This is a genomic window from Flammeovirga agarivorans, from assembly GCF_012641475.1.
Classification (GTDB): domain Bacteria; phylum Bacteroidota; class Bacteroidia; order Cytophagales; family Flammeovirgaceae; genus Flammeovirga; species Flammeovirga agarivorans.
In genome coordinates, this window is sequence record NZ_JABAIL010000005.1 from 1 (window position 1) to 115343 (window position 115343).

At 33.4% G+C, this 115343-nt stretch carries 83 protein-coding genes and 1 tRNA gene; 42 read left to right on the forward strand and 42 right to left on the reverse strand.

The features are described from left to right. Nucleotides 1–463: 463 nt before the first annotated feature. Nucleotides 464–2938, reverse strand: coding sequence for a M14 family zinc carboxypeptidase (locus HGP29_RS16125; RefSeq protein WP_168883469.1), 2475 nt, complete (start codon nt 2936–2938; stop codon nt 464–466). 278 nt (nt 2939–3216) lie between these two features. Between HGP29_RS16125 and HGP29_RS16130 the strand changes: the two genes are divergently transcribed. Then, entirely contained in the window at nt 3217–3645 is a 429-nt protein-coding gene (locus HGP29_RS16130; protein ID WP_168883470.1) for a hypothetical protein, read from the forward strand. Nucleotides 3646–3704: 59 nt separating this feature from the next. Here HGP29_RS16130 and clpB read toward each other — a convergent pair whose 3' ends face one another. Continuing rightward, nucleotides 3705–6314 (reverse strand): ATP-dependent chaperone ClpB, encoded by a 2610-nt coding sequence (gene clpB, locus HGP29_RS16135; RefSeq protein ID WP_168883471.1) that lies wholly within the window; start codon nt 6312–6314, stop codon nt 3705–3707. 450 nt (nt 6315–6764) lie between these two features. After that, entirely contained in the window at nt 6765–8552 is a 1788-nt protein-coding gene (locus HGP29_RS16140) for a glycoside hydrolase family 15 protein (RefSeq protein WP_168883472.1), read from the reverse strand. A gap of 221 nt (nt 8553–8773) precedes the next feature. Here HGP29_RS16140 and HGP29_RS16145 point away from each other — a divergent pair, with 221 nt between their 5' ends. Next, entirely contained in the window at nt 8774–9160 is a 387-nt protein-coding gene (locus HGP29_RS16145; RefSeq protein WP_168883473.1) for a DUF1573 domain-containing protein, read from the forward strand. Between the two features lie 193 nt (nt 9161–9353). Beyond that, on the forward strand, nt 9354–10637 hold the full coding sequence (locus HGP29_RS16150) for a hypothetical protein (protein ID WP_168883474.1): 1284 nt from the start codon (nt 9354–9356) through the stop codon (nt 10635–10637). 118 nt (nt 10638–10755) lie between these two features. Here the strand turns inward: HGP29_RS16150 and HGP29_RS16155 are convergent, their stop codons facing one another. Both HGP29_RS16155 and tadA read right to left on the reverse strand, forming a co-directional pair. After that, nucleotides 10756–11241, reverse strand: coding sequence for a tetratricopeptide repeat protein (locus HGP29_RS16155; protein ID WP_168883475.1), 486 nt, complete (start codon nt 11239–11241; stop codon nt 10756–10758). Further along, a complete protein-coding gene (gene tadA, locus HGP29_RS16160; RefSeq protein ID WP_168883476.1) occupies nt 11241–11696 on the reverse strand; it encodes a tRNA adenosine(34) deaminase TadA in 456 nt (151 codons plus the stop codon). Before tadA ends, HGP29_RS16155 begins: the two co-directional genes overlap by 1 nt. A 341-nt stretch (nt 11697–12037) precedes the next feature. Between tadA and HGP29_RS16165 the strand changes: the two genes are divergently transcribed. Both HGP29_RS16165 and HGP29_RS16170 read left to right on the forward strand, forming a co-directional pair. Next, entirely contained in the window at nt 12038–12658 is a 621-nt protein-coding gene (locus HGP29_RS16165; RefSeq protein ID WP_168883477.1) for an RNA polymerase sigma factor, read from the forward strand. Continuing rightward, complete coding sequence (locus HGP29_RS16170; RefSeq protein WP_168883478.1) at nt 12618–12878, forward strand: hypothetical protein; 261 nt, start codon at nt 12618–12620, stop codon at nt 12876–12878. Before HGP29_RS16165 ends, HGP29_RS16170 begins: the two co-directional genes overlap by 41 nt. A 70-nt stretch (nt 12879–12948) precedes the next feature. Here HGP29_RS16170 and HGP29_RS16175 read toward each other — a convergent pair whose 3' ends face one another. From HGP29_RS16175 to HGP29_RS16200, 6 genes are all read right to left on the reverse strand, one after another. Then, complete coding sequence (locus HGP29_RS16175; RefSeq protein ID WP_168883479.1) at nt 12949–14085, reverse strand: outer membrane beta-barrel protein; 1137 nt, start codon at nt 14083–14085, stop codon at nt 12949–12951. Beyond that, nucleotides 14066–14626 carry an RNA polymerase sigma factor gene (locus HGP29_RS16180; protein WP_168883480.1) on the reverse strand — a complete coding sequence of 187 codons (561 nt, stop codon included), beginning with the start codon at nt 14624–14626 and terminating at the stop codon, nt 14066–14068. The genes HGP29_RS16175 and HGP29_RS16180 overlap by 20 nt, the downstream gene beginning before the upstream one ends. 316 nt (nt 14627–14942) lie before the next feature. Further along, nucleotides 14943–16625 carry a BamA/TamA family outer membrane protein gene (locus HGP29_RS16185; RefSeq protein WP_168883481.1) on the reverse strand — a complete coding sequence of 561 codons (1683 nt, stop codon included), beginning with the start codon at nt 16623–16625 and terminating at the stop codon, nt 14943–14945. Between the two features lie 70 nt (nt 16626–16695). After that, complete coding sequence (locus tag HGP29_RS16190; RefSeq protein WP_168883482.1) at nt 16696–22077, reverse strand: alpha-2-macroglobulin family protein; 5382 nt, start codon at nt 22075–22077, stop codon at nt 16696–16698. Between the two features lie 95 nt (nt 22078–22172). After that, on the reverse strand, nt 22173–23036 hold the full coding sequence (gene porN, locus HGP29_RS16195) for a type IX secretion system ring subunit PorN/GldN (RefSeq protein WP_168883483.1): 864 nt from the start codon (nt 23034–23036) through the stop codon (nt 22173–22175). A gap of 211 nt (nt 23037–23247) precedes the next feature. Continuing rightward, nucleotides 23248–25080 carry a DUF349 domain-containing protein gene (locus HGP29_RS16200; RefSeq protein ID WP_168883484.1) on the reverse strand — a complete coding sequence of 611 codons (1833 nt, stop codon included), beginning with the start codon at nt 25078–25080 and terminating at the stop codon, nt 23248–23250. 479 nt (nt 25081–25559) lie between these two features. Between HGP29_RS16200 and ettA the strand changes: the two genes are divergently transcribed. Further along, nucleotides 25560–27248 carry an energy-dependent translational throttle protein EttA gene (gene ettA / locus HGP29_RS16205; RefSeq protein WP_168883485.1) on the forward strand — a complete coding sequence of 563 codons (1689 nt, stop codon included), beginning with the start codon at nt 25560–25562 and terminating at the stop codon, nt 27246–27248. Between the two features lie 154 nt (nt 27249–27402). Beyond that, complete coding sequence (gene mutL / locus HGP29_RS16210; RefSeq protein WP_168883486.1) at nt 27403–29430, forward strand: DNA mismatch repair endonuclease MutL; 2028 nt, start codon at nt 27403–27405, stop codon at nt 29428–29430. Nucleotides 29431–29517: 87 nt separating this feature from the next. On the opposite strand, the gene HGP29_RS16215 is transcribed toward mutL, so the two are convergent. The 11 genes from HGP29_RS16215 to HGP29_RS16265 all read right to left on the reverse strand — a co-directional run bounded on the left by HGP29_RS16215 (nt 29518) and on the right by HGP29_RS16265 (nt 37962). Beyond that, nucleotides 29518–30075 carry a hypothetical protein gene (locus tag HGP29_RS16215; protein WP_168883487.1) on the reverse strand — a complete coding sequence of 186 codons (558 nt, stop codon included), beginning with the start codon at nt 30073–30075 and terminating at the stop codon, nt 29518–29520. A gap of 312 nt (nt 30076–30387) precedes the next feature. After that, nucleotides 30388–30624: a 4a-hydroxytetrahydrobiopterin dehydratase gene (locus HGP29_RS16220; RefSeq protein ID WP_168883488.1), complete on the reverse strand. Its 237-nt coding sequence runs from the start codon at nt 30622–30624 to the stop codon at nt 30388–30390. 114 nt (nt 30625–30738) lie between these two features. Beyond that, nucleotides 30739–32283, reverse strand: coding sequence for a bifunctional phosphoribosylaminoimidazolecarboxamide formyltransferase/IMP cyclohydrolase (gene purH, locus HGP29_RS16225; protein ID WP_168883489.1), 1545 nt, complete (start codon nt 32281–32283; stop codon nt 30739–30741). 144 nt (nt 32284–32427) lie between these two features. Further along, nucleotides 32428–33036, reverse strand: a complete 609-nt coding sequence (coaE, locus tag HGP29_RS16230) for a dephospho-CoA kinase (RefSeq protein WP_211093317.1) — start codon at nt 33034–33036, stop codon at nt 32428–32430. Nucleotides 33037–33047: 11 nt separating this feature from the next. Further along, nucleotides 33048–34091, reverse strand: coding sequence for a YbbR-like domain-containing protein (locus tag HGP29_RS16235; RefSeq protein ID WP_168883490.1), 1044 nt, complete (start codon nt 34089–34091; stop codon nt 33048–33050). Between the two features lie 120 nt (nt 34092–34211). After that, entirely contained in the window at nt 34212–34547 is a 336-nt protein-coding gene (gene yajC, locus HGP29_RS16240) for a preprotein translocase subunit YajC (protein WP_168883491.1), read from the reverse strand. 99 nt (nt 34548–34646) lie between these two features. Beyond that, the gene (locus HGP29_RS16245; protein WP_168883492.1) at nt 34647–35114 is read right to left on the reverse strand and encodes a DUF1573 domain-containing protein; all 468 of its coding nucleotides are present in this window, start codon (nt 35112–35114) and stop codon (nt 34647–34649) included. Nucleotides 35115–35376: 262 nt separating this feature from the next. After that, the gene (locus HGP29_RS16250) at nt 35377–35700 is read right to left on the reverse strand and encodes a YtxH domain-containing protein (protein WP_168883493.1); all 324 of its coding nucleotides are present in this window, start codon (nt 35698–35700) and stop codon (nt 35377–35379) included. 18 nt (nt 35701–35718) lie between these two features. Then, the gene (nusB, locus tag HGP29_RS16255) at nt 35719–36873 is read right to left on the reverse strand and encodes a transcription antitermination factor NusB (RefSeq protein WP_168883494.1); all 1155 of its coding nucleotides are present in this window, start codon (nt 36871–36873) and stop codon (nt 35719–35721) included. A gap of 221 nt (nt 36874–37094) precedes the next feature. Further along, nucleotides 37095–37170, reverse strand: a tRNA-Met gene (locus tag HGP29_RS16260). A 90-nt stretch (nt 37171–37260) separates the two neighbouring features. Beyond that, nucleotides 37261–37962, reverse strand: coding sequence for a ComF family protein (locus HGP29_RS16265; protein WP_168883495.1), 702 nt, complete (start codon nt 37960–37962; stop codon nt 37261–37263). Nucleotides 37963–37997: 35 nt separating this feature from the next. Between HGP29_RS16265 and HGP29_RS16270 the strand changes: the two genes are divergently transcribed. The 8 genes from HGP29_RS16270 (at nt 37998) to HGP29_RS16305 (ending at nt 49407) form a co-directional block, all read left to right on the forward strand. Beyond that, on the forward strand, nt 37998–38396 hold the full coding sequence (locus HGP29_RS16270) for a hypothetical protein (protein ID WP_235958314.1): 399 nt from the start codon (nt 37998–38000) through the stop codon (nt 38394–38396). Between the two features lies 1 nt (nt 38397). Further along, nucleotides 38398–39165 carry an exodeoxyribonuclease III gene (locus HGP29_RS16275; protein ID WP_168883496.1) on the forward strand — a complete coding sequence of 256 codons (768 nt, stop codon included), beginning with the start codon at nt 38398–38400 and terminating at the stop codon, nt 39163–39165. A 140-nt stretch (nt 39166–39305) separates the two neighbouring features. Continuing rightward, a complete protein-coding gene (locus tag HGP29_RS16280; RefSeq protein ID WP_168883497.1) occupies nt 39306–41069 on the forward strand; it encodes an ABC transporter substrate-binding protein in 1764 nt (587 codons plus the stop codon). Between the two features lie 133 nt (nt 41070–41202). Continuing rightward, nucleotides 41203–44586: a DUF4175 family protein gene (locus HGP29_RS16285; RefSeq protein ID WP_168883498.1), complete on the forward strand. Its 3384-nt coding sequence runs from the start codon at nt 41203–41205 to the stop codon at nt 44584–44586. A 19-nt stretch (nt 44587–44605) separates the two neighbouring features. After that, a complete protein-coding gene (locus HGP29_RS16290) occupies nt 44606–45007 on the forward strand; it encodes an ATP-binding protein (RefSeq protein ID WP_168883499.1) in 402 nt (133 codons plus the stop codon). Continuing rightward, nucleotides 45007–45444 carry an rRNA maturation RNase YbeY gene (ybeY, locus tag HGP29_RS16295; protein ID WP_168883500.1) on the forward strand — a complete coding sequence of 146 codons (438 nt, stop codon included), beginning with the start codon at nt 45007–45009 and terminating at the stop codon, nt 45442–45444. The genes HGP29_RS16290 and ybeY overlap by 1 nt, the downstream gene beginning before the upstream one ends. Nucleotides 45445–45676: 232 nt before the next feature. Beyond that, nucleotides 45677–47551, forward strand: a complete 1875-nt coding sequence (gene mnmG, locus HGP29_RS16300; protein WP_168883977.1) for a tRNA uridine-5-carboxymethylaminomethyl(34) synthesis enzyme MnmG — start codon at nt 45677–45679, stop codon at nt 47549–47551. Between the two features lie 98 nt (nt 47552–47649). After that, nucleotides 47650–49407, forward strand: a complete 1758-nt coding sequence (locus tag HGP29_RS16305) for an Ig-like domain-containing protein (protein ID WP_168883501.1) — start codon at nt 47650–47652, stop codon at nt 49405–49407. Between the two features lie 85 nt (nt 49408–49492). Here the strand turns inward: HGP29_RS16305 and HGP29_RS16310 are convergent, their stop codons facing one another. After that, the gene (locus HGP29_RS16310; RefSeq protein ID WP_168883502.1) at nt 49493–50167 is read right to left on the reverse strand and encodes a DUF6624 domain-containing protein; all 675 of its coding nucleotides are present in this window, start codon (nt 50165–50167) and stop codon (nt 49493–49495) included. A 1248-nt stretch (nt 50168–51415) separates the two neighbouring features. Between HGP29_RS16310 and HGP29_RS16315 the strand changes: the two genes are divergently transcribed. Beyond that, nucleotides 51416–53263 carry a tetratricopeptide repeat protein gene (locus HGP29_RS16315; protein WP_168883503.1) on the forward strand — a complete coding sequence of 616 codons (1848 nt, stop codon included), beginning with the start codon at nt 51416–51418 and terminating at the stop codon, nt 53261–53263. A gap of 415 nt (nt 53264–53678) precedes the next feature. On the opposite strand, the gene HGP29_RS16320 is transcribed toward HGP29_RS16315, so the two are convergent. After that, the gene (locus HGP29_RS16320; protein WP_168883504.1) at nt 53679–54416 is read right to left on the reverse strand and encodes an SAM-dependent methyltransferase; all 738 of its coding nucleotides are present in this window, start codon (nt 54414–54416) and stop codon (nt 53679–53681) included. Nucleotides 54417–54765: 349 nt separating this feature from the next. Between HGP29_RS16320 and metG the strand changes: the two genes are divergently transcribed. The 4 genes from metG to HGP29_RS16340 all read left to right on the forward strand — a co-directional run bounded on the left by metG (nt 54766) and on the right by HGP29_RS16340 (nt 58344). After that, nucleotides 54766–56829, forward strand: coding sequence for a methionine--tRNA ligase (gene metG / locus HGP29_RS16325; RefSeq protein WP_168883505.1), 2064 nt, complete (start codon nt 54766–54768; stop codon nt 56827–56829). Between the two features lie 112 nt (nt 56830–56941). Next, nucleotides 56942–57169, forward strand: coding sequence for a hypothetical protein (locus HGP29_RS16330; protein WP_168883506.1), 228 nt, complete (start codon nt 56942–56944; stop codon nt 57167–57169). Nucleotides 57170–57193: 24 nt separating this feature from the next. After that, complete coding sequence (locus HGP29_RS16335; protein ID WP_168883507.1) at nt 57194–57853, forward strand: hypothetical protein; 660 nt, start codon at nt 57194–57196, stop codon at nt 57851–57853. A gap of 134 nt (nt 57854–57987) precedes the next feature. Beyond that, the gene (locus HGP29_RS16340) at nt 57988–58344 is read left to right on the forward strand and encodes a hypothetical protein (RefSeq protein WP_168883508.1); all 357 of its coding nucleotides are present in this window, start codon (nt 57988–57990) and stop codon (nt 58342–58344) included. Nucleotides 58345–58410: 66 nt separating this feature from the next. Here the strand turns inward: HGP29_RS16340 and HGP29_RS16345 are convergent, their stop codons facing one another. Then, nucleotides 58411–59850, reverse strand: coding sequence for an aldehyde dehydrogenase family protein (locus HGP29_RS16345; RefSeq protein ID WP_168883509.1), 1440 nt, complete (start codon nt 59848–59850; stop codon nt 58411–58413). 191 nt (nt 59851–60041) lie between these two features. Between HGP29_RS16345 and fahA the strand changes: the two genes are divergently transcribed. From fahA to HGP29_RS16365, 4 genes are all read left to right on the forward strand, one after another. Continuing rightward, the gene (fahA, locus tag HGP29_RS16350; RefSeq protein ID WP_168883510.1) at nt 60042–61301 is read left to right on the forward strand and encodes a fumarylacetoacetase; all 1260 of its coding nucleotides are present in this window, start codon (nt 60042–60044) and stop codon (nt 61299–61301) included. 178 nt (nt 61302–61479) lie between these two features. Continuing rightward, nucleotides 61480–62703 (forward strand): hypothetical protein, encoded by a 1224-nt coding sequence (locus HGP29_RS16355; RefSeq protein WP_168883511.1) that lies wholly within the window; start codon nt 61480–61482, stop codon nt 62701–62703. A gap of 17 nt (nt 62704–62720) precedes the next feature. Continuing rightward, nucleotides 62721–63767, forward strand: coding sequence for a hypothetical protein (locus HGP29_RS16360; RefSeq protein ID WP_168883512.1), 1047 nt, complete (start codon nt 62721–62723; stop codon nt 63765–63767). Nucleotides 63768–64088: 321 nt separating this feature from the next. After that, complete coding sequence (locus tag HGP29_RS16365) at nt 64089–64904, forward strand: energy transducer TonB (RefSeq protein ID WP_168883513.1); 816 nt, start codon at nt 64089–64091, stop codon at nt 64902–64904. 134 nt (nt 64905–65038) lie between these two features. Here HGP29_RS16365 and HGP29_RS16370 read toward each other — a convergent pair whose 3' ends face one another. Further along, nucleotides 65039–66679 carry a C45 family autoproteolytic acyltransferase/hydolase gene (locus tag HGP29_RS16370; RefSeq protein ID WP_168883514.1) on the reverse strand — a complete coding sequence of 547 codons (1641 nt, stop codon included), beginning with the start codon at nt 66677–66679 and terminating at the stop codon, nt 65039–65041. A 113-nt stretch (nt 66680–66792) separates the two neighbouring features. After that, nucleotides 66793–67125, reverse strand: a complete 333-nt coding sequence (locus HGP29_RS16375; protein WP_168883515.1) for a hypothetical protein — start codon at nt 67123–67125, stop codon at nt 66793–66795. A gap of 219 nt (nt 67126–67344) precedes the next feature. Here HGP29_RS16375 and HGP29_RS16380 point away from each other — a divergent pair, with 219 nt between their 5' ends. Then, nucleotides 67345–68391, forward strand: a complete 1047-nt coding sequence (locus HGP29_RS16380) for an aminopeptidase (protein WP_168883516.1) — start codon at nt 67345–67347, stop codon at nt 68389–68391. Between the two features lie 46 nt (nt 68392–68437). On the opposite strand, the gene HGP29_RS16385 is transcribed toward HGP29_RS16380, so the two are convergent. Then, nucleotides 68438–70807, reverse strand: a complete 2370-nt coding sequence (locus tag HGP29_RS16385) for a TonB-dependent receptor (RefSeq protein WP_168883517.1) — start codon at nt 70805–70807, stop codon at nt 68438–68440. A 105-nt stretch (nt 70808–70912) separates the two neighbouring features. On the opposite strand from HGP29_RS16385, the gene HGP29_RS16390 reads away from it, so the two are divergent. Next, nucleotides 70913–71413 carry a GNAT family N-acetyltransferase gene (locus HGP29_RS16390; RefSeq protein ID WP_168883518.1) on the forward strand — a complete coding sequence of 167 codons (501 nt, stop codon included), beginning with the start codon at nt 70913–70915 and terminating at the stop codon, nt 71411–71413. 58 nt (nt 71414–71471) lie between these two features. On the opposite strand, the gene HGP29_RS16395 is transcribed toward HGP29_RS16390, so the two are convergent. From HGP29_RS16395 to HGP29_RS16410, 4 genes are all read right to left on the reverse strand, one after another. Next, a complete protein-coding gene (locus HGP29_RS16395) occupies nt 71472–72251 on the reverse strand; it encodes a hypothetical protein (protein ID WP_168883519.1) in 780 nt (259 codons plus the stop codon). Then, the gene (locus HGP29_RS16400) at nt 72251–74935 is read right to left on the reverse strand and encodes a TonB-dependent receptor (RefSeq protein ID WP_168883520.1); all 2685 of its coding nucleotides are present in this window, start codon (nt 74933–74935) and stop codon (nt 72251–72253) included. The genes HGP29_RS16395 and HGP29_RS16400 overlap by 1 nt, the downstream gene beginning before the upstream one ends. Before the next feature lie 392 nt (nt 74936–75327). Next, nucleotides 75328–76041, reverse strand: coding sequence for a hypothetical protein (locus tag HGP29_RS16405; RefSeq protein WP_168883521.1), 714 nt, complete (start codon nt 76039–76041; stop codon nt 75328–75330). A 165-nt stretch (nt 76042–76206) separates the two neighbouring features. Continuing rightward, entirely contained in the window at nt 76207–77589 is a 1383-nt protein-coding gene (locus HGP29_RS16410; protein ID WP_168883522.1) for a pyridoxal-phosphate dependent enzyme, read from the reverse strand. Between the two features lie 413 nt (nt 77590–78002). Here HGP29_RS16410 and recA point away from each other — a divergent pair, with 413 nt between their 5' ends. Then, nucleotides 78003–79049, forward strand: a complete 1047-nt coding sequence (gene recA / locus HGP29_RS16415; RefSeq protein WP_168883523.1) for a recombinase RecA — start codon at nt 78003–78005, stop codon at nt 79047–79049. A gap of 546 nt (nt 79050–79595) precedes the next feature. On the opposite strand, the gene HGP29_RS16420 is transcribed toward recA, so the two are convergent. From HGP29_RS16420 to HGP29_RS16440, 5 genes are all read right to left on the reverse strand, one after another. Continuing rightward, nucleotides 79596–81011 carry a BCCT family transporter gene (locus HGP29_RS16420; protein WP_168883524.1) on the reverse strand — a complete coding sequence of 472 codons (1416 nt, stop codon included), beginning with the start codon at nt 81009–81011 and terminating at the stop codon, nt 79596–79598. Nucleotides 81012–81124: 113 nt separating this feature from the next. Further along, on the reverse strand, nt 81125–83482 hold the full coding sequence (locus tag HGP29_RS16425; protein WP_168883525.1) for an ABC transporter permease: 2358 nt from the start codon (nt 83480–83482) through the stop codon (nt 81125–81127). Between the two features lie 12 nt (nt 83483–83494). Beyond that, nucleotides 83495–84184 (reverse strand): ABC transporter ATP-binding protein, encoded by a 690-nt coding sequence (locus HGP29_RS16430; RefSeq protein ID WP_168883526.1) that lies wholly within the window; start codon nt 84182–84184, stop codon nt 83495–83497. A gap of 32 nt (nt 84185–84216) precedes the next feature. Then, nucleotides 84217–85470, reverse strand: coding sequence for an efflux RND transporter periplasmic adaptor subunit (locus HGP29_RS16435; protein WP_168883527.1), 1254 nt, complete (start codon nt 85468–85470; stop codon nt 84217–84219). A gap of 12 nt (nt 85471–85482) precedes the next feature. Then, nucleotides 85483–86811, reverse strand: coding sequence for a TolC family protein (locus tag HGP29_RS16440; protein WP_168883528.1), 1329 nt, complete (start codon nt 86809–86811; stop codon nt 85483–85485). A gap of 311 nt (nt 86812–87122) precedes the next feature. On the opposite strand from HGP29_RS16440, the gene HGP29_RS16445 reads away from it, so the two are divergent. The 7 genes from HGP29_RS16445 (at nt 87123) to HGP29_RS16475 (ending at nt 93382) form a co-directional block, all read left to right on the forward strand. Then, nucleotides 87123–87941: an ABC transporter ATP-binding protein gene (locus tag HGP29_RS16445; RefSeq protein ID WP_168883529.1), complete on the forward strand. Its 819-nt coding sequence runs from the start codon at nt 87123–87125 to the stop codon at nt 87939–87941. 1 nt (nt 87942) lies between these two features. Next, nucleotides 87943–88743: a hypothetical protein gene (locus HGP29_RS16450; RefSeq protein ID WP_168883530.1), complete on the forward strand. Its 801-nt coding sequence runs from the start codon at nt 87943–87945 to the stop codon at nt 88741–88743. A 1-nt stretch (nt 88744) separates the two neighbouring features. After that, nucleotides 88745–89113: a GntR family transcriptional regulator gene (locus HGP29_RS16455; RefSeq protein ID WP_168883531.1), complete on the forward strand. Its 369-nt coding sequence runs from the start codon at nt 88745–88747 to the stop codon at nt 89111–89113. Further along, nucleotides 89100–89777, forward strand: coding sequence for a hypothetical protein (locus HGP29_RS16460; RefSeq protein WP_168883532.1), 678 nt, complete (start codon nt 89100–89102; stop codon nt 89775–89777). The genes HGP29_RS16455 and HGP29_RS16460 overlap by 14 nt, the downstream gene beginning before the upstream one ends. Before the next feature lie 177 nt (nt 89778–89954). Further along, the gene (locus tag HGP29_RS28750; protein ID WP_211093318.1) at nt 89955–90692 is read left to right on the forward strand and encodes a class I SAM-dependent methyltransferase; all 738 of its coding nucleotides are present in this window, start codon (nt 89955–89957) and stop codon (nt 90690–90692) included. Continuing rightward, nucleotides 90689–92038, forward strand: coding sequence for a sigma-54-dependent transcriptional regulator (locus tag HGP29_RS16470; protein ID WP_211093319.1), 1350 nt, complete (start codon nt 90689–90691; stop codon nt 92036–92038). The genes HGP29_RS28750 and HGP29_RS16470 overlap by 4 nt, the downstream gene beginning before the upstream one ends. A gap of 27 nt (nt 92039–92065) precedes the next feature. Then, nucleotides 92066–93382, forward strand: coding sequence for a sensor histidine kinase (locus tag HGP29_RS16475; protein ID WP_168883533.1), 1317 nt, complete (start codon nt 92066–92068; stop codon nt 93380–93382). Nucleotides 93383–93453: 71 nt separating this feature from the next. Here the strand turns inward: HGP29_RS16475 and HGP29_RS16480 are convergent, their stop codons facing one another. Further along, on the reverse strand, nt 93454–94041 hold the full coding sequence (locus HGP29_RS16480) for a porin family protein (protein ID WP_168883534.1): 588 nt from the start codon (nt 94039–94041) through the stop codon (nt 93454–93456). Nucleotides 94042–94457: 416 nt separating this feature from the next. Here HGP29_RS16480 and HGP29_RS16485 point away from each other — a divergent pair, with 416 nt between their 5' ends. Beyond that, on the forward strand, nt 94458–99029 hold the full coding sequence (locus HGP29_RS16485) for a prolyl oligopeptidase family serine peptidase (protein WP_168883535.1): 4572 nt from the start codon (nt 94458–94460) through the stop codon (nt 99027–99029). Between the two features lie 77 nt (nt 99030–99106). Here the strand turns inward: HGP29_RS16485 and HGP29_RS16490 are convergent, their stop codons facing one another. Further along, nucleotides 99107–100069 (reverse strand): glycosyltransferase family 9 protein, encoded by a 963-nt coding sequence (locus tag HGP29_RS16490; protein ID WP_168883536.1) that lies wholly within the window; start codon nt 100067–100069, stop codon nt 99107–99109. Between the two features lie 171 nt (nt 100070–100240). Here HGP29_RS16490 and HGP29_RS16495 point away from each other — a divergent pair, with 171 nt between their 5' ends. Continuing rightward, nucleotides 100241–100834 (forward strand): sigma-70 family RNA polymerase sigma factor, encoded by a 594-nt coding sequence (locus HGP29_RS16495; RefSeq protein WP_168883537.1) that lies wholly within the window; start codon nt 100241–100243, stop codon nt 100832–100834. A gap of 66 nt (nt 100835–100900) precedes the next feature. Continuing rightward, a complete protein-coding gene (gene gmk, locus HGP29_RS16500) occupies nt 100901–101470 on the forward strand; it encodes a guanylate kinase (RefSeq protein ID WP_168883538.1) in 570 nt (189 codons plus the stop codon). A gap of 80 nt (nt 101471–101550) precedes the next feature. On the opposite strand, the gene HGP29_RS16505 is transcribed toward gmk, so the two are convergent. The 3 genes from HGP29_RS16505 to HGP29_RS16515 form a co-directional block, all read right to left on the reverse strand. Further along, nucleotides 101551–104922 (reverse strand): cyclic nucleotide-binding domain-containing protein, encoded by a 3372-nt coding sequence (locus HGP29_RS16505; protein WP_168883539.1) that lies wholly within the window; start codon nt 104920–104922, stop codon nt 101551–101553. A gap of 120 nt (nt 104923–105042) precedes the next feature. Then, a complete protein-coding gene (gene rho / locus HGP29_RS16510; protein ID WP_168883540.1) occupies nt 105043–106782 on the reverse strand; it encodes a transcription termination factor Rho in 1740 nt (579 codons plus the stop codon). Nucleotides 106783–106981: 199 nt separating this feature from the next. Continuing rightward, nucleotides 106982–108331, reverse strand: a complete 1350-nt coding sequence (locus HGP29_RS16515) for a neutral/alkaline non-lysosomal ceramidase N-terminal domain-containing protein (protein WP_168883541.1) — start codon at nt 108329–108331, stop codon at nt 106982–106984. Between the two features lie 205 nt (nt 108332–108536). Between HGP29_RS16515 and HGP29_RS16520 the strand changes: the two genes are divergently transcribed. From HGP29_RS16520 to rpoB, 5 genes are all read left to right on the forward strand, one after another. Beyond that, complete coding sequence (locus HGP29_RS16520; protein WP_168883542.1) at nt 108537–109226, forward strand: DUF4136 domain-containing protein; 690 nt, start codon at nt 108537–108539, stop codon at nt 109224–109226. Between the two features lie 40 nt (nt 109227–109266). After that, complete coding sequence (locus tag HGP29_RS16525; protein WP_168883543.1) at nt 109267–109854, forward strand: outer membrane beta-barrel protein; 588 nt, start codon at nt 109267–109269, stop codon at nt 109852–109854. 99 nt (nt 109855–109953) lie between these two features. Further along, on the forward strand, nt 109954–110412 hold the full coding sequence (locus tag HGP29_RS16530) for a hypothetical protein (RefSeq protein WP_168883544.1): 459 nt from the start codon (nt 109954–109956) through the stop codon (nt 110410–110412). Nucleotides 110413–110504: 92 nt separating this feature from the next. Then, complete coding sequence (locus HGP29_RS16535; RefSeq protein WP_211093320.1) at nt 110505–111089, forward strand: TlpA family protein disulfide reductase; 585 nt, start codon at nt 110505–110507, stop codon at nt 111087–111089. Nucleotides 111090–111328: 239 nt separating this feature from the next. Then, nucleotides 111329–115201, forward strand: a complete 3873-nt coding sequence (gene rpoB, locus HGP29_RS16540; RefSeq protein ID WP_168883545.1) for a DNA-directed RNA polymerase subunit beta — start codon at nt 111329–111331, stop codon at nt 115199–115201. Nucleotides 115202–115343 lie beyond the last annotated feature (142 nt).

Here is a 115343-nt window from a genome sequence, read left to right on the forward strand (position 1 = left end):
CAATGAACTGTATATCAGTTTGTTTTATGCTACTCCGTTTGAGAAGCGAGTGCAAAGGTAAGAACTAAATTTTAATCTCCAAACTCTTTTTGAAAAAATTTTATTTTATTTTTTCGAGATACTTTCTGAAGATTTTCAACTCCCATTCTCTGCTTAAAAAGACCAACGTTTTAGTCTTTTATGACCACCTCTTTTCAGAAGCGAGTGCAAAGGTAAGAAGAGAAATTTAATATGCAATGCTTATTTGATTTCATTTGAAATTTTAATTTACATCACTGTCTTCTTTGCAAAATGTTGAAATGAATAGTACTCACTACAAGTGTTTTTCATTTGGCCTTCCGTTTGAAGGGAGTGCAAAGGTAATAGCTAACTTGATAAATGCAATATTTTCTAGCTATTATTATATTAAATGAATTTCAATACGGTAGGATATCACTAAAGGTCAATTATTTAAATATTGTAATTAGTAATCAAAAAATATGGCATTACTTAAAAGAAGCATCCCATTCACCCAAAAACCTCTGAATAATGGAGATTCCCCAAAGTAAAATATCTCTCCTTTTTTATACTTTTCTATAGCGATTAATGACTTTCCTGGCATTTCTAGCTTTAAACCTTGTCCTAAATATCCCGAAACAAGTGGACTTTCTGGAAAAGTTCCTAGGTTTTCACCTAAACCAATCTTAGGCAACACCAACTTACTTTGCTTTAATGAGTAATATATTGGGTTTAATCCATTCGAAATATTAGTTGTAGTATCTAGTTCTACTTTTACAATACACCCTGCCGCTCTTTTATTTAATGACGTTTTCGAACTTGCTTCAGAAGATCTTGATTTCTGCACTAACGATATATGTAAAGAATCATACATATCTGTTGTTGTATTTTCTGACATAATTTTCGTCGCACCTTCAAAAAGAATTACTCTACCGCCAACTTTCACAAAGTTTTCAATCACTTTATGAGTCGATGGACTATATCTCCCATCACCAACTAATAATACATCTGTGCTAAATAACTTCGATGTTGATAGCTTTTCAACATCCAATATTTGAATTGGATAGTTTAACTCATGATCAAAAAAGTGCCATAATGCACCAAAATCTAATGGGTTAGATTCACCACCTGCTAATACACTTATTCTTTTTTCTTTAAAAGGAGTTAAACAGTCAGAAATTAATCCCAACTTATTGATAGGTGCTTTTATATAATTGACATCCTTCAGTATTTTATTAATGAAATTTAGTTTTCGGTTCGATTCATTTGTCTCGGGATTAATAACAATACTACCTTTAGGTAAAAAGGTATTAAATATGTTCTTTCCTTTATTAAGGTAACTGATTTCAATTTTCTTGTCTAAGAACCTAGTTAGTACTTTGGTATCTTCAATAGAATTCCAAGGTACTATATATATATAGTCCTTATCTATTGAATGTACCTGATCTTTTTGCGTAACAGTTTCTTGAAACTGCTTTATTTCAAATTTTGGATTACTTTCAATAGCATATGCTTCCAATCCATAGGCATAAGGAAGTGACCATGCTGTTAAATCATAGGTGAGGGAATCTGTTATTTCGGTTTTAGGTTCTAAAAGAACTTCTAACGTCTTATTAAATGGTTGATTAATGTCGAAAAGAATATCATTCTCTTTTATATATATATCTATATTCTTCTCTAATTGATAACTGTAAGCTGTAACGGATTTACCTTTAGCTACCATTGAATACTTTATTCTATGAGTATCCATTAATTTCAGTAATCTCTTTATATCTCCATGATCTCTAGAATTATTTCTAATGATAAATTGAGAATACTGTCCTTTGGGTTTACTCTTAAAGAATGTCTGATACTCTTTAAGTAACTGTTCTTTATAATCTACCGCAGTAAATAAGGTTAATAAGGTTGTTTCATAGTGTTTCTCTATCCTTTGTTTTAAAGTCAGTGCTCGATCAGTTGGTTTCTTTTTGTAGGAAACTCCTGCTACACCATGTCCCCCTTGTTCAAAAGTAAAGCCAACGGCTCCATTAAAGGATGTCCAACTATCACCATATGATGGGTACAATAAATCGAAGATCTCTTCTGTAAAATACTTCCAATTATGCTCTTCAAAAAAATCAATATATCTCTGAGAAGATATTCTTTGGTATTTTCTCTGCCAAGTAGTGATTTCTTCATGGATAGGATGAGCAGGTGGGCCAAAGAAATAAGAGTATTCTGGCATCATTTCATGAAAGTCTACATATACTTGTGGCATCCATTCCTTATATAAAGCATATCTTAACTTAGTTTCTAATTGTGTTTGCCAAGCCCAATCTCTATTAAGGTCAAATAAATAATGATTATACCTACCAGAAGGCCAACTTTCGACATGAGACCAGTTTAGTGCATTTGAATTTACTTTTTCTCCTCGTCTTGCTCGATATCCATTTACGTACCTATCTCTCCCATCGGGATTCATACATGGATCGATAACGACTACGGCATTATCTAATACTTTATTAATTTCTTTTTCGTCGGATGATAATAGTTTGTGAGCCACTTTCATTGCAACTTCAGAACCTGAAGCTTCATTACCATGAACATTATATCCTAACCAAATAACAGGGATTTTATTTGTTACTTTACCTTCTTCTATACCTATTCTATATAAGTTATCTTTTTTGATCTCTTCTAATTTTGTCATATTCTCAGAAGAAGTAATTGCAAAAACAAATAACTCTCTTCCTTCTGACGTAGCACCATAACTAATATACTTCGCTTTACTTGGGTATTTCTTACTAAGTAATTCAAAATAATCTACCAATTGATAATGGTATGTGAAATTATCTCCAAGATCGATTCCTAAAAAGGCACTTGGTGTTATATCTTTTTGGGCAATAATGCGATTAGAAAATAAAAAAAGACAGATCCACTGAATAATTAACAGTAGTCTAAGCATATTGGAAGAAGTAAAAATTGTTAGCGATTATACAATAATATACATTTATATGTGATAACTATTGAATTTTTTAAAGAAAATAATTAAAGATATTGATTATCAATATTATCCGATTTTTTTAATTTTTATATTGTTATACGGATAACAAAGAATATATTTAATTATATATTGTGAAAAATACACTTAGATATTTCATATAATTATATTAAAATATTATAATTGTAATAGGTATCCCCTTAAAAACCAAATAATTACTTTTACTACTGATTTATTTTTTCATGCAATTATTATCCAAATTCTTGTTATTGTGCTTGACATTTTATGCAAGTTCCAATATTGTACTTGCAAGTAATGGTAACAATGAACCAGATTCACCATCGACTGAACAAAAAAGTGTGAAGGTTGAAAACGCAGTGAATAGCAACACTAGATATGTGTTTTTCAAAGCTGTAAGGAAAGATTGTTTGGATGGAGACACAGAAATTTTGTCTTCAATCATACAAATCGACGTTTCAAAATTTGCTCAAAACAAGTTTAGTTTATTGGCTGAATTCGAAAAAGAGGTTCAGGCAAAGTATCCTAAAAATGTAATTCACATTAATTTGAATTGTATCGAAGGCGTGTACTCTGATTTAAGAGAGGCTACTAACGCTAAAAAAGTAATCATTGATCGAGTTAAAAAAGTGCGATCAATTGTAATGAATTGAAATGAGGAAAAGCGATATACTATAAATAAGTATATCGCTTTTTTATTTTATTTAGATGATTATCTGTTTTTGAAAATCAACTGATCATTATCGACATCTATTAAAACAATACTATCTTTTTGGACTTCTCCACTTAAGATTGATTTTGATAGATCGTTTAGAATATACCTCTGCATTACTCTTTTCAATGGTCTTGCACCAAATTCTGGTTCATAACCCAAATCTGAGACTTTTGTTAAAGCTTCTGGAGTGATTTCTATTTCTATTCCATTCGCTTTGATCCTTCTCTGTATGTCTTTGAATTGAATATCTGCAATCTTTCTCATATTCTCTCTGGTAAGAGGTTGGAACATAAGAATCTCGTCAATTCTATTTAGGAACTCAGGACGTACTGTGTTTTTCAGTAAATCCAATGCCTTGTTCTTGCATTCGTCAAGAATTTCTTCTTTCTCTACTTTTGTTCCTGCTTTTTCAAGATCACCGATTTTATCCATCATGAAATGTGCTCCCATATTGGAAGTCATGATGACAATGGTATTCTTGAAATCTGCAACTCTACCTTTATTATCCGTTAGACGTCCATCATCCAATACTTGTAATAAGATATTAAATACATCTGGATGTGCTTTTTCTATCTCATCAAGTAGAATTACAGAATATGGTCTTCTTCTTACTTCTTCAGTAAGTTGACCACCTTCATCATATCCAACATAACCTGGAGGCGCTCCGATCAAACGGCTTACCGCATGTTTCTCTTGGTATTCAGACATGTCGATACGAACCATTGCTTTATCATCATCGAATAGGTACTCTGCTAATGCTTTCGCTAATTCAGTTTTACCAACACCGGTTGTTCCTAAGAATAAGAATGAACCGATCGGTCTTCTCGGATCTTGTAGACCTGCCCTACTTCTACGAACGGCATCTGAAATAGCAGTAATAGCCTCATCTTGCCCTGCCACTCTTTTACCTAATTCTGCTTCTAAGTGAAGAAGTTTCTCTCTTTCACCTTGAACCATTTTAGCCACAGGGATACCTGTCCACTTAGAAACAACTTCAGCAATGTCTTCTGAAGTCACCTCCTGACGTAACATTACATTACCAGTTTCAGATTCTTGCTCTGCAGCGTTTTGCAAGTCTTCTAATTGCTTTTCTGCATTGACAATTTTTCCATATCTAATCTCTGCAACTCTTCCATAATCACCTGAGCGTTCTGCTTGATCTGCTTCGATTTTATATTTATCGATATCTCTTTTCAGCTGTTTTATTGAATCGAGTGTTTGTTTTTCTCTCTTCCACTCGTCTTCCAACTCATTCAACTTACTAGTAAGTATACGTATCTGATCTGTTAAGATATTTTCCTTCTCAACATCTTTTTCTCGACGAATTGCTTCTCGTTCTATTTCAAGCTGCATCACTTTACGTTTGATCTCATCTACCTCTTCCGGCATAGAGTTCATTTGTATACGCATACGAGACGCTGCTTCATCCATTAAGTCAATTGCCTTATCTGGTAAGAAGCGATCTGAAATATATCGATTTGATAGTTCTACTGAAGCAATAATAGCATCATCTTTAATTCTGACACCATGATGTACTTCATATTTTTCTTTAATACCTCTAAGTATAGAAATTGCATCATCAACAGATGGTTCTCCAACATTTACAGGTTGGAATCTTCTTTCTAGTGCCTTATCTTTTTCTATATATTTCTGATATTCTTTAAGAGTTGTTGCACCAATCGATCTTAACTCGCCTCTTGCCAAAGCTGGTTTTAGTAAGTTGGCAGCATCCATTGCTGAATCTCCACCTGCACCTGCACCAATTAGTGTGTGAATTTCATCAATAAAGAGGATAATTTTTCCGTCCGCACTTTGAACTTCCTTAATTACCGCTTTTAATCTTTCCTCAAATTCACCTTTATATTTTGCTCCTGCAACTAAAGCACCCATATCTAAAGAAGCTATTGAAATATCTTCTAAGTTTTCTGGGATATCTCCTGCTACAATTCTTTGCGCTAAACCTTCTGCAATAGCCGTTTTACCAACACCCGGTTCACCAATTAACATTGGGTTGTTTTTAGTACGTCTTGATAAAATCTGTAGTACTCGACGAATTTCTTCATCTCTACCAATTACAGGGTCCAGCTTACCATCTCTTGCCATTTGAGTTAAATCAATAGCATATCTCTCTAAAGACTGATATTGACCTTCGGCATTTTGGTCAGTTACTTTATTTCCTTTTCTTAATTCTACAATGGCCTTTTTTAGGTAGTCTTCATTGAAACCCGCTTGTTTTAAAAGTTGAGCGATTGGATCACTACCTTCCAAAAGTCCAAGTAATATATGTTCAACTGCCACAAATTCGTCTCCCATATCAGTCATAAACTTCTCTGCTTTTTGTAAAGTCTTGGCAGAGTCATTTGATAAATAAGGGTTTTCTCCTGACGATTTTGGATACGCAGCTACAATTGTTTCTACTTGTTGATCTAAAGCCGTTTTATCAGCTTTTATTTTATTGGTCAGAAAAGTAATCATATTGTCTTCTTGCTCTATGATTGCTTTTAATAAGTGACCTTTTTCTATTATTTGTTGTTGAAATCCTTTTGCAATGGTCTGCGCTTTTTGCAGAACTTCTTGCGATCGGATTGTATATTTTTCAAAATTCATAAGTTCGTATTTTTTTAATTTAAGTTATAGAGACTCAATTAATTATAAAGACATGATATGTTATTCAATTACTGTACTAAACTGATTATCAAGACATAAAGTCAGCTTAATGATTGTTTTTTGTTGTTTAAACGACATTAAGTCATCAGGGGTTGAAATTTTTGAAAAAGAAAGTGACTTTTTGACAGAAATCAAACGGATTATATATTTCTAAATCTATGTAAATACGATAAGATTATTATGTCAAACTAATTTTTTTAATTGTCATAAAGATATCAGATACGAAAACCTTGTTAATTAATTACCCCAATGATGAAAATAGTAGAATACTTCAGTTTAGCTGTCTTAGCCGCTTTTGTGATTATCAAAACATTATTTATTGGTAGATAAAAAAAGGTAATTGCCTTATGAGACAATTACCTTAAAATATTTCCTCTTTAGTAAGAAGGCTTACAAGAAGTTAGGTAAATCTAATTTCTTAGAAATACGATAAGCTGCATTCATCAAACCTACATGACTGTACGTTTGAGGGAAATTACCCCATTGGCTACCATCCTCAGAATCTACATCCTCCGATAATAAACCAACATGGTTTGCATAGCTACTTACTTTATCAAAGTAATCAATAGCTTCTTTCACTCTTCCCACACAAGCTAAAGCTTCTATATACCAATAAGCACAAATTAGGAATGTTGTTTCCGGTGCTCCAAAATCATCCACGTGTCGGTATCTGTAGAATAAACCATCCTGAGCCATTAATTCCTTTTCCATACCTTTTAAATGTCTCCTTGCTCTTTCAGAGTTTGGATCCAGGTAATTCATTGTAATTAATTGCAGACAAGATGCATCCATATCTTTTGATCCTGCAGCTTGCATGTAAACGCCTGTTTCTTCATCGTAGCATTTTTCAATCATATCAGCTGCTCGTTCTTTGATTTTTAATGCCTTGTCGGCCATTTTCACATCATCAAAGTACTGAGCCATTTTATATGCTGCAGATGCTCCTGCCCAGTGGAATAAGAAAGTATAGCAGTAATGTCCTGGTCTATCTCTAAATTCCCAAAGACCTGCATCTTTCTCTTCCATTGTATCAGCAATTTTCTGTAGAGTATGCTCTACTAATTGCTTTGTATGCATACGGTATTTATTAGTAAAACGCTTATCAGCATACAAAGGAAGTAGTGATGTTAATACTTGACCATATACATCATTCTGAATATGAGTATAAGCATCATTACCTATTCTTACAGGTTTGTTCTCACCCAAATACCCTTTTAAAGGCATTTCAATTTCAGTGATTTTCTTCTGAGCTGTAATAGTATAAAGAGGTTGGTACCTATCTTTTTCTTGCTTTGTTACATTCTCGATGTATTTAAAGTAAGCTTCTACTTCCTCAAAGTGACCAATGTTATTGAAAGCATTTAATGTATAATAAGTATCCCTCATCCAACAATATCGATAATCCCAGTTTCGGGTACTTTTATGATATTCTGGTAATGATGTCGTTCCGGAAGCTATAATAGCCCCTGTATCTTCGTATTGGTGTATTTTTAATATTAAAGACGAACGGATTAATTTATCCTGATGGAAGAAACTAATTGATGTTGATTTCACCCAATTTCTCCAATATCTTTTCGTTTTAGTATAGAAAGTTTCTGCAGTTTGTTCAATTGCTGCTTCTAATGGTACACCATAAGTTAACACCGTATATACAGCTCCACCTAATACAAATGGATGCTCATCCATTACATAAGATAAAGGAATATTTGTAGTTAATCTCATTTGTTGGTCGTACCCTAAGAAACGGATATGATTACTTCCTTGTGATTTCTCAGGTTTCATCTCACCATATTCCCCTACTGGGTTACACACTACTTTCACAGAAGGAGTGCCTCTTAATGGTTCAATTTTTCTGATCATCATCAATGGCTTATAATAACGATCGTCCTGTTCGAAACGTGGAGCAAAATCTGTTACTTTAAAATCACCATCTTCAGTGTAAACTTCTGTAACGAGAATATTAGTGTTTGTAACGTAATACTGTTTAGTCTTTTGGATCTTAGCTGTAGGTTTTACCGAAAACTCTCCGCCCTTCTCATCATCCAGTAAGTCACCAAAAATAAAACTGCTATCAAATCTTGGCCAGCATAGCCAACGCACACTTGCTGTTGTATCGACATAGGCCATGAACGCACAGTTTCCAATGACGCCCATATCGTACTTATGAGTTTTTTTCATGTTTGTATATGTAGTTAAATTTTAATTTGGGATGCGAGCATGATTCAATTTAATATAAAAATCACCAAAAAAATAAATTTTATAGTTTTTAAAATATGACAAGGTTTTTGCTTAAGTATTTTATAAATGTTTCATCGAGGTGCATTTTTATGATTTCAAGTATTAATCGTAAATTGTACTTACTTAATAAATTATTATCCTTCAACCATAAATCTAAGGACATGAAAAAGATATTATTTACACTGTTATTCGGTTTATTCTGTTTTGTAGTTAATGCACAAGAAGCAAAAGGCCCTGTAATTACTTTTGCTGAAAATACATATGAGTTTGGCGATATTCACCAAGGTGACGTTGTTGAGCATACTTTTAAATTTACAAATAGTGGTGATGCTCCTTTGGTAATCACAAACGTTACAACTACTTGTGGATGTACTGCTCCAAAATGGCCAAAAGAGCCTATCGCTCCTGGTGATGAAGGACAAATTCTAGTTAAATTCAATTCTAGAGGTAAAAGAGGTGTACAGAATAAACCAATCACTGTTTATTCTAATGCTAAACAAACAACTAGAATCTCTATCACTACAAACGTTTTAGTAGACAATAAGTAAGCTTTAGTAATATAGCTAAACGATAAATATCAGGTCTGTGTAATACGAAAATATTACGCAGACCTTTTTTTGTAATATCAATTTTTTAACAACTATCGTTAATCATTATTAAATAATATTTTAAAATACATCCATTGGGTAAAGAAATACCGTTAGGATATATGTATGTATAATCAACTAACTTAATTACCAAATGGCTCTCTTATTTTATCTTATCGTTTTTATATGTTTAGTGTATAGTGTTTTAACAGTTGTGCCACAACTTAGAAAAAACTATCCCGTTCTAAACCCGAAATTAGGTGGACTGTCGTTTGCAGCTGCATTTTTTATCATTGTGATGTCAAATGCAATTATGTGGGCTGAACCTGGCTACCAATATTTTGTTACCTACCCCAATGGTCAGAAGTCAGCGATCATGACTGAAGGGTACCATTTTACATGGTTTGGTAAAGTCCAACCTTGGAGCAAATACATTGATATCACTACAGAAGATGTTAGTGATGATGATAATTCATCAATGAAGCCTGTTCCAATTCGTTTTATCGACCAAGTCACAGCATTAGGTTATCCGTCTGTTAGGGTTCAGATGCCAAATACAGAAGAAGCATTTATTGATGTCGCTGTAAAATTCAGATCTCAGGAAAACCTTGTAGCAATGACATTAATTCCTACAATTCGTGAGCAATTAGTGAACACAGGTTACATGTATGCCGCTCAGGATTATATTTCTGGTGATGCTCAATCATTTAGACAAACTTTTGAGGAACAATTAAAATATGGTTCTTATGAAGTAAGAAAAATTGAAGTAGCCGATACTCTTTTTGATAACTCAATCCAACAGGAAAGTCGAGAAATCAAAGAGGTTCGTACTAAGTACCTAGTGGAAAAAATTGCTGATGACAATGGACGCTTCAAACGTATTCCTAATGAAATTTCTGAAAACCACATCTTAATTTCACAGGTAGTTTTACCTTCTATTGATATGGAAAGCTCATTTAAAAAGAGACTAGAAAATCAAAGAGATGAATCTGCTAAACGTCAATTAGAAATTCAGAGAATTGAAACTGCGAAGGCGGCTCAATCAAGAATTATTGCCGAAGGTGAAAGAGACAAGGCAGAAGAAAGGGTAAAAAGGGAAAAAGAACAAGTTTCTAGTTTGATTGCTATTGAAACACAATTAAAGCAAGAAGAAACTAATAAAAAGTTAGCAAAAATAAAGTTTGAAACGGCTCAGCTTGAAGCAAAAACTGAAAAAGTACTTGCAGAAACAAAAGCATATGCCAACAGACAATTGGTATCTTCTGGTCTTACACCTGAACAAAAGTCGTATTGGGAGTATAGAAGAGACTCTGTAAAATGGGCTAATATCAGTAAGATTAAATTACCAGAACAATATTTTGCTGGGCAAGGAAATAGCAAAGGTGGAGACTTATTACAATCTATCTTAGCTGCCCAAATTGCAACAAAAGGCAAATAAATCAGCTGGGTGTAGCTAATCTTTATCCCCTATAGTCACTTGTTATTTTTAGCAAGTGGCTTTTTTATTATCAAGATCAAGCAACACCTATTATATAAGGTATTGCTTGATCTTTTTATTAGCTATGGAATTTATTTTTAATAAACTCGTAAGCGTCGTTTGCTTCTTTCTCATTGAATTTTGATAAAGAGTCCGCTAACTCTTTACACTTTGGCTCACCTCCAAACATTGCAGGAGCATTACCGAAGTATCGAAGTAAACCCCAATGTGCTGGAACATGTTGCGGATCTAACTCCAAAGCTTTATCAAATGCTGCTTTAGATTTAGGTGCAATCTGCATCAACTTTAGCATGTTTGCTCCTTTGGCTTGCTGTCCTAGACTTGCACCATAATAATAATGGTAATCAGGGTTAGTACTAAACTCTTCTTTTAATTTTTCGAAAACTTCTTCAGCCTTTTCATTTTCCCATTTTCCTAAATAGTATAAACCAAGTAGTTCCTTTCCTTTTTGAGTATTCGTTAATGGATTAATAAGCTCGAATAAACCATCAAACTTTTCTTCTTTTAAAAGGGTTTCTATTTTTTCAATGACAGATTGGTCCATTATTTTTTTCTTTTTTGTCTTAATTGCTTGAAAAATTTCATCAATAATTCTTTACACTCTCCTTCAAGTACTCCCGTTGTAAACTTGGCTCTTGGGTGGGCTAACTTTTCAGAATAAGATTTAAATCCTCTTTTTTCGTCTGATGCACCATAAACAATTCTACCGACTTGTCCCCAATAAATAGCTCCTGCACACATTGCACAAGGTTCTAAAGTTACATAAAGTGTGCAATCCTGTAAATGTCTTGATCCCAAATAATGTCCTGCAGCAGTTATTGCAATCATTTCTGCATGTGCTGTTGGATCATTTAGTTTTTCTGTTTGATTATATCCTTTGGCTATTACTTTACCATCTGCAACAATGATTGCTCCTACCGGTATTTCTCCTTCATCAAAAGCTAATTCTGCTTGTTGCAAGGCTATTTTCATAAAGGATTCATCCTTATCTGACTGCATAAAATTGTATTATTTCAAGATTAAGGTTTAATCCATAATTTCTTCACAAATATACTCAAATAGTATTTACCTTATAAACAATTGTATTATTTACACATTACATCATAAATCACTCAGCCCAAATCAGTTGACTTAGATGAATGTACGGAATTATTCGATGAATGCCGTTTATCCTTAGATGAAGAAATTTGAATATTATTAATATTTTCAAACATTTGAAATATGTGATTTTTACTAAAGAACTAATACATCTACTGCATAGTCTATTTGCATTATTCTAAAACAAAACCAGAATAGCTAGCAATAAAAATATTTGAGTTAACGTTATTAATACGCGAGGCATGAAAAATTATACTATTACAGATCAAGATCTTATTTCTCAATACTTAAACGGTAATGAAGCAGCCTTTGAACAACTACTTAATAAATATAAGAACAAGTTGTTTACTAGTATTCTTTTAATCGTAAAAGATGAATTCGTAGCTGAAGATCTATTACAAGATACTTTTATTAAGGCGATCAAAATGATCAGAGCTGGAAAGTATAATGAAGAGGGAAAGTTTATGCCTTGGATTTCTCGTATTGCACACAATATGGCTATCGATCACTTCCGCAAACAGAAAAGATATCCAACTATTGTGATGGAAGACGGTAGTAGCGTTTTTGATACTTTAGACTTCTCTGAAAATTCTATTGAAGATCAAAGAATTCTAAAAGAAACTCAAGCAAATGTAAAAGCTTTAGTTGAACGCTTACCTGAATCACAACGTGAAGTATTAGTAATGCGTCATTACATGCAAATGAGTTTCCAAGAAATTGCTGATTCGACTGGTGTTAGTATCAATACTGCTCTAGGAAGAATGCGCTATGCCCTTATCAATCTTCGCAAAATGATGGAGCAACAAAGCGAAAATTCTAATCATGCAATTAGACAAAAAAACATTAAACAAAGAGTATCTTAATAAAGCTCTTCTTCTTTTATACAAAGATGAACAGGATATTCTATTCACTGATAAAGATCTAAAAGATGTTTTATCAGACCCTAGATGTGAATCTTTTATTAGTGACAGCTTACGAACGAAGGCTCACCTAGACAAATTTGAAGTTTCTCCTCGTCCTTCGACGATTAAAAATATTATGGATTTTGCCAAAAAGGCAATTGATAACAAAGACTCTAATTGATAAACTAAATTGCTTAACAAAAATAGGCTATCATATTGATAGCCTTTTTTCATGTTCCTAACCCAATTATTTATATAAACTTATATTTCACACCCATGCTCAACATTACTGTATTTGGTTGAGTTGAAATATCATTTTGATTACTCGCTTCGGTTAAAGTTGTTCCATATGATGTTCCTAACGATACAGATGTATTTGGAGCTACTTTGTAATTTAATTCTGCTCCAATTGCTGCACTCATATTCACCTTATTTTCAACTCCTTTTTCAATCATATATCTATGAAATTCTGATGAGCCCCCTGATACTTCTTGATCCACATTGAAATTGGCTGCAACACTTGCAAATACATCCAAGTCAAGTTTTTTACCTTCAAACGTATATCCAACTTTAACAGGTACAGATATTTGTTGTTGATCTACTACAATTTCTGATGATTCTGGAAGATCTGTATCAAAAGCATATTTAGCATATTGAACACCTAACTCAATAAAGGTCTTATTCTTGAACTTCACTCCACCTTTTAAAGTAACTACAGGAGCAGTTGTAGTTGAAGAAATTTTTTGACCTTCATATTTCATGTTGGGATCAATTGAAGCAACTCCTGCTTCTACACCAACGTAGTATGTTGATTTCTTCTCTGCTGTTTTCTGTTTTACTGAAAACGGTACAGGCATTGAACTTTTAGCAGTTAAAAAAGCATGTGATGCACTAGAAGTACTTTCTCTTTTTATTGCACCTAATTCAGAATAAATCATCTTATCATTATTCCTTTTTTCTTCTCCATCATTTAACAAACCTACTTCTTGAATATTGATTGGAGGAATGTTCTCATCTACAATCTTGTTGTTGTAAGTATATTGATGTGTAGCTAATGTAGAAATCTGATCACTACCTGTTGATAATAACCTTGTAGGTAAAACAGAAGCTTCTTCTATCTGAGTACCCTTTGACATCGTCGGAGATTGGTATGCAACTCCTTGAGATCTTGGTGCATCATATTTTACCAAGAAACTAGTCAGCATACTTACCGTAAATATTGCAGCAACGGACCTTATAAAAGTAAAGTGATTTTTCTTTTTATTAATTGCATCCACCTCAACTTCTATATCATCCCATAAGTCTAATGGAGGGTTGACACTTTCGTTTTGAAAGGCATCATGCCACACCATATCAAAATCATCTCGTCTATCCTCTTTCTTTTGCATAACTGTATCTTTCTATTTCAGAATCATGAATCATAGATTTTAGAAGTTTTCTTGCTCTGGCAAATTGCGATTTAGACGTTCCTTCAGTAATTCCTGTCATTTCTGCAATTTCCTTATGCTTATATCCTTCTATGGCATAAAGGTTAAAGATTATCCTACACCCATCTGGTAAACGTTGGAGCATGTTTAATAATTCCTGGAAACTATAGTCATGTAAGGCCATAGCCTCTTCTTTAAGATCATACATATCGTTTACATCCATCATTGGATATAAGTACAATTTAGATCTTTGGAAGTTGATCGCAGTATTCACTACAATTCTTCGCATCCAGTGTTTGAGAGAGGATTCGTTTCTAAAGGTGCCGATATTCTTAAAGATTTTTACAAAGGCTTCTTGTAAAATATCTCTAGCATCTTCTTCTGTTTTAGAATAACGACAAGCTACAGACATTAAGGCTCCGCTATATTGTTCATATAGTTTTCTCTGGACCCTTTTGTCGCCATTCTTGCAACCTTTAATTAATGCTTCGTCTTGTAACATGATGAGTTAGGTTTTTAAATTATCCCTATTTCAGGAATAAAAAAATCGATATTTCAGTATACACTATGGCAGTAGATAAATTTTTCATTTGCCTAATTTGACACTATTCTTTGTGTACTGCTACTTTAAGTCATTATGCCTATCTAGATAGACACACGTAATTGTAAAATTGAATAGAGTTAAACCAAACTCAATCTATTAAAAAGACATTAATTACTGATTATTAATACTTTATATTTTATTTTATTTCACATGAATTAGTATTCACTTTAAAAATTTAAGTTAAAGTGAATTAAAAAACCTCTCAAAAGTTAAATTAAAAAACACCAATAAAGCCAAAATGGATTTTTGCTAAATCTGTTGATATAGGCATCGAATTCGTTTTACCTAACGCATAAGCTAAAGAGAAAATCCCGGATTTAGTTTCCATACTCAAACCTGCTCCAAAACCTATAGGCAGGTCTGTTTCATTGTTATTACCAATGTAAGCGATATCTGAAAATACGAAAAGGTATGAACCTCCCCCTATTCCTATTCTTGGTTCAATAGTTAAGACCCCATATCGATCTACAAAAAATTCTCCTTCATTAAAACCTCTTAATGATCTGAAACCTCCTAAACGATACAATTCATTTTGATAAAGGTGATCATTAATCATTTGTGATGCATTGAGTCGAAGCAACCCATCCATCCATCGGTTTATCTGAAAGTAATATGAAGCATCTAAATGCCACTTAATAATTGATGAAACTTCAGGAATACCTTCATAAATACTTTGATCAAATGAAGGATTAAAAATTACATTTCTATACCCTGCACTAATTCTAGATTTAATGCTAAATCCCTTTCTTGGAGCTAATGGGTCGTCTAAGTTTTCCCATCTATATCCTATATGATAAGTCGTTGTTTGTGTATCATTTAATGTATCTGCACTGGATTCTGAAATTTCTCTCAAAAGTCGACTACTTTCAAATTTTACTCCTAGATCTACCTCACTTCTTACTGAAACTTTTCTTTTTACTCCCACTTCATTATCAACCTTAATAAACGTTGAATCTTGAATTTGCATATCAAGGTTGTAAAAGACATCAAATTGCGATCTAAAGATTCTAGGATGTTCATAAGAAGCTGAAAACCATTGTGAGTGACTGTCGGGTTTCTTCCAATCAATGTAAAACCGCTTTCCTGTACCAAATGGATTACGAAGATCTAAAAGTATTTGCCCTGTTACTAATACTCCACCATCAGCAGTTTCATTGGGAGCTAGACCAATAATACCGTCGGCCCGACTTGATTTTCGTTTCTCTAATGGAATTTCTACCATGGCTTTTCCATACTCGAAAACTACATCAATATCATCTGTCAGTTTTAAATATGGTGTTTCTTTAATAATCACTTCTGCTTTATCTACAGATTTTTGTTTGAAGTCATCACCTTTATGTAACCCCAAATATGCTTCAAAGAATTTCTTATGAACGCCTAATGGTTGATCTCTTTTTACAATTAAAGTATCTAATACAACAGCATCACCTAAGTTTATTTTAAGATTTCCATGAATATTTCCATCAACAAAATGAAGAGAATCAATCCATACCTTAGTAAATGGATAACCATTATTTTCAAAATATTCAATTACCTGATATTTGGCTTTCTCTAAGTCGGTGGTCAATACTTTTTTTATCGTTGAAGTGCCTTTCCAATATCGACTGGATAAAATCTGATTACTTACCAAAGAAGTGTTGATATACAATGCATCATACCTCTTTCCAATATATACCTTACAAATATGTTCGTTCGGGAAGATCTTTTTTTTATCTATTCCTGCTGTTAAATATCCATTTTGGATGATGTTATCAATTGATTTATTTACAAATAGGACTGCATCCAAAGAGTCTTTTAAAGTACTATTCTGAAGTAATTGTTTCTCCTTTTCTGATGTATTATCGTAATACACCCATTTTACTTCTACCTGTGTATAAGCAATGTTATTTAGAAGCATAAAAAACAGAAATGAAAGAAATTTAATTCTTCCATTTCTGTTTTTTTGCTGATTATATGTTTTCTGATTATTAATCAATTACTATCTTTTTTGCTCCATGATAAGAGTGATAAGAAGCATCGTACATCGCGTCTGCACTTACAGGCCCGACATTAAATGTTCCTTTACTTACTGCTCTTACTACATAATAGAACTTCTTTTGTCTACTATTTGCTGTTACGAAGAAGTTTACTCTATCATCTCTGAAATCTACATGTTGAGGGTATGATGCTTTATTTTTGGTCCAGCTCATACCAGGTATATCTCCTAACCTTGGGTTCTCAATTTCAAAACCTGCAGGTAGCATATCTGTTACCACTACATTCTCAACTTCTCGTTTTTCAGATTGTAATGCTATTTCTACCACAATAAGATCATTCTGTTTAAACTGATTAGAACTTATGATATTACCATTTCTATCATAGTACGTTCTTCTAACTTTCAGACCTTTGTCTTCCTGTTTAAATTTCCCAGAAGCATTAACTCCTTCCAGTTCCCAGAAGTAATATAATTCTCCGTTTCCAGTCGTAGAAATATTGACAGTGTTTCCAATCACTTGGTTGGATAAGATCAGGTCCTCTCCAGTAGTAGATCCTACTTCTTTACCATTGACAATTACTTTAGCTGAAATATCTTGATGCTTAGCTTTGCTTAATACTTTACCTAATGCCATCAAACCAAATGCACTTTCTTGAGTAGTTAAATAGCTTTCACCTTTCATAGCTGTAGCTAACTCTTTCGTAAGTACTCCTATCTGACTATTCTGTGGGTCAGTATCAACCAATGCATTTAAGATTAAAGCTTCATCTCTAATGTATGATGAGAAACTACCACCAAATTCTCTTTCTCCTTTTAGTGCTCCAAAACCAGATGGCAATAATAATCTAAAACTTTTCATATCTCCTGTTCTCAAATAGGTAGCTGCTAATAGGTATTTTGAGCTATTATCTACAGATTTGATGTTTTTCTTGAAATAATTCATCGTCGGAACATCTGGTTTTCCAGCTTCTGCTAATACATATAATCCGTAGAATGATGTTTTATCAAAGTATGTCTGCTTGATTCTTTCACCATTCGCATTGTATAAATAATAAGTATGTGACTTCTTCGATTTTACTTCTCTTGAAATGTAATTCCAAAGTTTATTCAATACTTTTTGCTCAACATCGTAACCTCTCTTTTTTGCTTCCATAAGGAAATGACAAGCATAAACAGATCCCCAGTAACTAACATAAGTTCCACCTTGCCAATAAGAAAGTCCTCCACTATACATTTGCATGCTTTGTAGTTTTCTAATGGCCTCATTGATATAGTAATCTCTATTTGCTTTCTGATCACTCTTATCAAATCTTGCAGAAATTTCGCCTAAGTAAAGTTGAGGGAATACTTTAGAAGTAGTTTGCTCAACACATCCATAAGGATACATAATCAAGTAATCTAAGCTTTTAGCAAACTCTATAACTGGCGATTTACTCAATATTAATTTTCCTGTAAGAGAAGATACAATAAAGTCTTCTTTTAGATTTACCTCTTTCTTCGTTGAATTCTTAAGCACTCCAGACCCATTGGATTTAAGTAAAGCGGTAACTGGTCTAACATTTAAATTCGTTTCGGAAATAAAGTCTTCATTTAATGCATTAGCAATTACTGTCACTTTTCCTTCACCGATTGTATTATCAGCAGTTAAATCAAAGTATAATAGTTTTTCTGAATTCGCAGGAATACTTACCGTTTCTAATTTTTCGGCATTTACAGTTAATGCACCACTTACTTCTACTTTGGTCTTTACCTGAACAGTATTTTTAGTAGTATTTGCCAGCATAATCGATGCATTATTTACATCGTTTGGACTCAAGAAACGAGGTACCGAGGTACTCATCACAAGAGGATCTTTTACTTTGATAAATTTCTCTGCACTACCAAATGAATTTCCTTTCGTAGCCACAGCCATAACTCTCAACTGCCCCGAAAACTCTGGTATATCAACTTTGAATGATACCTTACCATCACTATCAGTTTTTAATGTTCCACTCCAAAAAGCAACTAGGTTAACTCTATTATTTGTCATAGGGTTTGCTCTCGCTCCCAAATTTGCCATATCAGAACCAAAACTTGATGCCTGCTTTTTAAACTGATAGATGTTTGGATACAAATCATAAGTCCTTACCTGAAGCGCTCTATTCTGATAGAAGTAATCAAACGGATTAGGTGTTTTATAATTCTTAATTTGAAGAATACCTTCATCAACAACAGCTACTGTAACTTCAATATCTTTTTCTTCTGTTGATGCTTGAACTTCAATAGTTTGAGACCTTCTTGAACGACTTTCTTTTGGAGCCTCTATTGATAATTGAAGGTTTCTTTTCTTAGTTGTTACTTTGATAGGCTGAAAACCATGAGCTACTGTTAATGGTAAAGCATTGTCTTGTGCTCCTTTAATTAAGGTCGCTGTAACAAAAATATTCGGTAGATGTTCTTCAACAATTGGAATTTCTAAAGAAGCTGACCTATTGTTCGTTTCAATCACTTGATGAGAGATAACTTCATCCTGTTCTATCGTTACCAACATCTTACCTTTAAATGGTGTTTTGAAAAGTACTTTAGCTTTTTCTCCAATGTTGTAAATCTCTTTTTCCGGTTCAATGATAATACGTCCCTCTCTGTCTACCTCAAAAGCAGTACTTGAAACACTTCCCCATCCATAGGCATAAAACCATCTGCTTACATATGTATTAGAGCCTTCTAAGTACAAACGCATTTCATATTCTCCCGATTCCTTCGGGAAAAATGAGTAGTTGGTTTCCTTACCAGTGATTTTTAATGCTTTCTCTTCTACTTTGATTTCCTTCTGTCTTGAAACATATCTATAACGGTTATTGTACGTTTTTTCCATAACCGAGTGCCATTCATGTCTCACTAATTCTACTCTCGCAGATACATTTTGAGCTACATTCATCGAAGGATCCAAAGCTATAATAGGTACATTAAACCTATTCCTAGTCTTAATGTAATGGTCTCCATATTTAATACCCAAATAATGGTTTTGAGTAGAAATTAGAACAGAATTCAATCTTCTTACAGGTCTTCCAGATTCGTCAAAGACAGTTGTGTATAACTTGGCATTTAACATACCACTGTTATCATAGATCTTACCGATTTTATAACTCTCGGTAAACTTCCCTTCTTTATCTGTTTTACCACCTCTAAGGTGTTCGTTATATTTTAAATCAAAATTACCTTCTAGATTAAAATCATAATCGCTATAATTTTTTGGATTAATGTATTTACGGCTTAATGCCAAGTCCACTTCATAATTTCTATTCGCTGCAGGTGGTCCAAAAAGATTTAAAGCTGTTCCTTCTAAATTAATATCATCTAGAATCATGTATTTTTCTTTACTCAGCTTTGTCTTCACTTTAATTCTATCCGGCATAAAGTCTTCAACATTTACCTTTTTAGAAGCTAATACTACATTATTGGCTGTTGATACTTCAATAGAATAGAACCCTGTAACAGTTGCATCCATCAATTTCACACTCCCTTCATAAGTTCCCTCACTATTCAGTGTTGCTCTTTCTGAGAATAACTCATTCCCATCTGGAAGAAATACTTTTACTTTGATAGGTTGATCTGCTACTGCATCCCAGTTTTGATCTCTTACAATGGCTTTAAAATAAACTGTTTCTCCTGGTCTGTATAAATCACGGTCACCATAAATGAAGGTCATCAGTGATGCTGAGTTAGGATATCTACCACCAACATCAAAACGTGACGTAGAGATTCTTGTCTGACGGAAATTCATATAGTTGAAATCTCCATCCTTTTCAGCATAGATCATCTCTACTCTAAAACCTTTTGTATGGATATCTAGATCTAGAAAATTTGCAATACCATCGTTACCTGTTTTTACAGTATATACTTCCTGATTATTACTACTTACTAGAGTCACATTTACATTGGGTAATGGAGTAGCATCAGCAATAGAATTAGCATAAACGAAGATATTGTTCTTTCCTTTCTTGGCAATCAGACCAATGTCAGAGATACTAATTAGTTTTCTAGATACAAGGTACCTTTTGCTAGAACTACGAACTTCAACAACATAAACTCCATTAAATCTTGATTCATCCAAAAAGTCTAATGACAATGTTCTTACATGCCCATTGGATTTTAGATCACTGACATAAACATTATGATTAGAAAATACTTTATCACCTAACTTCGAATAAGATGGTGATGAATAATAATATTCACTTTCTTGATATAGTTGATTATTATCAAAGTAACTGTAAAGGTTGTTTTTGTATACTTTATAAACATCAATATCAACTCTTGGAACATTGACGATTTTTAAGTCTACTGTCTTCTCACTTTTAGAAGACATATAAAATGCATTCTTATCTAAAAAGGCAATACTCGGAGTTACTTCACCAAAAGCAACATACTCTTTTACTTTTTCTGATAATGTAGTATTGAATACCCCTTTTACATTTTTAGAGATTGTGACCACATATTCTTCTCCTGCTTGAAAGTCACCCTTTAATTTTAAACCACTTTCTAGCTTCTCTACTTCAAAAGCAATTTTTGGTGAAACACTAATTAATGATTTAATTCCTTTCGTTTGGATGCTTTGATTAGATCTAATGACAATTACATTTTCTCCTCCTTCAAATTCACCTTTTACCGATGTAATCGATAATTCCTCCGCTTTCGGAATAAATCCATCTACCTTTATTGCCTTTTCCCCTTTACTTTCTTTTGAAAGCTTTATTCCTTGAGCGATAGTTATTGAGATGGGAGTATTCTGATTGTTCTTGTTATGATCATCAATACTAATTACAACCTTATCAGTGTTACCTGTTGAATACTGTGATATCTTTAATTTTTTATCTCCAGCTTTTATTGTTGTTTTCTCAAATACTTCTTTGCTAGAAACGGCATAGTTAAACTTTAGTGTAACATGAGGTACTGCCAGATTATTTTTACCAAATGCCCATGCTGTTTCAGATTCTTCTATTGAAAGTTCAGGTGTATAGAAACTATACGAAAGTTCATTTCCTTCTAAGTTCAAACCTTCCTTACTAAAAGCTTCTGGAGATAATTTTAATTTATATTGAGTGCTTGGATTAAACCCCGACTCCGGTGAAAAAATTAAAGAGTTCTTTGCTGTCCATTTGTATTTACCATTAACTTTTGGTGTTATAGTGAAATACCCAAACGATTCATCTAGCCAATCGTTTACTTTATCTTCTCTGATTTTCTCGCTAAAAGTAAAAGCTAAGTTCTGTTTTAAAGAGATTTCATCTTTAAAATTTACATAGGTGATTTTAGTAGTTGTGGAATCTTCAGAACTCTTATTACAGGCCTGAAAGCATAAGAGGGTTAGACAAAGAAAAATAAAGTTACGTCTCATTATGGTTATGAAGTTTTATCTAGTTTACTATTCTAAAGATACAAAAAAAGCTATACTCAATCGTATAGCTTTCAAATTTCTTATTGGTTGATATATTAATACTCCCAAAGTAATGCTTCGTATTCCATTAGCTTATAAACTGCCTCTTGTGATTGATACAATGATCTCTGATCGTTACCATACATCATAATGATTGAGTTGTCCTGAGGATTCTCAAATTTAATCAAACGGCCATCCCATAATTCTAATGCAAACGCATCACCTAAGTTTCTATGCTGAGCAGCATTTACTCCATTGTACCAAACGGCTTTTGGATCTTCTTGAAGTTTGCCTTCTGGATTTTTTATATGAAATACTTGATCATTCAATTCTTTAAAAGAGAATGAGCCTAATACAATATCAATACCTTTTGGATTTTCAGAAGCAGGAATAATTAAGTTTACTGCCACCAAATCGTTATACATTTTTGATCTTCTTTTATCAAAAACTCTATCTACTTTCAATTCAATTGCCCATAAACGATCAGGAGAATATTCATCACCAGGTTTTTGACCGTTGTCTTTTTTCACAGTTACACCGTCAACATCACCCCAAGCAGCGTCATCATCTTCATATTCTGAAATATCTCCTACAGTCTGTGGGATAATCAATCTACTCAAAAATTCTTCTTTAGAGATTCTGTTTTCTAGAGTATCACTTGAATAAGGAATAATCCTGTCATCCTTTACAGCATCAATAATAATCTTCGTTACCTCATGATTCTTAGCAAAGAAACCATTATTAATTTTTGTCTGAAGGTTTACTCTAAACCATAGAGATTTTTTCCACATGACCTCATAGTTCTGAATATCCATCATCGAGTGTGGATTAGAAAGAGTATCCGCAAGTTGAGCCTTAGCTATATTAGTGATTAATAATAGGCAAATGGTAAGGCTACATAGTTGATTTATAATACGCATATGGAGGTTAAACAAGTGTTTTATGAAGCAATATATTTAGGTAGATAAAAATATCATGCCACATTTTAAAATCGTTATTTACTTCTTAAACAATAGATGTTTATCTATTTAGTCACCATGCAAAGATACTAGTTAATTAGAAATCTATTTATACAAAAATACCCCTAGAAGTACATCCAGGGGTATTTTTATATTTATATCTAACTAAAGATTACATAGCTAATAACTTATCCTCTAATTTCTTAAGGATACGTTGCTTCGTCTTTAATTTGTTCACATAGTTGTTACGCTCTTGGTATAAAGCGTAGTTCTCAGAGTTTTGTTCAGCAGCAGCTGAAGACAAAATCGAAGAATATTTCGCATTGAACTCAAATAACTCTTGCTCATCCTTACGGATTGATTCTCTCAAGATATCTAATTTGATTTTCAATTGCTCAAAGTCAGATAAGCTATATAAATCTGGCTCCTCGTTCTTCGCTGTACGCTCTAAGAAGTGTGATTCAAAGATTTCGTTACAAACGATACGGAAACGTAAGTTTAACTCCTTATCTTCTTGAGATGGTTCTTTACCTAAAGATTTCCAACCGTTTTGTAATGTTTTAATGTTAGCAATGTTGAATGGTGCACCATCATTTAGGTACTTTTCAGCAGTATCTAACAAATCTTTCTTAGACTCTAGTGGAGTCTTTTGTGGTGAAGAAGACATATCTCTTGTGCTGTATGCTGGAGAATTTCCTCCTCCAAAACCTTCACGTTGAGCATAGTTGCTACGTTGTTGGTAACCTCCGCTGTCACCACCACGATCACGTTGTTGGTATCCACCGTTATCACGTTGTTGGTATCCACCACGGTCACGTTGTTGGTATCCACCGTTATCGCGTTGTTGGTATCCACCACGATCACGTTGTTGGTATCCACCGCCATCACGTTGCTGACCATATCCGCCACCACGTTGCTGACCGTATCCGCCGCCACCGCGTTGTTGACCATATCCGCCACCACCGCGTTGTTGGTATCCACCGCCATCACGTTGCTGACCGTATCCGCCACCACGTTGCTGACCGTATCCGCCACCACCGCGTTGTTGGCCGTATCCACCGCCGCCACGTTGTTGGCCGTATCCGCCACCACCGCGTTGCTGACCGTATCCGCCGCCGCGTTGTTGACCGTATCCACCACCACGTTGCTGACCGTATCCGCCGCCGCCGCGTTGTTGGTATCCACCGCCATCACGTTGACCGTATCCACCACCTGGATTTAATGATTGGAAGAATTTAGTTGTTTCACGTTTGAAATCACTAAATAAGAATCCCATTTTCCTTTTAGGAACCATAGGAACTTCTCTCCAATCGTTTTGTATTTTCTTCACATCGTCAACGAACTCTTGTCCGCCACCATTACGGTTGATACGTCTTACTTTGATTAATAAAGCTTCGTATTGATCGATGCTCTCTTCATGCATTTCATTTTGGCGAGCATAGAAGTTAGATCTGTTCTGGTAGAATTCATCCATTGCAGCATTAAACTTCTCAGAAAGTTGCTCTTCCATTTCTTTGTGAGCAGAACCGGTTTTAATCCAGTTCATTTTAATTTCTTTGAATCGTAATGAAGCAGTTTTCCAATCAGTACTACCTTTCCATTCTTCAGCCTCTTTTAAAAGAGCATTTTTAATTTCTAAGTTCTTTTCTCTGTTAACGGCAATGTATTCATTGATTTCATCTTCTAATACATTGATAATTTCGTACAGTTGTGTAAAGTCGCCAAGGCCATTGAAAGAAGCTAAATAAGTACGCATGTGGATCAGCTTCATTAGGAAAGAACCTTTGTTCTCAGCAGTACGAACTGCTTCTTGAACTGCTAATACTTTATCTGTAACCATTTTGAAACGGTCAACAAAGTATTGTAAACTTTCTTCTTCGCTTTCTCTAACAACACCGATTTCTCTGTCTTGGAAGTGGTAATATCCTCTTAAAAATACTTTACCATCTTTTACATAGCCGTACTCTGTAATGTCCTTGTGCTCGATAATTTGGGAATCTGACATCGCTTTTCGCTTGTTTGGTTTTTAAATGATAATAAAAGCTGTTGATTAAATAAACTGGTGAAGGATTATCTATTAATACATGAGTCAATATGACAGTGTATTAAACAATTAATATGATCAAAATTAAATAAGTGAATGATCAATAGTTTTTTTTCGATAGTCTCTTACAAACCTACATTTTATGTTAATTACTTTATTATTTTATTCTACCTATAATAGTATAATAGTAAAAATTAAATTATCTTTTTTGAATTCCTTTTTATTATTTCAAATAAATAATGAACGTTAAAATCTCTAACAAAATTATGCCATAATTAACAGTAATTTTAGAGAGTGTGATTTCATGTTGCAAATTGCAGTGTTACTTTCTGATTTGCAAATTTTTAATGATTAAATAGCAACATTTTATTGGCATTTAAACTAAGTAATCATATACTTTTACGTAAAATACGAAAATTAAGTTCAAATATTCACATTTTATGAGTAATAACAACGAAACTGTCATCTTTTCGATGGCGGGTGTAACAAAAGTATACCCTCCAAATAAACAAGTTTTAAAAAACATATACCTGTCTTTTTTCTATGGTGCAAAGATTGGTGTTTTAGGTCTTAACGGTTCAGGTAAGTCTTCTTTATTGAGAATCATTGCTGGTGTTGATAAAGAATACAGAGGTGAAGTTGTTTTCTCTGATGGATATAGCATTGGTTACTTAGAACAAGAACCTAAATTAGATCCTGAAAAAACAGTGAAAGAGATCGTTCAAGAGGGCGCTCAAGAAACTGTTGATTTACTTCAAGAATTCGAAGAAATCAATTTAAAATTTGCAGATCCAGATGTACTTGAAGATCCAGATGCAATGAATAAATTGATCGAGCGTCAAGGTGAAGTACAAGAAAGATTGGACCAATTGGATGCTTGGGAACTAGATAATAAATTAGAAAGAGCAATGGACGCTCTTCGTTGTCCTCCAGAAGACCAAAAAGTAGGTGTACTTTCAGGTGGTGAAAAACGTAGAGTAGCATTGTGTCGCTTGTTATTACAAGCACCTGATGTGCTTCTTCTTGATGAGCCTACCAACCACTTAGATGCGGAATCTGTATTCTGGTTAGAGCAACATTTACAACAATACAAAGGTACAGTTATAGCCGTAACCCACGACCGTTATTTCTTGGATAACGTAGCAGGATGGATTTTAGAATTAGACAGAGGTGAAGGTATTCCTTGGCAGGGTAATTATTCTTCTTGGTTAGATCAGAAACAAAAGCGTTTAGCACAAGAAAATAAACAAGAAAGCAAACGTCAGAAGATTTTAGAAAGAGAGTTAGACTGGATTAGAATGTCACCAAAAGGTAGACAAGCGAAACAGAAAGCTCGTTTAAATTCATATGAGAACTTACTCAATGAAGAATCGAAGGAGAAAGAACAACAATTAGAACTTTACATTCCTGCAGGACCTCGTCTGGGAAGTAAAGTGATAGAAGCTAAGGGTGTAAAGATGGCTTTTGAAGATAAGCTACTATATGAAGACCTTAACTTTACTCTTCCGCAAGGTGGTATTGTTGGTATCGTTGGGCCAAACGGTGTTGGTAAAACTACTTTATTCAAGTTAATCACTGGTCAACTAAAACCATTAGAAGGAACATTTGACGTTGGTGATACAGTAAAAATTGGATACATCGACCAAGAACATGCTTTAATGGACCCTTCTAAAACAGTTTGGGAAACTATCTCCGGAGGTAATGAACTGATGGATATTGGTGGAAAGCAGGTAAATTCAAGATCATATGTTTCAAAATTCAACTTTGCTGGTAACGACCAATCGAAAAAGGTAGGTGATTTATCTGGTGGTATGAGAAACAGAGTTCAGTTAGCCATGACGTTAAAGGAAGGTTCTAACTTACTTCTTCTTGATGAACCTACCAACGACTTGGACGTAAATACAATGCGTTCTTTAGAGGAAGCTTTAGAAAACTTTGCAGGTTGTGCAGTAATTATTTCCCACGACCGTTGGTTCCTTGATAGATTAGCTACTCACCTTTTAGTATTCGAAGGCGACTCTACAGTTCGCTATTTTGAAGGTAACTTCACTGAATATGAGGCAAAAAGAAGAGAGGAAGTTGGTGATATCACACCAAAAAGATTGAAGTATAAAAAATTAATGAAATAATTTTTTTCACTGAATATTAAAAAGATGCTTTATTTACTATCTATTAGTAATTAAAGCATTTTTTTTCAACCGAAAAGCCTTTATTTTTGTAATTGGTGTTCATCAATTAATAGATGACTCATTAAGATCAAAAAGTATTTCTTAAATAGAAAGTATGCAAGACGTTATTCGTTTATTACCTGAATCATTAGCCAACCAAATAGCTGCAGGTGAAGTGGTACAGCGCCCCGCTTCAGTTGTCAAAGAGTTGGTAGAAAATGCCATAGATGCTGGCAGTGATTCTATTGTACTTAAGGTAAAAGACGCTGGTAAAACGCTTATACAAGTAATCGATAATGGTTGCGGTATGTCTGAAACTGACGTACGTATGAGTTTTGAACGTCATGCTACATCAAAAATTCATACTACATCTGATCTATTTAATATCAATACTTTTGGCTTTAGAGGTGAAGCGCTAGCTTCTATTGCTGCAGTTGCACAAGTTATTGTTAAGACAAGACGAGAGGAGGATGAACTAGGAACTTTAGTTGATATTGAAGGTTCTGAGGTAAAAAATCAGGAACCTACTCAAACACCAAAAGGAACAAGCTTCTCTGTCAAAAACCTCTTTTTTAACGTTCCTGCAAGAAGAAAATTCTTAAAATCGAACCCGGTAGAATTAAAGCATATTATCGATGAGTTTCAAAGAGTAGCTTTGGCTAACCCTGAAATTTCGATGACTATGATTTCCGATGATAAGGAACTTTATAATCTAAGAGGTGGTAACATTGCAAAGAGAATTGTTTCTATGTTTGGTAAATCTTACCAAGAACAATTATACCCTTGCCATGAAGACTTGGATGTAATTAAGGTCAAAGGTTATATCGGTAAACCCGAAAACGCTAAAAAAACTAGAGGAGAACAATTCTTTTTTGTTAACGGTAGGTACATCAAGCATTCTGCATTAAATCATGCGATCATGACTGCTTATGATAGTATTCTTCCAGAAAACACCTTCCCTTTTTACTTACTGTTTATTGAATGTGACCCCGCTGACGTAGATGTCAATGTTCATCCAACAAAAACAGAAGTTAAATTCGCAGATGAACGTACTACATACGCAATAGTCAGTGCTGCTGTTAAACAAGCTCTTGCTAGTTATGGAATAACACCATCAATTGATTTTGGTATAGATGTAAACTTTGCGAAAGATGGAACTCCTACATCTGGAATTACATCAAAAGGAAGTATGATCCCTCCTATGGAGTCGGACTTAACTTCTAATATTCCGGATTTACCATCGACAAATTCAGATAATAATTTTACATCAGAAAGTAATAATGTAAGTTCTGGTAGTAATGGTGTAGATGATTTTGCAATCAATGTTTCTTTCGATCAAAGAGACAATACATCCTCTGATGATTATGTTAAAGTTTCTTCTCGCTTAAATTCATGGAATCAGCCTTCGGATGATATGCCTGACTTTACGCCATGGTCTCCTATAGAAGAAACTTCCTCTGCAAATAACTTTTCTTCAGAAGAAACTCCTGAAGAACCTATTACTTACAGTAGTAGAGCAAATGATTTAGAACAAAGTGATAACGTTCAAAAGGAAGTCGATCGCTTTCCTTCTGATAATGTAATTCCAATCCAGTTACACCATAAGTACATCATGTATCAAGTAAAGTCTGGAGTGATGTTAATGGATCAGGAAGCTGCACATGAACGTATTTTATACGAAAAGTTTTTAAGTCAGATGGAAAATAGTAGTGGTGTTTCTCAACAGCTATTATTTCCTAAAAAAGTCGTATTAAACTTATCTGATTTTGCTATTTTCACTGAGTATAGTCAAGAAATTGCCGCTTTAGGTTTTGGTTTTGAACTTGAAGGAAATGATACTGTCGTTATTAAAGGTATCCCTACTTTAATTCAAGGAAATGATGAACAGGAAATCATCGAAGAACTTATCGAACAATTAAAACACAACAAGGAAGAGTTGAGAATTTCTGCCAACGAAAATATTGCTCGATCATTAGCAAAAAGGGCTTGTATAAAAAGTGGACAGCCTTTGGAGCTTCAAGAAATGAAATCAATGATCGAACAATTGTTCTCTTGCACTTCTCCTAATTATACACCTGAAGGTAAAAAGACTGTTGTTTTAATGGATACAGCACAGATTGAAGGTCTATTTAATTTGAGATAATTTTACTTAAACGTAAATCTACATAAATAAAAAAGCCTTGAAGGAAATAGGTATATACCCTAACCTTCAAGGCTTTTTTGATGAGTTCTATTTTGTATATTTTACTACTTTTATTGACGTTGAAATTAATTGTCTTTTATTCTCTACTTTATACCAATGCTTCTCATTAGAAAGTTCCGAAATATTAATACCTTCAATTTTCAGTAACTCTTTTAATGTCATCTCAAAAGAAGCTTTGATAACATCAACCCTACCATTGATAGTATAAATATTGATGAACTCATTCTCACCAATAATAAGATTTAGTTCTGTTGCTTCTTTACTAATTTCATATACATCACACATTTGGTGAGTATTTCTATTTTCAGAAATTACATTAGCATGCTTTTTAACAAGACCCTTCTCTATTTCTGTAGTACCATCATCTGTAATGTTATCTCCATCCTCTGGTGTACCAGGGATTCTATCACTTGGTGTCTGGCCATTGTCTAAATCAATGTCTCCATCACCAGGGTCTTTATCTTTACCAGGAGTTTGCTCTCCTCCTATTCGATCATTTGTAATTGGTTCATAATCACTCCCATTATTACATGAAGTGAATGATAAAACAGTGATTACAGCGATTAATTTAATTAGGTTTTTCATTTAATTTTAGATTGATATTTAATTATTAAGGTGTACTCCACACCCATTGGTTTTAATGTCATTCGTTACCATAAGAGATGGATAATTTATTGTATTCGAATTTTTAAATTAGAAGAAAGGCTCGATATCTTTTATTATCCTCTTTGTATAGATTGACAATTCAAAGGTGTATATTAGTTTAATATCAATCAAATAAATTAAGCTGTATCTAGTTTGAATGGGCTGATGAAAATAATCGTTGGACTTTAAAAGGTAATTCTTCTATCAGAAACCTAATTTGATAGAAGAATTTACACTTTAGTTATTTCTATTCTAAGCGATTAATTCATCAATAGCTTTTGCTAATTTTCTATCTTTTTCTGTGATCGTGTTTCCTGCGTCATGAGTTGTTAGAGCTATTTCAACTGTATTCCAGACATTCGACCAATTAGGGTGATGTTGGTGTTGTTCTGCTAAAAATGCTACCCTAGTCATAAAAGCAAAAGCTTCTGAAAAATCTTTAAACGTAAAAGTCTTTTGTAATTGATTATTGGTTTCTTTCCAATCCATAGTGATAAGTATGTTTATTGATGATATTCAAAGATACAGAAATCGATAAAAAGAAAAAGCCGGTACATTATTGTACCGGCTTGATCATAATAGTAATGTTACTATTTATATTTTCTAGTGCTTGAAGTGACGTACACCTGTCATTACCATTGCTACATCGTTCTCATTACAGTAATCTACAGATAATTGATCCTTGATAGATCCACCTGGTTGAATTACAGCTTTGATTCCTTCTTTTTGTGCTAATTCAACACAATCAGGGAATGGGAAGAATGCATCTGAAGCCATTACTGCCTCTGATAAATCAAAACCGAAACTCTTTGCTTTTGCAATAGCTTGGTTTAATGCATCTACTCTTGATGTTTGACCAACACCACTAGCGAATAACTGACCATCTTTTGCTAAAACAATTGCATTAGACTTCGTATGCTTACAGATTTTGTTTGCGAACAATAAAGCATTTACTTCAGAATCTGAAGGTGCTTTTTCTGTAGCTACTGTTAAGTCTTCAGCAGTTTCTGTTTTTAAATCTTTATCTTGTGCTAAAACACCATTAAGTAAAGATTTAAACTGGATACCACCTGTAGCAATATCTTTTCTATTTAAGATAATTCTATTTTTCTTTCCTTTAAGTAATTCTAAAGCATCTGCATCAAAAGATGGTGCAATAACTACTTCACAGAATAACTTATGAATTTCTTCTGCTGCAGCTAAAGTGATAGGTTGGTTAGCGATAAGTACACCACCAAACGCTGAAACTGGATCACAAGCTAATGCCTTAACATATGCATCTTTGATATCGCTACCTAAAGCAACACCACAAGCATTTGTATGCTTAAGGATAGCAAATGCTGCTCCTTCTAAAGCTGGGAATTCATCAATTAAAGAAACTGCCGCATCTACATCTACAAGGTTATTATAAGAAAGCTCTTTACCATTTAACTGGTCGAACATGTCTGACAATTCACCATAGAATGTACCACTTTGGTGAGGGTTCTCGCCATAACGTAATGTTTTAGCCGAACGCTCTGTTACTTTAAATGCTGGGATCTTTTCTTCCTCTTCTGCTTCGACTGCACTATTGAAGTAATCGAAGATTTTTGCATCATAATGAGAAGAAATATCGAATGCTTTTGCTGCGAAACGCATACGATCTTTAAGTTCTGTAGCACCATTTTTCTCTGAAAGAATCTGAGCTACTTCATCATACTGCTCTCTTGAAGATACAATTAATGTATCCTTGTAGTTTTTAGCAGCTGCACGAATTAATGAGATACCACCGATATCTACTTTTTCAACAATGGCTTGATGCTCTGCACCAGATGCTACTGTTTCTTCAAAAGGATAAAGATCTACAATTACTAGATCAATGTTAGGGATACCAAATTCAGCAATTTGTGCTTGATCTTGTTCGTTGTCTCCTCTGTTAAGGATACCACCGAAAATCTTAGGATGTAAAGTCTTTACTCGTCCTCCTAGGATAGAAGGGTAAGAAGTTAAGTCTTCAACAGCCGTTACTTCGGCTCCTAGTTCTTCTATAAAACTCTGTGTGCCACCTGTAGAATAAATAGTGACGCCATTTTCTTGAAGGAGTTTTACAATTGGCGCTAGATTGTCTTTGTAAAAAACCGAAATTAAAGCTGATTCAACCTTTTTCATATTCGTTTGATAATCTTTAGTTTATGATTATGGCGCAAAAATAATCAATTCAAGTAAAAAAAATATCCTTTAACCCGAAAAAGGTTCATTTTTTTACTTACAGATAAGGTAAAAATCACCCTATCTGTAAGCAATAGTTAGTAATTAACTTTTAGTAACTAAAGTGTTTAACGTTACGAACGATTTATGTAGTTCGATAACTTGAGGAACAATTAAATGTTTTTCATCATTATTGATCACAAAATCGGCAAGAGTTGATAACTCTTCTTCCTGTCTTTGCTTATCAATAATTTCTTCAATTTGATGTTGTGGTCGATTATCCCGAGAAAGGACTCTCTTTATACGATCTTCGTATGGAGCTCTTACAACAATCACCTTATCAAGTGATTTGTATTGTTCATTGGTAAACATCAGCGCAGCTTCTTTAATCACATACGCATTTTTCAACAACTGGATTTTTACCCAATCGTCATAATGCTGTTTAACCCGAGGATGAACAATTTCATTCATTTTTTCTAATTTCTCTTTACTAGAGAAAATCTGATTGGCTAGGTATTTCTTATTTAGATAGCCATTTGGGAAATAGGATTCAGCTCCAAAATTAGATTTAACAAGATCAATAATTTCTGGGTCTTCAACCATTAACATTTTCGCGGAATTATCGGCATTGTAAATAGGTACACCTAAAACTTTAAAAAGTCTACAGATGTAACTTTTACCGGCACCAATTCCACCTGTGATGCCAACTTGCATAATTTTAATTTTTATCTCGTTGTTTTGATCACCCTTAATTTTTTAGGGGATAGGATAATATTTTCGTAAAAATCTTCTACAAACACCTTTGGTGTTACCGTTGAGTCGTTCCAGTCTATATCCTTATAGTCAACAACTACAGGTATAGTATCTACGCTATTTATCAAGTCTTCTCTGATAATATAACTAATATACACATCTTTAGGCTGTAATAAAAAGATTGAATCTGTAGATTCCTCAATATCAGGGAAGTTCACCTTAAAAAGCTTTGTTTTTTCAGTGGTCGAAATGAAGTAAGATACATCAAAAGAGACCTTAACTTCATCATATTGAGAAACAATTAGACTTTTCTCATTATCTACAGGAATTCTAACAGGTATGTATTCATTTAAATTTTCAGCAATTGGATCTGCATCTTCCGAAGATAATTTCAAATCACTTGGAAAATGAGACAGTTCTGTACTTGGTCCTCTAAAAATTATACTATCTGGTACTACTTTCACAGCACCTACCCTTTTATAGCCATTTTGAAAATGAAAAGATGTAGTATCAATTTTTACTGCTAACTTTTTATTGGTTAATGTATCGTAGTCAAAGGCGAGAGTATCCTCAACAATATAATTTACCTTTAACCCTTTTAAAACTTGAGAAAGTTCTTTTAGTAAAAACTTACCCGCTATATACTTAACGGAAACGGGGTCTTCTAAGTTTATATTTAACTTACTATTTCCCATTCCTAATGATTTACTTAATAAAGTCCAGCCATTTCCTGTAGCATTGACACTCACATGATTAGGGGGTTCCTGAAGTGCCACGACATTGTCCTCGCTGATTTTTACTTTTACAGGTATCTCTATTGTTGAAGTATGGTCTTCATTTAATGAATGGAAGATCCAGAAAATAAAAGCCGTCGTCAAGCAAACCATCATGGCACTCCAATCCCACCGCTTAATATCTTGAAGGAAAGAATTATCCTCAATCAAAAGATTAAGTTGTTCTTCTGCCCATTCAACAAGCTTTTTAAAATCTGGGATATGGTATTTTCTATCCGGCATAAACCTTTTACTTAACTATAGTACTAATAAATGATGTTTCATCATTCAAAAATAAAAAAACCGTAGTAGAAATCTAATTTCAGCTACGGTTTACAAGATACTTATAAAGGAAGTATTTATTTAGTCTTTTTTCTCTTTCTTCTTACCAAAAACAATGTTTGTGTTTTCTGCTGAGATTGAAGACTTTTCAAAAGTTACTTTAACGCCTCTATCAATTTCTAAAATTACTGTAGAGCTCTTCACTTCAACGATTTTACCGTGCATTCCACTGATTGTAACAACATTTTGTCCTTTCTTAATAGCATCAGAGAATTTTTGTTGATCTTTTTGTTTCTTCTGTTGCGGACGAATCATAAAGAAGTAAAATACTGCGATCATACCAACGATCATCACAATGTTCATGATACCATTAGGATCTCCAGCTACTTGAAGTAAGATATTATTTAAAACGTTCATTTTGTTGTTATTTTTATATTAGCCACAAAAATACAAACCTCTACTAGGTTATGAGCCTAATAGAGGTTTTTTTTTGTGAAAATTAAAAAAGAAGTCAGACTACATTGTCTTTGCTTCTTCTTTTGGGTTCACCATAGTTTTTATGATTACTGCATCTAAACCATCTTCTACGTTAGCATAAAGAGTAATTTTCTTTACTTGTCTACCTTTTTTGTGTGATGAGTTAAATGTTACCGTTAATTCTGACTCTTCGCCTGGAGCTAAAGGTTTTCTATCCCAATTTGGTGCAGTACATCCACAAGTTGTTTTTACGTTTGTGATCGTTAATGGCACCTCACCAACATTTTTATACTTGAAGATATGAGTTACTTTGTCACCTTCAGTGATAGTACCGAAATCGTATTCTTTTTCGTTAAACTTGATCTTAGCTAAAGGACCACTTTTCTCATTACTGTTTGTTACAGAAACACTTGATTGATTGTTTTCTGTTTTCTTCGCTTTCTCTCCACAAGAGATAAAACATACCATTGAGATAAGAAGTACTGATAGTGATTTTAAAAGTTTCATTATGATATAATTAAATGAATTTGATTAAAATGAAAGTTTAAAATACTGTATGATTTACTAATGGATAATTCTGTTCATAAAGCACCAGTATTAAAAACAAATTCTGAATACCTGATCCATCATAAACATTGTGTTTAGTGTTTCAATTAGGCACAGTATTCAAAAGTTATGTAAAGCTATTACAATTATAACAACTTTGTAAACAAAAAAAGGCAAAGAAGTATTCCTTCTTTGCCAATTATGTACTATTGAAGAAGAAATTCTATACTTCCTCCTCGTCATCAAGTACGGGTGTAGAAATTCTTTCTTTTAAAGCATCTACTTCACCCATTAATTCTTCAGCATGTTTGATGGCATCATCAATCACTTTCTGGCCTTCAGATTTTGCTGCTGTAACTGCAACTTTTCTTTCTTCAAGAAGGTCCTCAATTAAATCTTCCAATTCCTCACGGTATTTGTCTAATTTATATGATAAACGTTCTCTTGTGTTACGTCCTTTATCCGGAGCAAATAAAACACCTAATAAAGCACCTGCTGCTGCACCTGCAACAAAACCAAATAATGAACTTCCGCTGTTTTTTGCCATGTATAGTAATGTGTTAAATTATTTGTTATCTAGTAAACCTTTTCCAGACTTCTTGATCTTTCCTTCAGCCTGAAGGTCTTCTGAAATTGAATCTAACATACCATTGATAAACTGCCAACTTTTTGGAGTACTATATTGCTTCGAAATCTCAATAAATTCGTTAATTGTAACTTTTACTGGGATATTTCTAAAGTTCAACATTTCTGCTAATGCCATATTAATTAAGATAGCATCGACTTTTGCAATACGATCAACAGCCCATTTTTTAGACTTTTTCGCAATAATTTCTTTAAAAGACTCTTCTTGGTTTAAAGTATAGTCATAAAGATCTTCGAAAAACTCTTTGTCCTCATCCCAATTTTTTGAGATAGAAAGTATTTCAGTACCCTCATCTTGTGAAATATTTTTCACCGTCTTCAGTACCATACTTCTAAGAATTTTCTTGTTCTCTGACCAATTAAGATCTTCTCCTTCAAATTGAGATTCGATAATCTCATTTTTAAAAATGAAGTCTCTTACTATTAAACGTAAGATTTCTTTTTGCGTTTCAAAGTTGTCGCCTTCTTTTGCAAATTCTTCAATTTTTTCTTGAAGTTCTCCGTCGCGCTTTAAGATTCTAAGCCATTCTAAGACTCTTTCGTCGTCTTCAGCTCTTCTTAATTTATTTTCGGCAAGTAATTCGTTTAATGTTTCGTCTTCTCTAAGAATTGTGAAGACAGGATTGTGATAGAACCATTCTGTGAACTTTTGGTCAAGTTCAATGTATCTTGCTCCTTTATCGAGTTTTCTCTCCAATTCTTTGTGAGATAACTCTGAAATATCGATTAAATAAGAGAGGATTTTTAGGTATTTTGTAAATAGTTGTTCTGTTTCAACAACCATATTTTTGCGGGTATCTTGTTTCCCATCTGCCATTAATTGCTCGAAATAATTCTTAGCATTAGATGCAATCTTAAGAAGTTTTACATCCAACCCTTGAGTTGAAGGTTCTTCCTGATCTTCATCCATTACTGAATTAATGTATTCAATTACTTTGGCTTGCTCTTCATCTATTCTAGCTTTTTCTTCCTGACCAAACTCAAGTAACTCATCACGAAATTCTGCTTTGATTTTGTCTAAAGTTAACTCCTTGTTTGATGCTTTATTTTGTTTGAAAGCATAGATGTTTTGCATTACTTTAATGCGTAATAACCTTCTGTTGAGCATGGATCTTCTATTTACCTAAATTTCTAAAGAACTATTACATCTAAGAGACGATGAAACAAATTTAATAGTTTCATGCCGATTAACTTTATTAAGATACACCTAATTTTCTGATATACAGATTTATTAGGATAAAATATCTTAGATAAGATGAATAAAAAAGGCTAGTCTAAAATGTTAGACTAGCCATTTGGTAGCGGGGACCAGACTCGAACTGATGACCTTCGGGTTATGAGCCCGACGAGCTACCAACTGCTCCACCCCGCACTGTTTTTCTTAAATGCTGTGCAAAAGTAGAGGTTTAATTCTTAGTAACCAAATTAAATCTCAATTAAAGACGTTAATAACCATAAATCATCAGAAAACAACACTCATAGAAAGTATGCTAACATCATTAACACCTCCTTCTTTTAGCAAGTAAGTCACTGATTTTATGGTAGATCCTGTTGTAATCACATCATCAATAATTAAAATGTGTTTTTTTTGAATATTTTTTCTTTTTGATGCATTAATCTCAAAAACTCCCTCTAAACTCTTTAATCTTTCAATTTTCGACTTTTTTGTTTGAGAGGTAGAATGCTTCTTTCTTATTAATACCTCAGGATCATATTGTACATCCCATCTTTTAGAAAGACGTTCACAAAACTTATCCAATTGATTATATCCTCTTTGTTTCTGTTTTTTTGGATGTAAAGGAATGGATGTAATTAAGTCTATTGATTTGGAGTAAATGGAATCACAAGGAAATACAAAGTGATCCACCATCCATGCTCCTATTTTAGGAAGGTCTTTATATTTTAAGTGATGAATAAGAGATTGAACAATATTATCGCTCGTATAAAAGAATAAAGAAGTTGCCATATTAACTTCTTGATCTAACCGGTCTCTAATATTATTTTGCTGAGGAGATATCCAAGAACCGTTATTTAATGGAAGTTCTGCATAGCATGAAAAATATAAATATTCTTCTCCTGATCTCAATAACTCTTCACAATGAAGACAAGTTGGAGGAAAAATAGTATAACAAATTGAATTAAAAACTTTTGAGAGAGTAAGCATTAGTTTGTTATCGTATGAATCGTGTTTATTTTAGCATGAATATACACATTTCAATCAAATTACGATTTACATTGGAAAACGAAGAATTGGAACAACTAAGAACCGAATGGGCAAAACTGCAAGGTGTGCTCACTTCTGTTTTAGGTAAAACTCCTGGAGATTTAAATAGTATTTTATTTCTTATCGGTGTTCAAGAATTAGGTAAAGGCCCGATCCCTTTTTCTAAAGAAGAAAAACAGGATCTTATACATATAGCCACTTGTAAAGTACTAAGCTTTTCTGGGTACTACTCATTAGAAGGTGAAGACAAAGACGGTTGGCCACATTGGAAATTAGAAAAGAAGATACCTTCTATGGAATTGCTAGCACAAGAACAACTTATGAAATGGCATATTCTAGAATATTTTAAACAAGAAACTGATTTATTAGATTAATATGAAAATTATTTCGTACAACGTTAATGGGATTAGAGCTGCATTAAAAAAAGGATTAGACGAGTGGCTCAAAGAATGTAACCCAGACATTGTTTGTATTCAAGAAACAAAAGCACTTGAAGATCAAGTCGACACGGAGATTTTCAAGGAATTAGGCTACAAATATATCTATTGGCATGCCGCTGAAAAAAAAGGCTATAGTGGGGTAACAATTTTATCTAAAATTGAGGCGATTTCTACTAAAATAGGCATGGGAATTGATACATACGATATAGAAGGTCGAACAATACTGTGTGAGTTCGAAAATTTTACGTTAATCAATACTTATTTCCCTTCAGGAACATCTGGAGAAGAAAGACAAAGTTTTAAATATGCTTTTCTAGACGATTATTACAATTACGTATCCGAACTGAAAAAAACTTACAACAACTTGGTCATTTGTGGAGACTTTAATATTTGCCACAAGGCGATAGATATTCATAACCCTGACCGTAACAAAAATACTTCAGGTTTTCAACCTGCAGAAAGAGCATGGGTCACCAAGTTCATAGATGAAGGAGGTTTCGTTGATGCTTTCAGAAAATTTGATGAAAGTCCTCATAAATATAGTTGGTGGACTTACAGAGCAGGAGCTAGAAAAAAGAATTTAGGATGGCGTATTGATTACTTTATGGTTCAGAAAGAATTCAGTGATGCTTTAGTATCATCTCAGCTACATAATGAGGCTGTTCACTCTGATCACTGTCCCGTAGAAATTGTACTTCGTTAAAAAAATGGTGTAATCTGTGTAAAAAAATCATTTTTTTAGATATTTTTAGACTCACACTAGGTTGTGCAAACTTTTGTTTTTAAAAAATTAGCCAGATAAAGGATTATTTTAGGCGAAATACATAAGAAAATTCATTGCAAATGAGAAAGCTGATCGCTGTTATACTCTCTTTTACATTCCTATCACTATTTGTAGGATGTGGATCAGGCAACCAAGAAAAGGGGGATGCTGAAACCGTATTGACTCCAGCTAAAGGCGGTAAATTTTATGGAGGAGTTTTTAAGGTTAATGAAGCCGAGTATATCAAAAACTTATTTCCTCTTAGTATCATTGATATTTACTCTTATAGAATAGCCTCTCAGATTTATGAGGGATTATTTAAGTTTGATCAGAAGACTTTACAAATTACCCCAAGTCTTGTTGATAGTTATGCTAAATCTGATGACCAGTTGGTATACACTTTCAAATTAAAAGACAATGTCTTCTTTCATGACGACAAATGTTTTGAGAGTGGAAAAGGAAGAAAGCTATCAGCTAAAGATATTCTATACAGCTTTAATTTAATCTGTACTTACAATAAAAATAATCAGTATGCTCATTTGTTTACTGATATTGTAGTTGGTGCTAAAGATTATTATAACGCTTCAAAGGCTGATTTAACTTTCACTAAATCTCCAGAAGGTCAATCTGGCGTTTCTGGTTTTAAAGTGATTGATGAATTGACATTTGAAGTAACGTTAGAAAAGCCCAACTCAATGTTCTTATATAACTTGGCTAGACCAGGTGCATTTATCTTCCCTAAAGAAGCTTACGAAGCATATGGTGAAGATATGAGAACAAAATGTGTGGGTACTGGTCCTTACCAAATAGCTAGTGTCGATGAAGATATTTCTATTATCTTATCTAAAAACGATAACTACCACGGTAAAGATGAGCATGGTAACCAACTTCCTTTCCTTAAAGCCATCGTTGTTTCATTTGTTAAAGACAAGAAAATCGAATTCTTGAAATTTAAGAAAGGCGAACTTGATATGATGTATAGAGTTCCTACAGAAGACATCATTGATATTCTTGCGGAATCTGATGAAACAAATGAAAACTTCAAGTATCATTTACAACGTACTCCTGAAATGTCTACACAGTTCTTAGCAATGAACAACGCAGGCAAAATCTTTAATGATATCAATATTAGAAAAGCATTCAACTTTGCTATTGATCGTCAAAGAATTCTTGAGTATATCTTAAATGGTGAAGGATATATGGAAGGTCACTTTGGTATTACACCTCCTGTATTTGACAACTATGATATCGAAGATATCCAAGGATATAAGTATAATTTGGATTCAGCGAAATACTACTTAGCAAAAGCTGGGTATGCTGATGGTAAAGGTTTTCCAAAAGTTACTCTTGACTTAAATACTGAAGGAGAACAATACAGCAATGTTGCTCTTGAAGTAAAAAAGCAATTAAAAGATAAATTGAATATTGAAATCGAATTGAAGATTTCTCCTTTTGCTCAGATTGCTGAAAAGAGTATCATGGGTCGTTACGATTTCTTACGTTTAGCATGGATTGCTGATTACCCAAGTCCTGAGAATTACTTATGGGCTTATTACAGTAAAACACTTCCTAAGAACTTAGAAGATAAATCGTGGCCTAACTTAATACGCTACAGTAATCCTAAGTTTGATGTAGAGTATGAGAAAGCGTTAGGAGCTTCAGATCAAAAAACTGCAATGGTTAACTTTAAGAAGGCTGAGCAAATTTTAATGCAAGATGCTCCTTTTGTAGTATTGTGGTATGACGAAGGATATCGTCTAATTCAGAGAAATATTAAAGATTTCCCTAACAATCCGATGCAATATCGTGATTTCAGTACTGTTTATTTTGAGAAAAGTAATTAATATTAATTATATTACTATATAAATTATAAGACTGATTCTAATTTTAGAATCAGTCTTATTTTTACAGCGTAGAATTTGGCATTAGCCTCTATGCATTACCCATTAATTATCAACTCTATCACTATAGTTCTATATGTTTGAAAGCAAAATAAAAGCCTATAAACAGAAGCTGTATAAGAATGCTGCATTAAAAGGTATCATCCTTTCTCTTGCTGCAATTCTAGGTCTTTTTTTGCTGATCAATATATTAGAATACATCAATAATTTTGGTACAACTGCTAGAGCATTATTGTTCTTTACATACTTATGTACATTCTGTTACACCTTATTTATTTGGGTAATACAACCTATTCTAAAACTTAAAGGAATAACAAAACAGATTACTGATGAACAAGCAGCGAAAGAAATAGGTCAGTATTTTCCAGAGGTTTCTGATAAGCTTGTCAATTCAATTCAGTTACAAGCTGAAGGAAAAGATAATAGCTTAATCAATGCGACATTAAGTCAAAGAGATGAGCAATTCTCCCCTATTAATTTCTCTAGTGCTATTTCCTATAAAACTAACTTAAGATATTGGTATACCTACCTACTTCCTATTGTTATAGTTTTTCTAGGAATTCTTTTATTTAGACCTCAAGTAATCACTGATACAACTCCAAAAATTGTTCAGTTTGATAAAGAGTTTTTACCCGTAGCACCTTTCCAATTTTATATTTTAAACTCTAATTTAAATACCTTTCAAGGAGATGATTTTGAATTGAAAGTACAACTTAAAGGTGATGCTATTCCATCTGATGTATACATTGAAACCAATAAAGGTTCACTAATTAAATTACAGCCTACAACACCTGGATATTCTTTTACACATACTTTCAAGAAGATTCAGCATGCTGTTACCTTTAGATTTAAGGCTGCAGGGTATTACTCACAAGAGTTTGATATCAATACTTTAATTCGTCCCTCTTTATCTAAGTTTAGTGTTCAAGTAGAGTATCCTTCATATACTAATAAAACCAACGAGACATTATCTAATACTGGTAACCTTCTATTACCTGAAGGTTCCAAAATAACTTGGTTGTTTGATACAAAGACAGCCGATTCCATCAAATTATTTTTTAAAGATGTTCCATTAACGGTGTATGCAACATCAGTAAATGACAACGTCTTTAAGTATGCTCAAAAAGCAAGTATCTCTACTCCCTATAGTATCGCATTAAAAAATGAATTTGGAAGCAATAAAGACAGTATCTCCTATTTCTTAAATGTTATAGAAGATAAGTTTCCGAGTATTAGTATGCGCCAGTATCAAGATACTGTAATGTTCGATTACTTGGTCTTTGGAGGAAACATCAGTGACGATTACGGAATCACTAGACTACGTACGAGATATAGAATCAAAAGAAAAGAAGAGAACAATCCATCTAAGACTTTCAGTAAAATTGATATTCCTTTTAATAGAAAAGCAATCGATCAAAGTTTCTATTACAAATTAGAAACTGAACAATTTGGACTTCAAGAAGGAGACAAGTTGGAATACTATGTCGAAGTTTATGATAATGATGGAGTAAATGGTAATAAGAGAAGTAAGACACCTATGTACTCTTTCTCGTTACCGACAGCCAAAGAGATTGCAAAAGAGATTAACGAATCACAAAAGGAAACAGAAGATAAGCTAGAAGAGACTTTGGCAAAAGCGGATCAACTGGATAGAGACCTAAAGAAGTTAGAAGAAAAACTAAAAGGTAAACGTCAATTATCTTGGCAAGATAAAAAAGACATCCAAAAGTTGATTGAAGAACGAAAAGAATTGGAAGCACAAATCAAAAGTCTCCAACAGCAGAGTCAACAATTACAAGACAAACAAAGTAAGTTCTCGAAGCAAGATCAGCAAGCTTCTCAGAAGGCGGAACAATTACAGAAGATCATTAATGATATCAATGATGAAGAAACTCAAAAATTATATGAGGAACTTCAAAAGTTGATGGAACAAAATTACATCAACCAATCTCTTCAAGAAAACCTGAAGAATATTGAGAACAAACAGAAGAACTTAAAGAATGAATTAGAACGTTCAATTAAGTTATTTAAGAAGTTACAGATAGAGCAAAAAGCAAAAGAAGTTTCTTCTAAACTTGAAGATTTAGCAAAAGAGCAACAAGAAATTGCCAATGAAACAAAATCATTAGAAGAAAAAGAAGCTAATTCAGAAGAGCAATCTGAAGAACAAAAGAAGGAAAATACAAAACAGCAAGAAGATATAGCTAAAAAGCAGGACGAACTTAATAAGAAGTTTGAACAGATTAAACAAGAGATGGATGATTTGCGTAAAATGGATAAGAAGGAACAAACCAATCAGGACTTCGAACAATTTACGCCAAATGAAAGGCAAATAGAGAAAGAACAACAAAATGCCTCTCAACAACTAAAAGAAAATAATAAAAAGCAGGCTCATCAATCGCAGAAAAAAGCTGCTAATAAAATGCAGCAGATGGCACAAAAAATGCAACAAAGTATGCAGTCTGCACAAATGGAACAAATCAGTGAAGACCATGAAGCTTTACGACAAATAATGGAGAATCTCCTAAAACTTTCATTTGATCAAGAAAATCTAATGGAATCATTTAAGGAGGTTAGAAGAATAGATCCTAAATTTGTAGAGCTTTCACAAACTCAATTGAAATTAAGAGATGATGCTAAATATATTGAAGACAGTTTAGTTGCATTATCGAAAAGAGTTTTCCAAATTGAGTCTTTTGTTACGCGTGAGGTTACTGAAATGAATAAATACATGGACGAAAGCCTTGATGCTATCAAAAGAAGAGTTCCAGAAGTTGCTGCCAGTAAACAGCAATTTTCTATGACCTCAATAAATAACTTGGCTTTGTTATTGAGCGATATTTTAGATAATATGCAACAGCAAATGAGTCAGAGTATGGCAGGGCAACAGATGAACCAAAAACAACAGTCGTCCTCTCCTAGCATGAGTCAGATGCAACAGCAATTAAATCAACAGATGGAAAACTTAAAGAAAAGTGGAAAGTCTGGTAAAGAATTATCTAAAGAACTTGCGAAACTTGCTGCCCAACAAGAAATGATACGAAATGCTTTAAAACAAAGTATGGGCAAAGGGCAAGAACAAATGCAAGGAAAAGATAAAGGTGACGATGGAAACGGAATCAAAGAAGGTGACAACGGTTACGGAAAGATTCTGAAAGAAATGGAAAAAACCGAAGAAGATCTAGTCAACAAAAAGCTTACAGATAAGTTGATTGAAAGACAAAAAGAGATCTTAACAAGAATGCTTGAGTCTGAAAAGGCACAAAAAGAAAAAGGTCAAGATGAAGAACGAAAAGCGGAAACTGCAAGACAAGAAAAACAGATTCCTCCTCCTGACAGTTTTGATGAATATCTAAAACAGAAGGAGACGCAAATTGAATTATTGCGTACCATTCCTACTTCCTTGAATACTTACTACAAGCAAGAAGTGAACAAATACTTTGAAAAGATAAAAGATTGAAATGCCAACTAGCACAATAATGAATAAACCATTCAAATTAAAGATCCCTTCGCTAATAGAAAATGTTAGAATAGCGGAGAGTTTTATTGATCAAGCTCGTGATGAGTTTAATTTTAATGATGACATTTATGGTAACATTATGATTGCCGTAACTGAGTCTGTGAATAATGCTATCATTCATGGTAACAAAAATGATAAGGATAAAAATGTTCACTTAGAATTAAATGTTTCGGATAAAGAAATAGCTTTTACAATAGAAGATGAAGGTAAAGGATTCGACTTTGATGGTCTGCCTGATCCAACAGCTCCAGAAAATATTGACAAGCCAGGTGGTAGAGGTATTTTCTTAATGAAGCATTTAGCAGATGAAGTAGAGTTCTCTAAAGAAGGTAGAGCAATTACACTTACATTTTATATTTAATGGGGGAAATTACTTTTTTTACTGAAGACATTTCTTTTGATGTTCAACATGAAGAACAAGTAAAAGAATGGATTCAATCCGTTATCAAAAAATTTGATTTCGAACTCATTGGTGTTAATTACATTTTGTGCTCTGACGAATACTTACATAAAATTAATGTAGAGTATTTGGACCATGATACCTACACTGATATTATCACTTTTGATAATTCAGAATATGAGAACGAGATAGAGTCTGATATTTTTGTGAGCATTGACCGTATTAAAGAAAATGCTTCAACCATTGGAACAAGTGAAACTGATGAATTCCACAGAGTACTTATTCATGGTATTCTTCATCTATTAGGATTTAAAGATAAATCTGATGAAGAAGCTAAAAAGATGAGAGCTCTGGAAGATGAACAACTTGCTTCAAGATCTTCAGGTCTTACCCAATAGTACAGTCTTTTATAGTTAAATTTCATATATGTTCCACGTGAAACACTTTTTGTAGAAAAAATTAAGTGTTTCACGTGGAACATTTTTTTATTATATGAAAACATTAAGTCTTTACTAATAATTGATTATGTATCTTTGCATTATCAATCTAATTGATTTACAGTATTTAAAACTGTAGTTAGAAATTATTTCGGTTTTGTTCCACGTGGAACTTTTAAAAAAAGGAATTAGAATGTATCCATCTTATGACGTCATTGTAATAGGCGGAGGACATGCGGGCTGTGAAGCCGCCCATGCTGCTGCAACTTTAGGATCAAAAGTATTGTTGATTACAATGAACATGCAGACCATTGCACAAATGAGTTGTAACCCTGCAATGGGTGGTGTCGCAAAAGGACAAATTGTAAGAGAAATTGATGCGTTAGGTGGTATGTCTGGAATTATCACAGACAAATCTATGATTCAATTTCGTATGTTGAATAGATCGAAAGGTCCTGCAATGTGGAGTCCAAGAGCACAAAGCGACAGAATGGTATTTGCTCAGGAATGGAGAGATGCTCTCGAAGCAAATCTCAATGTTGATATATGGCAAGAAATGGCTACTGAAATAGTCATGGACGGTGACAAAATTACTGGTGTTAAGACTGGTCTTGGTGTTGTATTTAATACTAAATCTGTAGTCTTAACAAATGGTACTTTTCTAAATGGTTTAATCCATATTGGTGAAAAACAATTTGGTGGTGGCCGTAGTGGCGAACATGCTGCAAAAGGTTTAACTGAACAATTGGTCGCACTAGGATTTGAATCTGGTAGAATGAAAACGGGTACTCCTCCCCGAGTGGATGGTCGTTCGTTGAACTGGGAAAAAATGCAAGAACAAGCAGGTGATGAAAATCCTGAAAAGTTCTCATTCTCAGATCAGACTACTACACTTACTAAACAAAGAAGTTGTTTCATTACCTATACAAGTAATGAAGTACATGACATCTTAAAAACGGGTTTTGATCGATCGCCAATGTTCAATGGTAGAATTCAAGGATTAGGTCCTAGATATTGCCCATCTATTGAAGACAAGATCAATCGTTTTGCAGAAAGAGATCGTCACCAAATCTTTGTTGAGCCAGAAGGATGGAACACTTGTGAGATGTATATCAATGGTTTCTCTACATCTTTACCAGAAGATGTACAGTACAAAGCATTACGTAAAATCGAAGGGTTTGAAAATGCTAAAATGTTCAGACCTGGATATGCTATTGAATATGACTTCTTCCCTCCTACACAATTGAAGCCTACTCTAGAAACTAAGTTAATCGAGAACTTATATTTCGCAGGGCAAATCAATGGTACTACAGGTTATGAAGAAGCAGCATCACAAGGTTTGATGGCAGGTATCAATGCACACAATAAAATCACTGAAAAAGAACCATTCATCTTAAAAAGATCAGAAGCTTATATTGGTGTTCTTATTGACGACTTGATCAACAAAGGTACAGACGAACCTTACCGAATGTTTACATCTAGAGCTGAGTATAGAATCTTACTAAGACAGGATAATGCCGACATTCGTTTAACTCAACTTGGTCATCAAATTGGCTTAGCCTCTGATGAACGATTTGATGCTGTTCAAAAGAAGAAAGAGCAAATCAATAAGACTATTGAGACTTTAAAAGAAACTAGTGTAAAAGTAAGTAATGCAAACCCTCATTTAGAGGCTAAAGGATTACCTGCTATGAACCATGGTTTAAAAGCTGATAAGTTTCTTAAGAAGACAAAAGTTGATATGGCTTTAACAATGGATAGTGCTCCAACACTAAAAGAAGAGTTTGATGGTTTCTCTGATAAAGCATTAGAGGAAGCTGAAATCTTGTTGAAGTATGAAGCTTATATTGAGAAAGAAGAAAAGATTGCAGAGAAGTTAGTCACTATGGAAAATTATAAAATTCCTGATGGTTTTGACTTTAGAGCAATCACTGCTTTGTCTGCAGAATCTAGAGAAAAGTTATCTAAAGTAGCTCCGTTGACATTAGGACAAGCATCAAGAATTAGTGGTGTAACTCCTGCCGATGTAACTATCTTAATGGTCTATTTAGATAAGCAGAAAAATTAAGAAGAAATAATCTTATATTTTATATAAAAAGGGGTATCTCATTCAAGAGATATCCCTTATTTTGTGATAGGAAAAATTAGAGAAACAGAAACGTTCCTATGAACTTATACCTAAGAATCATTATATCTATCTATATACTTTTCACAGTATATGCATGTGCTGTAGTCTCCTCTCCTACTGGTGGTCCTAAAGATGAAATACCACCTCGTTTTGGAGCAAGCGATCCCTTCGATGGACAAACAAATGTTGATACTACCAAGCTTAAAATCACACTTTATTTTGATGAGTATGTTCAAGAAGAAAAGCTAAAGCAGAACCTTATTATCACTCCTTATAAAACAGACTTCAAATACAAAACCAAGTTTGTTAGAAATAAAGTAGTGATGAATATTCTAGATACTCTAGAACAGAATACTACCTACTTTATGGATTTTGGTAAAGCAGTAGTTGATGTGACTGAAAAGAATCCAGCAAAAAATGTACGTTTTGCTTTTAGTACTGGAGACTATCTAGACTCCCTTGAAGTCACTGGTCAAGTATTTGATTTAATGACTAACGAACCAATTGAAGGTGGAATCATTGCTTTATATGATCCATATGATTCGTTGGATGTCAATACTGATCCACCATTATATTATTCAAGAACAGTAAAAGACGGGCTATTTATCTTAGAAAGGTTTAAGCCTGGATTCTATAAAGTTTATGCTATCGCAGATGCAAACGAAGATTATAAGTACACTCTTAGAGAAGAAAAAGTAGGCTTCTTTTCAGACTCTATTTCCTTAGATAAAAATATAGATGGTGTTAAACTATATGTCAGAGATTATGATTTAGTAGATCTAAAACTAAATAGAATCAAGAAAGAAAAAGAAGACCTGCATATTTCTTTTAATAAAGGTATTGTAGAATATGGTGTTGATTTCCCTGAAACGAATACTTATACAGATAGTATTTTTAGTATGGAAGAGAAAGGAGAAATTAAACTTATCTATACTGGTTTAAGAGATCAAGAAGACTCTTTAAGAATTACCGGTTATGGTATTGATTCCTTAGATACAAAATTAGAATTTGATACTTTGATCATGTTCCCTAGTAAGAAGGAACTATTAGCGGAGGAGAAAAGACAAGAAAGAAAAAAGAGTGGAGGCCTTATTGGTGGTGCTTTAAAATCGGTAGGTAATGCTTTAGGAGCTGAAGAAGAAGAGGTTGAAATTACTAGAATATCTTTCGAACAATTACTTCCAAAAGACAATGATATTAAAGAAAATGATTCTCTTGATATAGTACTTCGATTTCCAATTCCTATGAAAGAATGGAACATGGATAGTATGATGTATGTATATAGTGAAGACACAGTAATGCTCGATAGTGTTTTAGAATCAAGAGGGAAAGCATTAAGCTTTAATTTTGATAAAACGGAAGTAACTATTCCTGGTTTTGTTGCAGATTCTGCCTTTGCTATCATCTTAAAACAAAATTCTTTTGTATCTGTAAAGACTGATTCTACAAAGCAAAAAACTTTAAACTTTAGTATTAAAGAGCCAGACAAATACGGAATTATTGAAGGACTTGTAAAAGGTAGTCATGATAATTTTACTGTTCAGTTATTAGACGGTAAAAATGAACCCGTCATGGAAATTGAAAATGAAAGAAAGTTTTCTTTCGAATATGTAAAACCAGGCACTTATAAAATCAGAGTTTTAATTGATGAAAATGGTGATGGTGTATGGTTTCCTGGAGACTTCAAAAATCGTATTCCTCCTGAACCTACTGCTTTCTTCCCGAAAGAAATTAAAGTAGAAGCCAATTGGGAAATAAGAAGAGAAGATACTGTCATTGATACTGATAAAAGATAAATCAAAAGTATCCATATGATATAAAAAAAGCCTTTGTAAAAAATCTATTTACAAAGGCTTTTTTTATCAGAACTTACAAAATGCTTTACTCATCTTTTTTCTTTTCTAATTCCTCCAAATGCTGTGGAAGGGTTTTATAATAAGTTTCTAAATTCCATTCAATATCAAAAAGCAATAGATAATCTTCTATAGGTTCTAATCCCATCTCCGCTCTTCTTTCATTTACAATTTCTGGATCATCAATAGGAAATACATAATTTTCTCCCTTATGATTTAAACTAACCTGACTTCCATAAACCTGAGGTTTACCATACTCTAAGTTCAATCGATCTTCCATAAGGGCTAACTGTCTTTTTTTAGCTTTCTTATTTTTTACTGCTTCTCTTAATAAAGGAATATATTTCAATCTTATTTCTTTAGACGAATGTTGTATCACTAGAAATAAAGTCGAATTAGCGGTCTCCCCTATTTTGTCTTTTCCTATCCACCCATACTTATCCAATAACTCAGATATTAAAATTGCATTCAAAGAATCAGAATCCATCATCTTCTTTACAGCTGATTGAAAAACTTCGCTTTCTTGATCAAATTCTTTATAAACTTTTTCGAAGTCTTTTCTATTGGATTGATCTACTTCTCTAATACTATCCAAAAGTATTTTTATCTCAGAATAATTAATTGGTTTCTCTGATGTAGTATCATTTTCATTTGTACAAGAGCATTGAATCAATACTACTAAAAGAATAAATATTAATCTCATTTTGGAAATTGAAAGTTTGCTAATAGTTTACTTTATTTTCTATAAGCTAAATATACAATCTATTTCTACAGGAGTAGATCCATTATTCAATAATTGTAGAGCTTATAAATAAACTGTGGATAAGTCTTGTAAATAAGAGGGATAAATAAAAAAAGAGTGTATATAAATTATAAAATTAGTGTTTCCTTTCCATGAAGGGGCTATATATGTGTGAATAAGTTTTTTTTACATCTAATAACGTAACTGGATAACACTTTAATTCATTTAAATATGTAGTAAAACATCCTTTATGATATCATTAGCCTATATTTTTAGTGATTATACTAAAGTTTAATTAGTACATAGTGTTATCTACTTATTCAATAAGATTTTCATTTACAAACATTAATATTCACATGCATTTGTAATTATGTTGGTAAATCAGTTAGTTATCAACATAATTATTCACACTGTTAGACCATTTGACCTAATTCACTTCTTTATAAACAGAAAACTGGTATAATTAAGAATAGTAAAGACATATTAAATAGCTGATTTTCTAGTAATTAATATAGTACCTGTATTTAATTATAAACATATACACAAAATATACATTCACATAGTGTGCGCAAGTGATAGGTATTTAACCCTTTATTTTTGATTAACTCTTTGTCATCGGTTATAGAAATCAATTATTTATAAGCCCCTATTCATTTCAAATTGTTCATGTGAAAAACTTTCTGAAATCAGATCATTTTTTAGGCGCAAAAATGATTTAAAAATTTACAAAGTATGTATCTTCATATAAGATCAACGACTTACTCACAGTTTTTGATTGAAATAGTTTAATTATTGTACAAATCGAAGATATTTATTGTACTTATCCACATTATTCACATCAAAATTGTGAGAAAATGTGATTAGTGAGTAAAATGTTTAAAAGGTGTGATTATTATCCACAGTAATTCACAAATGGCACTTATTCACGCAATTCACAAGCCTGTGTATAAGTCGATGTGCGCAAAAATGGCGCTTGCGCACACACAAATTAACTGAATAACTTTGGTTCACTTATTATCTCACATACTGTGGAAAAGTACTCTAATCCTTTGTTTTTGATATTGTTAGGCAGTGAATAGTTATCAGCTTAGTTTGTTTATAAGCGCTTATTATCTGTTGGTAAAGTCAGTTATCAACTTATAAACACCCCTAATAATAATAAAAGAGAATTTTAAAATTTATTTTTTTATTATATATCTGTTTAGTGAAATGTTGAAAACCTTAATTCCTCAAAAAATCAGAAAGGCTATACCTTTGATTGGGGTTGGACTCTTTTTTATTCAAATAGGGTTTGCTCAAAATAAAACAGAGGAGAAGTTAGACCTAGCCCAGGAATATTATAAAACGGAAGAATATGATAAAGCCTTAGATCTGTACAGGGATTTATCAAAACAAAAAAACTTGATAAACCAGATCCACGAAAATTACTTATCTATTCTTTTAAAAAAAGAACTGTACAAGGAAGCGGATAAATATTTGAAGAAAGCAGTAAAGTCTGATGAGAGCAATGCTGTTTACCATGTGGACTACTCTCGCATAAAGCTTCTAGAAAAAGATACAGTAACGGCTGATAAGTACTTTGATACTTTTATCAAGGAAATAGCAGTCAATACCACGAAGTTGCGTTATACGGCTTTATATTGCCTTGATCTGAATCTATTCAAATACACAGAATCTTGTTATCGTATTGGAGAGAAGAATAGTAACGAACTCTTTTATTACGAATTAGCCGATTTATATTACAAATGGGGTAAGTATGATAAGATGATCGATGAATATCTTCAGTTACTCACATTAAAGCCTGATCAGTTAGAATATGTTCAGGTAGCTTTACAGGACAGGTTAACCACAGAAGAAGATTTTGAGCTATTAGAACCACAGTTACTCACAAAAGTGCAGAAGAATGCAGATATGACTGTATTCAATGAGATGATTGTCTGGTACTATCTACAACAAAAGAAATTTTATGGTGCTTTTATTCAAGCAAGAGCATTAGATAAACGTTTACGTTTAGAAGGTTATAAAATTTTGGAGATAGGTAGACTAGCCAAGAACAATCAGGATTATAAGAATGCCCAGAAGATATTCCAATACCTTGTGGATAGATACAAAGAATACGCTGTTTATCCTGTGGCGAGAAAGTTCTTAATTGAAACTAAAGAAGCTATTGTTAAAAACACCTATCCTATCGATAGAACTGAAATAGAGTCTCTAGTAAAAGATTATCAACAAATTGTGAAGGAAATGGGATTAAATGCTCAAACTGCTGATGCTATGCGAAACATGGCACTACTTCAGGCCTTCTATTTGAATCAGAGAGATTCTGCAATTGTTGAATTAAAAGAACTTATCAACAATAGAAACATTCCTAAGTCACTTATTTCACAAGCTAAACTAGATCTTGGGGATATCTATTTGTTAAAAGATGAACCTTGGGAAGCTTCTTTACTTTATTCACAAGTTGCTAAAAGTAATCGTGAATTAAAGATTGGACATGAGGCTAAATTGAAAAACGCAAAGCTTTATTACTACACAGGAGATTTTAAATTAGCACAATCGCAATTAGATGTATTGAAGTTGGCAACTTCTAGAACGATTAGCAATGATGCAATGGAACTCTCCATGCTTATTGGTGATAATCTAAACCTCGATACCACTTCTTTAGCTATGGAAGCTTATGCAGCTGTAGACTTGTTGATATTTCAAGGACAATATGATAAAGCGCTCGATAGTTACGAACAAATGTTAGTAAAAATCAAAGGACATCGATTAACAGATGAAATTCTTTGGCAAAAAGCACAATTGTTAATAAAATTGGGCAAATATGAAGAAGCAACTGAACCATTAAAAGAGATACTAGAGTTTCATAGGTACGATATTTGGGCAGATGATGCCAACTATCTATTGGGAACGATTTATCAAGATCAACTAAAGGATAAAGAACAAGCGATGAACTATTTTAAAGATCATCTGATTAATTATAAAGGTTCTGTTTATGAAGTTGATGCTCGTAAGCGTTTTAGACGTTTAAGAGGAGATAATGTGAACAAATCGTAGAAAATTTAAAATAAAGCCTCCAAAACAATAAAATATTCACCAAAATGTGGATAAGTTATTGATTTAAGACATAAAAAAACTATTTGATACATTTTCAAGTAGTTATTCAAATAAAAGAGAAAGTTATTCACACTCAAAACAGTGTTTTGTGAATAACTTTCTCTTTTTTGTTGATTAAAATAGCTATTTTCGAAAAGTTATAAACAATTGAGATGGGATTTACTTTAATATTTGATTCATAACATCAGAAGTAGCTTAAAATCGAAATATTCACTCCTATTTAGTTGATAACTCTCTGATTTTATCTGAAAAAGGTCTGAGAATATATTTTTTACCAACAAAAAAATCCTGAACTCTTAAGAATCCAGGATTTTTCTTTTTAAACACTTGATTTTATTAACCATCAAAGTGTTGACTATTTTTTCTTTACTACGAAAATCATTCTGTCTGAATTTTCTCTATCAAATTCATTGAGTTGATAATCTCCATAGGTGTGTAGCAATTCGAGATTTACTTTTTGGAATAGATTACAGAAATCTTTGTTTTTTAAAGCTTCCACCCTTTCTGTGAATACATGATTTCTTCCATCAGCTGTAAAAGAAATTTCCTTCATCACATGTCGATTTTCCAGGTATTTATGCACATTAAAAGTGATTTCTGGACGCTCGATCACTGTTTTTTGTGGTAAACTGTTGATAACTTTATAAGTATTGAAGTAATCCAGTACTAAAGTTCCCCCTTGTTTAAGACTATCAGCAATCATTTGTAATGCTAATAAATCTTCTGCTTCAGTTTCGAAGTAGCCAAATGATGTGAATAAGTTGAAGATGAAATTGAATTCTTCCTTTTTATAAAGTTCTCTCATATCATGAGTAAAAAACTTTAGTCGATCGTTTTCAAATTGCTGAGCATGATGTATATTTTCTGTTGATAAATCAATACCTTCTACATTGAAGCCAAGTTTATTCAAGAAAATAGCATGTCTACCTTTTCCACATGCTAAATCCAGCACTTTGTCGTTAGTAGTTATATTAAGTTGAGACGATAAGATTCGCATGAAATCTTCTGCTTCTTGAAAGTCTCTGTTTTGATATAGAATGTGATAATATGGCGTATTAAACCATTGATCGAACCATTCTTCGCCCTTTTGCATTTTATTCACGACTTTTTATGAATTCTCTGACCAACAACTCTTACCTTTGTGGTCGTTTTGAAAAAATGTATGACACAAATGTAATTTTTTAGGTGGTATACATCAAAACAAAATGGTAAGCTGTGCATAACTTTTTGAAAATATGATATTTTTTTCGCTAAAAATGAATTTTTCAAAAAGTTATAAACAATTTCAGAGGTTAAGTGTGAATAACTTTGATTTGAAGTCACGAAAACATCTGTTATTCAATCATAAACAAAGTGAATAACTAGGTAAAAAATATTAACTTTGTGTTTGACTTATCGTCAGTTAAAATGAGTCTAAGGAACTGTAAACAAGTAGACAATTCATGTCAAAACATTACAATAGATATACTGTAACGGCGGCATTACCTTATGCCAATGGTCCTTTACACATTGGACATATCGCAGGTGCATATTTACCCGCTGATATTTATGTGAGATCATTACGTCAGAAAGGAAAAGACGTAGCGTTTATTTGTGGTAGTGATGAACACGGTGCAGCGATTACAATTCGTGCACAAAAAGAAGGAATCACTCCTCAAGATATTATAGATAAATACAATAAACAGATCGGGGATACTTTCGAGAAATTCGGTATTTCTTTTGATTTGTTTCATAGAACTTCTGCTCCAATTCACCATGAAACTGCTCAAGATTTTTTCAAAAACTTGGAAGCAAAAGGTCATTTTGAATTAAGAGAGTCTGAACAATACTATGATGCGGAAGCAAAGCAGTTCCTTGCTGACCGTTATATTGTAGGTACTTGTCCTAAATGTGGTAACGAAGGTGCTTATGGTGATCAGTGTGAAAAATGTGGTACTTCATTGAGTCCCACAGATTTAATTGATCCAAAGTCGACGATTACTGGGGCAACTCCTACTTTAAAAACTACTCGTCACTGGTATCTTCCAATGAACAAACATGAGGATTGGGTACGTGAGTGGATTGAGAAAGGTATATTAGATGGTAGAGAACACCATAACCCTGCTGAATGGAAAAACTCAGTGATGGGACAGTGTAAATCTTGGTTAGATCAAGGGTTACAACCTAGAGCCATGACAAGGGATTTAGACTGGGGTGTTAAAGTTCCTATCGAAGGTGCTGATGGTAAAGTATTGTATGTTTGGTTAGATGCTCCTATCGGATATATTTCGGCAACGAAAGATTGGGCTACTAAACAAGGTAAAAACTGGGAAGATTATTGGAAAAAAGCGGATACTAAGTTAGTTCACTTTATCGGTAAAGATAATATTGTATTCCACTGCTTGATTTTCCCTATTATTCTTAAAGCACATGGAGACTTTATTTTACCGGATAACGTACCTGCTAATGAATTCTTAAATTTAGAAGGTGCCAAGTTATCAACATCTCGTAATTGGGCTGTTTGGTTACATGAATATTTAGAAGATCTTCCGGATCGTGAGGATGAGTTACGTTATGTACTAACATCTATCGCTCCTGAAAATAAAGATTCAGAGTTTACATGGAAAGATTACCAAGAGCGTGTTAATAACGAATTGGTAGCCATTTTAGGTAACTTTATCAACAGAGCAGTAGTACTTACTCACAAATACTTTAAAGGTGAAGTACCTGTTGCTGGAGAGTTTACTCCTATGGAAGAAGGAATTATTGCTGAAATGAAAGCGATTCCATTAAGAGTAGAGAAGCTTGTAGAACAATACAAGTTTAAGGAAGCTTTACAAGAAGCAATGAAACTTGCTCGTTTAGGTAACAAATACCTAGCTGACACAGAACCTTGGAAATTATTTAAACAAGACCCTGAGTTAGTAAAAACGATTTTAAATATGGCACTGCAGATTGCAGCCAACCTAGCAATTACAATTGATCCATTCTTACCAAATACGGCAAAGAAGATTCAAAATATGTTAGGAATGGAATCATTAGACTGGAACCAAGTTGGTAATCCAGAACTAATCACTGCCTATGATCGTTTAGCTCCAGCTGAGTTATTATTTAGTAAAGTGGAGGATAAGACTATTGAGGTTCAAATTGAGAAATTAGAGAAAACTAAAATAGCTCAAACACCTGTTGAGCCTCAAAAAGAGGAAGCTACTTTTGATGATTTCCAGAAAATGGATATTCGAGTAGGTACTATCCTTGAAGCTGAAAAAGTGAAAAAAGCGAAGAAACTATTAAAGCTTACAGTAGATACAGGAATCGATAAGAGAACTGTAGTAAGTGGTATCGCTGAGTTTTATGCTCCTGAAGATGTAATTGGTAAACAAGTTTCTATTTTAATAAACTTAGCACCAAGAAAAATCAGAGGTATTGAGTCTCAAGGTATGATCTTGATGGCAGAAGATAAAGACGGATCACTTTCATTTGTATCGCCTACTGCTCAGGTTTCTGAAGGTAGTATAGTGAGATAATTAGAAGAGATCTTATATATAACAACAAGGAGTAAGAAGTGTGGTTCTACAACAACTACCCCTTCTTACTCTTTTGTTTTTAAATCTAATTTTATAACTAAGCACACACATTATGAATAAGAGTTTTGGTTTAGTAGTGAATATGATTTTTGGTATTGCTGCTGCTTCATTTTTACTTTTAGCCTACTACGATTGGAAAGAAGGTAGAGATTACGAAGGCAATATGAAATTAGGATTAATGAGTGCAGGCCTTTTGATTGTTCGTATATTTTTAATGAAAAACAATTCTAGAAATGACGACAATAAAAGAAGACGCTTCGGAGATCGTATTAAAAAGTAATGTGAAAATTTATCACTTACCAACATGTATTCAGTAACAGAAATTTATCAGTTAAGAGAAGAAGGGAAATACCAGGAAGCATTTATTACTGCCCGACGCCTTTTGGAATTATCACCTAATGATGAATCCTTACAAGCAGCAATGGCTTGGGTATTATATGATATGATTAAAGTTGCTGCTGATGAAAATAACATAGATTCTTTTGAGGAGTTATTTTCAGTATTTGTCGAATACGTTCCATTAGAAGCAGACAAGCTTCAACAAATGGGCTGCTATATTCTTTACAATATGGTGGAAAGGTGTATCACTAAGCAAGATTATAAAAAGGCTAATGATCTAATGTTATTGATTGAGGGGTTAAAGTTTCATCCAGATAAAGAACGTCCACATGGCTTTTATCAATTATTAGAAGTAGCTGTTGCTTTTAGCCAACAATTACCAGAGTTTTTAAAATTTATAAAAGTTTGGCGATTACAAAATCTATTACCAAAACATTATCAACAATACGGAGAGGCGATGTCAATTGCTGAGAAAGTACACTGGTTAGTGGGCCAACACTTGTTACAAAAAAAAAATGATAATGAAGAGGTAATAAACGCTTATGTTAAGCAGTTAGATTTATTATTAAGTCGCTACCCTCATTTTAAACACATCACAAAATTAAGGGCAAAACTTGTTGAATAGTATTAAGTAACACCTGATATTATAGTTACATAATATCTATTAACTATATATTAGTAACAATGTTTCTTTTTGAAGCGTAAGAGTATAATGTAAAACATATTAAATCTATCAATCTATCTTAAATACATTATCTCATGAAAAAGCTACTTCTAATATTTTCGTTTATTGTTGTTTCATTATCAACATTTGCACAAACTAATAAGTATGTGAATTTGATTGATGAAAAAGTTGAAACATACCTTGAGAATCAAGGACTATTGGGCAAGCTAGATCCAGATTTATCATTTAGAGATGAATATCAGAATAAAACTAGATACGTATTGGTTCAGTATTGTGGAGCGATTGCAGTATTTGATGTTTATAGTTCTGGAAATGTCAACATCGTTCATAAAAGCCAATGTTTATCTGAAGATGAACAAGCAAAAATATGGATGGATGAAGTGAAAAAATATACTGATGGAACTATCGCAAGACATAAGTTTCTTCGATAGCATTGCGTTGTGAAATATAATAAAAGAAAAGGCCTTACATCGATACAGATGTAAGGCCTTTTCTTTTTAAAAATTCTTGATAATAAAGTCGGTTAATTTACTAGCAAGTTTACCATATGGAGGATAGATAGGTTTTATTCCTGTCATCCCTACTCTATTTTTTAGGATTGCTCTTTCATTGGAGAAGCCTATGAATCCAAACTTTCCATGTGATTTACCAATACCACTGTTGTTTACTCCACCAAAAGGTAAATCAGGATTGTTGATATGTACAATTACTTCGTTAATACAAGTTCCTCCTGCAGAAGTATTCTTTATCACTTTTTGAAGCTCCTTCTTTTTATTTCCAAAGGCATACAGTGCTAAAGGTTTTTCTTTACTATTGATATAGTCATACGCTTCTTGAATATCTGAGTACGTTTTAATAGGAAGAATTGGTCCGAATATCTCTTCTTGCATTACGATCATTTCTTCTGTCACATTAGTGATTAACGTTGGAGGAATATATCTTTCTTCAGGATCAAACTCACCATTCATAATCACTGTTGCTCCTTTTTCTGCAGCATCTTCTATCATTTCCTTTAAACGATAGAAATGTTTGATGGAGATAATTCTACAATAATCTTTAGAATGTTTGATGACCTCACCATCAGGAGAGTAAAATTCATTGATAGTATTTTGCATCTGATCAACAAACTCCTGTACCTTATTTTTATGTATTAGAACATAATCCGGAGCGACACAAGTCTGACCAACATTGATAAATTTACCCCATGTAATTTTATCTGCAGCATCCTTTAAGTCCGTATCTTCCATAATGACAGTAGGAGATTTTCCTCCAAGTTCAAGTGTAACGGAAGTAAGATGTTTTGCAGCAGCGGACATCACAACTTTACCTATTTGAGGACTACCAGTAAAGAAGATATGATTGAACTTCTGCTCTAATAGTTTAGTAGAAGTTTCAACACCTCCCAATACTACCTTTACTTCATTATCGGGATACAGATCATCAATCATTGTTTCTAAGAAATTAGACGTATGAGATGAAATTTCTGATGGTTTTATGGCTACAGTATTTCCGGCTGCGATAGCATAAATTAAAGGAGAAATGGCGAGATAAAACGGATAATTCCAAGGAGAAATAATTAATACAACTCCTTTGGGCTCGTAGATAATTTTAGATCCCGTACCTAGCATACTTAATGGAGTACCTACTCTTTTAGGTTTCATCCATGCTTTTAAATTTTTCTTTGCATGACGAATGAGTCCAACAGTACTTAGTATCTCTGTAGTATCGACCTCAATAGGATTTTTCTTAAAGTCTTTATAGATCGCCTCTTGTATTTTAGGACGATGATCTAATATATATTTTTCTAATTGAGAAAGCTTTTTAATTCTTTCTTTAGCAGTAGTCTTTTTGGTGTTGCTGATATTATTTTTTAAATGAATGAATATATCTTCAACATTTTTCAAATTATAATCACTTTGAATAATTTCTGTTTCCATAGGTGATATAAATAGTGATGATTATATTACAAAAGAATTTGATGATAACTATTGATCATCTTTAGTTATACTCTATTCTTTATCTTCTTTTGCATGTGTTATAGAATAATATCAATTAGTAGAAATTCTTGATAATATGCAAAAAAAAACATCACTAACTTATTGATAAACACGCATAAACTAGTAGCAAAATGCTAGACAAAACACATAACAAAAACGCTAAATCTTGGGTAGCTATTCCTGAGAACTCTGATTTTACGCTTCAGAATTTACCTTTTGGTATTTTTTCAACCAAAGACAATCCCAACAGAAGAGCAGGGGTAGCAATTGGTCATCAAATTGTTGATTTGGAAAAGATTACTTCTCATTTCCAGTCTATCCATGAGGATTTAAATACTGTTTTTTCTTCCTCTACTTTAAATGATTTTATTGCACTTGGTAAAGAAGTTCATACTCAAGTAAGACATCAACTTTTTGATCTTTTATCTGAAGGAAATACATCAATTTCTGAAGCTGTATTAGTACAACAAAAAGATGCTACTTTACATTTACCGATTCAGATTGGAGACTACACAGATTTCTATTCTTCTAAAGAACATGCGACCAATGTAGGAACAATGTTTAGAGGAAAAGACAATGCCTTGATGCCAAACTGGACACAAATGCCGATTGGATACCATGGTCGTTCTTCATCTATTGTAGTTTCTGGAACTCCTATACATCGACCAAAAGGACAAAAGATGCCTCCTAACGCTGAACAACCAGTTTATGGCCCATCGTCTAGAATGGATATCGAATTAGAAATGGGATTTGTAATCGGTAAATCAACAAGTTTAGGAGATGTTGTAGAAGCAGAAAAAGCAGAAGACTATATCTTTGGAATGTTATTATTCAATGATTGGTCAGCTAGAGATATTCAAAAATGGGAATATGTTCCATTAGGACCATTTTTAGGAAAGAACTTTGGTTCTACGGTTTCTCCATGGATTGTAACTATGGATGCTCTAGAACCATTTAGAATAGAAGGTCCATCACAAGATCCAACTCCTCTATCCTATTTACAAACAACCGGAGCGAGAGCATTTGATATTCAATTGGAAGTAAGTATGCAACCTAAAGGAATAGCTCCTAAAGTAATTGCTCAATCCAATTTTAAATACTTGTACTGGAGTATGAGTCAACAATTAGCTCATCAGACAGTAAATGGGTGTAATATTAATGTTGGAGATATGTATGCTTCAGGTACTATTTCTGGACCCACAAAGGATTCATTCGGTTCTTTATTAGAACTTACTTGGAACGGAACTGAACCTTTAACCATGTCGGATGGATCAGAGCGAACCTTTATCGAAGATTATGATACATTGATTTTGAAAGGTTGGTGTGAGAAAGATGGACTGAGAATTGGGTTTGGTGAAGCTATTGGTCAGATTCTACCATCAAAAGAATAAAAGGATATTTCATTCTTAATGATTTAAATAAAAACTGTTTTTCAGTGAAAAAAGGTATTTCTAAATGGAATACCTTTTTTATGGTACTATTTTTTTAGAAGCTTAATTGTTAACCTCGAAATGATTATCTTATTATACAAATACCTTATCTAAACAAAAGGTATCTACTTATTGATATATGAAAATTATCTACTTTTTACTTTTTCTTATTTGTCTGCCATTCAAGTCTTCTGCTTTCGATCTTACTGCAGATATAGAAGCATTTTGCATTAACGATATTCCTTCGGTACCAATTGTCATTACGATCACTCATAGTGCAGATGAAAGCTTTCATTCTATTACTGGATACGAAGAATTGGGAAGTATTATCGATACTGTATATACCAGTTCTACAGAAACCAAATTAGGAGTTTTGGTGAACGATAACGTTACGGTAAAAATACATACACTGGCTATTGAGATGATTAACTCATCAGCAATAGTATCTTCTAACACTATTGATATAGATGTTTTTGGGTTAGTAAAAAGAACAGTTTACGATATCAATTTATCATATGATTGTTCTCTGTTAAGTATCAGTTTCAAAACAGAAGGAGACGTTACCGATAAAGAGGTGGTCAGAATTTATGTAGATGATAAATTTTTCAGAGAACAATCTCTAACGCTAGATAACAATATTGGTACTTTATCAAACCTTCTTATAGAAAGACCGACAACGGATACACTTTATTTTAAAATGTATCTGGAATCTTCAAGAAATAGTTCTTGTTTAGAAAGTCAGTGGGTGCAAGAAATATCATTTGTGAGTCCATTGCCTCAGGCTACAATTTCTTCAAGTTATTCTCCTTCTGATGAAGTATATGGCGAAGTGACTTTTAATGCAGATTCTTCTATTAATACTGGAAATCACCTTTGGGAAATTTATGAAAATGATGTGAAGATAGATGAAGTATTACTCTCCAGCGAAGAAGAGTTGGTCTATACTTTTGCTACTTCTAATTTTGATAAAGGAGTCACTTCTCCTTTCAAAAAATATAGTGTGATACTTATTGCCACAGATGCCGAAGAAGCTGAAAATTGTAATGGGTTTAAAGATACTTTAGATCATGTACAGGTTCCGTATTTTCCGAGAGTAAAGGTACCTACAGCAGTATCAGTAAGGTCTTCTTTTGGAGAAGACAATGTTTTTAAGTTAAAGATCCGAGAGAATGTAGGTATTTATCAATGTAATGTTAGAATCTTTGCTGCAAATCAGAAACAAGTGTATGAGTCCAATGATATCAACTTTGTTTTTGGAGACAATGAAGAATTTACCGAGACCTTTTATACAGCACAGTTTTCATTATTATATGATGATGGATATGCAGAAAACTTTCAATCATCATTTATCATTACTCCTTAAGAGATCTAACTACTACTATGACTTTACGATTTATTTTCATATTTACTTTTGTGATGTACTCGTTGATTGGTGTATCACAAGATTTACCAACGGGTACTCCATTTTGGTTAAACTCTGCTCAAAACCCTGCCTTAGCAGGAACATCTATCAATAAAGGAACTGCTGCATTTCGCTATGGCTTTGCAAAAGATGGAATTGACTATGTAGATGCAGGTGGAGAATTAGGTTGGATGATGAAGAACGAGAATGGTTTAGGAGCAGGTATCAATTATCATCAAATTGTTTACCCATTGTCTAATGATATTTCGGAAAACGGAACAGTAACCTATAGAAATGTCTCTTTGCCATTTTCAATGATTTTTAGAGATCGAGAAAATGCTTTTTCGATGGGTATTTCTTTAGGATACGAACAATATGCATTAGGTAATAATATTGGAGTGTATAGTAGTCAGTTAAGTACTACTTCAAATGCGATTGGAAATGCACCATCGTATGCATTAAATAATCAGCAAGAGGGAAAATTAGATATTGGTATTGGTTTGAGCTTTTTCACTCATGAGCATTGGGTTGTAAGTTTTTCAGCATTACACCTTCAACATATTATTACTTCTAGTTCAGAAAGTTTATTTCATAATTCATATCCATTGATTAATACCTACGGACAGTATATTATTAATAATCCTCACAATGCTTTTGGATGGGTATCTACAGCAGGTTATACATGGAATGGAAATACCCAGAGAATATTTTTATCTACAGAATTTAGAATGTCAATTATACAGATTGGTGGTGGATGGACTCCCTATTATTCTAATAACTCTTTTGATCATATTGGATTTGTCTCTTCTTCAGTCAGTATTCCTTTTGGAGAAACAGCATCTTTAAACAGAAGAGGAAGAATTGAAAAAGCTTCAGATTCTATTTCTCTAAAATTGGTGTATTATCCATCTGTGGCGACAAGAACTTTAATTTATCCAGAATTAGAACTGACACTTTCTGCAAACATTGGGCAGGGAAAGTATACAGAGCAGTTGAAAAAATTGTGTACACTACCTAGAGATTAGATGAATATTTCATTTATGTGAACAAATAATAAACTGAATGTTTACAAAAATGTAGTATTATATTCTATCTAATTGTTGATGTTTGATATTAATTATTGATGTTTTGATTACTACCAGTATTTATTTTAACTCCATTTTAGTTTTTTATACTTTTTACTGTTAATCAATGTAAACATTTTAGTGTACTGTGTTAAGTTGGATTAACTCATTTACATTCTTACCAATATCTTTCTACATTGAGATTACCAAAGAGGCCTCTTTTTAATCAAATCTGTTCACATAGAGGGCATGTTTTTGCATGCTCGTTAAACACCAATGTCTATGAATGAATTTTTAAACACTATTGGGCCAGGAGGTATTGTACTTCTATTTCTGGCATTGTTAATCTCTTTGGTGCAGCTCTTCCGAAGGATCGTTAAGAAGAAAAGCTCTTCTTCTACTTCAAATCAACATCATTTAGTAAAGAAGTACGATGATGTTAATCTTAATAGGTATACCGGCTTTTTTAGATTATTGGGATTATCTATTGCCATGTTAACTGTTTTAGCGGCATTTGAATATCCAGTGATCAATAAGGCTTTAATTACTCCCGAGAATATTGATAGAGTAATTGGTAACGAGCATTATGATTCTGTATTGACGATTGAAATCATAAAGCCGAAACCTCAACCTAGACCAAGAGTAATACCCGATAAAATCGAAGTAACCGATGATCCTACTATTGAAGATATCATTTTTGATAATAATGAATTTGATCCTGATGCTGAGATTCCTGATGAACCTATTGTGGATGATCTGTCACCTGACGAAGAGGTTAGTGATGAACCTTTAATTATTGTTGAGCAGACTGCTGAATTTAAAGGTGGTTTAGGGAAGTTCTATAAATTCCTTGGTAAAAAATTAAAGTATCCAAGAATGGCAAAGCAAATGCATATCGAAGGAAAAGTATTTGTAGAATTCATTGTTGAAAGAGATGGTACTTTAACAGATATCAGAGTCTCTAGAGGCATCGGTGGAGGATGTGATGAAGAAGCCATCCGTGTATTGAAAGAATCTCCAGCATGGCAACCGGCAAGGCAAAGAGGTCGAGTAGTTCGCCAGAAAATGGTTATTCCTATCTATTTCAAATTAAACTAAAATGTAAACGATACTGTATGAAATAATATGTAAGTGAATATTATTCGTATATTCCTACAATCCGTAATCAACAGGCAGGTCTAATCAGCCTGCCATATGAGGCATCAATTATTCTAAAGAGTATTGATGCCTTTTTATTTACTGACCATTAAATATTTATTTTCGATGGCTTTTCTTTTTTCGAAAGTACTCACCTCTTTATCTAGAGCTATTTTATAATACACTTGAGCCATATCCCAATCATTCATCTTAGCAAAATAATCACCTAATAGCTCATAGGTTAAATACGAGTCTGGATTTAACCTTCTAAAATGTAAAAGTTCTTTGTCCTGAAACCTAGGAAGATCTGGCGTCCAGTCTTCAATAAGTTGGGCAAAGGTCTGAAACGATTGATAGTTTCTATATTCTTGTGAATCTTTAATATGATCCCTAGGAATGTATTTATTACTGGAAGCTAATGTTGGTTTTGGAGGATAGTTATAAGCTTGAATAAATACAGAGTCTAGATTATAGCAGATAAACTGATCGAGTTGTCGATGATCTGCAGAGACCCACATTTCTCTAGTGTTTGGTTTAAAAATAACGGAGTGATGAAGGTTCAATGAATTAATCGATTTTTTATTACCCAACCCTATTGTTGTATTCTCAAATCCTTTTGTATCTCTTAGTATTGATGCGATATCCGGAACAGTAAACTTTTCTTTGTTGTTGATTAATTCCTGAATACGGATGGATTTATAATAAGAAGCATATGTAGGATCATAGACTCTATTTTCTCTCAATTTTTCAGTTTGAAGGTGGTTGGTAGCGATGAGTTCATTGGTTCTCATCTGAATAGAATCTATTCCATCTGGCGTTTTTTCGATGATAATAGCAGTGCTATCAAAGGCTGATGCAACAAGGATAGTTTCAGAAACATAGGCCTCTTTGGTTAGAGCTATATTGAATGCTTCTTCTACCGTCATGGCATATTGTAAAATTTCTCTTGTAATCAGAGACATAGGCATGGTGGCTTTTGTCGGAATATCAGATTCTACAGGATTTGTACTTACTGTTAATCCCATTTCATTCATACCCGATACAGTACCCACAAATCCACCCCAAGTTATAGACGCAAACTTAAATCCTTCTAGAGGTTTTACGAAGTGTATGAGCTTTTCTTTCTGAAAATCTGGATGAACTTCAAATTCAAAATTCCTCCCTACTAGAATATTACTCTCATAAGTTTTGTTGCCTGTGAGTACAAAGCCAATAGAACTGTTTACTTCTACTTCATCAAAATTTCTTTCGATGTCGTATAAACTGTGATAGTTTAAAATACGTTGATATGCTGAACCATAAGCATTGTATTTAGGATTAGCACTTTTCGATAATCCATACATTTCTTCACAGTATTCAGGTAAAATTCTATTATCAAGATGTCGGTTGTACATCGATTTTATCGCCCGAATCGCATACTTATTTTTTATTGGAGATTTTTCAGTAATCTTCTTAATGTAGGCTTCTTCATGACGATCCAAGAGTTCTTTGGCTAAAACTCCTGTACTATATCCAATGTCAAATGGAGAACCTTCGGTATATAACTCCCAAAGTCCACCTTCATTTTTATTGATGAAGTTTTTATGAAGCATTAGATGTTGTTCATCCAATGTATCAACAGGATATTGAGTAATGTCTGTATTATTAATTTTTGGAGTAGGAATAAACAGCCACGATTGTACCCAAACGATAAGAATAAAGAATAACAGCAAAAAAGCTATGCCCAGTCTTCGCATAGTATATTAGAGAGTTATGTATTGAGTGATGATTATTTAATATGTTAACCCTCTAAAATAAAAAAGCATTCCCAAAGTTTCAATTTTTACTTTAAAGAATGCTTTTTCTTATTTTAATTATGATTTACAGCAAGTGTTCCATTGAATTTGAAAAGTGCTTTATCTCTTTTATTGATCGTTGCTGTTACATTAAAATGTTGTGATGAATACGCCTTCCAATCAATTTTTACTTTCAGCCCTTGATCGATATATCTTTCCATAGGATATAAAAGTTTTACTTTGTGCGTATGAGCAAGAGAACAACTCAATTGTTTTTCTTTTTCAAAAACTGCCAATATTACCTTAACCAAAGATAATTCTGGAAACTTCTCTGCATTTAATTCGTCTTCTGAAATGTGCAATGATGAGACAATTGATTCTTCTAAAAAATTCGTTTTGATAGTCATTTGTATCTATTTATGGTAGTATAAACATCGATATTTAAGTGAATCGATATTCAAATATACAAAAGTATACATAGGATAAAACAAGGTATTGTATCGGTTTTCCTAAATAAAGACGAAGCGATATTCTACAGATATATTAGATATAAGGATTTGAAAAATATTTCGTCGAAAGGAAATTCATTGTAATTTTATCCACTAAACTTTATAGAAATAAACAATATGCATTCTTGGAAAACTTGGTTAAAGCGTTCCCTTTTATTTTTACTTTTTGCCGTGTTGGTTTTCTTGGGATACTATCATGAAGAAACTGTTTATGGTATTCGTCAAGGGGCAGGGCAATTGGATATCATTTTTAATGCTAAACCTTTACAGGAATATTTAGACGATCCATCATTTTCTCAACAACAAAAAGATAAGATACTTTTGATCCAGGAAATTCGTCAATTTACCATTGACTCTCTTGGTTTGGACGAATCTGAAAGCTATACCAAAATGTATGATCAAAAAGGAAAGCCAATTCTATGGACAGTAACGGCTTGTGATCCTTTTAAATTGGAAGCTAAAAAATGGTCTTTTCCTATTTTCGGAACATTTTCATATAAAGGCTTTTTTGATATCGATTTAGCAAAACAATCAAGAGATGCTCTTAGAAAAGAAGGGTACGATGCAGAAGTGGGTGAAGTGGCAGCATGGTCTACATTGGGTATTTTAAATGATCCCATACTTAGTAGTATGCTCAATAGAAATACAGGTAGTTTGGCTCATTTAATTATTCATGAGTTGACGCATGGAACACTCTATGCCATGAGTTCAATTTCTTTTAATGAAAATCTAGCCGATTTTGTTGGGGATGAAGGAGCCAAACGTTTTCTGATTTATAAATACGGAAAAACCTCAGACGAATACATCCATTATATTTCTCGGAAAGATGATAGAAAGACATTTTCTGAATATATTTTGAAAGGTAGTAATGAGTTAGACGATTTATATAACTCATTTACAGAGGAGATGTCAGTGGAAGAAAAACAGGAAGCTAAGAATAAAAAAATAGAAGAAATAAAAGCAGGGATTCAAGATTTAGATTTCGCCAATTATCGTTATTGTAATTACTTTAATGATTTCACTCCCAACAATACTTTCTTTATGAGTTACAAGCGCTACAGAGAAAAACAAAATGAATTTAAGGAGCAGTTTGATAATGAATTCAATGGTGATTTCCATGCTTACATGGATTATCTAAAAGACAATTATAAATCGTTGTTCTAGAAAAAAGAGGTAGTAAAGAGCTGATATTCTTTACTACCTCTTTTGTTTAAAAGGCTACTCTGTAATAGAAATTTGGCATAATGAAAAAGACTTTATCCTCATCTATCGTTTGTTTATGATGGTTGTATTTATAACCATTCATTTGTTCTGTAAGCAATGCATTTTGCATATCCAATCCCCAAGTTCTAATGGTTTTCTTCTTTGGAATTTTATAAGTGATACCAAAGTTCATCCATATCTCATCTTGACCTTTTACTGTATACAATTCGTTTTCTTTGTATACCACTTTTTGTTGTTGGTGAGAAGCTGCTTCATCATAAGGTGTCAAAGGTATTCCTCCTAAATAGGTCGCGTTGATATTCACTCCCAACAAGTTTTTCCCTTTAACAACAAACTCTTTTCCAGCGGTAATAGTGGCCATATAGTTTCTATTGAACAATGTATTTCTAGTTACTCCAAGATCATCGGTATATTTAGAATCATACAAAGAGCCTGTCAGCATATAATAATACCCATTGACCATAGATCTCTCTAATGTAATGTCAATACCTTTATTGATACCTGTACCTGTATTTACAATAGGTGCATTTGCTTCCCACATTGTCGTATAATTGGCAAAAGAATAAGAAGTACCTTGCAATACTGGAACATCAAACAATTCTTGATAATATACTTCCGTAGTTAATCGAATATTTTTTGATAGGTTGATTTTTACACTACCCACATAGTGATCCGATTTAGATAATTTCATATCATTGACTTTTTGGGTATTGGGATTGATAAAAGAGTATACTTTTAATTCTTCCCTTTTACTGTGTCTACCATAAGCAGCACCTAATGTGATATTTTCAGAAGGATTGTATTGAATACCAAATCTAGGCTCTAGTGATACTTCATCGACGAGTTCAAACTTAGTGACAGCAACACCTGCGTTGACACTTATATTATGAAGCAATTGATACTTGAACTGAGTAAATGCATTTGCATTATAAGCTTGTAGATTACTTTCGTATCGATTTTTTAAATCTCCCATCAGCGTATCTACTTTGTAAGCATATCCATCCGATTGAATGACATCAGTTCGAATACCTGTTTTATTGATTAGCCTGTTAGTAATATTGGTAGTAAAAGTGGAAGCAAAAGTAACCTTACTTTCAATGTTTTGCTGTTGTTCATGAGGATGTAAAATACCTGTGTTTAAAGTATCAGCATCTTGCTCAAAATATAGTGTATTGTTTTTATACAGATTGGTAGTGACGCCTACACTTGTGGATAAAACACTGGAAGATCCAAGTGGTAATAAATAATTGGCTCCTAAAGCACCCATACCGAAATCAATATCTTTATCTAAAAAGTCTTGGTCATACTCTCTGTATTTTAATTTAATATCTGTCGGGTCTTCATCGTCTACTTCATGTACATATTTTTTATATGGAGTTTCGATATCACTTAATCCTCCCATACCCCAAATATTCAGTTGACCTTTATTTTTTGATGGAAAGGAAAGGTTGAACGATAGATCCTGAAAATTGGGAGCAGTACCTCCTGATAATTTACCAATGTATCCAATAAAGCCATGTCTATAGTTAATGAGGTAAGAAGACCCCTTTTCTTTATTAATAGGCCCTTCTGAAGCTAAATCTACACCAAGAATACCCAATTGCACCGAATGATGATGTTCTTCTGTATTTCCTTTTCTAAAGTTGATATCAAAAACTCCAGAAGTGGAATTCGAATATTCAGAAGGAAAAGCACCAGTAAAAAAATCTGTTCCTCTCAATACATTCGCACTATAAATAGAAATAAGTCCTGCTCCAGCTAAGTTACCACCACCGAAGTGAGCAGCCCCTGATACATCAATATCATTGACCCTCCAAAGTACAGAAGTTGGAGAGTTGCCTCGAATGACAACACCATTATCTTGAGGAGCCGAAAATGTAACTCCGGCAAAATTATAAGCTACTCTGGATGGATCACTTAAACCTCCAGCAAAACGATTGGATTCTTCAATAGTAAATGATCTATTACTGACCACCGACATGACATTGGATGCATCTTTATCGTTTGTTGCTGAAATCGTAATATTATCAAGTGTCGTTACTTGCTCTTCCATCTCGAAATTGATCTGGTTCTTGCCTTCACCCGAAACCAATACTTCAGTTTGTCTGATATTTTTATACCCAATGGATTGAATCAAAATAGTATATCGACCCAACTTAAGGTTACTGATCACAAATACCCCTTCTTCATCGGTGATTCCTCCAACGATTGGAGACGAATCTTCTATCTGTATAGCGGCTCCAATAATAGGTTGTTGGCTGACTTTATCAATTACTTTACCTTGAATGGAAAATGTTTGTCCGAAAGATGTTTGGTTTAACAGAAGTATAAAAAATAATAGCGTTATACGTTTCATTGATTGATGTTAAGTTTGATGAACATGATTTCTAGTTTTCATATTCAAGACCCGTCAATGATTATTTACCCCTATTTTCACTAATATATTTTTTAATTTTATACGATGATATCATTAAGAAAACTTCAAAAAGAAGACAGAACTATAATTGTAGAGTTGATCAATAATAGGAAGATACTCGATAACTTAAGAGATAGAATTCCATATCCTTATTCATTATCTGATGCTGACTTTTTTATTGATTTAACTCATAAAGAAGAACAACAAAATACTTTTGCCATTACTTATAACGGAGATTTTTGTGGTGTTATCGGATTAATTCGATTAGAAGATATTCACCGACTTAATGCTGAAATTGGTTATTGGATTGGAGAAAAATATTGGAACAGAGGAATTATTACTGAAGCAATTGATCAAGTAACGCAATATGGTTTCGAGACCTTACAGTTAGAAAGGATATTTGCAGGCGTATTCGATTACAACAAAGGATCTATGAAAGCACTTGAGAAAAATGGGTTTCAATTAGAAGGAATTCACAGAAGAGCTATCGTAAAAAATGATGTGATTTATGATGAGCATCTTTATGCAAAACTAAAAGAGTATTAGATATGAAATGTTCATACCCAATACTCTTTTACTAAATCTATCTTTATCTGAGTAACTACTATTTACCTATAGTGGTCAGTTTTTCTTTTATCACTTCCCTACTTTTCTTATCTATTCCCCATAGATTTCCATTTGGATCTAAAGCAATTCCTTGTCCTCTAATTTCTGTTGGAATTGTTTCTTCCCATACAAGGGTGGATCCCATTTTTGGAAACTGAAGTTTATATAATTCTTTAAAGTGATGATGCGTACAGAGTAGTGAATTATCCTCTAAAATGATTCCTCCAGATATGCTGTATGGAGATACTTTTTCTATCAATTCTTTAGGAAGAACCCAGCCTTCTTTCCTGTTCCAATTGAGATCATATTTTATTAGTTGAGACCATGATACATCTCTATTTTTTTGCATCTTTCCTTCATTGGCATAATGAACAAACATGACATACCAATGTTGCTCATGTTGAACAATCCAAGTACAAGATCCTATATCAATACCAAAACTATGCGACCCGATATGTTCTAATGTATTGATATCCCACATTTCTATAGAAGAATGCATTGGAATAGATGGATAATTAGAATGAGCACAAAACAGCGTATCATTTTGGATATATGCACTATTGAGATGTTTCAAACGCTTATTTTCCCACCTTTTGATCTCCTTTCCATCTTTAATATCTCTTTTTACAATAACATTATTGTCAATAACAAAGAAGAATTCCTCTGTAGCAGCCACGGCCTGACGGGCATGTGGAGCATCATATTTTTTAATTTCTTCTTGAGCTTTTACACTAAAGAACAAAAGACCAAGAACGAAAGTGATATATAACCTTTTCATTATAATTCGAATTTTAAACCTACTGTAACTGTTGGACCGTATTGTTCTGTTTGATGTAATAAGTGATCATATGAAGGATTTCCATATGTTTCTATTTCCATCTGATTGGTTAGGTTATTCATCTGTGTAAATACACTAAATTGTTGGTTGACTTTGTAGCTGGCAGAAATATCTAAATGGAATTGTGAAGTGAAATAAACATCTCTATCTTCTCTATCTGCTACATCAATCAATAATGGACCTCTGTAGTTACCCGCAATAGCAATCATAAATCCATTTTTAGGGTTATCGTAGGTTAGAATCACATTGGCCATATCTCTAGGACTATTACCCATCACTACTTTTCTACCATCTTCCAGTTCTTGTTCAGAAAGAGTATAGGTATAGTTTGCCATTACGTTTACCCATTTCAACATAGGTATATTTAAGTCTCTTAGGTTTTTATTATAGGCCACCTCAAATCCATAAAGGTGTGAACTTTCTCCATTTTCAGGTTTAGTAATTTCCCATACCTGACCATTCTCTTCAACAAAATTCTTAGAAGTATAGATTTGATTTTCTAGGAACTTCGCAAAAACACCCACTGTAAAGTAGCCCATATTGCTAGTGTATCTTTCGAAGATTAAATCAAAATTGGTAGAGACTGCTGGTTGAAGATCAGGATTGGATAAACGCTTAGTAAAGTTTTCATCATCGATCACTTCTCTTGGAATTAAAGAAGTAAATGATGGTCTACTTAATCCTTGTGCAATGGCTGCCTTAATCATATTTCTTTCATTGATTCGGTAGACAGCATTGATAGATGGTAGTACATTAATGTAGGAAGAATTATCAGAAAGCGTTCTTAAGTATTGGCCATTGTCCTCATCGTATTCATGAAACTCATAGCTGTTTCTTGTTGCTTCGATTCTTGCACCGATTAAAGTATTAAATTTTGATGTCCATTGAATATCTCCCATCAAGTAACCTGAATTGATAATTTCATCTGCTTGATAGTTTTGATTTTTGACTTCATAATTTTCTTGAGGATCACCTAATGGCAGGGTACTGAATTCTGCATCTGTAAACCTTAAATCTCTTCTGTAGAATTGTCCTGGTGCTAAGTAAATAGGAGATGTATTTTCCATCATAAATCTCTGGGCATTGTTGACTTTATCTTTATGCCAAAATTTATATCCTGCAGAAATAGTAGAAGTCTCTCCAAATAAACGAATAGGCTGAGATGCATTCACAGTAAACGAGTGATCCAGTTCAGTGTTTTCTTTAGTATCCAATCTAACTGGTTTATTCATCTCTAATGGATTGTTAGGTTCTAATGCCATTGTTCCATCAATATCCCAAGGATTCATCGTATCAAAGTGAGAAGTACCTAGCTTCCTACTAAAGTAATATTGGGTACCGTCCGGTTCATCGATCACCGTTTTAATTCTGGTTGCTTTATAATCTAATTTTAAGCCACTTTTAAAGCGATGTTCACCACCTAATCCAAACATATCTGTCATGGTTCTTTTTGCTCTTGTTTGGGTTTCTCTATCTTCTGTAAATGAAGAAATAGGTGCATCAGGAGTATCTAGATCATATTTGTAGTTGAAGTTAGTTCTTCCTCTTCTTCTGTCATCGTTAAAGAAGTTAGAATTATAAGAGGCTCTGATGATATGATTATCATTGAATTGGTAATCCATACCAACATTATATCCATAACGCTCTCTTCTTACATCATAATCATTCCATCTTTTTCTGGTTAGCTGATCATCATCATTGAGGGTATATTCTTCTAAAACAGTTCCTCTATTGGTAAGGTAATAGCTACCAGTTGCATATATTCCTAGCTTATCATTGAAGAAACGATTACCTACATATAAACTATGATTCTGTTGACCTAAACCCCAACCATCGTTGAAAGGATCTGCATGAAAGTTTTTACCTCCCGATGTAATCGCTCTTAAGGTAAATTCAGAAGGAGCATCTTTTAAAGTAAAATTCACCGCACCGCCGATAGCTCCACCATCCATATCGGGTGTTAATGTTTTCTTTACTTCAATAGATTCCATAATATCAGCAGACATAAAATCTAGTGCAGCACCTCTACTGTCTTCTCCACCGGGCATTGGAGTTCCGTTCATTTGCACCTGATTGTATTCAGAAGCCATTCCTCTGATCTGAATATTTTGTCCTTCTCCTCTATTTCTTACAATCGAGATACCTGGAATACGTTGTAAGGCTTCAGCTCCGTTTCTATCGGGCATAGTTGAGAATTGTTCTGAAGAAACAATGTTCTTGATACTGACCGCATTTTTCTGCTCGTTTAATGATTTCGCTTGACCTTTAGTAAACTCACCATAAACAGTTACTCCATCTAATTCAGTAACATCAGTATTCATTTTGATAGTCAATTTAAAAGGCTCACCATCTATTAGTGTCACATTAATTAGGTCTGCGTTATATCCTAAATAAGTAGTAGCAATCGAATAATGACCAGAAGGAATATTATTGATATGAAAGTTACCATCCATATCTGTGATACTCGCAAATGTAGTTTCCATAACATTTACTTGAGCGTATGGAAGTGGATCGCCATCAGGACCAATCACTTTACCGTAGAGATCGGTGTGTTGGGCGAAACTTTCTGATATCAATAGAAAAAAACAAATTGCCGACAATGAGTAGTGTAAATAAAGTCGCATAATTGATTTAGTTTTCTGAGATGATTTTTTAATTGGTTTTAATTTTCGGGTGCAAAAGTAGTCGTTGAATATTACGGTGCTGTTAAGCTTTTTATTCACTCAAGCTTAAAAAATGAGATCAACTGATAAAGGATCAATAGCTAATTTGAAGGATTTTTTTGGATTAGAGGTATAACATAAAACAAAATCTTTTTTCTCTAATCATTGATATAAACGGAATATACACTAGATATTAACGGTTCATCATCCTAATGTGAATAAGTTAGTAACACATCGTTTTTTAATAAATAATGTGATAGTTGTTATTGGTATTTGTTAGGAGATAAATAGAAAAAGCTGACTAATAAACATCACATAAGTCAGCTTTTTCTATTAATAATTTCGATAGGTCATTAATAAACAGCTTGTATTAATACATTGCAAAAGCCCTCTTCATGAGCCTTAATATTAAATACAGTTGCAAATGCATTAACAGTAAAATCTTCATCATAAACCATTATGGCACAATAAGCGGATTCTACACTACTTGTTAAATAGACCCAATTTCCATATCCATCTATATTTTTACTATCTGCAGGAATATTTTCTATAATAATAGCTCCATCTTGATTTATTTTATCTGAAATAATAATAGAATGATTGATGAAATTAGTCATAACATCTTCAATAGAAGAAGTATTAGGAATATAAGGAGTTTCTTCTACTATCAAAGCAGCGTATAATTTCTTGTTTGAATAATTTCCCTTGACAAAAACTTTTAGTGATCCTACCTGGTCTTGAGGAGAAAGTGTAACTGAAGTATTTTTTTGTTCATTGATTTCAAAAATATTAAAGTCACCATACATTGTATCATTTATATCAACCTTTACTAATATTTGATAGGTGCCATTTTCAGGAAGATCTATCACTCCATTTTCTTTGAGTTGATTACTTTCAGCTTCTAAAAAGAAACGTTGATCATTTTCGACTTTGATAAGATATAAATCTAAAATTTCACCTTCTTCAACAGTTACATTTAATTTATGTTGCTCTGCTATTTCTTCATTGTTTGTACATGAAAAAAATAAGAAAATAGATATAAATAATAGACAAAGAGAAGTTTTCATTGTTTCTGTATTAGTTTGATTTAAGCTTACTTTTCATTCACTAAGGTATGAAAAAAAATTTTAAGATTTCGTAAGGCTCGATAAAGCGAGCATCTACAAAAAAGAGTGAAAAGATACCTTCAGTACCTCTTCACTCTTCCATCATACCTATTACCTCAAAAAAGTTTATCCTTTTCCTTTGTCGTTGGCTGTTTGTTCTCTTAGATGGTTTAAGACATCAATTTTTGTGATTAAACCAACAAACTTCTTGTCGTTCATTAAGATTGCCACCATACCGTCTCTGAAGATTTCCATCAATCGGTCGATACTATCTGATACTTGTACAACAACAAGGTTGGAAGTCATGTGTTCAGCAGCAAAACGTTCAAATGCCGTTTCGTCTTCATACACACTAAATAAAATATCTGATTCGTCGATAATCCCCAAGATTTCATCCCCATCCATAATTGGAAGCTGAGAGATATCGTACATTTTCATTTTTTTGTAAGCATCTAATAATGTGTCTTCGATGCTTGCAGTGACAACATCGCCCTGCGAATAATAATTAGAGATCAAATCACGAAGATCTCCGAATACCTCTTTTTCGATAAACCCTTTCTCTTTCATCCAATGATCATTAAATAGTTTTGAGAAATATTTATTGCCGCTATCGCAAACAAACGTCACTACTCGTTTTGGTTCTGTTTGTTCTAGACAATATTTTAAAGCTGCAGCGATCAATGTACCAGAAGAAGAACCTGCTAGGATACCTTCTTTTAATAACACTTCTCTTGCAGTAACAAAACTCTCTTTATCTGTAATAGAATAGGCTGTTCTTGTCTGAGAGAAATCAGCAATGTCTGGAATAAAGTCTTCACCAATTCCTTCCACATACCAAGAACCTGCTTCTCCAAATTTTCCTGTATCGATATAGTCCTTTAATATAGAACCCTCAGGATCTGCTAAAACTAAATCTGTTTCTGGACTTACTTTTTTAAAGTAGGCAGCCATACCAGAAATAGTACCCGAAGATCCTACACCAGCTACTACAGCATCTACATCTTGCCCCATTTGTTCGTAAATTTCTGGCGCTGTAGTTAATTCATGTGCTAAAGAATTGTACTGATTTGAAAACTGATTAATAAAGTGATAACCTTTTTCTCTTGAAATTCTTAAAGCCATGTCCTGATAATATTCAGGATGCCCTTTACCCACATCAGATCTTGTCATTAACACCTGTACTCCCATTGCTTTTAAATGAGCTACTTTTTCCTTACTCATTTTGTCAGGCATTACTAGAATCAGTTTATATCCTTTGAGAATAGCAATTAAAGCTAGTCCTAATCCTGTATTACCAGCAGTAGCTTCAATAATAGTATCTCCAGGTTTTATCGTACCATCTTTCTCAGCATTTTCGATCATGCTCAAAGCAATACGGTCTTTGATAGAACCACCCGGGTTTTGATTTTCTAGTTTTAGATATAACTCGCACTTGCCAGTATCTATAGCATTGACTTTAACTAAAGGAGTATTACCAATTAATGATATAAGATCATGTGGTTTGTTCATATGTTGTATAAAGTTTTCTTGTGATGTTACAAATGTACATAAGTAGATCTGAAGTAAGAAAGAATTTAAGATGAAGTAACTCTAAGAAAATGAGCACTTCTCTATTTTTTGTATATAATTTATTCTTGTTATTTGATCATTGATTAATTATTTGTCAATTAAATGTTATTAATTTACTCTTTGTTAGTATTTTAAATTTTTATGTTTTACATTTGAGTAAATATTAATCGTTAAACGTTTCATTTTTGAGACTTTTAATGATTTGTTTAAAAAAACATCGAAAATAATTTTAATATTTTTGATGAACGTATCTAGAATACGTTCTACTCCCCTAAGTTTGTATTATCAACAAAAAGGGATACTTCCTAGTTGATATAACAGTAAAAAACATACACACTATAAAATATTTTATCATGGCTGCGGATAAAGGGCAAAGCACAGAAAAGTTAAAAGCATTAGAAACTACTATTGCTAAATTGGAAAAACAGTTCGGTAAAGGAGCTGTAATGAAAATGACTGATGATAATGTAGAAGAGGTTCCTGTAATCTCAACTGGTTCATTAGGTCTTGATTTAGCGTTAGGTGTAGGAGGTATTCCTAAAGGTCGTATCATTGAGATCTACGGTCCGGAATCTTCTGGTAAAACTACTTTGACACTTCACATTATTGCTGAAGCACAAAAGCAAGGTGGTATGGCTGCATTTATTGATGCGGAACATGCTTTTGATAAAATCTATGCTGAGAAATTAGGTATCGATATGGAACGCCTATTAGTAGCTCAGCCAGACCATGGTGAACAAGCTTTAGAAATTGCAGAACAATTAGTTCGTTCAGGTGCAATTGATGTATTAGTTGTTGACTCAGTTGCAGCATTAGTACCAAAAGCAGAATTAGAAGGTGATATGGGTGATAGTAAAATGGGTCTTCATGCTCGTTTAATGTCACAAGCATTACGTAAAATCACGGGTGCCATCTCAAAAACAAATTGTTCAGCGATCTTCATTAACCAATTAAGAGAGAAAATTGGTGTAATGTTCGGTAACCCTGAAACAACAACAGGTGGTAATGCATTAAAATACTATGCTTCTGTACGTTTAGATATTCGTCGTATCGGTGCGATCAAAGAATCTGCTGATAACGTAACTGGTAACCGTACAAGAGTGAAAGTTCAAAAGAACAAAGTAGCACCTCCATTCAAACAAACTGAATTTGATATCCTTTATGGTGAAGGTATCTCAAGAGCAGGTGAAGTTTTAGATATGGCAGTTGACTTTGATATTGTGAATAAAGCAGGATCTTGGTTCTCATATAGCGGTTCTAAATTAGGACAAGGTAGAGAAACTGTAAAAGAACTGATCAAATCTAATCCAGAGCTAATGGAGGAATTAGAAGAAAAGATCAGAACAAAAGTTTTCGGTCATGGTACTGAAGAGGAAGTAGTTGAAGAAACTGCAGAATAATTGAGATTTTAATACGAAGAGAGGGATACTCTTTATTTAAATAAATCAGTAGTAGAATACCCTAGTCTGTATAGATTAGGGTATTTTTTTGTACTAAATCCAAGAATGAAAAAGATCAGAGGTTTTACTCTCTATGGAATAGTTTTTATTTAATCTATGACCATTAAAAAAAGAGAAATAAATGGTATGAAATAGCAATTATACCTTAGTTTAATTTATAAAATTTCACCATTGAAAATAATGAATTATTTGACTGTAAATCAACTATTTATATTATTTTTAATATATGTATATTTTTGATGAATTTTCATTGTATTAACCATCTATTTTGCTTATTAACTAGGCAAATAATCTTACTGATTACATCATTAAAGATTACGATACAAAAGGTGAAAAATTTAGTTTTAATGGCTATTTATGTAATAGTTATATCTTAGTTTAATTTTAAATATTTAAATCTAAATATTTAATATTTAATGTGTTTATAATCAGTTATTTAAACTCATTTTAATATATGTGATTTTAAGACTATTTTTTTCTGATGTATTACTTTTTGAAAATATCTCTGAAGAACATAATACCTTGAAAAAGAAGAATAAAAGTAAAAGGTATAGCACCAGTAATAGCAATTACTTTATTGAGGTCAACATTATTTTTAATTAATAAAGCACTTGAGATTCCAAGAAGTAAAACTGACCATATTATCTTATTCACTTTAGAACTATTTCCTGTTAAAGCTGCAGTGACAAAAATGGCAGAGTCTGCACTTGTAATTACAAATGTGACGAGTAGCAGAATACATAAAAAGGAAAGAGTAGTTCCAAAAGGTAATCCTTCAAGAAACACAAAGAGTCCATTCGTATAATTCTCATTTATGACACTTTGTAGAGTGGCCACTTGATCGCTAAATAAACCATTTCCACCAAAAACAGTAAACCAAAAAATTGTAATAATAGTGGGGTATCCAATGATGCTAAAAAGGAATTCTCTTATGGTTCGCCCTTTTGAAATTCTCGCAATAAATAACCCTGTAAAAGGAGCCCAAGCAATCCACCATAAAAAGTAAATAATCGTCCAGGATTGAGACCATTTTCTAGCACTTTCAGGTAAGATAAAAGATAATAAGGGCAAGTCTTTGAAATAAGAAATAGATACTTCAACAAATAGTTTCAGAGTATCAAATGGAGAAGACATTAGAAAAATGATAAGAAGAATCAGTAATGCTAAAATGACATTGAAATCACTCAAAGTTTTCACCCCTTTTTGAAGACCACTAACTGAGGATAGCATAAAAGCAATGGAAATAAATAGAAGTACAATTAAACGAAATGGAAGTCCAGTAATGTCATAAGGGACTAAATGTTCTACACCGGTTTGAATAAGTGCAATAGAATTGGCTAAGGTTCCAGCTACTCCGAAAATAATCGCCATAACAGCAAGCATATCGAACGATTGAAATGCTTTCCGAGTAGTACTATCACTAAAAGTTGAAGAGATATTCATACCCCTGCCTCTATTATAGGAAAACCAAGCAATGATTAATCCTGAGAAAGCATATACAGCCCATGCATGAATCCCCCAATGGAAATTAGTGATAGACAATGCCATCATTGGAGAGTGATCTGTATTTAGAGGAGATTGTAAATGATAGATAGGTTCTGCTACACCCCAAAAAATTAACCCACTTCCCATGCCTGCAGCAAATAGCATAGCTACCCAGGAAAATGTAGAAAATTCAGGAGGTTGATCACCAAGTTTTTTATTTCCCAATGGAGAGAAACCAATAATCAAACAGAGAATTAAAATGCCAGTAACTATCCATAGTAAAAATCGATCAAGAGAATGTAAAATGGCATTAATTACATGATCTAAAATATTGGTTGTAGCTTCAGGGAATAAAATAAATAGGCATCCAATAAGAATACTAATAATAATACTCCATTGGTTAAATGATAATTTCATGGACAGTTTTTTATAGATGAGTATACAATATAATCACCTCAACTGAGGGAAATAAAAAAGTACCTAAGAAAGTCTTAGATACTTAATGATATTACTTATTTATGATTTCTTTTTTAAAGGTCTCTCAATACTTTTGAAGGATTAATATTGACAACCTTCCAACAAATAATAGTGATTGTTGATATTGCTATACCTGATATGCCAACACCAAGAATAGACCAAGTAATAAAATCAATATCAATTCGATCTGGAAATGTAGACATCCAATCCGCACTAAAATGATAAGCCAACGGTATTGATATTAGAAAAGATAAAGTAATCCATTGCAAATAATCTTTATTGAAGAGTAACAAAACATCAATTCTAGAAGCACCATTTACTCTCCGAATACTCATTTCTTTAGTACGTTTAAGAACAGAAAACCTTGTTATCCCCCAAAGCCCAGATATGGCAATGAGTAATGCAATACATCCAAAGAAAAAGCTAGCCTGTTGTTGCCCTTTAATGGAAGCATAGTTTAATGCAATCTCATCATTGTAGAAATAGATAAAAGAACGAACATTTGGAAAGTCTTTTTGAAACTCTTCTTTAAGTTCTTGTGATAACTTATAAGGATCTGGTGAAGATGTTTTTACATTGATATAATCTAACTCCCAACCATCAATTTTTGCTGAGGATGTAATAACCAACGGTCCACTTTGTTGGGTGAGTGAATTAAATTTAATCGAAGGAATCACCCCTACAACCTCATAGTCTCGACCGTTTCTGTGTACAATGGTACCGAGTCCTTTCCAGCCTTCCAATTTTGTAAATGCTTCATTCACCAATAATTGATAATCACTTATTTTTTTATTGGTATGAAGATTCTCACCTTCTAAAAGAGGTATATCAAAACACTTTAAAAAATCATTACTCACATACAAAGCATTTAATATTTCAGTTTTGTCATGATCGCTTAATCTATACCCATTTTTTGTAAGCCCGACTCCTATCATTTGAGAAGACATACTCACAGCTTCTACTCCAGGTTTCTTTAGAATTTTTTGTTTAAAATTATTCAACTCATCTAATGGAACTGCTGAAGATAAATCGATGGTAAATACATTTTCATGTTGAAAACCTAAGTCTCTGTGAAGTAAATAATGATGTTGTTGATAAACAGTAATACCAATACAGGATAAGACAAATACTGTTGAAAACTGTAGCACCAATAGAACTTTTTCACTTTTACCTTTTGAAGAATAAATACTCGTTTGACCATTTAAACTTCTCGAAAGAGAGGTCTTTTTAATACCTCGTAGTGATAGACTACTGAGTAACATAGTAAGAACTACTCCAATGGTAACATAAAACCCAACAATGTATGGAATGTAGTTGCTTAAAAATACTCTTGTTACTAATTGGTGGTTTAAAAATGGTAAAGCAATATTGAGTGCAAGGAGAGAAATAAGAATCGCTGAGCCTACCATAATAAAAACTTCTAAGCAGGTTGAAATCCATAAATCTCGGTGATGTGCACCATAAATTTTCATTAAAGTGAGTGAATGAATTTCTTCATCTTTTTGAGCGGTGTAAAGTACTACAAAGTTCAAAAGAGATAATACTAAAATGATTACACCACCCGCAATAATAATCCATAAACTTTCGATACTTCTTGGTGCACTAGGTTCAAAACTCAATCCTTGATCCAAGTGTATTTCTTCAATGGGTTGTAAGCTTGTTTTTATTGATAAATCTTCTTGAGTAAAAATGCCAGCCAATATTTTATCCATAGCTGCTATTGTTTCTTCTTTCTGATTTTCATGAAGCAATTTGATGTAGACGTTAAAAGTCCAACCACCATTCCACCCCAAATAAGCATTATTAGTTTCCGACACCCATTTTAAAGGTAATAGTATATCAAACTGTAAATGAGAATTGGCAGGTCGATCGGGCATAATACCATCAATTGATAGCTTATCTCCATATATTTCTAGCTCTTGTCCTATGGGATCATCATTACCAAAAACCTTCTTTGCAAAAGACTCAGATATAACTGTACTATTTTTGGTTTGTAGTACCTCTTGATCATTTCCTTTGATCAATTCCATCCCAAAAAAATCAAGATAATTTGCCGCTCCAACGGCAGTATTTACTTCTTCATGTCGTTGGTCAAGAATATAAATTGGCATTTGTCCTGGGTTACTCACCATGAACATTTCATTTATATTCTCTACTTTTTCTAGAAAAGTACCTCCTTCGGGATAATTTGCCTGTGCTGAAAAATCAACATTTCCATAAAATGTTCTTTTATGTGTGATCCTATAAATTGAGTCTTTGTAGAAGTTATCAAAATTAGTTTCTAGGTGGAAGAATAGGAAAATGAACAAAGCACTTGCCAACCCTAAACTTAACCCTAATAGGTTTATGATGGTATTTTGATAGTTTTTGATCAGGTTTCTGATCGCTAATGATAGATATAGTTTATACATGATCAGAAGGTTTTAGAATAAATCAATTTCGTTTTCAACTTCAGTAACGATTTCCCCATCCAATAAAGAAATCACACGGTGTGCATAGTTTGCATCTCTTTGTGAGTGCGTCACCATGACGATAGTTGCCCCCTGACGATTTAATTCTGTGAGTAACTCCATTACTTCCTGACCATTTTTAGAATCTAGATTACCTGTTGGTTCATCGGCCAATATCAACTTAGGTTGAGCAACTACAGCTCTACAAATTCCCACTCTTTGTTGCTGACCACCCGATAATTGTTGCGGATAATGATTTCTTCTATGGCTAATTTTTAAACGATCGAGTACATCTTCCACCTTCTTTTTTCTATCTGTTTTACTAAGGTCCAGATAGGCTAATGGAAGCATGACATTTTCAGAAACAGTCAGTTGGTTAATCAAATGGAAGTTTTGAAAGACAAAGCCAATATTTCCTTTTCGGAGATTGGTACGTTGTGATTCCTTGTAGTCGGCTACTTCTTTTCCATCTAACTGATAACTACCAGAAGTAGGACTTTCTAATAAACCAATAACATTAAGTAAGGTAGATTTACCACACCCCGAAGGACCCATAATGGCAATAAATTCTCCTTCTTTTACATGTAGGTTAACATCTTTCAGCGCCTGCGTTTGTACTTCTTCAGTTTGAAAATACTTATTGATTTTTTCTAGCTTGATCATGATGATTGAGTTATACTATAATGTAATTATTTTTATTTAAAGACAACTTTGTCGTAGCCGCCTAATTGATCATATTTTGAAATGATTACCTTTTCTCCAGCTTTTAAACCTCTAATAATCTGATATTTTGAAGTGTTTTGAGCTCCAATTTTTATTTCTCTTTTTTGTGCATAAGTACCGTCTTTAGATATAACATATACCCATCTTCCAGCAGTCTCGCTGTAGAAATTTCCTTTCTTTATGGTTAAGGCATCAACAGGATCATCCAAGTCTAATTTTACATAAGTAGTTTGTCCTGTTCTAAGATCTAATGGTTTGTCATGGTCAAATAATAGTTCTACCTTAAAGACAGCATCATTTACTTCAGGGTATACTCGATCGACCACTAATGAATAGTTTTTGTTTTGATATTGAAATGTTCCTTTCAATCCTTTTTTCACTTTGGTAATATACCGTTCGTCTATATCCGCGATTATTTTAGCATCGGATAAATCATATAGAATACCGAGGTGTTGTCCTTTTTGTATAGATTGACCGATTTCAGCATCTAAATTTCCCAAATGTGCTTCCGTTGAAGCAGTCACTTTTAAATGCTCTAAACGTGAACGTACTAGTTTTAATGTTTCTCTCATTTTTACTAAATCTTCTTCGAGAGTTTGCATGGTAGTTACTTGTAATAGAGAATCATTTTTCAATTTCATCCAATTGATCTCTAACATGCTTTCTTGATATTCATAATCTTCTTTAGCTTTAATAAAGTCTTCTTCCGGAACCAATCCTTTGGTGAGTAATCGCTTTTGTTGTTCGTAATTTCGTTTAGCTCTTTTAAGTTGATAATCGCTATCCAATAGGTTTTTCTTAGATTGAATCATGTCATTTCTAAAAGAGATACGGGTATTTCTGAGGTAGTTTTCTTTCTCTGCTAATGCGACTTCACTATTCAGTATTTGTTGGTAAAGTTCATTGTTTTCCAACTCTATAATTACCTCTCCTTTGTTGACTTTGCTACCTTCTTTAGCAATAATTTCTTTTACTCGACCACCTTCTACAGCATCTAAATAGATAGTTTGTTTTGGCTGTACTTTGCCTTTAGAATTTATATAATCATGAAATTTTTCTTGCTTTACTTCAGAAATCTGAAGCTTATTTTTACCGATAACAATGGTTGAAGTATCATTGATTGAAATAATTAAATAGGCTATCAATACGAAAGCAGAAGCGATAAAACCTAACCATTGAAAGTATTTACCTTTGATCTTTTTTTTCTCTTGAATTACGGTATCCATATGAATTAATTTTTAAAGCCAGAATTTATTGCCTTGGTAAAACATCAGTAATTTTTCTTTGGTCTGACACTTCAATCGGGAGAGCAAAAGATCCAAGTCTGCCTGTCCCAGTTTTTGTTTTACTGTTAATAAATTGATGATATCAATAAGTCCTTCGTCATATTTTTGTAAGGCTACTTTATAGGCAACCTGTGCAGAAGAACAAACTTTTTCTCCTTGGATAATTTCTACCCTTAAAGCTTTCCACTCTCTTAAATCGTTACCTACTATACGCTTAGTTTCAGTTCTAATTTTTTGCAGCTGATTTTCTGCTTCCAATTGGTTTATCTTAGCCCGTTGTACATTTAAACGTATAGTATTTTGTTGGAAAATGGGAATGTATATACTGAACCCCACTACTTGATTGAGGTTATTAGTTAGTTGGTCTTGATACGGTATAATATTATTCTCCGAGTCTTTATTGGTTTGTGAATAACCCGTATTCATCGATGCAGTCATCGTAAGTTGTGGAACATAATTGGCTTTCGTAGCTTTTAAATCTTTTTCACTCCCTTTAAGTAGTAGATATTGAGATTGTATTTGTGAAGAAGTAAGTTGAAAACTTGAAAAAAGATCTTCAGTTGTTCCAAAATCATTTAGTTTATTCACAGTGTTAGTAAAGCTCAATTGTAAATCATTTATACCCCTATCGAAATTCATTTTATTGATAAGGATGGCCTTTGCTTCCATCATGTTATTAAAAGCTTGAATAGACAGTAATCTTTCTTTTTCTAACTGTGCTGTCATTTCTACAACATCGGCCTCAGCTTTTAACCCCACTTCTTTTTGAGTATTGGCTCTATCAACGATTTTTTCAGAAAGCTCTATTTGATCTTTTGTGATTTCCCATAATTCGAAGTAGTATTCTACATCATAAAATGCTTGCATCACTTCAAAGACTAATTGCTCTTGTGCGTCCTGTAATTGATAATGAGAAGCTTGTTGTCGATACTTTTGAAATTGTAATTCGTTCTTCAATTTAAAGCCTTGAAAAACAGTAAAGTTCATATTGAGGTTGCCAAAATTATTGAAGAACTGATTGTTGATATATCCATTAGTATTAGGATCAATAGATCTCCCTGCATTGAAATTCCCATTAACGTTACCACTAAAACTGGGAGTGAATTTCCATTTTGCTTCTTTGACATCTACCCCACTTTGTTTTACCAACAATTCTTTTTGAATAATATCTAGGTTATTCTCTAAAGCATAATTGATACATTCATTCAATTGCCAACTTTTCTGTGCAACTACAGATGTTGATACTGATAACATTACTATGTAATAAATCCACTTTTTCATGTTTTATTCTTAATGTGATACTACTAACCATAGAAAAAGTGAACTATTTTATTTAAATAATTGATTGTTAGTTATTTATATGTTATTAATGTAAAGAGAGTGTAAAATTTTTATACACCTATTTGTAAAAATATTTTACGGTTATAGTTCGTTTATCATACCTATTTTATCCGTTGATATTAGTTTTTTACTTCTCAATTTGGACTACAGAATTAATTAAAAAATGATTTCTTATTTGGAATATTAATTTATTTACACCACTTTTACAGTGCACTATATAACTAGTGCACTTAATAACAACTATAAATAATATGGTGTCAATTAATTCTCTTCAATTTAGTTACTCTAATAAAGCGACTATCATCGACCAACTTAATTTAGATCTGGATACAGGTAAAATTGTTGGTTTGTTAGGAAAAAATGGTGCTGGTAAAAGTACCTTTTTTAAACTTCTAAGTGGTCTATTAGAACCCAATAAAGGAAGTATTGATGTTTTAAGTGAAATCCCATTTAAAAGAAAGCCTTCCTTCCTATCGAAACTATTTTTAGTTCCGGAAGAATTCGAACTTCCTCCTATCTCGATTAAAAGCTTTGTTGAAAGCACATCTGTATTTTATCCTAGGTTTGATAAAGGCTTAATGGCTGAACTGCTGAGTAAGTTTGAACTTAACGATGAGCTAAATCTTAAAGGGTTGTCTTATGGTCAGAAGAAAAAAGTAATTATTGCCTTCTCATTGGCCACAAAAGCCGAGTTAATTCTAATGGATGAACCGACCAACGGGTTAGATATACCTTCTAAAGCGATTTTTAGAAAAATTATGGCAGGTCACTTTGAAGAAGATCAACTGATTATGATTTCCACTCATCAGGTAAAAGATATCGATACAATTATCGATCACTTGATAGTATTGGATAAAGGTGGAGTAATCTATAACGAATCTATTTTTGATTTAACTCAAAAGTACGATTTCCTTAAAGTTCCTCAGATCAAAGTCGCAGAAACCTTATATGCGGAACAAGTGCTTGGAGGGTATAAAACAATCGCTCCAAAACAAGACCAAGAAGATACTCAAGTAGATCTTGAACTTTTCTTTAATGCTTTAATGAACGACTTCACAAAATTTATCTAGAATGAATAATTTATTTGACTTTCAGCGTTTCGGGAAATATGTTTCTTTGGAACTCACTTATAATAAGCAGTTATTTTATTATGGTTTAGGGGCTATCATATCTATGATAATTGTGGGCTTATATAGCATCCGGGCTTTAAATGAATCTCCAATTACTGAAGGAGATCTAACTGCACTACTTATTTTCATTTACGTTGTATTAGGAACTGTGATTATTAATCGTGCTTTTGCAGCTTTTAGGTCTCAGAAGAGGTTAATTACTTTCTTAACTTTTCCTGTATCACAATTCGAAAAATTTCTTTTTGAATACTTATCTACAGTTTTAATAGGTGTATTTGTATTGCCTTTAGTAATACTTTTTGCCTATATGACCGAAGGAGAATTGCATAAAATAATCAATCCGGGTATTGGGTACACAGGATTAGATATTGTTACGAACATCACTAAAGAAATTTTTATTGGAAGTGAGCATGAGGTATATATCAAAAAGCTTTTAGCAACGATAGTATGTTTGATTCCATTTAGTATCATGAATTTAATATTCACTGGTAACTCAGTTTTTACAAAATGGCCTTTGATAAAATCGGTACTTTTTGTGGCAGCATTTTTAACTTTTCATGGTTTTTTGGTGTATACCATCTTTGAAAAAATGGGAGTTGGTGAATATATCACAAATGAGAATCCTCTATTCTTCTTTTCAACATCTGAAGCTGCTTTACTATTTGTTATTTTCTATATACTAGTGGCTAATGCTGTGATTGTATATAGTAGTTATTTGAAGTTGACGGAAAAAGAGTTGTAAGATGGAATTTAAAAACACAAAAAGCATTTTTACTCAAATTGGGGATGATGTAAAAGATAAAATAATGGATGGTGAGTATGTTGAAGAAGGGAAAATTCCTTCTACAAGAGAGTTAGCAGGTATTGTTGGAGTAAACCCCAATACTACGATTAAGGCGTATGCAGTACTGCAACAAGAAGGTATCATTTATACTCAGAGAGGCAAAGGATACTTTGTAAGCCAAGGAGCAAAAGACACTATAGTGAAAAGTAGAAAATCAGAATTTCTTACTGAGGTTTTACCAGAAACTGTAGATCATGCTCATAAATTGGGAATCACATTCAACGAACTAAAAGACTATCTAAAAGACTTATACCATGAAGAAAAGTAATATATTATTGATCTCTATATTTAGTAGTATCACTCTATTTATTATTTCAGGAGCTATTTTCTCAGTTGCAAAAGGAAAACCTGAACCGAATAAAAATAACCTAACAATGAGTACTCCACCTTACTCACATGTTCAATTGATGGAAGCAAATTACGATGTAAATGTAAAGTCAGGAGATAAATTTGAATTGGTTGTTTGGCTAAATAAAGGAGAAGAAAAGTTAGCGTTACCTTTCGAAACACAGGGAGATACTTTAATCCTATCTACGATTCCTGAGGCATTGACATCGAAAATACGTTATGTAGAAATGAAGTTTCCATCTCAAGATATGAACTTCGCTTTAAAAACATCATCAGTAACTTTTAATGAATACTTAGGTAAATCGTTAAAGCTTCAATTAGATGACTCTGAAGCAAATATTTATTCAGAAAATATGGAACATATTTCAAAAGTGGATGTGGTTTGTAAAAATCAATCAAGCTTCTATTCTTTATCTGGTATAGATCATTTAAAATTGGAGGTTAGCAATTCTGACTTTACTAATTACGGTAGTGTAAAGGTGTTAGAAGGATTAGCAAAAGATAGTGCTGAAGTGATTATCAGTAGTCCTGGAGTAACTGATTTTAAAAAAGATGCTAGCTCTATCGTAAGATATGATTACTAGTTTGTAGTTATACTTCTAGTTAGAAACCCTATCCATTTATTATATAATAAGTGATAGGGTTTCTTTTGTTATATGCACTTATATCAGATGTGTAAAAATTTTTTACACTTATACTTTACATTCAATGATATCTCGTTTAATTTGAAATTATCCATTTAATCCAACCTAAATAACTCCATGAAAAACGTAAATCAAGAAAATAAAAAGATCTGGAATACAAACGCAGAGGAGTGGGACAAAGCCATGGGAGAGTTCGGTAACGATTGGCATTTACAACTGATTGCACCAGAAACAGAAAGACTTTTGAGTTTATCGGAAGGGCAGTTTTTATTGGATGCTGGTTGCGGAAACGGTATTTTCTCTAGACGAATGGCCAATAAAGGAGTAAAAGTAACTGCATTTGACTTTTCTGAAACTAACATAACATTATCTAAAAAATACAATAATGATCATATCAATTATCAAGTTCTTGATATGACTTCTGAAGCTGATTTGATGCAATTACTCCATAAAAAGTATGATGGAATTGTTTCTAATATGGTCTTTATGGATGTTCCTGAGGTAGAGACTTTTTTCTCTAAAATCAATGCTTTGATGAAGGATGATGGGCACTTTGTCTTTTCTATTCAGCATCCATGTTTCAATTCTGAATTTATGGAAATCACTGATCAAGATGATATTCTGATGAAAGGATATATTGATGTGAGTACATCAAAAGGAAAAGCAGTTTCTGAGCAAAAAGAAGAGCAATTTTACTTTCATCGTCCGATCAGTTATTACATCAATCTTGGTGCAAAAAATGACTTGGTAGTAGATGCCTGTATCGAACCCACATTTGAAAAAGAGAAAGGCGGTCCATTTGCTAAGTTTCCTCCAATCATTATCATCAGCATGAGAAAACTAATATCTAAATGAGCAACATTCTGATTATTGATGATAACCTAGCGGTTCATTCAACGCTAGAAATTATACTGGAACCACATTTTGATAACATCACTTGTTTAGCCGACCCTTTAAAAATAATGGGAACATTGGCTACAGAAACCTATCATATAGTGCTTTTGGATATGAACTTTTCCCCTGGATTAAATACAGGTAGAGAAGGAATTCGTTGGTTGAAGAAAATTAAAGAAACATATCCTCAAATCTCCGTAGTAATGATGACGGCCTATGGTCATGTAGAATTAGCCGTCGATGCGTTAAAACTTGGGGCAACAGACTTTATTCTAAAACCATGGGACAATAGAAAGTTGTTGGCTACTTTGAAATCGGCACTTCAGCTGAGCATTTCTAAAAATGAGGTTAAACAGTTGAAAGAAAAAGCAGAAGCTTTAAAATCGACAGTAGTATTTCCGGATATCATTGGTGAATCTCAAAGTATCAAAAACATGAAGTCAATGATTGAAAAAGTAGCTAAAACAGACACCAATATTTTAATCACTGGAGAGAATGGAACAGGAAAAGAATTGGTAGCAAAAGCAGTGCATCATTTATCCAAAAGACACAAAGAAAGTTTAGTGGAAGTAGATATGGGAGCCGTTTCTGAGACCCTCTTTGAAAGTGAATTATTCGGCCATGTAAAAGGAGCATTTACAGATGCACATCAGGACAGAATAGGAAAATTTGAGTTGGCTAATAAGGGAAGCTTATTTTTGGATGAGATTGGTAACTTATCATTCTCCTTACAGGCAAAATTATTGGCAGCATTACAAAACCGTCAGATTACTAAAGTTGGAGGAAATAAAGTGATTCCAATAGATATTCGTTTGATATCGGCAACCAATAAGAACTTATTCAAGATGGTTGAAGATGAAGAATTCAGACAGGATTTATTATACAGAATTAATACGATTCAGATCGAAGTTCCTCCACTAAGAGATAGAGAAGATGATGTGATTGTTTTAGCTAATCATTTTAAAGACCTTTTGGCAAAAAAATATGAGAAAGGAACACTTCGTTTTACAGACAAGTCTATTGATAAATTGAAAGCTTATCATTGGCCAGGAAATGTCAGGGAATTACAGCATACTATCGAAAGGGCAGTAATTCTTTCTGATGCTGATAAAATAAGTGATGACCTTCTAGTAACTACGGCAGTGGACAATACTTCTGTACAAACACTTAATATGGTAAAAATGGAAGAAGTACTTATTAAAAAGGCTTTACAGAAGCATCCTAAAAATATAAGTGCAGCAGCAGAAGAGTTAGGAATTACTAGACAAACTCTCTACAATAAAATGAAGAAGCTGAATATCGATTAATTTACTATTTGTTGATAACTTATTTCTATGAAAACATCCCGTTACCTACTGCTTGGATTTAGTGGATTACTCCTTATTCTATTAGGAGGACTGATGGTATACTACCAAAATACTATTTTATTGTTGATAACTTTCGGAATTTTGGCAGGGCTTGTACTCACTTATCAACTTACAACTATCAAAAAAATAATTGATAAAGGGTTGTTGATGGTTGAAGCGATAGGCAATGAGGATTTAGGTTTTTTACATGCTCATAACTTTAAGTTGTTTGATGAACATTACCAACATCGACTTCAAAAGCTATATCATTCATTTTCTAAGATAAAAAAAGAGAGTTTAAAGCAGGAAAAGTATTTATCATGGTTGGTCGAAAATCAGGATGTTGGTATCTGTACATATAATGAAGAAGGGCATGTGATACATGTGAATACTTCATTTAAAGAAAAGGTAAAGTTATCAACACTCACACATATTCAGCAACTTTTTAATAAGTCAATTGTGAATAAGTCGGTTGTTGAAAAAGCATTAATAGAGAATAGTTATCAACTACCAGATACCAACATGGTATTGAAAATAAAGAAGCTGAAAAGAGAAAATCAACTTATTCACTTACTCACATTGCAAGACTTATCAACAGAGTTAGATGAAAAGGAAAATACAGCTTATAATAAGTTGATAAGAGTACTGACCCATGAAATTATGAATGGAATGACACCTATTATCTCACTGACTGATAGCTTACTAATGTCATTTACTAAGGAAGGAGGAGAAGCTGTTGATAAAGAGTATGTATCAGAGAAAATGTTAGTAACTAACGCGAAAAGCCTAAAAATCATTTATCAACAAGCACAACATCTAATGAACTTTACAGAAACGTATCGTTCAATTACAAAGTTACCAACACCTAAAATAGAAACTATTCATGTTGATAAGTTCCTTACTCAACAACTGACGTCTTTTCAAAATAGACTTCATCAACAACAAGTACAGACTAATATCATAAATGTTGATAAGTCAGAAATAGTAGCTTCTTTTGATACTAATTTAATAGGGCAATGTGTGAATAACATAATTAAAAATGCACTAGATGCTATGGAAAATGTTAGTAACCCAAAACTTCAAATTACATTTCAAAAGAAAGATCAATTAATTATTCACATTACAAATAATGGCCCTATGATTCCTGAAGAAGAGCTAAAACATATCTTTGTTCCTTTCTTTACCACTAAAACTTCAGGAGATGGAATAGGCTTAAGTTTAAGTAAGCAGATCATAAGAGTACATCATGGCAGTTTAAATGTGATATCAACAGAAGAGAAAACAGAATTTATACTCAAACTTTAAAGACAAAAAAATCCTCTCCAATTATTTATATAACTAGAGAGGACACACTATTTGCAAGTTGATAAGGTCACTTAAAAGGCTAACCCAGCAGTAAGTTGAATGACATTACTTGGATAAAATTGATCACTTTTGCTTACTGTATTGGTTAAACCTAGATTATACCTTAAATCAAAAGCGATATTATTAATATCTACTCCCATACCAAATGCAAGACCGAATCTGATTTTACTTATTTGATCAGAGATCGTCTCACTAGTATTACCAGATTTAATTTTAGCATTAGCAAGAAATCCGAACTGAGGACCTGCATTAAAGTTTAAACCAGTTCCTTGACCATTCGCGTATAATTTAAACAATACCGGAATATTGATATAATTATAATTTACTTGAGTACCAGAATTATCATCAAACTGGGCTCCTTCTGAAGAATAAACCAATTCGGGTTGAATAACTAAATTCTCAGTTCCTTTGATTTGAGCAAATAACCCAATTACTAATCCTGTTTTTGTTTTAACTCCAGTGGCATCACCAGCAATAGTACTAAAGTTTGCTCCAATTTTTACACCTACTTTAGTGTTGTCTTCTTCTTGAGCGTATGAAGAAATGCTCGTCAAAAAAATAAAAGTGAAGAGCGTTAATATTACTTTGAAGTATTTCATTTGTAGTCTTAAAAAGTTTGCTAAAAAAAATTATTGAAGATTCTTGTAAATAGTGCTTTAGTAAGATAAATGTAATTGATTTTATTAGATTTTTCCTGTGATCTACCTACTTATATTTTCTCCAAAAAATATTTCTTCTGTATTTACTTATTTGCTAAAACTTGCAGAATGATAGTATGTGTTGTGTTTTATAGTAAAATGGTTAGCTCTAATCAATCAATTTATTTGTGTTCATATTTCATTTTTTTCTTGGTAAGAATTGTATTATCAAAAGTAATTTAACCAATAAGCCTCCCTTCATTATTTGTCTAAATTGATCTTATAGCATTATTCTAGGCTTTCGTCAAAGTGTTTAGAATGTAGCACTTCTTATTCGAAAATAAGTACGGTAGCCCTAGATCAAATACCGACAAAGTATGAAACATATTATTACATTTTTTTTACTGTTTACTACAGTATTTTTTAATAGTTTATTGGCACAAAACCCACAAGAACTTTGGGCTGATTTTGATCCTGACGCAGGAGATTTCAAAGAAGAAATCATTGATGAAAATACCATTGGAGGTATTTATGAGAAAAAATCTTATATCAGTGCTTACTTTAAAGGTAAGGAGATTCGTATCTACTGTGAGTTTAAGAAAAAGGCAGATGCCACCAATGCTCCTGCATTATTAGATGTACATGGTTGGATGTCTCGTCCAAATCCAGATAATAGTTTTGTTGAAGACGGGTGGGCTGTATTAGCACACGATTATTGTGGTAAAAAGAAGGAAAATAATTCAGAAGAATTAAGAGCAAACTATACAAAGTATCCTGAAGGTTTAGAATATGGTAATATGGAACCTGAATATGGATACGCTAATCGTAAGTCGAAGGATAAAGAAGGAAATCAGCTTTCTGATCCTACTGAAACAGATGATTATTTATGGTATGTTCTTCAGAGAAGAGCGTTAAGTTATTTGTTAGCTCAAGAGGGTGTTGATAATACTCGAGTGGGTGCAAAAGGATATTCTTATGGCGGTACTACGATGTGGAATCTTGGTATGGATGAAAGAGTTGATGCAATAGTTGCCTATTTTGGTGTCGGCTTTTTAGAATATTACAGAACTCGAAGTGTTTTCTTATACAACAACCCTTATGTAGAACCTGAAATGACGTCGGGTGAAGAAATGTATGTTGCTAACATTGCTCCACAGGCTCATGCTCCATATATCAAAGCAGCTACATTATGGTTAAATGGCTCAAATGATCATCATGGCGGACATGAAAGAGGGGAAACAATTTTCCATAATTTTCAACCAGATGTTCCTTGGAATTTTGCAATTCAACCTAAAGCTTTCCATTCCACAAGTGAGCTAGGTGATGATGCTAAAATATGGTTAGAAAAACATGTGTTAGGAACAGACCATTACTTTCCATCTCGACCAACATCAAATATTTCTTTAAACGATGAAGGTATTCCTTTCTATACACTTACTCCTGCCGATCCTGAAAAAGTAGAAAAAGTAGAAATTTTATATGCATTGAAAGACCCTAATAATAATTCAAGAAATTGGAAGGATACGGAGGCTATTCGTATCGGAAATCAATGGACCGCAACTTTACCTGTATCAGACATTGATGATTATGTTTTTGCATTTTCAAAGATAGACTATGAAGGTAATGTAGTGATATCTGGTGATTTTGAAGCTGAAATTCCTGCTGACCTTGGTGACGCTGTAGCTACTTTGGAACCGGAACCAGTGGATCCTTTAAAGTGGGAAAATGCAGGAGGGGCAATTCAAGTACCTGGTGGAGTTGAGGCTTTTTATCCGGTAGAAAATAAAGCTATCTCCAATGATATTTATACCGAATCGTTTTATAAATCACCAAAGAATTCATCTTTTTCAATTCAATACTATGGTACGCAACCACAAAAACTTTTTGTGAGAGTAAATGGAAAGTACACAGTAAATGTTGAAACAGGTGCTCATAATGATGATATACAAGAGATCATTATTCCTGCATCAAGTTTAAGAAATATCAATAATGCCTTTGATCTAATGGGATCATGGTCGGAAGCGGATTTTATAGAAATTGGTCCTCAAGCCGGACAAGACATCACAAAAGTGGCTTTCACTGGAATGATGTGGGTAAAGAATAACGAAGAAGAAGATTTTCAACCGATATACCACTTTGATGGTACTGAAAATAGAATCATCGCTCAAGAATTGAATGTGATTACTGAGTTATTAACCAACCCTTTTGAAAATGCTACAATAGGTGATGCTCAAGTAACAAAAGTGACAAGACAGGCAGGTGAAAATGCATCTATTTTATTACCATTAGAAGGAGAAATATTTATAGGTGATCAGCCTCAAATTAAAGTTTTAGTTAACCAAACTTCAGGTCAGTTACCTTCAAATAATGAGCTGACACTCACTTTACGAAATGAATCTACAGGTGTTATCGTCTCTAAGACATTACCTATCGAACAACAAGATCAATGGGTAGAATATTTATTTGATTTTGAAAATGAAATAAATAGTGATGGTTCCTCTACTGCTAATAGAGTATATAGTGAAATCTCACTAAACTTTGGAACAGACACTGATAATGTGAACGATGTTGTTTATCATGTCTTCAATTTAGTTGGTCCAAAAGTAGATTTCGAAGGAACAAATACACGTTTGAAAGAGATCATTGTGAATGAGAAGCATATTAAGGATTTTGATCCTACTTATTCTAAAATGACTATTGATTTACCTTACGGAACGAAAACAGTACCATCAGTAATGGTGATAACTGAGGATAATGAAGCGACCTATGAAATCATCGACGCAACAAATATTTATGAGGAAACGGTTGTAAGAGTAACAGCTAAAAATGGTTATACTCAGAAAGACTATAAAGTGCGTTTTAATGTACCGGGTAGAGATATTTATAATTTTAATGATGTAGTTGATGGCATAACCGAAAATGATGAAATAAAACTTCGTTTGGTAACTACTGAGGTTACGGTTGTTGATAATCCTTTCCCTGATGATATGGTAGGTGAAGGTGTACAAGTGGCCAAGGTATTTAGAAAACCAGGTAATGGCGGAACTGTAGAATTTATGTTCAAAAAAGGTAACTGGAAGCCTGGAGAAGATAAATTATTCAGAATAAAAGTTTACCAAGAGTCTGGACAAGAAGCCTACCCTACTTACAATAGAATGCAATTCTATGCCGATGGAGAAGTGAATGGTAAAGGCCATCGTGGTACAGTAAAAGAGATTGAAGAGCAAGATAAATGGGTAGAGTATGTATTTGATCTATCCAACATAAATCAAGAGTTTCCCGAGGATGGAGAGTATAGTAAAATAACAGTTTACTTTGGTGGTGATGCACTAGATCCAGGTACTGATTTTTACTTTACAGGGTTAGAAGGGCCTAATATGAACTACAAAGATGACGCTACTTTGAATTCAATTAGTGTAGATGGAAAATTATTAGAAAACTTCACTCCAAATCAATTAGAGTATACAATAGAATTGCCTTTTGGTACTACTGGTCAATTACCTACCATTGAAGTTGAGGCAACAAATAGAGAAGCAGGTGTTGATATTTCATCAATTACTGACTTTACTGAAGAGCAAACAATTACAGTAACAGCAGTTAATGGATCTACTCGTATATATAAGATCAATTACATAGAAGAAGTATTTAGTACAAACGCTTTGTTATCAGAATTAACTTTAGATAATGCGTTAATCTCAGACTTTGATGCTGACCAATTGGAGTATACTTATGAGTTGCCTTATGGATCAACGAGTTCTGATATTCCTGTAATTGGTGTAATCACAGCAGATGAGAAGGCTACTTTTGTATTAAATGACGCTTCTTCTTTACCAGGTGAAGCAACGATTACAGTTACGGCTCAGGATGATACTTATGAAAAAGTATATAAAATAATGTTTACTGTTGCACCTAATACAGATGCTTCATTGTCTGATTTAACGTATAATGAAGTAAGTGTTTCAGAGTTTTCATCAAGTACTTTTAATTACTCTATTGAATTACCTTATGGAACATCAGAATATCCTAATGTAGTTGGAGAAGTGAATGATCAAAATGCAATAGTTTCTACAACTTATGATGAATCTTTTCCAGGAAATGCAATAGTGAATGTTGTAGCAGAAGATGGTGAGACGACATTGAATTATGTTGTAACATTTACTGTAGCTTCAAATACAGATGCAACACTCATTGGGTTAAGTTATGATGATATAATGGTCGAAAACTTCTCTTCGAATACTTTCGAGTATGATATTTTACTAGCTCATGATTATGAAGAATTACCAGCTTTGAAAGCTACATTGTCTGATGAGAATGCAACGGTATCTATTTTAGATATAGTAGAATTACCAGGAAGTGCAACAGTTACAGTCACTGCAGAAGATGGTGAAACAGTGTTAGTATACACCGTTAACTTTAATCAAGAGGAAGCACCTTACATTTCGAATAATGACGCTACATTATCAACATTACGTTATGATAATGTTGAGGTGTTAGGTTTCTCTTCTTCAACCTTTGAATATGATATCACCTTACCTTATAATTACGAAGGTGTACCGACATTAGAAGGGTTATCAGTAGACGAGAATGCGATTGTGGTGATTTCAGATGTGGAAGAATTGCCAGGAAGTGCTATGGTGACAGTCACTGCAGAAGATGGTCTAACAGTTTTAAAGTATACAGTAAACTTTACAAAAGAAGAGCAACCACTTTCTGCTATTGATAGCCTATCAATTTTAAATGTCTATAAATCCTCTCCAAATACATTAACTGTAAGTTCAGAAAGTATTTTGACAGGTAAAATGTTAGTCATTTTTGATCTCAATGGTAAAAAGGTTGGTGAACATCAATTGATAGGTCATCAACAACAAATTAAAATATCAACTAGAGGATTAATGATTATACATATTTATGACAATAACGAGTCGTCTATACATAAAGTCATTTTCTAGATAAGTAATATTTCTGTACTTAATAAATAAGGATGAAGAGTGATTGAACAGTTACTTTTCATCCTTTTTTAATTACCCTAATTAGAATGAAATGTTTGATTAACTTCTTCCTGTACTTCTTCTATACCCATTTTCTTTAAACATTCGCAAGGCTTATCCCCTACGCATTTAATACAACTAGCATCAGGAGTAATTACTTTTCTAATGTCATTATGTAGATAGAAAGTTTCTGCAGAGGACGAAACAACTAATACATCTTTTCCCATTGCATAAGCAAAATGAGCTATATCTGTATTGTATGTTATGAGAAGGTTTGATTTTCCAATAAGAGCCAATCCCTCTTCTAAGTCTTCAATTTCAGTGTAGTCTTTTACACTCGGAGCTCTGAATAATTCTGGAGATGTAAACTTTAGAGCTTTTCCTTCATCTTCGAATCCTCCAATGATATAGTTATGTTCATACTTTGGTAGAGTATCAATGAGTTCAAAATATCTAATACCTGGCCATGCTCTGTGTGCATTTTCTCTGTACGGATAGAAAAGAAGGTTATTCAAGTCTTTTTTAATGATTCCTCGGAAGGTTTGAACTGGTACGTCGATGATATCTTTTGATGTAAAACATTGATCCATTGTTATTCCTAATGGAAAAAGTAAGAGGTAGTAAGCTTCAATTAAACTAGAAACATTATCAGTGTTGATCACATCAGTTAGTCTTCGATTGTATCTCCATGATGTTTTACCTCCAATTCTTAATGGAATCTTTAAATCTCTAATCATTTTACAGATGTCATTATTTTCTGATAGAAGAATAACGGCATCAGTCTCATCAAAAGTAGATTCATTGACATTATCGAAAGTAGTAAAAGTTTGAATTAGAGGAATATATTCCACTATAGAAGATTGTTCCTCTGATCCAATCCAATGAATTTCAGTATTTTCTGAGTATTTTTTGATAATAGGAAGCAATTGGATACCAATACTGAAATCTCTCAAAAAAGAGTTCCCACTTATAACAATTTTCTTTAATCCTTGTACTCTCATAACATTATATACCCCTTAGAGCTCCAAAATTCGCATTTAATGTTGCGCAATCACTATATTAGAATTACCTAATTAAAGCGTGATTACTTATTCCTGTATAAACCTTTATTTTTAATCCTTAAAATCCAATAAAGAGTTACAAAGGTAATTCTTTTCAACTAACGTATTATTATGAGTGACGCTACTAAAAAATCATTGTCTACTGAAGAACGCATGCAGGTGTTTAATCGAGAATTTGCACCTCACACCGATTCCATGTACAGTTTTGCTTATCGATTAACAGGAGATGACGAAGATGCCAAAGATTTGGTACAAGATACCTACATGAAGTCGTACAGGTTCATAGATTCTTTTGAAGAAGGGACCAATGCCAAAGCTTGGCTGTTTAGAATTCTAAAAAATAGTTTCATTAATGAGTATAGAAGAAAAAGCAAAGAACCATCAAAAATTGATTACCAAGAAGTAGAAACCATATACAATGGTGAAAAAAATGACCCAGCCATGATATCTGGTATCCGATTAGAGAATACGAAATACAAAATCGGAGATGAGGTAACAGGGGCATTAAATGCACTTGCTGTCGATTTTAGAATTGTTATCATATTGTGTGATTTAGAGGGATTTACGTATGAAGAGATGTCAAAAATCCTTGATATTCCTATTGGAACTGTGCGTAGTAGGCTCCATAGAGCAAGAAATTTACTGAAGGAAAAGCTAGAAACTTATGCAAAAAAGATGGGTTATTCTCAAAAGAAAGCAAACTAAATGAGAAATAGCCGTTTAAGTCACTATCTTTGTGACCTTAAACAAAAAATTTTTGCACAATAAAGCATGAAATCAGGCAAAGTATTTATCTTTTCCGCACCATCAGGATCAGGTAAAACCACCGTTGTGAGACATCTATTAAGTGTATTTCCAGAATTGACCTTTTCAATTTCTGCAACAACACGCGCTCCTAGAGGGCAAGAGAAAAACGCTGAAGACTATTACTTCATCTCGTTAGACGAGTTTAAAAAGCGTATAAATGAAGATGCGTTTGTAGAATACGAAGAAGTCTATGAAGGACTTTTCTACGGAACATTAAAAAGTGAAGTAGAAAGAATATGGAGTGAAGGTAAACATGTTGTTTTGGACGTTGACGTTCAAGGCGGTATTAACCTTAAAAAGTATTTCCAAGAAAAAGCGTTGTCAATTTTTGTATGTCCTCCAAATGTAGAATGTTTAGAGGAAAGACTTCGCGCAAGAGCAACAGATTCAGAAGAAGCAATCAAAGAAAGAGTAGCAAAAGCAGCAGAAGAAATGCCTTTTGGTGATCAATTCGATGTTCGTTTAATCAATGAAGATTTGATGACAGCTTTTGAAAACGCTGAAAAGTTAGTAACGAATAAGCTGTCAGAATAAACAGTAAATTCGAGTGATATAAAAAAGAGTGAAGATTGACATACTAATCTTCACTCTTTTTTATTACAGAAAATCCGTCATTAAATTTTCTCTTTTGTAAAACTTGAGGCTTTTTCATTCTTACGAATACGTTGACCTAATACTTTCATAATTCCGACCATTAAACTTCTTCGATAACCCATTAAGGCAAGGAAGTCATCTTGTTCGATCCTTAATAGTACAGAATCTTTTGTAGTAATAGCTGATAATGTGCGAGGAGATGAATCCAAGATACTTAAATCGCCGAAAAAGTCTCTATTGATCAAATTGGCATAAGTAGAGTTTCCATCATGAAGCCTCACTTCGCCTTCATAAATGATATACATCTCTCTACTTTCCTCTCCTTTTCTAAAAATAGTAGTATCTCTTGAAACTCGAATTTCATGAGTAATACTAGCAATATCAACCAAAACATGTTCGGGTACTTCTCTAAACAGGTTAGTTGATTTCAATAGAATTACTTTTTCTAATTCTAATAGAGGTTTAGTTCCTTCACTTAATATGCCCATAATTAATTCTTTTTTCTCTGGAGAAACCATTTCATCCAAGGTCTTCTCAATATTTAGATCTTGGTATTTATGAATTCTTTTTAAACTGATAGCAGCAGGTTCAATTAACCTCAGCTCATCTCTATTTAGTATTTGACCGATAAACTTGAATAAACTTGGGGAAACGGAATCCCTAACACTAATAAGTGCAGTGATTTTGGTCCAAGTATTAAATAAAGGTCGATTATATGAGAACGGTCTAATAATACCTAAAGTGATACTCAATGGATCAACAAGGTTCGATGAGTAGTAATCACCTAACTTCTGCATTTTTATTTCTAAGCTATAATAGCCTAAAACAATCATTAGTTTTTGATAGATAGATGCAGGTAGTGATTTCCATAGGTACTTTTCAGTTTCTGCACTGATCATCATATTTTCAATGTTGTTCAGGTCAGAATAGCTTTCTTGTTCACCTCCTCCTTGATATAATTTAGCTTCATTACCTGCAATCAAAAATTCTTGAATGATAGTAATTTGTTGCTCTATCAATTTCAATTCATCTTCAAGTGCTTTGATTAATAACTGTCGGATGGGTTTTTCATGGTTGAGTACATAAATAGCATTACATACCCAATAATAATTAGAGAAGAACCTTTCCAATAGTTTATGTAATAAATCAAAATCACTTTTTGATTCAGGGCAGTACTTTAATCTCTTTAATGCATTGTAAGCCGCCATTCTCATTAAAGGCCATGGATATTCTACCAATTGCCATAGAATTTCGTAAGTCTTTGCACAAGGAATTTTACCCATCACTTTACATAATGTGATCAGGTATGTTTCCTCTCTTCTTTTATTGACAAACAGTTCATTCTCGATAATATCAAGACAATCTTCTCCGTAATTAATCAATGCTCTCAGAATAGCATCATTAAATTTATTGTCTTTTAAAAGTGAGATTAAAATGGGTAAATGCATAGGGCTTTTCACTATGCAAGTTATATTGATTGCACCCTTTACTTTTTTAGAAGATTCACCCAATAAAGCATTTAGAATATAATCCTCACTTTCTTTTGGCGATACCTTAGCCAAAACTTCTAATGCCATCAATGAATGGTCGATATTCTCTGAGTTGATAGTATTCTTAATGAAATTAAGAGCAATATCCCTCATTTCAGCATCAGTAGATGACAATAGACTATAAAGTGCTCCTTTTCTTATTTCTGCATCATCGTGGTCGATTAAATCGATGACTTCTTTAATAAAACTTGGAGTTAGTTTACAAGTGATCATGATAGCTTTCTTCCTTACTAAAGGATCTTCCTCATGTTCAGCAAGACGTTGAATACTTTCCTGAATCTTTTTTGTCATGATATCCTCACTAAATTCAATAGAGAAATATCGAATGGCAGGATCTGGATGACGAAGCATATGTAAAACAATTGCTTCATTCTTTTTGGGATTAATCACCGTATTGGCCTCTAATGCATAAATGATATCTTCGGGCATCTTAGACATCAATTTAGAGTTTAATAAACGGTTTACTTCTTTATCATGTGTCGCAATCTCGTAGCTTTCCATATCTCTTAATAGAAAAGCTCTACGGATAATCACTCGATAATCTCTTGAAACTAGTTTGGCTAAAATCCACCAGAAGACAAGTATGGCCATAAGTAACCAAACAATAAATGATCCTTCCTCTGTAGGGCGATCAGCATCCAAAACCCAAAGAAAAAGACCGGCTAGAAATAATCCTCCGGAGCCAAAAAATCCTCTTAAGATTCCAAAAGTAAATCCTCTATGTTTTCTCTGAATAGGTCGAAGTAATGATGGAACTACTGTTGCAAACACAATATTTCGGCTAAAAATAAAAGTGATAGCAATTAAAGTAAGTAGTATCGGAATTTCGGCAGGGTGTAATTTTAAAACGAGATAAGTAATAAAAGTAATTACCAGGAGAATTAGCGGTGGGGTAAGTAATAGTTTCTTAATACCAATATCCTGTAGTTTTCTCGTAGAAAAATAAGGTTGTATGATCGATGTTAGTGCATAGGCAATAACTAATAACAAGCCTAAAACACTTAATCCTTTAGAAGGACTATAAACAGAAATACGGAGATCTATCATAAAGAAGAACTCAACAATTCCCCATACACAAGCTATACAAAGGGACAATAATCCCATTTTGAAGATATAGGGGTTGGATATACCGAAGAACCAAAAACTTTCTGGTGTAAATTTTCTTGAAGGTCTTGTGATCTCTTTATGATAATCATTAAGCTGATCTGAGGTATATGTTGATGTAAGTAGTCTCCATAAGCTCCAACCACTAATAATAGATAGTATAATTCCACCAAAAGCGATAGTAGAAATTCCTACTAAATTGTAGGCGATAAGAACAACTATAAATCCGACTAGCTTTGAGAAGATTTTTATGGATTTAGCTTTTTCGAAGTAGTTATTATCGTCTGAATTCACAAAGGTATTTTCAGAGACAGTCCAATAGGTACAATCTTCTAAAAATAAAATTCCTTTGAGCGACATAATGAGTAATATAATACTCCAATAATCTTGTTCTCCTAAGCTTAAACTCCAAACATTTATACTTAGTAGTATTTTAATAACGGCATAAACAGCATTGAGATGCTCTACTCTTAAACGTCGTTCTAAGTAAGCAAATATCCTTGCCACTGCCATAATTCCAGCTCCCGAGAACATAAAAATAAAGGGTAGCGTATCTACAGCTCTTTCTTTAAATAAGAAATAGTAGGCAATAGAAAAAACAATAGAAATGGAGGTTCCTTCTGTAACAAAAAAGGAAATCAACCATGCAGGGTTGTTTTTACTAAGTATTTGGAAAAGCTTGATAAAGATACTCTTCTTAGGAAGGTAATAGTAAATCTTTGAAGCAATTATGTTCATCTGCTGATATGTACGAACTGTTTAGGTATATGCTTTTAATATTATTTTAAATTAAGAAAAAAAGCCGAGGTAATTAATATAATCACCTCGGCTTTTTTGAATAGAATTTTTGAGATTCAACTATTTATTCATTGAGATTAAGAAATCTTCATTTGAACGTGTTCCTCTCATATTACTTTGTAAGAATTCCATAGCTTCTGTCGACTTCATGTCAGACATCATTCTACGCATAATCCATACTCTTTGTAAAGTATCTTTATCCATAAGAAGGTCTTCTCTACGAGTACCTGACATAGGAATATCAATAGCAGGGTAGATACGCTTGTTTGCAAGTTTTCTATCCAATTGTAATTCCATGTTACCAGTACCTTTAAATTCTTCGAAGATTACTTCATCCATTTTTGAACCGGTATCAATTAGTGCTGTTGAAATGATTGTCAAAGAGCCACCATTTTCAACATTACGAGCTGCACCAAAGAATCTTTTTGGTTTATGAAGAGCATTGGCATCAACACCACCAGAAAGGATTTTACCAGATGAAGGAGCAACGGTATTGTATGCTCTTGCTAAACGAGTGATAGAGTCCAATAAGATGACAACATCATGAGAACACTCCACCATACGTTTGGCTTTCTCTAGTACTAACGATGATACTTTAACGTGTTTGTCCGCTGTTTCATCGAAAGTTGAAGCAATAACTTCTGCATTTACACTACGCTGCATATCTGTTACTTCTTCTGGACGTTCGTCAATTAGAAGAATAATCAAATAACACTCAGGGTGATTTTGTGCAATAGCATTAGCTACTTCTTTTAGTAAAACAGTTTTACCTGTTTTAGGTTGTGCTACGATCATACCACGTTGACCTTTACCAATAGGGGCAAAAAGATCAAGGACACGTGTAGAATATATTTGTGGTTTCGTAGATAAGTGTAATTGATCTTGTGGGAACAATGGAGTAAGGTACTCAAATGGAATACGGTCACGAATTTCATCTGTAGTCTTACCGTTTACTGTATCTACTTTTAGTAATGCAAAATATTTTTCACCTTCTTTTGGAGGTCTGATATTACCTTGTACGGTATCACCAGTTTTTAATCCAAATAATTTAATTTGTGAAGGAGAAACGTAAATATCATCAGGACCAGCCAAGTAATTGTAATCTGCAGATCTTAAGAAACCATATCCATCTGACATAATTTCTAGAACACCTTCGCTACCAATTACACCGTCAAAATCCTTTACAGATACTTTTTGAACAGGTTTTGGAGGCTCACTAGCTTTTTGTTGAGAAGCTGTTTCTTTCTCTTGTTCTAAAGTAGGAAGTCCTTCATCATTGTTATCGTCCAAGAACATATCGAAATCTGGTAAATCGTCGAAAGCATCGATTCCTAAATCGATTTCTTCTAACGACATGATATCGTCATGTGTTACCTGTACAGATTGTTGCTGTTGAGGGGGATTTCCTTTCTTTTTTCTTTTATTTCCGCCTTTTCCTTGTTGTTGCTGATTAGCAGGAGCGGCTTTTTTAACGTTTTCTCTTTTAACTCTGGATTGCTGATTAGGTTGTTTGCGTCGAGTTAATCTTTTGTCTTTAGACGGGCTAGATTCTGGCGTAGTCTTAGATTCGTCAGAGGCAGGGGTAACAGAATTAGAAGGAGCAGCCTCGGTTGCAGGAGCTGAAGCAGGAGAAGGCGTTTTTGGGGAATCGCTCTCTTTTTTAGTGGCATTCACATGCTTCTCTATCCTTTCAATGAGCTCTTTCTTACGGAGGTTACTGAAATTTTTCATGCCAAGACCCTCTGCTATATCTTTTAATTCAGATAGCAGTCTAGCCTCTAGTAGCTTTCTTGTATACATATAAATAAATGATGACAGTTTTATTCACACTGTCGGTATAATGAAATACTTTTTTGAAGAACTTATATTAAAATAAGGTGTGAGGTAGGGATTAATCATTTCCCTAATTATGGTCGATACCGGAAGGAATTATGGTATGTTCGACCTCTATATTACAAATCTAAGGTATTGTATTAAATTTCACAATACAAATCCAGGATTAATTTTCTAGTAATTCTTTAATTATTTCACCGAAATATGCCCCATATTCAGGTCCTACCCAATTCATCTCTCGAATTTCATAACTATTTAAAGAATCGTAATAAGCATCGCATGTGATATAACCTGCATAGTTACCATTAAAGCTAGTAACCATAAATTCTTTATTTTGTTGATGTGCAACTCGATCAAACTGATAATCTAAAGCAATTTCACCTGAAAAATCAGAAGGACAGGCAAACCAATCGATATTCCCTATACGCATTAAAGTGATATCTCCTTGTAAACCTCCATCTGAAGCAGATTTAAATACCCAGTCTCTTACTTTTAAATTACTTTCAATTCTAATTTGTGACGGTCTGAAATCAATAGGTATTTTATGTATATCTACATTCACAACGGCATTTGTCTGTGTTTTATCCCAGATGTGAAGGATTGAATCCGATAAAACACTACCCATATCTTTGATTCTTTCGAAACTATCTTCAATATGTTTTGGATCTCCAGGACCATGACTTGCGACCATACCGGCACAGAATGCTGCAAAATCGATAGTTTTAGATGCTTCCAAATGATTAATCCATTCGCCTGGATAATCTCTTGATAAGATCCAGTAATTCATATTAATATGTGTGGGATGTGCATTATAGGTAACGATAGCAGCATTTTTACCATCTACCCTATTAATTTTAATACCACGGATAGAGTTTTCTTTTCTACCATTATATACAATTCTATTGGTTACCCATTCAGGAGATTGTGTTTTTAAGAACCCAACACTTCCTTTCTGTTTTGAAGCCTTGGCATTTAGAATTGCTTGATAAGCAGATGCAACAATTTTACTTGTTCCTTCTTCGGAAAAAATACCCATTGCTATATTACCTAATAACGAAGGGTCGAAACCGCCCATGCCATTATGAGTATGTGTTGCAGAAAACAAAACATCTTCTTCTGTAATACCTATATTAAGTAATTTCTCTCCTAATCTTTTTCGAACTTCAGTAGGGAAAATCATTAAGTCTAACGATAACACATACGTTTGCCTAATGCCATCATCAAAAGCAAATGCCCTTGCGTATAAAGAATCTCTTACAGCTCTGTACTGTGTTCTAAAGCCATATCCCGCAACAGGTAATGGTACTCCTTTTGGAATAATACATTCTTTGGCCCATCCAATTTGTAAAGTGTCGTCAGTAGAGACCTGCTGTTCTAGCTCTTTGATGGTTTCAGCTACATTCAGAAAAGTTTTTTTGTACTCTTCTGTTGATTTTAATGGTGTACGGTCTATGGTACCGATCAACGAAAAAGCCAAAATTAGAATAACTGAAACGGAGATTATTGCTTTTTTCAAAAACTTAAGTGATTTAAAATAAGATATTTGTAATTCCTTAATAAGTTGTTCGGCAATTTACTTAAAAACAACCAATAACCGGAAGAAGCAATCACAATAAAAATAAGTATCAATAAATATTATTTCAAAGATTTACTTATTGAAAAAAATAGGATTATATTTGATTTCATTAACATATCAGATTTATAAAAACTCATTTTTAATCATGAAAAACCTCTTTCTTAAAGCAGTTGCATTTATCGCCGCTTTAACTATGCTGCAAGGATGTTACCCAGGTGGAGCAGAATATACTAGTGATCTAGATATTGCTATTTCACAGTATTCTTCAGTAGAAGCATTGAACAGCTATAAAACGTATTATTTAGTTACTGATTCTATGTCAATCATTGGTGTTGGTACTGATAATACATTGAGCGAAGCAGAACAACAAGATGTAATTAGTTACACAAATGAGATGCTTCAGCAAAAATTAGGGTTAACTCCTTTGGTAAATCCAACTGCAGATAATAACCCAGATTTATTTATTCAATTATCACAAATTGCAGTGCAGCAATCAGGTGTTATCTGGCAACCTCCATATTGGCCAGGTTACCCGGGTTACCCAGGTTGGGGATGGCCAGGTTATCCAGGATACCCAGGTTATCCAGGATATGGTGGAGGATACTCTTACTATTCTTATAGTAATGGTACAATCCTAATCGATTTTGTAGATGTTGCTAAAACGCAAAGTGAAAATGCAGATACTCCAGAAGATGGAGATTACTTGCTTTATCTTGGTTGGCAAGGTGGTTTGAACAGTGTTTTGTCAAGAGCAAACAGTGTTGATCTAATTAAAGAAGGCATTGATACTTTATTTGATCAGTATAACTTGGCCAAAGACGGTTCTGATGAATAATTAACACACCACACACAATTTAAAAATCGAGAAACTTATCATGAAAAAATATATTCTTTCTTTAGTGTTTGCTGCTTTAGCATTTGCAGCATCAGCACAAGATTCAAACTTCATTATTACATATCAAATGTCTTTGCCTGTAGGTGAGACCAACGATTATATTAGTGCATTTAGTGGAAGAGGTGTAGGAATGGAATGGAGACAACATTTGGCTTCTGCCCCACTTTCTTTTGGCCTATCGTTAGATTGGAATGTCTTATATCAGAAAACAGATGATACTTACACTAATCCAGGTGAAGGGATTGTAGCGAATGGTAGACAATATAGATACATGAACATTGTACCTATCTTGGCACATGCTAATTATTACTTCAATAAGGATGGTATCATCAATCCATATTTAGGAGTTGGTGTGGGTACTTATTATATCAACCAAAGAACAGAGTTTGGACAATGGGCTATCGTTGAGAAAAACTGGCATTTTGGTGTAGCTCCAGAGCTTGGTATTTTAGCTGATGTAAACCCATCAGTAGATATGATTTTCAGTGTACGTTACAATATGGCTTTCAAAGCTGGTAATTCTACTGATCACTCTTATTTAGGTTTCAATATTGGTTTTGTATACTAGAGCCTAGTATCATAAAAATATTTATATAATCCTGATACGTTAAAGTATCGGGATTTATTTTCAATTCAAGATAGATCAAATTTTAAAACAACTAAACTGATGAAAAAATTATTTGTTTCATTATTCCTTTTATTAGGTTTAGCAGCAGCCTCTAATGCTCAAAATATTGATACAGAAACAATAAAAACTGTTATTAAAACAGAGAAAAGAATTTTCTTCACAGAAAACATGCAATTATCATTAGATGAAGCAGGCAAATTCTGGGAATTATATGACGAGTATGAATTAGCTAAAGGCGAAATCGGTAGAGAAAAAACAAAGCTTTTTGAGCAAATGATTGAAGAAACTGATGGCATCACTGATGAAGAAGCACAAGAAATGGTGTTAACTCTATTAGACCTTCAACAAAGATCTCTCAAAGTTGAAAAGAAATATATGAAAATTATGATGAAGGAATTATCACCAAAGACGGTAGCAAGATTCTTTCAGTTAAATGAGCTAGTAAATAGTTTCTTAAAGACTCAAATTTTGAGCGAAATGCCTATCATTCAGAAGTAGGTTGTTGATATCAATTGATAAGACTAAAAAAACTCTGTATTTTTCAATAAAGTACAGAGTTTTTTTATCTCTAAATTTTAGGAAACGAAATAATGAAATTTTCAAAAGAAGCGATCCTCAGAGAATTAAAATCATGGGGGTTCCTAGCGATCATATTTGGTGGATTATACATTACAGGACTACATACAGAAGCATCTGCATTACTACAGAGAGTTATTTTAGCAACTGGTTTAAGGAATGCAGATACAGACGGACATGTATCTGGAAAAGCAGACTATTCTTGGAAAATGTTAGAGTGGAATACACAAAAGCAGATTCAATTATCAGATTTTAAAGGGAAAACAGTGTTTATTAATGTATGGGCTTCTTGGTGTCCTCCCTGTATTGCAGAAATGCCTAGTATCCAATCTTTGTATGATCAATTAAAAAATAATGAAGATGTAGTATTCATTATGTTAAACATCGATGAAAACAAAGAGAAGGCAAATAAATTCCTAAAAAGAAAGAATTATACTTTTCCGATATACGAAAGAAACTCCCCTACACCAGAAATTTTTCAGAGTAGATCAATTCCGGTAACTTTTGTGATAAATAAGCAAGGAGAAATAATTTATAGCCACAAAGGAATCGCAAACTATGACTCACAAAGTTTTGTGAATATGCTTACATCAGACTGACTTTTATTAAGTTATTTAGAGTTATTGATAAAAGTAATATGCGTAAAGGTATGACTTTAGCAACTTTTGTCTATATTTGCAAGTTGCATGTAATAAATATTTTTTTCATTGGAGAAAAATACACTTTTTACAAGCAACAAAAATACATTTGGCGTACCTGTTTTATAGGATTATATATGGCTTTTATAATCTTAATATTAAAACAGAGTTAGTTTTGAAACTTAAAAAAGAAAACCACCTTGGCAACATTCAAGAACGGTAGAAAGAATTTTGCAAAAGCAAAAAGGGTGTTAGAATACCCGGATTTTCTAGATGTACAGTTTAAGTCTTTCCACAACTTCTTCCAGATTGATACTCCACCAGAGTTGAGAGAAGATGAAGGTCTTTACAAAGTATTCATGGAGAACTTCCCAATTACGGATTCTCGTGAAAACTTCTTATTAGAGTTTATTGACTACACAATTGATCCTCCGAAATATACGGTTGACGAGTGTGTGGAAAGAGGTTTGACTTTTAGTGTACCTTTAAAAGCAAAATTAAAGCTTTCATGTAGCGATGAGGATAACGAAGACTTCGAGACAATCGAACAAGACGTATTCTTAGGTAATATCCCTTACATGACAAGACGTGGATCGTTTGTAGTAAACGGTGCAGAACGTGTTATCGTTTCTCAGCTACATAGATCTCCAGGTGTTTTCTTTGCACAGTCAAAACACACAAACGGTACGAAACTTTACTCTGCAAGAGTAATTCCTTTCAAAGGATCATGGATCGAATTTGCTACTGACGTTAATAACGTAATGTATGCTTATATCGACCGTAAGAAAAAGTTCCCTGTAACGATGCTTCTTCGTTCTATCGGATACGGTTCAGATAAAGATATCTTAGACTTATTCGAATTATCGGAGGAAATTCCAGTAACTAAGGAAAATTTAGCTTCATTAGAAAACAGAACATTAGCTGCTCGTGTATTAAAAACATGGACAGAGGATTTCGTAGATGAAGATACAGGTGAAGTAGTTTCTATTGATCGTAATGATGTAATCTTAGAGCGTGATCATATCATCTCTGACGAAGATCTTGAATTGATCGAAGATGCTGGCGTAAGCTCAGTAATCGTTCATAGAAAAGATATTAACATCAACGATTTCCGTATCATTTTCGATACGTTAGGAAAAGATAATTCAAACTCAGAGAAGGAAGCGGTACACCAAATTTACCGTCAACTTCGTAATACTGAGGCTCCAGATGATCAGACTGCTCGTGATATCATCCAAAACTTGTTCTTCTCTGACAAACGTTATGACTTAGGTGAAGTTGGTCGTTACAAACTAAACCGTAAGTTAAAGTCAGAAACAAGCATGGATATCCGTGTGCTGACCAAAGAAGATATTGTCAAAATCATCAAGCACTTGATCCACTTGATCAATTCAAAAGCTGTTGTTGATGATATTGACCACTTGTCAAACCGTCGTATCCGTACGGTGGGTGAGCAACTTTACTCTCAATTCGGAGTAGGTTTAGCTCGTATGGCTCGTACAATTAAAGAACGTATGAACGTTCGTGATAACGAAGACTTTAAGCCAGTTGACTTGGTTAATGCTCGTACGTTATCATCAGTAATTAACTCGTTCTTCGGTACCAACCAGCTATCTCAGTTTATGGACCAAACTAACCCTCTTGCAGAGGTAACGCATAAGCGTCGTATCTCAGCATTAGGTCCAGGTGGTTTATCAAGAGAGCGTGCAGGTTTCGAGGTTCGTGACGTTCACTACACTCACTACGGTCGTCTTTGTACTATTGAGACACCAGAAGGTCCAAACATTGGTTTGATTTCGTCATTAACTGTATATGCGAAAGTAAACAATATGGGCTTCATCGAAACTCCTTACCGTAAGGTAACTAACGGTGTTGTAGATATTGAGGATAATAACGTTACTTATATCTCAGCTGAGGAGGAAGATGAGAAATTCATCGCTCAAGCAAAAACAGATCTTGATGAGAACAACCGTTTCGCAGAAGAATTTGTAAAAGTGCGTTACGAGGGTGACTTCCCATTGAAGACTCCTGAGGAAATCGATTACATGGACGTTGCTCCTAACCAAATTGTATCGATTGCCGCTTCATTAATTCCTTTCTTAGAGCATGATGACGCCAACCGTGCCTTGATGGGATCCAACATGCAGCGTCAAGCAGTGCCATTATTGAAAGCGGAAGCTCCAATTGTAGGTACTGGTTTGGAAAGAAACGTAGCGATTGACTCAAGAACAGTTGTTTTAGCAGAAAAAGACGGTGTTGTTGATTCAGTAGATGCTAATAGCATCAACATGCGTTACGATCATACTGAAGATCAAAAGTTAGCTTCATTTGAAGCAGACGTAAAATCTCATAACCTAATCAAGTTCCGTAGAACTAACCAAGATACTTGTATGAACATGCGTCCAATCGTTAAGAAGGGACAACGTGTTGTTAAAGGTGAAGTATTATCTGAAGGTTATTCTACTGAAAATGGTGAGTTAGCTATCGGTAAAAACTTACTAGTAGCCTTCATGCCTTGGCAAGGTTATAACTTTGAGGATGCCATCGTAATTTCTGAGCGTGTTGTACGTAACGATGTTTATACATCATTGCACATCGTAGAGCATGAATTAGAAGTTAGAGACACAAAACGTGGTGAAGAAGAATTAACTTCTGAAATTCCAAACGTTGGTGAGGATGCAGTGAAGAACTTAGATGAAAACGGTATTATCCGTGTAGGTTCTCGCGTTCGTCCTGGTGATATCCTAATTGGTAAGATTACACCAAAAGGTGAGTCTGATCCAACTCCAGAAGAAAAATTATTACGTGCTATCTTTGGTGACAAAGCAGGTGATGTTAAAGATGCTTCATTAAAAGCTTCTCCATCATTGATTGGTACTGTAATCGACACTCGTTTATTCGCTCGTCCTAAGAAAGACAAAGAATTACGAGCTAAAGCTAAGAAAGAAGTTGAGTTATTGAAAAAACAATACTCTCGCGACTTAAAAGGCTTAGAAAATAAAATGATGGTCAAATTAGTAGAATTACTTGATGGCTTAACTAGCCAAGGTGTATTCCATAAATTTGGTCAAGAGATAATGAGCAAAGGAGTTACTTTCTCTGAAGCTAATATCGCAGAAAACATCTTCCCTGGTGAAAACCCATTCAGAGATGATTCAAGTTATGCAGTATCTGAGGAGGCTAACCTTTTAGGTGACCTTATCTTAGATAACTGGACTGATGATACTCGTGTAAATGAATTGGTTAGATCTACGGTGAAAAACTATGTAAATGCTCGTAACGAAGTAACTGGTTTCTTCAAGCGTGATAGATTTACATTAGAAGTAGGTGATGAATTACCAACTGGTATTGTAAAACTTGCTAAAGTTTACATCGCTAAGCGTCGTAAATTGAAAGTAGGTGATAAAATGGCCGGTCGACATGGTAACAAGGGTGTTGTAGCTAAGATCGTTCCTGAAGAGGATATGCCATTCTTAGAAGACGGTACTCCAATGGATATCTGTCTTAACCCACTAGGTGTACCTTCACGTATGAACATTGGTCAGATCTATGAAACTGTTCTAGGTTGGGCTGGTTTAAAAATGGGTAGAAAGTACGCAACTCCAATTTTTGATGGTGCTTCTGAAGAAGAAGTAGTAGCAGAATTGAAAGAAGCTGGGTTACCTGACTTTGGTCGTGCTCAATTATATGATGGTTTAACAGGTGAACCATTCCACCAAAGAGTATCTGTTGGTGTAATGTACATGCTGAAACTTGGTCACTTAGTTGATGACAAAATGCACGCTCGTTCTATCGGACCTTACTCATTAATTACTCAACAGCCATTGGGTGGTAAGGCACAGTTTGGTGGTCAGCGTTTCGGTGAGATGGAAGTTTGGGCATTAGAGGCATTCGGTGCAGCTAATGTACTTCGCGAGATCTTAACTGTTAAGTCTGATGACGTTCAAGGACGTGCTAAAGCATATGAGGCAATTGTTAAAGGTGACAATATGCCGAATCCAAATGTTCCAGAATCATTCAACGTATTAGTTCACGAACTTCGTGGTCTTGCATTAGAAATTACGTTGCAATAATTCAGGTCTGAACAAGACTAAAAAGCCAAAATGTATATATGAAAAACCTGTGGAGTTCTCTTCACAGGTTTTTTCATAATCATTAATGACTAAATCCAATTAATCAGTTCGGAAAAAAGAGTTCATTTATTAAATTGCGAAG

What these genes read in the sequence shown, in the direction of transcription:
- HGP29_RS16345 (WP_168883509.1), bottom strand. Translation starts at nt 59,850, where the DNA reads ATGGAAACAGAAATTATTCAAAGTGATTATAATTTGAAAAATGTTGAA.
- HGP29_RS16335 (WP_168883507.1), top strand. Translation starts at nt 57,194, where the DNA reads ATGTATTCAGTAACAGAAATTTATCAGTTAAGAGAAGAAGGGAAATAC.
- HGP29_RS16410 (WP_168883522.1), bottom strand. Translation starts at nt 77,589, where the DNA reads ATGAACAAACCACATGATCTTATATCATTAATTGGTAATACTCCTTTA.
- HGP29_RS16305 (WP_168883501.1), top strand. Translation starts at nt 47,650, where the DNA reads ATGAACTTATACCTAAGAATCATTATATCTATCTATATACTTTTCACA.
- HGP29_RS16185 (WP_168883481.1), bottom strand. Translation starts at nt 16,625, where the DNA reads ATGCTTCTAAATAACATTGCTTATACACAGGTAGAAGTAAAATGGGTG.
- HGP29_RS16435 (WP_168883527.1), bottom strand. Translation starts at nt 85,470, where the DNA reads ATGGATACCGTAATTCAAGAGAAAAAAAAGATCAAAGGTAAATACTTT.
- HGP29_RS16505 (WP_168883539.1), bottom strand. Translation starts at nt 104,922, where the DNA reads ATGAACATAATTGCTTCAAAGATTTACTATTACCTTCCTAAGAAGAGT.
- HGP29_RS16380 (WP_168883516.1), top strand. Translation starts at nt 67,345, where the DNA reads ATGCATTCTTGGAAAACTTGGTTAAAGCGTTCCCTTTTATTTTTACTT.
- HGP29_RS16385 (WP_168883517.1), bottom strand. Translation starts at nt 70,807, where the DNA reads ATGAAACGTATAACGCTATTATTTTTTATACTTCTGTTAAACCAAACA.
- HGP29_RS16395 (WP_168883519.1), bottom strand. Translation starts at nt 72,251, where the DNA reads ATGAAAAGGTTATATATCACTTTCGTTCTTGGTCTTTTGTTCTTTAGT.
- HGP29_RS16235 (WP_168883490.1), bottom strand. Translation starts at nt 34,091, where the DNA reads ATGCCGGATAGAAAATACCATATCCCAGATTTTAAAAAGCTTGTTGAA.
- HGP29_RS16140 (WP_168883472.1), bottom strand. Translation starts at nt 8,552, where the DNA reads ATGAAAAAAACTCATAAGTACGATATGGGCGTCATTGGAAACTGTGCG.
- ettA (WP_168883485.1), top strand. Translation starts at nt 25,560, where the DNA reads ATGAGTAATAACAACGAAACTGTCATCTTTTCGATGGCGGGTGTAACA.
- HGP29_RS16375 (WP_168883515.1), bottom strand. Translation starts at nt 67,125, where the DNA reads ATGACTATCAAAACGAATTTTTTAGAAGAATCAATTGTCTCATCATTG.
- HGP29_RS16270 (WP_235958314.1), top strand. Translation starts at nt 37,998, where the DNA reads ATGAATATACACATTTCAATCAAATTACGATTTACATTGGAAAACGAA.
- HGP29_RS16440 (WP_168883528.1), bottom strand. Translation starts at nt 86,811, where the DNA reads ATGAAAAAGTGGATTTATTACATAGTAATGTTATCAGTATCAACATCT.
- HGP29_RS16180 (WP_168883480.1), bottom strand. Translation starts at nt 14,626, where the DNA reads ATGTTACAAGACGAAGCATTAATTAAAGGTTGCAAGAATGGCGACAAA.
- HGP29_RS16220 (WP_168883488.1), bottom strand. Translation starts at nt 30,624, where the DNA reads ATGGATTGGAAAGAAACCAATAATCAATTACAAAAGACTTTTACGTTT.
- HGP29_RS16310 (WP_168883502.1), bottom strand. Translation starts at nt 50,167, where the DNA reads ATGAGATTAATATTTATTCTTTTAGTAGTATTGATTCAATGCTCTTGT.
- HGP29_RS16520 (WP_168883542.1), top strand. Translation starts at nt 108,537, where the DNA reads ATGAAAAACCTCTTTCTTAAAGCAGTTGCATTTATCGCCGCTTTAACT.
- HGP29_RS16150 (WP_168883474.1), top strand. Translation starts at nt 9,354, where the DNA reads ATGGCTCTCTTATTTTATCTTATCGTTTTTATATGTTTAGTGTATAGT.
- tadA (WP_168883476.1), bottom strand. Translation starts at nt 11,696, where the DNA reads ATGCAGTCAGATAAGGATGAATCCTTTATGAAAATAGCCTTGCAACAA.
- HGP29_RS16450 (WP_168883530.1), top strand. Translation starts at nt 87,943, where the DNA reads ATGAATAATTTATTTGACTTTCAGCGTTTCGGGAAATATGTTTCTTTG.
- recA (WP_168883523.1), top strand. Translation starts at nt 78,003, where the DNA reads ATGGCTGCGGATAAAGGGCAAAGCACAGAAAAGTTAAAAGCATTAGAA.
- HGP29_RS16430 (WP_168883526.1), bottom strand. Translation starts at nt 84,184, where the DNA reads ATGATCAAGCTAGAAAAAATCAATAAGTATTTTCAAACTGAAGAAGTA.
- porN (WP_168883483.1), bottom strand. Translation starts at nt 23,036, where the DNA reads ATGCGTATTATAAATCAACTATGTAGCCTTACCATTTGCCTATTATTA.
- HGP29_RS16425 (WP_168883525.1), bottom strand. Translation starts at nt 83,482, where the DNA reads ATGTATAAACTATATCTATCATTAGCGATCAGAAACCTGATCAAAAAC.
- fahA (WP_168883510.1), top strand. Translation starts at nt 60,042, where the DNA reads ATGCTAGACAAAACACATAACAAAAACGCTAAATCTTGGGTAGCTATT.
- HGP29_RS16130 (WP_168883470.1), top strand. Translation starts at nt 3,217, where the DNA reads ATGCAATTATTATCCAAATTCTTGTTATTGTGCTTGACATTTTATGCA.
- HGP29_RS16460 (WP_168883532.1), top strand. Translation starts at nt 89,100, where the DNA reads ATGAAGAAAAGTAATATATTATTGATCTCTATATTTAGTAGTATCACT.
- HGP29_RS16290 (WP_168883499.1), top strand. Translation starts at nt 44,606, where the DNA reads ATGAATAAACCATTCAAATTAAAGATCCCTTCGCTAATAGAAAATGTT.
- HGP29_RS16400 (WP_168883520.1), bottom strand. Translation starts at nt 74,935, where the DNA reads ATGCGACTTTATTTACACTACTCATTGTCGGCAATTTGTTTTTTTCTA.
- HGP29_RS16285 (WP_168883498.1), top strand. Translation starts at nt 41,203, where the DNA reads ATGTTTGAAAGCAAAATAAAAGCCTATAAACAGAAGCTGTATAAGAAT.
- HGP29_RS16525 (WP_168883543.1), top strand. Translation starts at nt 109,267, where the DNA reads ATGAAAAAATATATTCTTTCTTTAGTGTTTGCTGCTTTAGCATTTGCA.
- HGP29_RS16390 (WP_168883518.1), top strand. Translation starts at nt 70,913, where the DNA reads ATGATATCATTAAGAAAACTTCAAAAAGAAGACAGAACTATAATTGTA.
- HGP29_RS16370 (WP_168883514.1), bottom strand. Translation starts at nt 66,679, where the DNA reads ATGCGAAGACTGGGCATAGCTTTTTTGCTGTTATTCTTTATTCTTATC.
- HGP29_RS16445 (WP_168883529.1), top strand. Translation starts at nt 87,123, where the DNA reads ATGGTGTCAATTAATTCTCTTCAATTTAGTTACTCTAATAAAGCGACT.
- HGP29_RS16190 (WP_168883482.1), bottom strand. Translation starts at nt 22,077, where the DNA reads ATGAGACGTAACTTTATTTTTCTTTGTCTAACCCTCTTATGCTTTCAG.
- HGP29_RS16420 (WP_168883524.1), bottom strand. Translation starts at nt 81,011, where the DNA reads ATGAAATTATCATTTAACCAATGGAGTATTATTATTAGTATTCTTATT.
- yajC (WP_168883491.1), bottom strand. Translation starts at nt 34,547, where the DNA reads ATGAACGTTTTAAATAATATCTTACTTCAAGTAGCTGGAGATCCTAAT.
- HGP29_RS16250 (WP_168883493.1), bottom strand. Translation starts at nt 35,700, where the DNA reads ATGGCAAAAAACAGCGGAAGTTCATTATTTGGTTTTGTTGCAGGTGCA.
- HGP29_RS16355 (WP_168883511.1), top strand. Translation starts at nt 61,480, where the DNA reads ATGAAAATTATCTACTTTTTACTTTTTCTTATTTGTCTGCCATTCAAG.
- HGP29_RS16275 (WP_168883496.1), top strand. Translation starts at nt 38,398, where the DNA reads ATGAAAATTATTTCGTACAACGTTAATGGGATTAGAGCTGCATTAAAA.
- clpB (WP_168883471.1), bottom strand. Translation starts at nt 6,314, where the DNA reads ATGAATTTTGAAAAATATACAATCCGATCGCAAGAAGTTCTGCAAAAA.
- HGP29_RS16200 (WP_168883484.1), bottom strand. Translation starts at nt 25,080, where the DNA reads ATGTCAGATTCCCAAATTATCGAGCACAAGGACATTACAGAGTACGGC.
- HGP29_RS16360 (WP_168883512.1), top strand. Translation starts at nt 62,721, where the DNA reads ATGACTTTACGATTTATTTTCATATTTACTTTTGTGATGTACTCGTTG.
- purH (WP_168883489.1), bottom strand. Translation starts at nt 32,283, where the DNA reads ATGAAAAAGGTTGAATCAGCTTTAATTTCGGTTTTTTACAAAGACAAT.
- nusB (WP_168883494.1), bottom strand. Translation starts at nt 36,873, where the DNA reads ATGCAAAACATCTATGCTTTCAAACAAAATAAAGCATCAAACAAGGAG.
- mnmG (WP_168883977.1), top strand. Translation starts at nt 45,677, where the DNA reads ATGTATCCATCTTATGACGTCATTGTAATAGGCGGAGGACATGCGGGC.
- mutL (WP_168883486.1), top strand. Translation starts at nt 27,403, where the DNA reads ATGCAAGACGTTATTCGTTTATTACCTGAATCATTAGCCAACCAAATA.
- HGP29_RS16535 (WP_211093320.1), top strand. Translation starts at nt 110,505, where the DNA reads ATGAAATTTTCAAAAGAAGCGATCCTCAGAGAATTAAAATCATGGGGG.
- HGP29_RS16405 (WP_168883521.1), bottom strand. Translation starts at nt 76,041, where the DNA reads ATGAAAACTTCTCTTTGTCTATTATTTATATCTATTTTCTTATTTTTT.
- HGP29_RS16330 (WP_168883506.1), top strand. Translation starts at nt 56,942, where the DNA reads ATGAATAAGAGTTTTGGTTTAGTAGTGAATATGATTTTTGGTATTGCT.
- HGP29_RS16215 (WP_168883487.1), bottom strand. Translation starts at nt 30,075, where the DNA reads ATGAAAAACCTAATTAAATTAATCGCTGTAATCACTGTTTTATCATTC.
- HGP29_RS16530 (WP_168883544.1), top strand. Translation starts at nt 109,954, where the DNA reads ATGAAAAAATTATTTGTTTCATTATTCCTTTTATTAGGTTTAGCAGCA.
- HGP29_RS16495 (WP_168883537.1), top strand. Translation starts at nt 100,241, where the DNA reads ATGAGTGACGCTACTAAAAAATCATTGTCTACTGAAGAACGCATGCAG.
- HGP29_RS16320 (WP_168883504.1), bottom strand. Translation starts at nt 54,416, where the DNA reads ATGCAAAAGGGCGAAGAATGGTTCGATCAATGGTTTAATACGCCATAT.
- HGP29_RS16490 (WP_168883536.1), bottom strand. Translation starts at nt 100,069, where the DNA reads ATGAGAGTACAAGGATTAAAGAAAATTGTTATAAGTGGGAACTCTTTT.
- HGP29_RS16470 (WP_211093319.1), top strand. Translation starts at nt 90,689, where the DNA reads ATGAGCAACATTCTGATTATTGATGATAACCTAGCGGTTCATTCAACG.
- rho (WP_168883540.1), bottom strand. Translation starts at nt 106,782, where the DNA reads ATGTATACAAGAAAGCTACTAGAGGCTAGACTGCTATCTGAATTAAAA.
- coaE (WP_211093317.1), bottom strand. Translation starts at nt 33,036, where the DNA reads ATGCAAGTTGGCATCACAGGTGGAATTGGTGCCGGTAAAAGTTACATC.
- HGP29_RS16475 (WP_168883533.1), top strand. Translation starts at nt 92,066, where the DNA reads ATGAAAACATCCCGTTACCTACTGCTTGGATTTAGTGGATTACTCCTT.
- HGP29_RS16340 (WP_168883508.1), top strand. Translation starts at nt 57,988, where the DNA reads ATGAAAAAGCTACTTCTAATATTTTCGTTTATTGTTGTTTCATTATCA.
- ybeY (WP_168883500.1), top strand. Translation starts at nt 45,007, where the DNA reads ATGGGGGAAATTACTTTTTTTACTGAAGACATTTCTTTTGATGTTCAA.
- HGP29_RS16170 (WP_168883478.1), top strand. Translation starts at nt 12,618, where the DNA reads ATGCAATTAGACAAAAAAACATTAAACAAAGAGTATCTTAATAAAGCT.
- HGP29_RS16265 (WP_168883495.1), bottom strand. Translation starts at nt 37,962, where the DNA reads ATGCTTACTCTCTCAAAAGTTTTTAATTCAATTTGTTATACTATTTTT.
- HGP29_RS16175 (WP_168883479.1), bottom strand. Translation starts at nt 14,085, where the DNA reads ATGCAAAAGAAAGAGGATAGACGAGATGATTTTGATATGGTGTGGCAT.
- HGP29_RS16145 (WP_168883473.1), top strand. Translation starts at nt 8,774, where the DNA reads ATGAAAAAGATATTATTTACACTGTTATTCGGTTTATTCTGTTTTGTA.
- HGP29_RS16245 (WP_168883492.1), bottom strand. Translation starts at nt 35,114, where the DNA reads ATGAAACTTTTAAAATCACTATCAGTACTTCTTATCTCAATGGTATGT.
- HGP29_RS16485 (WP_168883535.1), top strand. Translation starts at nt 94,458, where the DNA reads ATGAAACATATTATTACATTTTTTTTACTGTTTACTACAGTATTTTTT.
- HGP29_RS16155 (WP_168883475.1), bottom strand. Translation starts at nt 11,241, where the DNA reads ATGGACCAATCTGTCATTGAAAAAATAGAAACCCTTTTAAAAGAAGAA.
- HGP29_RS16480 (WP_168883534.1), bottom strand. Translation starts at nt 94,041, where the DNA reads ATGAAATACTTCAAAGTAATATTAACGCTCTTCACTTTTATTTTTTTG.
- HGP29_RS16280 (WP_168883497.1), top strand. Translation starts at nt 39,306, where the DNA reads ATGAGAAAGCTGATCGCTGTTATACTCTCTTTTACATTCCTATCACTA.
- HGP29_RS16125 (WP_168883469.1), bottom strand. Translation starts at nt 2,938, where the DNA reads ATGCTTAGACTACTGTTAATTATTCAGTGGATCTGTCTTTTTTTATTT.
- HGP29_RS28750 (WP_211093318.1), top strand. Translation starts at nt 89,955, where the DNA reads ATGAAAAACGTAAATCAAGAAAATAAAAAGATCTGGAATACAAACGCA.
- HGP29_RS16455 (WP_168883531.1), top strand. Translation starts at nt 88,745, where the DNA reads ATGGAATTTAAAAACACAAAAAGCATTTTTACTCAAATTGGGGATGAT.
- gmk (WP_168883538.1), top strand. Translation starts at nt 100,901, where the DNA reads ATGAAATCAGGCAAAGTATTTATCTTTTCCGCACCATCAGGATCAGGT.
- metG (WP_168883505.1), top strand. Translation starts at nt 54,766, where the DNA reads ATGTCAAAACATTACAATAGATATACTGTAACGGCGGCATTACCTTAT.
- HGP29_RS16165 (WP_168883477.1), top strand. Translation starts at nt 12,038, where the DNA reads ATGAAAAATTATACTATTACAGATCAAGATCTTATTTCTCAATACTTA.
- HGP29_RS16365 (WP_168883513.1), top strand. Translation starts at nt 64,089, where the DNA reads ATGAATGAATTTTTAAACACTATTGGGCCAGGAGGTATTGTACTTCTA.
- HGP29_RS16315 (WP_168883503.1), top strand. Translation starts at nt 51,416, where the DNA reads ATGTTGAAAACCTTAATTCCTCAAAAAATCAGAAAGGCTATACCTTTG.